This window comes from Pseudoalteromonas phenolica (genome assembly GCF_005886345.1).
In the GTDB taxonomy this organism is placed as follows: Bacteria; Pseudomonadota; Gammaproteobacteria; order Enterobacterales; family Alteromonadaceae; genus Pseudoalteromonas; species Pseudoalteromonas phenolica_A.
Map to the genome: position 1 here is coordinate 1 of NZ_PNEC01000009.1, position 115343 is coordinate 115343.

The following is a 115343-nucleotide window of genomic DNA, read 5'->3' on the forward strand; positions in this document are numbered from 1 at the left end:
CGATGTTTGCGTTTAGGGTGCTAAATCGTTCTGCACAATGATGAGGTGATGCACTGTGATAAAAAGACGAATTAGAGCAAGGTGAAATGAGTAGCCTTCACAGTAGCCAGTCTGTTCATTCAGGCTATATAGTAAATGTCTCTCAGCTTAAGCTAAACTAGCTCACTTCACTTTGCGCACAGCAAATGTACTCGCTTTGCTCGCGGTCATTAACTTTGCACCTCACTTCAATATTTAAAAAATTAATTTATAATTCGTTTTTAATTAGCTTTTCATATCTATCTATTTTCAGGAATTTTAATGAGCGACCTCATTCATTGGTTCGATTTATTGGGTGTAATGGTTTTTGCTATTTCTGGGACTTTAATTGCCCATAAAAAGCATCTAGATGGTTTTGGTGTTGTTGTACTCGCTGCGGTAACAGGTATTGGTGGCGGGACATTAAGAGACATTATTTTAGATGAGCCGGTTTTTTGGCTACATGACCCTAGTTACTTCATTGCTATTTTTAGTGCAGTTTTGATCAGCATTCTTGTTTTAAACCAGAAAAAGCAAATACCGAGTAAATTTTTACAGGTAGCAGATGCGTTCGGGTTGGCACTTTTTGCTGTTATGGGCACACAAAAAGCCATGTCTATTGGTATGCCTGCTACAACATCAGTGATTATGGGGGTGCTAACTGGGTGTTTTGGTGGGGTGATCCGTGATGTACTCGCAGGTGACATTCCGTTGCTTTTAAAAGGTCAGCTTTACGCAATTACCTGTATTTTGGGTGGTATTGTCTATACTCAGTTGGTCGCACTAAATATAGTTATAGAGTTATGTATGCTATTTGCTATGTTGACTACACTTATTGTACGTTTACTCGCTATGCGTTATAACTGGGTTATACACGTTTTTAAATATTAACTTGATAGGGACAAGGACATGTCTTTAGCAAAAATTTTTACCCGTGCACAAGTTGGTGTTAAAGCACCTAAAGTGACGGTTGAAGTCCATCTAAGTAATGGACTTCCTGCATTTCTTATTGTTGGTCTACCAGAAACTTCTGTAAAAGAGTCTAAAGAGCGCGTTCGCTCAGCACTTGTGAACTCAGGCTTTATATTTCCAGAACAACGGATCACTGTAAACTTAGCGCCTGCAGATTTACCAAAAGAAGGTGGTCGGTATGATCTTGCTATTGCTGTTGGTATTTTGGTTGCTTCTGGTCAGATCCAGAGTACAGAGATCAACCAATGTGAATTTTTCGGTGAGCTGGCCTTAAGTGGAGAGGTATCGGCTATCACAGCAATTCTACCTTCGGTGATGGCTGCCGCACAAGAGCACCATCTGGCCTATATCCCAAAAGATAATAATCAGCTTGCAAGTCTAGTGTCTCAATCAAATAGGAAAGCGGTAACGAGCTTGCAAGAAATCTGGTTAGACTTACAAGGCCAGCAATCTCTTCCTTTGAATCTTGTTTATGAAGAGGCAGTTGATCAATCGTTTGAGCAACTAGATATGAGCGATGTTAAAGGGCAAAGCATTGCAAAGAGAGTGTTAGAAATTGCAGCAGCAGGCGGTCATAATTTGCTTTTCTTGGGACCGCCTGGCACAGGTAAATCTATGCTGGCTCAACGTATACCAACTATTATGCCTAAAATGACAACGCAACAAGCACTCGAAACTGCTGCTGTGTATTCTTTGGTTGGACAATCGGTAACACATCAAAACTGGTTGAACCGCCCATTTAGATCTCCGCACCATACCTGCTCTGCTGTTGCATTAGTTGGCGGTTCATCAAATCCAAAACCAGGAGAGATATCTCTGGCCCATAATGGAATTTTGTTTCTCGATGAATTACCGGAATTTGATAGAAAGGTATTAGACTCTTTAAGAACCCCGATGGAAACGGGTACTGTTACTATTTCACGTGCTGCTAGGCAAGTTGATTTTCCTGCTAACTTTCAGTTAGTTGCGGCACTTAACCCAAGTCCTACAGGCCATCATAGTGATAAAAGGGCGACCCCTGATCAAGTGTTAAAATATTTGTCGAAAGTATCAGGCCCCTTTTTAGATAGAATAGATCTTCAAGTTGAATTGCCTCGATTAACCACTGAGGAGTTGCAGTCTACTAAACCTGAAGAGTCGAGTGCAGAGATCCGTCAACGCGTAGAGAGTGCAGTTAGGTTTGCTTATCAGCGACAAGGAAAAAATAGCGCTTCATTATCAACTAAGGAGCTGCAAGTACATTGTAGGTTATCTGAGGCTGATTCAATATTTTTGGGTAAGGCTGCCGACAAATTAGCTTTATCACCACGTTCTTATCATAAGGTTTTGAAGGTGGCACGTACTATTGCAGATTTAAAGTTACAGGAAGAGATAGACTTGGCCTCTCTTAAAGAGGCATTAAGCTATCGTGCTTTTGAGCGTTTGCTTGCTCAGTTGACTGCTTATTAAGTTGATAGCATATAACCTTTACCACGAACGGTAACGATGCGCTTTTGTTCTTTCTCATCACCAAGCTTTTTGCGTAAGCGCCCGATGAGCACATCAACAGTTCGGTCACTTGGACTCCAGTCTGGTTGGCCGATGTCTTCTGAAATTTTTTCTCGAGAAGTTGCTTTGCCTGCGTTGGCAATTAAGCAAATAAGTACTTTATGCTCGGCTTCAGTTAAGCGTGATTCTTCACCTGTACCATTGATAAGGGTGCGGTTATCAGGGTGTAATTTAAAGTCAGCATATTCTATAAACTCTTCAGATTCGTCATCGTTATTGACAATGGTGAGTCGTTTACATAAAGCACGCATTCTGAGTTCTAATTCTAATAAATCGACAGGTTTACAGATATAGTCATCAGCACCTTGGGCTAAACCTGCAATTCTGTCAGCTTGTGAATCTCGGCTCGATAACATGATGACACCGATATCAGTTAGCGTGTTGAGCTCTTTTGCTAACGCTAAACCATCTGTCGCAGGTAAGACGATATCAACAATAGCAAGTGCGAAACGTTCTTGAACTTGTGTGGCTTGTTGAACTTGGGCTAAAGCAGTCGCACCGGTACTATCAACTTCGATGCGAAATTCAGTTTCAGCAAAGTGGCTTATAATGCGTTTTGCTAACAGTTCATCATCTTCTACTAATAATACTTTGATACTCATAATGCAGCTATCTATTCAATAATTATGTATATATTAGCACTGTGAAAACATTGCTGAGAAGAGAATAATGATAATTTGTAACAAATACGCAAACATTAATGTTACTGTATCAGTGAGATGTAACTAAAATAATACCGGCCTAGTGCAACAGCATTAGGCCGATACTGGTTTTTACATACTTATTTATAAATATACTGCCACCATTGTGGTTGGTCTTTTAAGTGCATATCAAAATAAGCCAGCATAGTATCCCACCAGTGGAATCGACGGTCACGGGCAAATACTTGATGATCCGTACCTTTATATTCAATTAACTCAACGTCTTTACCAAGCAACTTAAGTGCCGTATACATGTTGTGGCTTTCACCAGGAGGTACGTTCGTATCAGCGTCACCATGGATAAGTAATAAAGGCGAGTTTACTTTGTCAGCATGAAAAACTGGGCTGTGATCAGAGTAAAGTTTAGGGTTATTCCACGGGAAACTGTTTTTCGAAGCTTCGCCTGAATATAGGTAGCCCCACCAACCTTGACCCCAATAAGAAGTAATGTTTGAGATACCTGCGTGAGAGATCGACGCACTGAATAAATCCGTTTTAGTCGCAAGTAGCATAGTCATAAAGCCGCCGTAAGATGCGCCTAAGTTACCTACTTTATCTTTATTCACATAAGGGTGTGCAGCTAAGAACTTTTTAGTGCCTTCGATAATATCGTTTGCAGTGTACTCACCCCATGCATTCACGTGCTTAGCAGAGAATTCCTGACCAAAGCCAGTCGCACCAGTTGGTTGTAGCACATACACAACATAACCCTGTGCTGCCCATAGGTTAAATGGGTAACGACCGGTAAAACCGCGTGATACAGGAGAAGTACCGCCATAATAGTAAACTAGTGCAGGGTACTGCTTGCTTTCATCTAGGTTGTGAGGCGTGTATACACGACCTTTAATCTCAACGCCTTCTTTATTAGTGAAGTTAAATTCAGATAGGGTTGCAATTTCGCTATTGTCATAAGCAAGTGCTTTTGAATCCCACAGTGTTTTAGCGCGGTTTTTAGAAATATCTAAGCGTTTTAATTGCTGAGGGTGAGATGCTTGTGTGCCAGTCACGAGTAAGTCAGGGTTGCGCTCGTCAGAAATGCTGAATCTGCCAACGACATCAAAGCCTGTTTTTAGTTTAGTGAAACGAGCTTTGCTTTCATCGTATAGATACAGTTGTTGCGTATCGCGCTCAGTCACTTTAATTACGACATCATCATTGCGTAATACCTGCATTGAACCAATTGCAGGGTCAAATGATTTACTTAATGCCTGTGCATTCTTACCTTGACGGTCTAACTTATATAGCTGGCCATCGTAGTTGTTTGCAAGCATATTCTCAGGAATTGCGCGACCTAAACCATTCGCAAAGTCAGGGCCAGCAACCACATAAATACCGTCATCAGCATACTTTGCTGAGCTAAATGTGCGGTATTGACCAAGTAAAGTCTGCTGGTTGTCTTTTAGATTTACTTCTACAAGCTCTGTCAGCATGTGAGGCGGTTTAGCATAATCGCTAGGATTACGCGTCACCAAGATTGTGCCAGCTTCATTATCAAAATCGGCCAATGAATGGCTTAATTTACCTTCAGTGATAGGGTTAATAAAACCAGAGTTGATGTCTAACATGAATATTTGGCTGTTATTACGTGCATAAGACCAGCGGTCTTCTAACCCTCTGAAGTGTTTAACTAATGTGTGCTTACTTTTATCTGACTTAGACCAAGCAAATACAAGCGTGTTGTTGTCGAAGTACTGGAAGCCATATGCGCCATCTAGTTGTTCAGCGACCACTTTCTCTTCTAAGTCTTTAAGGTTTAAAACTGTAACGGCTTTATTGCGAACAAATACAACTTGTTTGCTGTCTACGCGCCACTTAATTTGATTTGCAGATAAGCCGTCAAAGCGGTAAAGCACTTTACCCTCTTCATCGGTTAAGGTTGTTTTATTGATGGCTTTATTACCATGGTTACTCTGGTAATGACGCTCAGTAACAACATAGTATTCGCCATTTGGAGAAATCGATACAGAACTGATCGTTGGTGCATCAAAAAGTTGCTTAGCTGAAAGCGCACGGGTTTCTTTTGTCGTCAGTGTAATAACATCATGCTCTGCTTTAGGTAGATATTCTAACGAGACTTTTTTCCAGTCGTCAGCTTGCTCTACAACAATAACAACTTGGTGGTCGCCCGTAACCGCATTGATGTCGTATTCTTTACTGCCAGATAAGGTTTCACCATTTAAAAATACATGGGCTTTTTCGATACCATTAAGCTTTAACTTACCTTGCACAAAACGCTCTGCAGAGAAGTTAAACTTAATCGCTTGAAGACCTGCAATTGTTAGGTCATTCACATCACCTAGCGGTTGCCAAGTTACTTTTTTACCTAATACTGACAGTGTTTTTGAATCACTTTGTAATTTAGGCAATAAATTATTAATGATGGCAGTTTGGTAAGGCGTGTTATTTGGCTTAATTGTTGCTGTATCAGCAAGGGGTCCAATAAACTTTACTTTACTCGTGTCTAGCTCTGCAGCGACAAGTTGCGTAGACAGTGCCGAAAATAGTAAAGTGGCGACCGTTGTTAATTTCATTGATGCACCTATTGTAGGGAAAATAATTGCCCCAATATAGCACATCAAATTAAATCTTCAGCAGAGTTGCGATTAAGCCGCGAGAGTCTGCGAAATTAAGGAGTTTAGGTTGTTTCTGTTATTCAGTTACATGTTTTTGGCCATTGCTATTTCATTCCTATGTTCGGTGATGGAGGCGGTGTTACTCAGTATTACACCCAGTCATGTAGCGATATTAAAAAAAGATAAGCCTGTGCTGGCAGAGCGAGTGCAGAGTTTAAAAGACAATATTGATAAGCCACTATCAGCAATTTTGACATTAAATACGGTTGCACACACTGCCGGTGCGGCAGGTGTGGGTGCGCAAGCGGCTGCTGTATTTGGGGATGCTGCTGTGGGTATTGCATCAGCGGTGATGACGTTATTGGTATTGGTGCTTTCAGAAATCATTCCTAAAACGCTAGGTGCAACTTATTGGCGTGCACTTACACCTATTGTGTCACTGGCTTTAACTTGGATGGTTCGTATACTTAAACCGTTCGTGTGGTTATCAGACCAGCTCACTAAAATTATTGGTTCAAAGCAAGATGAAGCGCATTTTATTCGTCAAGAAATTGAGGCTATGGCTGAAATGGGTAGCGAGGCAGGGGCACTTCAACAAGAGGAAAGTGAAACTATTCGCAGCTTGTTACAGTTTAGGCACGCCAAGCTTGAAAACGTGATGACGCCAAGAACTGTGCTTTTTAAAGTACATAAAGATATGACAGTGAACGAGTATTTATCTGAGCATGGCTCAGTATCTTTCTCTCGTATTTTAGTTTTTGATGCGGATACCGATGATATTATTGGTTTTGTACATAAGAACGACCTTATGTTGGCGTTTCATCGTTTAGGGGAAGATTATAAGATTGGCAAATTAGTAAAGCCGATTTATACCGTGCCAGAAACATTGGGCGCACCAGAGTTGTTCCAGGCATTGCTTGAAAAACGTATTCATATCTCACTGATCATCGATGAATATGGTGATGTGCAAGGTATCGTCACCCTTGAAGATTTGATTGAGTCTTTAATGGGCATGGATATTGTTGATGAGCGTGAGCAATCTACCAATATGCAGCAAGCCGCAAAGCAAAAGTGGCGTGACCGTGTCGATGGGCACACGCATTTAATTGAGGCTGATAATGAGGAAGAACAGCCTAAGAATTAAAATTTGTCATTCTAAGCCAAGAGTGGATCCAGCGGATCAGTTCATTCTTGGCTTTAGGACGACTGATCAAAAAACCTTGCATCAATAAATCGTGTTTATATCGCTCTAAATATTGTAACTCTTCAATTCTTTCTATGCCTTCAGCAACAACTTTAAAGCCTTGCTTAATTGCTAAGTCGACCAAGCTTTTGGTAATGACTTGCGAAAAATAGTCAGTATCAATATGTGTAATAATCGAACGATCTATTTTAATCTCAGTGAATGGCAAAGATTTTAATTGATTAAGATTAGTGAAACCGGTACCAAAATCATCTAATGAAATATCAAACCCACGCATTCTTAAGCGATTCAGTGTTTCTAGTTGATTTGCACTGCTAAGCGGTTTTTGTTCTGTGATTTCCAAAATAATATCACTAGGCGTAAGGTGATTGAGTTGTAACAACATGGCCAATTTATCCGGGCAGTTAATGTCTTCTAACTGCACCGGAGATAAATTAAATGCAAGTTTACATGGGTGGGGAAGCTCATCTTTCAGTGCTTCGTACTCGGCCGTGGCTTTTTCAAATAATTGAAAAGTAACTAGGTTAATTAATTCTAAGTCTTCAGCAAGATCAATAAATCTGGCTGGTAGTATGGTAAAGCCATGCTGTTCAGACACAATTCTAGCAAGCACTTCGATGCTTTCAATTTGTTGAGTTGCTCGATTTACTTTGGGTTGATAAAAGGGGGTGATTTCACTATTACTCAGTGCATGTAAAAGCTCAGCTTCACTGATGGGCTGGCCCTCTTCAGTATGTGGGCAAGACAGAGTGCAGAGTTTTTTTAATAACCTCTCTACTTCAACTAACTGAATCGGCTTGGCGATATTTCCGAGTAATAAGGCATGATTCTGTCTAGCCAAATTTGAAGCAAGGTCAATGATCCTATGATCCATCTCTGAGATGATAACAACCCCACCTTTAAAATCTCTTTTTCCCAGCTGTCTTATCAGTTCCATGCCATCCATTTCTGGCATATTGAGGTCGGTAAAAATTGCATCAAAGTTATTTGGTTGCTGTTCAATTAAAGATAAAGCATTTTGAGCAGACTCACAGCAGGTTACTTGCTCAACCCCAAGTTCAGCGAGAATAGCCTGCATAACTAATAAAATTGCTTGGGAATCATCAACAACCAAAATGCGTTGTGCTTTGAAATTCATTAAACCACTCCTTGATGTTGGTATACATATGTTTAACTTTAGAACAGTAATAGGGAAATGCGTAAATCAAGATCAATAAATGATGGTTTGTCAGCGTTTATTTTTGTTGGGATAATGAAAAAAAATTTCATTATTACCAAATATGACCCGGATTGAACTTAATTTGGCTGGACAGCCAATTTCTCTCATTTTTAATCAGCAACAAATTATTCAGGTTTTTTGCGAGCAGCAAGCATTGGTGTTAGAGAGCGATGCAGAGCATCTACAAAGTTGTATGGTCGCAGAGCTCCCCGTACAGTTTGACACATCTCAGTTACCACAAGGCTTGATTGCGGTTACTATTGGTGATCAAACACCTCAGTGGCTCGAAGTTCCTCATCAACAAGCTGAAAATAAGCGCGGTTGGTTTGGTCTTGCTGCACTCGGCTTCAAAATTTTTAAAAGTGCTAAGGTCGTAAAGGCTGCACTTGCGGGTGCCTCAGTTGCTGGCTATGCATGGCTATTCTCGTTGGAATTTGCCCTGATGATCATTGCTTGCTTGGTGGTACATGAATATGGTCATGTGCGTGCAATGAAGTACTTTGGCATCAAGACGAAGGGTATCTATTTAATTCCCTTTGTTGGTGGCTTAGCTGTCAGTGATGAAAAAATTACAACCCGTTGGCAAGATGTGGTGATCTCTTTAATGGGGCCTGCATTTGGCTTAATTACTTCTGTGTTGGGAGTGGTGCTGTTTTACGCAACAGATATGGAGATTTTTGCCGGTGTCGCCGTACTTAGTGCACTACTTAACTTATTTAATTTATTACCTATTCTACCTCTGGATGGCGGTCACGTACTAAAAAGTATCAGTTTCTCTATGCGCTCTTGGGTGGGTCTCTTAGCCTGTTTTGGTGGGGTTTTACTGGGACTATACATCAGTTGGGCATTTGGTTTGATGTTACTGGTGTTTTTTATCTTTATAGGCAGTTTAGAAATTGTGTTTGAGTGGCGTGAACGTCATAATTCTCACCTTCTTCCCCTAGATAGATATGGTCAGGTTGTCTCAGCGCTGATGTATGTGGTTGTGGCTTTAGGTCACATTGCAGTGATGATGCACTTTGCAGATTCAGACAATGTGATTTTAAGTTTACCAATAAAGATTTTATCAAGTTAAGTCAGCGCGTCGCCGTTTTCGGTTCTAACGGCGACCTCTTTTCTGCTACTCTGCAATACCTACGCGAAGGTGAGTATTGCGGCAATGATAATTCCACTCACTGCTAGCTGGATCAGACAAAAGCCCATGATATCTTTGGCCTTTAAGCCTGCGATTGCTAGTACAGGCAATGCCCAAAATGGTTGAATGAGGTTAGTCCAAGCGTCACCCCAAGCAACAGCCATCGCTACACGGTTTATCTCAGCGCCTAGCTCTATCGCCGCAGGTAAAACAATCGGGGCTTGCACAGCCCATTGACCGCCACCTGAAGGGACAAAAATATTCACCAAGCCGGCACTAATGAAGCTCCAAAATGGCAGTGTGTCAGCGCTACTCATTGAGACAAAGACATTTGAAATTTGTTGGGCGAGACCTGAGTCTTTCATAATTGCCATGATCCCAGCATAAAACGGAAATTGAATAATAATACCCGCACCGCCATTCACTGCTTCTTGCAAGCTTTTAAGCAGATTAGCAGGCGTTTGATGAAGCAAAATAGCTAAAAATAAGAATAATCCGATCACACTATTTAGATTGAGCCCACCACCGAGCGCAATAAAGTAATAGCCCATATAACCACAGCCTAAGCTGCCAATGAGCATGCCGAGTAACTTACTGTGTTCTAGTTTTTCAGCTGGGGTATCGATGCTAACAACCGCAGCCTTTTTTTCTTCAAGCTTTTCTTTCTCAACAATGATTTGTTGGTCTTTAGGCGGAAGCAGTAACGCATTGAGAAGAGGAAGCACAACCAGTAATATGGCCATTAAGATTAAATTAAAATGCGTAAACAGGGTATCTTGCGTAGTAATAACTCCAATACTGCCGCTAGAGAAGTGACCTTCTGTTGCAATGGTTAAGGGTACTGAGCCCGATAATCCACCATGCCACACAATAAAACCAGAATAGGCACTGGCGACTAATACGCGGTAATCGACTTGTACATGGCGAGCGAGCGCTTTGGCAAATAATGCCCCAACAACCAATCCAAATCCCCAGTTTATCCAACTGGCAAGCATAGATACTAAGGTCACCATGACAATTGCCGTAGAGCCTGAGCTGGCTTTTTGCGCGAGTTTATCAAGGAGCGACTTACAAACAGGTGTACTAGCTAGCATAAAGCCCGCTACGAGTACCATTAACATCTGCATCGCAAAGGTTAGCAATGCCCAAAATCCTTGGCCCCAAGACGTAACGGCTTGCTCAAATGAAAAAGGGGTTAAGGTAATGCTGAGTGATAAAACAACCAGTGTTAATAAAAGTACGATAACGTAGGGGTCGGGTAAGTAACGTTCGACCAATTTAGTCACGGGCTGAGAGAGTTTATAAAGCATGATGAAATCCTGTTATTATTCTTTTAGCTATCAAGACACTAATCTTGTGCTTTGTTATCTATTAAGCATAACTAAATATCTAATGGACTGCCTTACTATTTATATCTAAAATTCAGTATGTTAAATGACGCCCAATAAAGTGAGTAAAAAAACCAATAAATGGCTTATTAAACCACTTTTATAATTTTGAAATAGAAAGTGATTTGTTTAACTATTTGATTTGTATGGTTTAATATTTTTGGCACGATTACTGTTTAGTTAATAGCAGAAATCTTAAATAAGAGAGGTTACCATGGCAGAACAAGGTTCAGGCGGTAATGTAATCGCCGCAATTTGTAATATATTTTTTCCTGGTTTAGGCCAGCTGGTACAAGGTCGTATTATTCCAGCACTTATTTTTGCAATCATCGTGTTTGGTGGTTATGCGCTTTGGTTCTTAGTACTTCCTGCAATTATTGCAGCAGTGGTGCATCTATGGGCAATCATCGATGCAGCGAAATACACTAGCTATCGTTCACGGTACGAGCGTTAGCAACCACATACTTAAAGTAAAGACGCTGAGCAGTGTTGATAGCACAACACTGCTGGCAGCAACATCTTGTTTTACTCTTAATTGTCTTGCTACTAAGTAAGCATTCACGCCCAGTGGCGATGCGGCCATTAGAGTGACAACGGCAACATGCGCTGTTGGTAGGTTAAACGCCCAAGTCGCAAAAGAAAAGACAGCGGCGGGTAGCAGGCCGAGTTTAATAACGCTGATTATTAATGCGCCTTTCCAAGCTTCTTTCACCGAATATTGATTTAAACTTGCACCTAACACAAATAACGCCCCAGCGATTGCTGGCTCGCTTAGTAAATCTAGCCCATTGATGAGTGTTGTAGGAAGTGGAACTGACATGGTATTTGCCACAATACCTAAGCTTATACTCAGTACGACAGGATTGAGCAGTAAAGGTTTTAATAACTCACCCAAGCTCCCTTTCACATTACTACTTAAAGCAAAGGTCAATGCAAATAAGAGTGCACTATGAAAAGTGATCACCATAAACACCAATGCGCCATAATGCTCACCAAATGCCATGATTATGATGGGCAAGCCCACTAATACCGTATTTGAATAACACCCAGAAAGCGAAAGAACCGCAGATTCAGCCAGTGATAGCTTACCAAGCGCTTTAAAAGCAATGCATAATGCAAAATACACAAGCACCACAGGTAGATAAAAGCTGAGTAGTAGGTTGAGTGACAATGCCTGTTGTAAATCGGCTTTGTACATACTGAGGAAAAGAAAAATGGGAATAGCCAAATTGAAAATAAAGGTGCGCAGTCCTTCAAAATGAACCGAGGATAAGAATTTTATTTTGGCACAAATAAACCCAGCGGTGACCACGAAGATCAGCGGGAACAAAATATCAATTGGGTTCATATCTACTCGAAATGGTGTCGGAGCGTGAATTATCCTGTTTACGCGATGAAAGCTCAAGTCGCTGGGCAGTTTATGCCATGCACAGTATAATATTCTTTGTTTATGAGTTTATTAATTTTGAGAGAAAGTCGTATGGAGTATCAATTTATTCGTGATCCAATCAGTGGTTTCAGGGTCAAGATCAGTGACGAGCAAGCTTTAATTGGTCGCTGGTTTAACGAAGAGCTGACTCACAATGAAGTAAAAGACTTACTCGTTCAATGTCGTAATATTAAGTCATTAAACACACCTTTGGTAAGATTGGGCAAAGAAGTAAGCTTTAAGTTGTGTGAGCAAGAGGCATTATTTGAAGCGCATAGCTTATTTCATAACAGTGATGACTTAGCGCAATATCAAGATGATGCACTTGAACTCGACGAACATGGCCTAATGGCAGTGTGTGGTTTTGAAGATTTTGTTGATTTATTAGAAGCTTGGCATGACTTTATTGGAAGAGGTCGCTAGGACTTCTTCCAAATTCAGCTTTACATGGTAGCCTGTTCTGGTGGCGCACCGTAGATTTGTTCGGCTCTGTTAAACAGTATCCAAGACGTTAATATATACTTATCGTTCGAAACTGGAATACAGCCCCGGTGTGTGTGGGTGAAATAAGCCGGTGCGACAACCATAGAGCCTTTTTTAGGGGCTATTTTTTTATTCTGATAGTGAAACTCAGTTTCTCCACCTTCTTCAACATCATTCAAATAAAACATAAATAATAGCACGCGGTGAAGTGCTTCATTATGGCCGACTTGTGGGTAAACTTCGCTGTGCCAGTATGGATAACCGCCTTTACCTGCTTGGTATTTTTGCGCTTGAATGTTGCCCAAGCGAAACAACTGCTGCGTGAGCACGTGAATTTGTGGTTTTCCAACCTCTTCGAAATTATCAACGGTTAAGTCGACAGGTTGCCCAGTTTTTGGGTGATACACTTTTAAGCCAAATGCACCGATCATCATAAAGAAGTGTTCTTCAATATACTTGAACACATGCTGTGCGGTGACTTGTTGAATGTGTTGTAAAGTCTGTGCGTACTCAGGGTGCGCATTTAAATACAGATCGTGACTAATTTTTTTGCTTAGATCGACACCACCAGACGTGACCCCTTGCTTTAGGTGAGGGCTTTGGTCAAACTGCTGCACAAATGAATCGCAAAAGTCAGTTGAGAGTGCGTTGTCGTAAACGCGAATAAAATCTGTCATCTGAGTACCTACAGGATATTAGAATTATTATGTTGTCAGAAAAACTCATGCCGCGTTTTAGTGAAACCGACGTGCTCGGACACATCAACAATACCGCACTACCGGTTTGGTTTGAAGCGGCACGTGTGCCTATTTTTAAGATTTTTACCCCAGACCTAGATCCAAAACAATGGAAATTGATTGTTGCCAAAGTGGAAGTAACCTTCAAAGGTGAGTTATTTTATGGCCAAGAAGTGGAAGTTAAAACTGCCATTGAACGCATAGGATCAAGTTCATTTGTGATTTTACAGCAAGCTTGGCAGCACGGAGAGTGCTGCGCAGAAGGTAAAACAGTGATGGTACGTTATGATTTTACGGACAAAAGTTCACAACCATTAAGTAAAGAAGAAAAGCAGCAGCTTACTGCTTTTCTTCTGTAGGTACTGAAATCGAGGGTTTAAATTGGTGGCCAATGGCCACCGAAATACAAGGTTTAACTTCGTATTTATAAGTACGTTCTTGTTCTGACAGCTGAGTGATCTCCAAAATTTCATAATCATTTAGTTCTACCATACGGCTACCTTCGGTTACTCGGCAGCGCGAATAACTATCAGCTTCTAGCTCATAAATGAAGTAAGCTAAAATGGATTTAATACGATTATCATAAGCTTCTGCGCGTTCTGACAGTGAAATGCTTTCAGCTTCGCCCTCACCAATATTTATAGACATAATAGAGCTTTGCTCTTTTTGTACTTCTGCTATTGCTTGTTCGACTTGCTCTGCGTTTTCTGCATCTGCTTTACTATTATCAGAAAGCTCTTTATCTATCTCTTTGGTTATATTGCTACTAACCGTGGTATTACTGAAACTCTCAATAACATTGGTGAACATTGTACTCATACCGCCTAACATGCCTGATGAAAAGGTGAACATCAGTACAAATACAAATAACATTACACACAAGGTCATACGGATAAAGCTGGTAATGATTGGAAAGCGATATTCAGGTGGGTGCCACATGGTATGCAAGCCAAATGGGCGCATGAGTAATAAAAGCAATACATAAAATGGTTGCAGTAGAGGGACTAATAGCAAAATGCTTAATGTACTGATGAAAAACCAAGAAGGTAATGACAGCATTAAGCTTAGATTGTGAGTATAAGGAAAGTGGTCGGCACTCACCCCGGTTATGTCATTAATCGCCCCTGCTGCATAGGCGAGTGCATAGTTAGCAATAAAAGCATAGAAGATAAGTACCACTGCTTTACCGGGTAGGCTGTCCCAAAACTTCATGAGCTTCGGCCATAACTCATTGAGTAGCGCAGAAATAATAATGATGACCAGTAAAAAGCTTGAAGGTGAAAACATATCCTCCATCATTTGTGCATTTTCAGACACACCTGATGGTGGGGTTGTTTCACCGTTGATTTGATAAATGAAAAAAACAATAGCTGTTAGGTATAGGCGTTGAGAAAACGTCAAAGAGCGCCAAAAAGTGAGCCACTTAGTTTTAATGTAAAAGTAGAAGCTGGTTATGTGTTTTGGGCCGGGTAGGTGTTCCATGGATATATCCGTTATTATTTTTATCATTTTATTTTTAGCACATTGTTGCGCATTAAACAGTCACACAACAAAAAAGCTTGCTTCTATTATGAGGCAAGCTTTTAAAAAATTAACCATTATTTATGAAATTAAGTTTATTATTTTAATAGTGGTTTTAGGTATCTACCTGTGTGAGATGCGTCACATTCAGCTACCACTTCAGGTGTACCCGAGATAAGAATTTGACCACCGCCAGCGCCACCTTCAGGGCCTAAGTCGACAATCCAATCTGCGGTTTTTATCACATCTAAATTGTGTTCAATCACTACAATAGTGTTGCCATGGTCGCGTAAGCGATGCAGTACTGCCAGTAATTGCTGAATATCATGGAAGTGCAAACCTGTGGTCGGCTCGTCCAAAATATATAGAGTTTTACCGGTGTCGCGTTTAGATAATTCTCTAGCGAGTTTTACACGCTGTGCTTCACCACCAGAAAGGGTGGTAGCAGCTTGACCTAAACGAATATAGGTTAAGCCTACATCTATTAGTGTTTGCAGTTTGCGGCTGATCGCTGGAATTTTATCGAAGAATTCACGGGCATCTTCAACCGTCATCTCTAGCACTTCATGGATGTTTTTACCTTTATAAAGTACTTCTAAGGTTTCACGGTTATAACGCTTACCCGCACACACATCACATGGTACGTATACATCAGGTAAGAAGTGCATTTCTACTTTGATAACACCGTCACCCTGACATGCTTCACAACGACCACCTTTTACGTTAAAACTAAAACGGCCGACTTTATAGCCACGGGAGCGCGCTTCTTGTGTGCCCGCAAACAGTTCACGAATGGCCGTGAAGATACCGGTATAGGTTGCAGGGTTTGAACGAGGAGTACGACCTATTGGGCTTTGATCAATGTCGATCACTTTATCGAAATGTTCAAGGCCTTGAATATCTTTGTGTGGTGCAGGCTCAGCCGTGGTCGCTCCATTCAGTGCTGTGTGAGCCAGCTTAAATAGTGTGTCATTAATAAGGGTTGATTTACCAGAGCCCGACACACCTGTGATACAGGTCATTAAGCCAAATGGAATACGTAGGTCGACATTTTTTAAGTTATTACCTGTGGCGCCAAATAGTTCTAGCCATTTATCTTCTGGCTGGTGGCGTTGTTCTGGAACGACAATGGCTTTTGCGCCACTTAAGTACTGACCTGTTAAAGATTCAGTTGATTTAAGAATGTCTTCACGAGAACCCTCTGCAACGACATGGCCACCGTGTACACCTGCACCTGGGCCGATATCGATAATGTGATCCGCCGCACGAATGGCATCTTCATCGTGCTCAACCACAATTACGGTATTACCTAGATCACGTAGATGAGTTAACGTGCTAAGCAAGCGGTCATTATCGCGTTGATGAAGACCAATTGAAGGTTCATCAAGCACATACATAACGCCGACGAGGCCAGCACCAATTTGACTGGCAAGACGAATACGCTGCGCTTCACCGCCTGAAAGGGTATCAGCACTGCGCTCTAGTGATAAATAATTCAAACCAACGTTAATTAAGAAAGATAATCGGTCGCGGATCTCTTTTAAGATTTTTTCAGCGATTTGTGCACGTTGCCCAGTGAGCTCTAACTCATCGAAGAAGGTCATGGCATCGCCGATGCTCATAAGCGTTACATCTGGCAGCGTTGTTTTACCTATAAACACGTGACGTGCTTCTTCACGTAAACGTGAGCCATTACAGCTAGGACATGCTTGATTGGTTTGATACTTGGCAAGCTCTTCACGAACAGAGCTGGATTCAGTTTCACGATAACGGCGACTCATATTATTTAGCACGCCTTCAAATTCGTGATTACGAGTGATCACATCTCCGCGGTCATTGCGATAGTTAAAGGCAATCTTAGTTTTACCTGAGCCTTCTAGTACAACTTTTTGCGCGTCTTTAGATAACTTCTCAAAAGGTACTTCTAAGTCAAAATCATAATGCTCAGCCACAGATTGCAGCATTTGGAAGTAATAGAAGCTGCGTTTGTCCCAGCCTTTAATTGCACCGCCACTTAAGCTAAGTTCAGGATTTTGTACCACGCGACTTGGGTCGAAGTATTGTCTCACACCTAAGCCATCACAGCTTTGACAAGCGCCTGCCGGGTTATTGAACGAGAATAAACGCGGCTCTAGTTCAGTCATCGCATAGCCACAAGTCGGGCAGGCAAAGTTAGCAGAGAAAGTAAGCTCTGCTTGTTCTGTGTCGTCCATATTCGCAACAACAGCCACACCACCCGATAATTCTAATGCGGTTTCGAATGATTCAGCCAAACGTTGTTGTAAGCCATCTTTCACTTTAAAGCGGTCAACAACCACTTCAATGGTGTGTTTTTTATGTAATTCGAGGGTTGGTGGATCGCTTAAATCACACACTTCACCATCAACACGGGCGCGAATGTAGCCTTGAGCACTCAATTGCTCGAATAGTTTGACGTGTTCACCCTTACGGTTTTTTACCACAGGCGCCAACAGCATCAGCTTGCTACCTTCAGGTTGCTCTAAAACAGTATCTACCATCTGGCTGATAGTCTGTGCTGCAAGCGGTAAATCATGAGTCGGACAGCGAGGCTCACCCACACGTGCGAATAGTAAGCGTAGGTAATCGTAAATCTCGGTAATAGTACCCACAGTAGAACGAGGGTTGTGAGACGTTGATTTTTGCTCAATGGAAATTGCAGGTGAAAGACCTTCAATATGGTCTACATCGGGTTTTTCCATCAAAGATAAAAATTGGCGCGCATAAGCAGAAAGCGACTCGACATAACGGCGTTGGCCTTCTGCATATAAAGTATCAAACGCAAGAGAGGATTTGCCTGAGCCAGATAAACCTGTGATAACAATCAACTTATCACGTGGAATAGTCAGTGAAATATTCTTCAGGTTATGGGTGCGGGCGCCTCTTACTTCTATATTATCCATGATGCTCCAGTAACTGCTTGAGGGTGTAATCAAACTTCGCCACAGTATCGCACATTTTTGTGAAAATTATCGCTTCTTTATAAAAGCATCTACACTGAATAAGTGGTAAAAATGTGGCTAATAAATTTTGAACAGTCTATACGTATCCTCTTTCTTTTTGGTTTTCAGTCTCAATACGCAAGCGCTTACGGACATGCGTGTTAACTCTGAGTGCAATATAGTGGTGCGTTTTGAAAATTTTGCTCGTTACAGAAACCAAGCCGACGCTTTGAGCTGGCACGGCCTAGACGTTGATTTTGCCAAAGCGCTTTTAGAAGAAGCAAACTGTAGCTATAGATTTGTAAGTTTACCTTGGGGCCGTTCAATCAAAATGCTTGAAACAGGTGAGATAGGCATGATGCTCAGTATGTCACCAACCAAGCAGCGTGAGCGGTTTGCTTATTTTATTGGCCCTCAACGCAACGAAACCATTGTGCTTGTGACTTATAAGTCTAGACCTTATACACTTAAGAGTTATCAAGATTTACTGACATTACCAGCTCCAATCGCAATTCATCGAGATGCGGTTTATGGTCCTAAAGTTGACGCACTGTTAAAAAATACGCCGAATATAGAAGAGCGCTTTACAGTGATCACAAATAACAAACTGCGTATTAGCATGTTAAAGCATGGTCGAATCTCAGGCTTTTTTGCTGAGAAATATAATATGCTCTACCAATCAGAAAATAATCCAGACTACATGCAAGTAGAAATAAATCCTTTCGTCATTAATCGAGAGCCTGTTTACATTGCTCTTAGCAAGCAGAGTGTCTCTCCGAAAACGAAAGCGCGTTTGGAGCGGGCTTTAGAGCGACTAAAGCAAACAGGCAAAATTAGAGCAATTTTAAAAAAATACAAATTAGATTAAGTTTTTTGCAACGGCTATTTTTTTGTTAAACTGTCGCGCGCATTTGCGAGTCAGTTATAACGAGAACTATGTCTAATCAATCATTAAACGCCTTAGAAAAACGCGCTGCTTTTTCATTAGCCAGTGTATTCGCATTCAGAATGCTCGGTTTATTTATGCTGATGCCAGTATTGGCTATTTATGGTCAGTCACTTGAGCATGTCTCGCCAATGTGGATCGGTTTAGCAATCGGCGCATATGGTTTAACACAAGCTTTATTACAGATCCCGATGGGCTGGTTATCCGATAAAGTGGGTAGAAAACCGGTCATCATTGGTGGCTTAGTCGTGTTTGCTATCGGTTCAGTGATTGCCGCAGTCGCAGATTCAATTTACTGGGTCACAGTTGGTCGAGCTTTACAAGGTATGGGCGCCATTGCCAGTGCTTTGTTGGCTTTAGCTGCAGATTTAAGTCGAGATGAGCAACGCCCTAAAGTGATGGCCGTGATAGGTATGTGTATCGGTCTAAGTTTTGCGGTTGCTATGCTACTTGGGCCAATGGTGGCGGCATCATTTGGTATTTCTGGGGTATTCTGGTTAACGGCAGGGCTGGCAATATTAGGTATTGTGATTGTGTCTTTTGTGGTCCCTAATGCATTAAATCGCGCCCCAAAAGGCGATACAGTCGCGTCTGTTGCTGAGATAAAACGACTGGCAAAGCATCCGCAGTTATTTCGCTTAGATCTTGGTGTGATGTTACTTCACCTCACGCTCACAACCTTATTTGTGGTTTTGCCTGGTCAGTTAATCATTGGCGGTTTAGCGGCTGAAAGTCATTGGCAGCTTTATATTCCCGTTTTATTAGCGGCATTTATTTTAATGGCGCCTTTAATGATCATTGCCATCAAAAAACAAAAAGAAAAACAGGTCTTTTTACTTTCTATTTTCGTGCTAATTTTTAGTGCGCTAGGTCTTATTTTATTGCCAACGTCAATCATGGGCATTGCCTTGTGTATGTTGTTTTACTTTATTGCTTTTAACTTCCTTGAAGCGACCATGCCGGCCTTGGTATCGCGTATAGCACCTGCTAATCAGAAGGGCTCTGCAATGGGGGTATTCTCATCGGGGCAATTCTTCGGGGCATTTTTAGGTGGTATTTTAGGGGGTTATCTAGCGCAAATTGGTGAAGCGAATACAGTGTTTGCGGCTGCAGCAGGAGTTGGGGTAATATGGCTATTTATTGCATGGCAAATGCAGATCCCTCCTAAGAGTAAAGTGATCAGTTTAATGGCTGATTTATCCGACCCACATAGAGCCGAGCAGTTAGCTGAGCAATTGGTGGCGCTACCGGGAGTGATCGAAGCAACAATGGTGAACGATGAGAATCGTAGTTACCTAAAAGTAAATGATAAAGAATTTGATATAAACCAAGCAAAGCAAATACTTGGCTTGAATTAGTGTGAGGAGAGTGCGTCATGGCACGCGGTGTAAACAAAGTAATCTTGGTTGGTAACTTAGGCCAAGACCCAGAAGTTCGTTACATGCCAAATGGTAACGGTGTAGCAAACATCAGCATTGCTACAACAGATAGCTGGAAAGATAAAAACACAGGGCAAATGCAAGAGCGTACTGAGTGGCACCGTGTAGTGTTGTTCGGTAAATTAGCTGAAGTTGCAGGTGAATACTTACGTAAGGGCTCACAAGTTTATATCGAAGGTCGCTTACAGACTCGTAAATGGACAGATCAAAGCGGACAAGAAAAGTATACAACAGAAATCGTTGTAGACATGGGCGGTCAGATGCAAATGCTTGGCGGTCGTGGAGAACAACAAGGTGGTGGTCAGTATCAAGGTCAGCAGTCTGGTGGTTTTAATAACCAACAGTCTCAATATAACCAAGCGCCACAGCAACAGCAGGCATCACAGCAGCAAGGTGGTTTCACACCGCAGCAACCAGCGCAACAACAAGGTGGTTTTGCACCGCAACAGCAGCAGTCTCAGCAAGGCGGTTTTGCACCTCAGCAGCAGTCAGGTCAACAGCAAGGCGGATTTGCTCCTAAACCACAATCAGCGCCACAAGGCGGTGCATCAAACCCGATGGAACCACCAATCGACTTTGATGACGATATTCCGTTCTGACGAGTAACTCGTTTATGAAACGAAATAGATTTAATAAAACCCTGCTTTAGCAGGGTTTTATTTTTTCTCTTATTTAAGATCATTTGCCAGTAAACCAATACAATGCTTTCCATGCTCTAAACTTGAGTTTTCCTCACTTGTGAACAACACTTAGGCAATGTTCAATGAAGTGCGGTACAGTGATGAAGCAGGTTATTAAGCGCATAACTGAAACATTGTCAAAGTGGTATCTCATTATCGCCTCGCTATTATTGGTTTGTTTCCTTAATGCACTTTTAGTGCACCTGTTTCATTTACAAATTCATCAAAGAGGTATGCAATTCACTCAATCAGTGAGTGTTTTACCTGAAACTGACAAAACAGATGATAGTCTCGAGCTTCTAGCCAAACAGTTTAATCTTCAATTTGTGTCTTATAACACTACACCGCCTTTACAAATTAAGAATGTAGATAGGTTTGAATTTGCCGGTACTACAATATTCATTAAACATCCTAATGTTTGGCAAGAATATGCCAGTATCTTGCTGTTATTTAATTTGCTATTTATTGGCATTTTAGTATTTGGATATCGCTGGTGGCTGATATACAAAGTTAGGCCTAAATCTTTTAAGCGAGAGCATAAAAATACATTACCTGTCGAAACTGAGAATGTATTACCAACTATTCAGCATCCTAGAAGTACAGATGAGAACTTATTCAATATTTTTGCCCTAATAAAGTGGAGTTATCATTTGGGTGAAAGCATAGATGCTCAGCAACACTTTTCTATTCAGTTTCATAAGCATTTCTCTGCTTATCCGAACTGTTCTGTAAAATACCTTAATTCTGGTGCATTGGCAGTTACTTTAGAGCAAGTTGCGTGGGGGGATGTTTCAGCGGTGAGTAAAAAAATGCATGAATTTGTATTTCAGGTGCTATTTGCGATTCGCGGCGATCTCTCTCGTAAAATCGTCAAGCTTGGCGGATGCTATTATCAACCTAAATCGGACCAAACTAAAGTTTACCAATTAGCACGCTCTGCACTGACAGTTGCCTCAAATAATGTATGGCAACATATTCACCTGACTCCACTTAATAAAACGCACGAAATCTCAATGCAGAACTCGGAAGAAGATTTCATTAAATATATCCAAAATGGTCAATTTATTTTGTTTTTTCAGCCTCTATTTTGCTTTTCAACGCAAGAAATTATGCAAAGTGAGGCTTTGCTGAGGGTAAGGCATGGGCAGTTGGGTTTAATTGCAGCAAAGCAATTTGTTCCTCAATTACATAGTAAAGAAAGTCTGTGGATTTTAGATACACTAATTGTTGAACATACATTCAAAGTGCTTAATAAAGATAAAAGTCATTTGCTGGCAAGTGTTAACATTCATGTTATTAATTGGTGTGAACCTAAATTTGCAAACTGGTTATTGCGTGGATTAGAAAAAAATAAGTTGTCCGGGCGCGTATTATTTGAAATGGCTTTAGACGATTTTTGTCATCATAGAGAGCAGCTAGAGAGTATTGCTCGGCAGTTAGATGAGTTAGGAACGGGTTTGGTACTTGATCATGTGTCAGAGTCATTTAGTGTGAAGGATTTAAGAGATGTGAAATGTATAAAAGCACTAAAGCTCGCTTTTGAACTAGTGCATAGTGTAGATAGCTCATTAGTACAGCAGAAAGTGGTTCGTCAGATAGTTAAGTTAGGAAAACAGCTAGGCTTACCCGTTTATGCTGTTGGGGTTGAAACCCAAAGTGAACTGAAGTGTTTACAGCGCTTAGGTGTCAAGGGTGCCCAAGGGTATTATTTTTCTGAGCCATTACAGCAGCTTGAATTAGCGGGGTATTAATCCCCTATATTTCAAACCATCTAGCCCTTGGAGTCCGCCCGTGTGTATCGCAGTAATACTAGTTCCCTTGGGAAAATAGTCTTGAGATATTAACTGCCAAATGGCAAAGAGCATTTTTCCTGTGTAAATTGGCTCAAGCGGCAAATGAAAAGTTTGTCGCATAAGTTCACAGAATGTCCAAACTTCATCCGTAAATTTACCATACCCGCCATAATGAAAATCTGTCAGTAGTTGCCAGGGAGCGCCTTGATGTTGAGTGGTTAGTAATTGGCGAATGTCATGGTTTAGATAATCAGCTTGCTTTAAAACCGCCACTCCAATGACTTGAGTATTTCCTGTGCAGCCTTTTGCTAAGCCGGCCAGAGTGCCACCACTACCGGTTGCACAAACCACGTAGTTAGACTTAGGTAAACTCTGAGCTAACTCCATAACACCTTGTAATGCCGCTTGGTTTGTTCCACCCTCAGGAATAATCAAACTGTTTGGAAATTGATTTTGCAAGCTTGCTAAATATTCTGGATTGTGACGTTGGCGGTAGGTTTTTCTATCTACTGTGTGTAATAGCATGCCACATGCGAGTGCCATTTTTATAGTCGGGTTGCGTTTATCAAGTTCTGGCCCTCTGATAATTGCATGACCTTTTAAATTGAATGCTTTACAAGCCATGGCGCAAGCATAGAGGTGATTAGAGAAAGCACCGCCAAAGGTAACAAACGAGTCACAACCTTGAGTTTGCATATTTATTAAATTGTATTTTAGCTTGCGCCATTTGTTGCCAGAAATTATCGGGTGCAGTAAATCATCTCGTTTAATTGCGAGTTTGATTTTTTTTTGTTCAAGTAAAGGGTGTTGAATTTCTTGAACGGGAGATTCTGGTAATAGAAACTGATTACTATCCATACTGCTTGTGACTTGGCTTAAAACCTCAGTCTAGCAGTTGAGATCTTAAGATGAAAATATTTCTAGAAAGCTAGCAAGGGAATAGATAATAGTTGTAAACTCACATATTAGTGTGTTCAAAGCTTGTGTTTTACTGTTTAAGTACATAGCATAAAGCCTTAATTATAAAAAATAACAAAGACCAAATAATCGCCGCTTTTGGGAATGGAAAATATGCGAATCGCTCCTTTATCTCTTTTGATATCTGCTACATTACTGGCAGCCAATGTATTTGCACAAGATACCGCGACCGTCACAGCCATAGAAGCTGAATTGTCAGTCAAGCAAAACGAGTTAGAAAACTATACTCAGATTTTAGATAAGCATCTTAATGAAGAAACCCGTTTGGTTTCTCAATTAGACCTATTACGGAATCGTTCAACCGAGCTAGATAAAGAGAAAAATCAAGCGCTCGATGCTATGAATGAGTTATATCGCAGATTAATTGATGACCCTTCTTTAAATATTTCAGCTGCTCAAACGCGATATCAAGAAGCAGTTGAATTGCATAAACAAAATAAAGAAGACATCACTATGCAATTGGCGGCGATTGCATCTCATCGACAAGATATCAAACAGATTCGTATTACCAAGCACACTTTAGTTAATACTCTCGAAAGTTTAAAAGATCAATTAAGTACAGCCAGAGTTGAGCGTTTAAGAAACGAATTTAGCCGCGAAGGCACGTTAGAAATTGAGCATACAATTAATTGTAAGCGCACAGAAACGCTAGCGGCATGTGAGCAGCGAGGTCAACAACTGGGCTTGCAGAAATCAACCCAGCGTTTTATCGATCAATTGTTTGCTAATCTAACAGAGCAGCGTTTAGTAGAACCTAAACGAAACCTTGCAGGTGCTCAAGTGCAGGTAGTGAGTAGCCATGTCACAGCAAGTTCTTTTAGTGGGCAAGGTAACTACAGCGTTAATCTGAGTGTCACTATGCGTGGTGATGTAAATGCCAGCCGTTTATGTGGCTTATTGAGTGTTGATAACCGTTTCTGCTCAGAGTATGGCACACCATTATCGGGTGGTATAGGTTATCAAAACGCATACCCAACGACTTTCTCTGATACACAGTTTAACTACTCAGAAGATAATACAGTGACGCAGCCTCGTGCTGTTATGCCTGTTGTAGAGAGAGCGCCAGCACCTGTTGTATCAGCACCAGTTCAGAAACAAGAGGATAAACTGGTAGAACTGACATTACGCTCAAATGTGTATGATGACGAAGTGTTTATTAATGGTGTTAGCTATGGTTCAACGAAGCTGAATGTCCAAATTCCAGTTGGTTTGCATGAAATTGAAGTACGAAAGCTAGGCTATGAGCCTTATAAAACCCGGGTGAATGTTCGTCGTGCACAAACCATTCATGCGCAGCTTGTAAAAAAGCCTAGAGCGGCAAAGGTAGCTCAACCTTTGTCGTCGAATTTAACTGTCGAGACTAACAAGGTAGAGCAACCTGCTGTAAACCTAGTTTCTAATAGTGAAGCGCAATCTAAATCAGTCAGTCTAGTTACTCAATCGGTAACAAATAATATCAGTATTATTCCAGCCGGCACATTTAAAATGGGTGACTTGACAGGTAATGGTTTGGCTAACGAACGACCTATTGTAGAAAAAGTACTCAGTAACTCATATGCAATGCAAAGCAAAGAAGTTACAGTGTCTGAATTTCGCCGTTTTGTTGAAAGTACAGGCTATAAATCTGCGGCTGAACAAGCAAAGGGTTGTGCCTACTACAGAAATGGTGAACCAGTATGGGAACTAGAGTATAACTGGCAAAACCCAGGCTTCGCTCAGAACGAGAATTTCCCGGTTGTGTGTGTCTCTTACGATGATGCCAAAGCTTATGCTAATTGGTTATCTGGCGAAGAAGGTAAGCAGTACCGTCTTCCTAATGAAGTTGAGTGGGAATATGCAGCCAGAGCGGGCACAACTTCTGAATACCCTTGGGGTAATGAGATAGGTAAGAATTTAGCAAACTGTGGCTGGTGTGGCAGTGAGTGGTCAAACAAGAGCGCGGCACCTGTAGGTGAGTTTGCCCCAAATAACTATGGTCTATACGATACCGTTGGAAACGTGTGGGAGTGGACGCAAAAGCGCGCCTCTCAGGATGATGTCACGGTTCGTGGTGGTGCTTGGAACTTCGCACCTAGCCTTGCACGAGTGTCTACTCGCTTGGCACTCGCTGCTGACTTTAGAGCAAACTATATTGGTTTTCGTTTAGTACGAGAGCGTTAAAAATTATTAGTGGCAGCTTGAAGCTGCCACTGTGTTTAAAAGAATTCTTAAAGGTTATTCAACCTCATGTTTAAAAAATTACGCGGATTATTTTCTAACGACCTATCAATCGATTTAGGTACGGCAAACACTCTTATATATGTAAAAGAAGAAGGCATAGTGTTGAACGAGCCTTCAGTTGTTGCAATTCGTCAAGAGCGTGCAGGCGGTCCAAAAAGTGTGGCGTCTGTTGGTACTGCGGCAAAGCAAATGCTAGGCCGTACTCCAGGTAACATCAAAGCAATTCGCCCAATGAAAGATGGCGTTATTGCTGACTTTTACGTGACTGAAAAAATGCTTCAGCATTTTATTAAGCAAGTTCATAACAATAATTTTATGCGTCCGAGCCCACGTGTACTTATTTGTGTACCTTGTGGTGCAACACAAGTTGAAAAGCGTGCTATCCGAGAATCTGCAATGGGTGCTGGCGCTCGTGAAGTATATCTAATTGAAGAGCCGATGGCTGCAGCGATTGGTGCAGGCTTACCAGTATCTGAAGCAACCGGTTCTATGGTTGTTGATATCGGTGGTGGTACAACCGAAGTTGCGATTATCTCGTTAAACGGTGTGGTTTATTCGTCATCTGTGCGTATCGGTGGTGATAAGTTTGATGAAGCGATTATCAACTATGTTCGTCGTAACTTTGGTAGTTTAATCGGTGAAGCAACTGCCGAGACGATAAAGCATGAAATTGGTTCGGCATTTAAGAGCGAAGAGCCAATTGAAATTGAAGTTCGTGGCCGCAACCTTGCTGAAGGTGTGCCTCGCTCATTCACTCTGAACTCACACGAAATTTTAGAGGCACTACAAGAGCCATTAATGGGTATCGTGAGCGCTGTAATGGTTGCACTTGAACAATCGCCACCTGAACTTGCATCAGATATCTCAGCACATGGCATGGTGCTGACAGGTGGTGGTGCATTATTAAAAGACTTAGATCGTCTATTAATGGAAGAAACAGGTATTCCAGTTGTCGTTGCTGACGATCCGCTTACTTGTGTTGCTCGTGGTGGTGGTAAAGCGCTAGAAATGATTGATATGCACGGTGGTGATGTATTTAGCTACGACTAATGAACCTTTTATTTGGCCGTACAATATCACTGCAATTTAGGCTGACCGTCGCTGTCATTTTAAGTATTTTATTAATACTTGGTGATCGCTATACCAGTAGCGGAACTATTTTACGTACCAGTTTGCATACGCTAGTAAGCCCACTATTGTACTTTGCAAATGTACCGTATGAGGTGCTCAGTCTTGGTGCGCGCAGTTTACAAACTCGCGATCAATTACTTGATGAAAATCAGGCGCTCAGAGAAAAGCAATTACTGCAAAGTGAGCAATTACAACAACTACAATTTATACAACAAGAAAATCAAGAGCTCAGAGCCTTACTTAACGCGTCTTCTCGAGAACAGAATACTCGACTCATAGGTCAAGTATTATCAGTCCATTCCAATCGGTATAGCCATCAGGTTGTTATCAATCGCGGCACCATAGACGGTCTTGAAGTTGGTCAGGCAGTGATTGATGAGTTAGGCCTTGTCGGTCAGATCACGCATACAGGCACAACGACATCTCGAGTTTTACTTATTACCGATACCACCCACGCGACCCCTGTTCGTATTTTGAGAAATGATGTGCGAACAGTTATTGAAGGTATGGGGAAATTGAATCAATTGACGCTTTCTCATGTACCACACAGTATAGATGTCCGCATTGGTGATGTATTGGTAACGTCAGGTTTAGGTGGCACTTTTCCGGAGGGATATCCTGTTGCTGTCGTGACTTCAATAGACAGGGATGAAAGTGTGCCTTTTGCCAAAGTATATGCAGAGCCGATCGCGCAACTTGATCGCGTTCGTTTATTAGTCGTTTTAGGCAAACGCAGCGTGGACACTTCACAATGATTAGACGCCATTATTTACTGATTAGTTTGTCATTGTTTTTGGCTTTGGTGATGGCTTTAATGCCACTGCCCTTATCGACAGACATATTTCGACCTGATTGGGTACTGTTGGTGCTGATGTATTGGTCACTGGCCTTGCCACATCGAGTGAATATTGGTTGGGCATGGGTAACTGGTTTAATCATTGATTTGGCGAGCGGTTCACCATTAGGAGTTAACTCTCTTTGCTATTCAATATGTATCTACATTACAGTCAGCAATTTCCAGAAAATCCGTAACTTTTCGATATGGCAGCAAGCGGTATTAGTCGGTTTGTTCTTAGCGCTTTACCACTTACTGCAGTTTTGGTTGAATCACTTTTTACTCGATATTTATTTTAACCCTGAGTATCTCTGGCCAGCCCTGACGGGTATGTTTTGTTGGCCTTGGGTTTTCTTATTGCTACGTAAATATCGAAGACAATTTAGGATCAGATAATGACCACGCTTTATCTTGCTTCTGCTTCTGCAAGACGTAAACAGCTACTGACTCAGCTCGGCTATGCTTTTACCCAATTCTCTGTAGATGCCGATGAATCACAATTACCCAATGAAACACCGATAAAATTAGTTGAACGTTTAGCACGTTTGAAGGCTCAAACAGGGGTAAGTATGGGATACACAGATAAACCTGTGTTGGGTAGTGATACTGTGGTCGTCATAGATGGATTAGCTTTGGGGAAACCTGTTGACGAAGCCGATTTTATTAGCATGATGCAACGGTTATCCGGCCGAACGCACCAAGTACTAACCGCTATTGCGGTGGCAGATAAAAATAACGTTTTAAGCCAAGTTGTTGCAACTGATGTTACCTTTAAAGCTCTCTCTGATGATGAAATTACATCTTACTGGCAGTCTGGAGAGCCACAAGATAAAGCGGGTGGTTATGGTATTCAAGGTTTAGGCGGTCGTTTTGTTTCTCAGATGTCAGGTAGCTATTTTGCCGTAGTCGGCTTACCTTTATATGAGACAGATGAATTAGTTAAAGCATTTATAGCGGGGGCGCATGAGTAGTGAATTATTAATTAATGTGACACCCAGTGAGAGTCGTGTTGCATTAATCGAAAATGGTGTACTGCAAGAAATACAAGTTGAGCGAGTCGGTAACCTTGGTATTGTGGGGAATATTTACTTAGGCAAAGTGAGCCGTGTGCTGCCAGGCATGCAGGCTGCCTTTGTAGATATCGGCTTAGAAAAAGCCGCATTTTTACATGCGTCTGATATCGTCAACAGTGCTTCCGTTGAAGAAGGGGTCGATGATCAGCCAGTTAAAAAAGTACAAGATATTCGTGAGCTGGTAAAGCAAGGTCAATACATTATGGTGCAGGTGGTAAAAGATCCACTCGGTACCAAAGGTGCACGTTTAACCACAGACATTACCATCCCTTCGCGTTATTTGGTATTTATGCCAGATGCCACACATGTTGGTGTCAGTCAGCGCATTGAAACCGAAGAAGAGCGCAGTCGTCTGAAAAAAATCGTTGGACAATATAATGATGAAAACGGTGGTTTTATAGTAAGAACGGCTGCTGAAGGTGCCACCGAGGCCGAACTTCAGCATGATGCTGAGTTTCTTAAAAAGCTTTGGCAAAAAATTATTGGTCGCCGTCGCAAAACCAGTAAAGCAGCTATTTTGCATGAAGATTTGACTTTGGCATTCAGAACATTGCGTGATTATGTGGGTGAAGACATGGAACGTATTCGTGTCGACTCTAAGCTGACTTATCAAGAATTAAAAGCCTTTACCGAAGAGTTTGTGCCTTTATTAGCCAATGCACTCGAGTATTATCCTGGTGAGCGTCCGATTTTCGACTTATTTGACGTTGAGAGTGAAATTCAAAAAGCATTGCATCGTAAAGTTGAACTGAAGTCAGGTGGTTATTTGATCATAGATCAAACCGAAGCGATGACCACAGTGGATGTCAATACTGGTGCATTTGTCGGCCATCGTAACTTAGAAGAAACCATTTTTAATACCAATGTTGAAGCAACATCAGCCATTGCACGTCAATTAAGATTACGTAATTTAGGCGGTATTATTATTATCGATTTCATTGATATGGTGTCAGATGAGCACAAACGTCGTGTATTACATTCTCTAGAAACGGCACTTTCTAAAGACAGAGCAAAAGCCAATATTAATGGCTTATCAGCTTTGGGTTTAGTAGAAATGACGCGTAAACGAACACGTGAAAGCTTAGAGCACATTTTATGTGATGTTTGCCCATCATGTTCTGGCCGAGGTTCATTGAAAACTGTTGAGACAGTTTGTTATGAGATCCTTCGTGAGATTGTGCGAGTCAATCGTGCATACGATGCAGACAAATTTATGGTTTACGCCTCAGCGGCTGTGAGCGAAGCATTAATTAACGACGAATATCACAACCTTGCAGAACTAGAGCTGTTCATAGGTAAACAAGTCAGTATTCAAACTGAAAACTTGTACAGCCAAGAACAGTTTGATGTTGTTATGATGTAAGGCAGTTTAATATCTATGCAAGTTAAAGCCGTGTGTTTTTTTTGTTTGCGCAAAGTGTGGCAGCTGATTGCTATCACACTGGTTTTACTTGCCGTTTTGGTGTCTGTTTTTCGCTACAGTTTGCCTTATGCCAACGACTACAAGCATGATCTCGAGACTTTAATTAACGAGCAGTTTGATGTCGATTTACGTATCGGCTCAATCACTGCAAGTTGGGAAGGGGTTGGCCCTGCCTTAGTTCTCGAAGGGGTAACCTTTGATGATAACAATGATTCACCCATTAGCCTTCAAATTGATAACACCAGTCTACAAATAAACATCTTAGAATCGCTGCGTTTTTTACAATTGAGGTCTGACTATTTTGTGTTGGAAGGGTTTTCGGCAGATATTGATTTCAATGCCTTAGATTTATCGACACAACAAGCGCAAACAGAGTTTGAGCAGCAAGCATTGATAGAAAGCTTGTTTTTAGGAGAGTCAGGGCATTTTGCAATTAGGGACAGCAGTTTAAACCTAACCATGGTGAATGGCAAAGAGCGCACTATTTTGCTCGAAGATGTTATTTGGCAAAACAATGTTATTGCTCACCGAGGTTCAGGCTTAGTCAGTGTACCAGGGTTAACCGAAGGGCAAATTAGTGCTGACTTGCTTTTAACAGGTAAAACTTTTTCAGAGCTGGCTGGTGAAGTTTTTTTACAAGCTTCTCAAATCGACCTAAAAGATTGGTTGTCTCCTTACTTAGATACAGAGAAAGAAAGCCTGCATACGGATGTTAACGGTCAACTTTGGCTGTCATTGGCACATGGCAAAGTAAAAAATGTGCAATTAAACATGCAGCCAAGTCATATTCACTGGCAGCAAAACAATCAAGCTCAGCAGCTCACTTTAAATTCCGCTCAAGCATTCTTAAGCCCTATGCAGTCAGGCTGGTTACTACAAGGTTCAGAAATAAACTTTACCCGTAATGAGTCAGGCAGTTTTACAGATATAGGCTTCAGAGCTGAATTTTCTCAAGCTCAATCAGTTTGGTTTGAAGGTGTTGAACTCTCTTTATTGAATGAGTTTTTACAGTTAACTAATTTACCCAATACAGAGTTAGTCGCTGATTTTGCACCGTCAGGCACGGTAAAAGGTAAGCTAGAGTTTACCACTGATAGTAAACCAAACGTTTGGCTTTACTCAGAAGACCTTTCTTGGCAGTTTGCTCAAGGAGTCCCTGCCACAGACCCTATGCGCATAGAACTTTATGCTGAGGGTGATGAGGCAACTCTTGAAGTGTTTGCTAAGCAAGGCCAATTATATACCGGAGAAATGTTTGCTAGACCCGTCCCATATAATGAACTTAGTGGGCGTTTTCATGTTTACAAATATCATGATGAGTGGCGCGTAAATAGTAATTCTATCTGGTTAGACAATAGCGAGCTGACTTTAGCGGGTGAAATGGAACTGCGCTTATTAGAACAGCCAGAGCTAGATTTATATGTTGAGGTCAAAGGCGGCACAGGCAAAATAGCTAAGCATTATTTTCCGCAAACTTTGATGGCAGAGTCACTGATCAATTATTTAAATAATGCTATCAAAGCAGGTCAACATCTAGGTTCACAGGTTCTTTTATCAGGCAAACTCAGTGATTTTCCATATTTAAATGGAGATGGTCGCTTTGAGGTGTTATCTGATCTAGCTCAGGCTGAATTTGCCTTTGCACCTGAATGGCCTGCTGTGAAGCAGGCATCTGCAAAACTTCACTTTGTAAATGAACGAATGGATATTTACGTTGATGAAGGTCAGCTCATTAATCAAGTTATTAATGGTGATGTTCAAGTTAGTCTTGCGAATTTGCAGCAAGCAAGTAATTTAATTGTCGATATAAACCAAGCAACACAGGCGCAATCGTTAGGTGCTTTCTTTGCTCAAACACCATTAAAAGACCCATTAACCAATGTCTTTGAGGTTGTTCAAGCTCAGGGTGAAGTTAGTGGCAAGATAAAGCTTGATATTGATTTAAGCAGCCTTGCGGTTAATGCCAAAGGTAAAGTTGATTTAAATAATAACTCAGTATTTTTAGCTCAACCAGGCATGCAGCTCAGTATGCTGAGCGGTCAGTTAAGCTTCAATGATGAAGTCATCCAATTAAATGATGCCGAAGCAACTTGGTTAGAGATGCCACTGACAATATCGGTGGCTGGTCAATCAATTGAGAAAGCTTATCAAGTAAAGGTAGAGACACAGTTACAAGCAAGTAGTGAGCAATTATTACCGTATGGGCACGGTATTGTTGATGGATATATTTCAGGAAAAACTCAGCTTAATACACAGGTTAACCTTGATTTCGCACCACAAGGGTTTACCTATGACGCAGTTTTCAATACCGATCTAGTGGGGGTCGAAAGTAACCTGCCTGCTCCTTATAACAAACTTACAGAGCAAAGTTGGCCTTTAACGGGGCAGGTACGAGGTGATGATATTTCCAATCTGATCACAGCCAATATTCAAGATAAACTGTTTTTTAATGCCATTCTAGATAACGAAACGGGTCGTTTTAGCAATACTCATATAATTGCAGCGCAAAAAGATAGAGGATTAGCACAGCAAGGGTTTCAGGTTTCAATTGACTTACCTGAAGTACAGCTGGTGCCGTGGATTGATTTTATCGATAGGTTGATCCAGTTGAGCGGCAAAGAGTCTGATACGCCGAGCATGTTACCTAAGCTGAATGAGATAACCGCGCAAGTTGATAACTTATCTATATCGGGCATTCCATTTAATGATTTTGAAATGCGTTTGGAGCCTGTCGACACTGGTACACAAATACGGCTCAATGCGAAAGAGTTACGCGCAACCATTGCTATACCTGAGGGCAACTCAAGTCGCCCGATAAAAATTGATAGTGATTACCTGCGCTTAAATGTACCAGAAGTCGAATCAGAAACGTCAACTACAGAGCCTGAAACGGCTGAATCTTTACAGTGGCTTACACGAATGCCAGCAATAGAGTTATTGTGTGCTGATTGTAAAGTAAAGGCTTATCAACTTGATAAAGTCTCATTGTCTATGTTTGGTGATAATGAGAAGTTTAATATTTCAGAGTTAGTCGTTGATAAGCAAGATCATGTATTCAGGGGGCAAGGGAGTTGGCAAGATGGCATTACTGAGATCAGTGGCATAATGAATAGCCGTGATATTGGTGAACTGCTCTCGGAATTCGATTTAACGTCTTCAATTAAAGATTCAAAAGCCAATATGCATTATCAGCTTAGTTGGCAGGGGGCACCTTATAAAGTCCATGTGCCGAGCTTAGCCGGGGATATTCAATGGGAATTAGGCGAAGGTCATTTGTCAGAGATAAGTGATAAAGGCGCTCGAGTATTTTCACTACTGAGTTTAGATTCGTTGGTGCGAAAGTTAAAACTCGATTTTCGTGATGTTTTCTCAAAAGGCTTCTTCTACAACAGTATGGAAGGCAGCATACAAATCGCAGAAGGTATCGCCTACACCAAAGATACGAAAATGGATGGGGTACCAGCAGACTTAACCATTCAGGGTTTTGCTAATTTAGACACCCAAGAAATTAATTATGACTTGGCAATTGCGCCTCAGGTGACATCAAGTTTACCTGTGATTGTCGGTTGGATGGTAAACCCAGTAACGGGTATCGCTGCCTTGGCCCTTGACCAAGTACTGCACTCTGCCCGAGTGATTTCTGAAATTAAGTTTAAAGTAACCGGTACTATGCAAGAGCCAGTAGTGACTGAGATTGACAGAAAGAGTCGTGAAATCGAGATCCCTAAACCTGCACAAAGTGAACCCCCTGCACCGAGTGAACAACCAGCTTCTCAGCCAGTTGTTGAAGGTGAGGCCTTAAGCCAGCCTTCTTCGGGAGCCAGTCTGGTTAAAGCTGAGACGTTAGTGACAGGTCAAACTCCAGTAAAAACAAAACAAAACGTACAAAGTAAAAACGAAGATAAAGCGAATGAAGGAGGAAATTAATGCATCCTCAAGCCTTTATTGTGCAGATGTGCTCAACCATGAGCGCAGAGCAAAACTTCAACTATCTGCAACAGCAACTTACCCAAGCAAATTTAAAACAACCGGCTTTAGTCTGTTTGCCCGAAACTTGGATATGCTTTAACAAAGACGCTACAACCACGCTTGAACAGAGTAAAAGCAACCACCTTTGGGTTGAGAAGTTAGCGCAACTATGTCGCCAATTTGGTATTTGGCTTGCTGCAGGCACCATTGCATTACCCTCTGAAAATACTGGTAAATACTATGCTGCCAGCCTACTCTTTAATGAACAGGGTGAGGTTGTAGCGCAATATAACAAGATCCATTTATTTGATGCGCAAGTACAAGATGGTAGTGGTGGCTATCGAGAGTCTAAATATACCCAAGCTGGCCACAATGTGGTGGTTGTCGATTCGCCCTTTGGCAGAATTGGTTTAAGTGTATGTTATGATGTGCGTTTTGCAGGCCTTTATCAGAAGATGATGGCACTGGGTGCAGATATTATTTTAGTCCCTAGCGCATTTACCACAGTCACTGGCGAAGCGCATTGGTTGCCTTTATTACAAGCCCGAGCCATAGAAACACAATGTTATGTATTGGCGGCAGCACAAGCAGGACTGCATGACAATGGCAGAGCGACTTACGGCCACAGTGTTGCTATCTCACCTTGGGGTGAGGTGTTAGCGAATGCCAAAACTGAGCTGACAAACATAGAGTGTCAGCTAGATTTATCAGAACTCCAACAAGTTCGTGCCAGTTTACCTGTGCACCAACATAACCGATTTAAGAGCACGTTTTATGAATAATGTTGAGCAGAACTTATTAACGGATAGTCAGCTTACCAGAGAGCAACTTGAGCAAACTCTAAGCTATATTCACCAACATCAAGTTGATTACGCAGATTTATACTTTCAATCAAGTTATAACGAGACTTGGGTGCTAGAAGACGGCCTAGTAAAAGAAGGCAGTTATAACATCGAGCGTGGTGTCGGTGTACGTGCGGTTTCAGGTGAAAAAACCGGTTTCTCATATTCAGATGCCATCAACATCGAAGCATTAAATAAAGCGGCAATGGCTGCGCGTAGTATTGCGCAAGCGGGCGAAAGCAAAGCAGTACAAGTATTTAGTGACGTTACAGCTAAGCAGCAATTTGCGCCACTGCAACCAATCACCAGCATGAGTGATAACGACAAAGTTGCGCTTTTAAAAGAGATTGAAAACTACATTCGTGAGCTTGCACCTGGTGCACAGCAGGTTGTTAGCTCGATGTCTGCGGTCTATGAAGAAGTGTTAGTGGCAGCCAGTGATGGCACTTTTGCGACTGACATTCGTCCGCTGATCCGCCTTAATTGCTCAGTATTACTTGAGAAGAATGGCCGCCGTGAACGTGGCGGTGCAGGTGGCGGTGCACGCCTAGATTATGGCTACTTTAAAGAGCTAGTCGACGGAAAGCCACGTTGGATGGAATACGCCAAAGAAGCGGTTCGTATGGCAAAGGTAAACCTGGAGGCGATTGACGCGCCAGCAGGCGCTATGCCTGTTGTGTTGGGTGCTGGTTGGCCAGGCGTGTTGTTACACGAAGCGGTAGGTCATGGTTTAGAAGGCGACTTTAACCGTAAAGGCGCATCGGCATTTAGCGGTAAAGTGGGCGAGAAAGTAGCTTCTAGTTTATGTACCGTAGTCGATGATGGCACTATTGCTGACCGTCGTGGCTCCTTAAACATAGATGATGAAGGCACGCCAGCGGGTTATAACGTGCTTATTGAGAATGGTATTCTGAAAGGCTACATGCAAGATAAGATGAATGCGCGGCTGATGGGTGTGGCTCCAACCGGTAATGGTCGTCGCGAGTCTTACGCGCACTTACCCATGCCGCGCATGACCAATACCTATATGTTACCGGGTGAGCACAGCCAAGAAGAGATCATCAGTACCGTGAAAAAAGGCGTGTTTGCGTCAAACTTCGGTGGTGGTCAGGTTGATATTACTTCGGGTAAGTTTGTATTTTCAGCCTCTGAAGCGTATTTAATTGAAGATGGCAAAATCACGCAACCGATTAAAGGTGCAACCTTAATCGGCAATGGACCAGATGTAATGCATAAGATCTCTATGGTCGGTAACGATTTAGAGCTAGATCGCGGTGTCGGCGTATGTGGTAAAGATGGCCAAAGTGTGCCAGTTGGTGTGGGCCAGCCAAGCTTGAAGATCGACGAAATCACAGTCGGTGGTACAGCTTAAGCAATCGTTTAGTTTCGAATTAAAGACATAAAAAAACCGATATCACTGATATCGGTTTTTTTGTAAAAGCGATGTCTTATTGAAGACCTAGCTTTTTCTCTAGGTAATGAATGTTCGTGCCACCATTTTGGAAGTGCTCATCCGCAAGGATGTCTTTATGTAATGGTGTGTTGGTTTTAATACCATCGATCACTAATTCATTTAAAGCATTACGCGCACGCGCGATTGCAACGTCACGGTTCTCACCATAAGTGATAAGCTTACCGATCATTGAGTCGTAATGTGGTGGTACAGTGTAGTCAGCATAAATGTGGCTGTCCCAACGAATACCTAAGCCGCCAGCAGGGTGGAAGCGTGTGATTTTACCCGGTGAAGGAATAAAGCTCACAGGATCTTCTGCGTTAATACGACACTCAATGGCGTGACCTTTGATCACAACGTCATCTTGTGTGATTGATAGAGGTTGACCCGCAGCGATTTTCAGCTGCTCTTTGATTAGGTCAACACCAGTAACCATTTCAGTTACAGGGTGCTCTACCTGAATACGCGTATTCATTTCGATGAAGTAGAATTCGCCATTTTCGTATAGGAATTCGAACGTACCTGCACCGCGATAACCGATTTCGATACATGCACGTGTACAACGGTCACCGATGAACTTGCGCATTTCAGCTGTGATACCTGGCGCTGGAGCTTCTTCAACGACTTTCTGGTGACGACGCTGCATTGAACAGTCACGCTCACCTAAGTGAATTGCATTACCTTGACCATCAGCTAACACTTGAACTTCGATATGACGTGGGTTTTCAAGGAATTTCTCCATGTAAACCATGCCATTACCAAAGAACTGTTTTGCTTCTTGTTGAGTTAATGCGATTGAATCAATTAACTCTTGCTCAGAGCGAACAACACGCATACCACGACCACCGCCGCCACCTGCTGCTTTGATGATTACCGGGTAACCAATACGCTTAGCGATTTGAACGTTCCGCTCGTTATCTTCAGTCAGTGGGCCGTCAGAACCTGGTACACAGGGTACACCCGCTTTACGCATCGCTTCGATGGCTGACACTTTGTCACCCATTAGACGAATTGTGTCGCCTTTAGGACCGATAAATACGAAGCCACTTTGCTCAACTTGATCTGCAAAATCAGCATTTTCAGATAAGAAACCGTAGCCCGGGTGAATTGCAACTGCGTCAGTTACTTCAGCCGCAGCAATAATACGAGGAATATCTAAGTAACTCTCAGCAGCAGCTGGTTTACCGATACAAATCGTTTCGTCTGCAAGTAGCACGTGCTTTAAGTCACGATCAGCTGTTGAATGTACAGCAACCGTTTTAATACCTAGCTCTTTACAGGCACGCAATACGCGAAGTGCAATTTCACCTCGGTTCGCAATGACTACTTTGTCTAACATAGCATTTGCCTTCTATTGCGTAATTATTCGATGATGAATAGTGGTTGGTCGAACTCTACTGGCTCACCGTTTTCAACTAGGATAGCTTTAACTACACCTGCTTTGTCAGCTTCGATTTGGTTCATCATCTTCATCGCTTCAACGATACATAGTGTGTCGCCAACGTTTACAGACTGACCAACTTCAACGTATTTAGGTGCTTCAGGAGAAGCCGCTGCGTAGAAAGTACCAACCATTGGAGAAAGTACTTTATGGCCTGCAGGCTCTGCCGCTGCTGCCGGAGCCGCTTCAGCTGCCGGCGCAGCTGCCGGCGCAGGTGCCGCCGCAGGCGCTGCTACAGGTGCAGGTGCTGCAGCATAATGCTGTGGTTGTGCTGCGATAACTGGAGCGCTGCTGTGACGGTTAATACGTACCGACTCTTCACCTTCAGTGATCTCTAGCTCTGCAATACCTGATTCTTCTACTAATTCGATAAGTTTTTTAATTTTGCGAATGTCCATAATGGCCCGCCTGTTAGTTAATTTGCGTTATTTTTGTTGTGCAGTAGATAATGTGCGGCATTTAATGCTGCTTCATAACCTAGTGCGCCTAATCCACATATCACCCCTTCAGCCACGTCAGAAAAATAAGACTTATGACGAAAAGGTTCACGTGCATATACGTTAGTAATATGCACTTCAAAAAACGGTATGCTGACACTTAACAGCGCATCGCGCAGTGCGATACTGGTATGTGTAAAAGCGGCAGGATTAATGATAATGGCATCGATAGCTTGCCATGCATCATGAATTGTATTTATTAGCTCTGCTTCACTATTACTTTGTACATGTGTCAGCGTGATACTCAGTTGCTCAGCTTGCTTTTCAAGGTTGTCCACAATGTCCGACAAAGTTTGTGAGCCATATTTCTCAGGCTCTCTACGGCCTAACATATTCAAGTTTGGGCCATTGAGTACTAAAATCTTAAATTTTGCAGACATAATTCGCGAAATTCCTTAAAAGCTATAACAAACTAAAAATTCACTCTATTCAGTTCGTTAAACTAAGCCGTTCGATTGAAAATAGCAACTTTTTCTCACGTTCGCAGACTATTATAGAGAGTTCGTGTTAAATAGCAGCAAAATACTGGTCTAATCAGCAAGATGATGAGGTAGGTCAATAGCCTAGGCTGCTTGCTGAATTTATCAGCTCACAGCCTAAGTTTTGTATGCTTACTGTACGGTTTGGCGTACTTTTTCTAGGTGGGCGGTAAACTCTTCGGCGCTTTGAAAGCCGGTGATCCGTAAATTGCTCAGCTCATTGCCTTGCGCATCAAAAAATAGGATGGCAGGTAAACCAACCACATTAAAGGTTTGGTAAATCTCTTTACTCACCTCATTGGTCACGGTCAGATCGAGCTTCAACAAAGAGAAGTCTTTAAACGCTTGCTTCACTTTGTCGTCTGAGAAGGTGTATTTCTCAAACTCTTTACAGGCGACACACCAATCAGCGTACAAGTCGACCATGGCAATTTTGCCTTGTTGGTTAGCTTGGGCGACTTCTTCACGCAGTGCAGCTAAATCAGGCAGCAGTTTAAACTTACCATCAGATGCTGTGGTAACCGCTGTTACTTTGGTTGGTGGCATTAATACATGCTTTGCCGTTAATACACCACCGATCAAGAACAGCACGGCAACAGCCCAAAGTGCTGTCTTAAGTTTGCTAGCTTGCTCGTGGCTTTGCCAATGGTGCAAAAATAATGCAGTAATAACCAGCCATACGCTGCCAAGTAAAAGAATGGTATTCCACTCAAGAATGCGTTCTAGCAAGACTAAAGGCACTACAAGCATCACGAAGCCAAACAGCATCTTCACTTGTTCCATCCAAGCGCCTGCTTTAGGGAGCAATTTACCGCCAGAAGTACCCAATAGTAACAGTGGTAGACCCATGCCAAGGCTTAGCACATAGAGAGTTAAACCACCCACTAGATAGTCGCCACTTTGCGCAACATAAAGTAGGGCAGCAGAGAGCGGAGCCGTGGTGCACGGAGAAGCAATTAGGCCAGACAGCACACCCATAAAGAATACGCCTGTATAGTTACCGCCTTTTTGTTGGTTGCTGACGTTAGTTAAACGCGTCATAAACTTCTCTGGTAGTTTAATTTCGTACCAACCAAACATGGCAAAAGCTAGTAATACAAACAGTAAGCTGAAGCTAATCAGTACAGCAGGGCTTTGTAAGTAACCTTGAATTTGCCCACCAACCGCAGCCACAACCAGACCAAGCGCTGCGTAAGTGACTGCCATGCCTTGTACATACACAAATGACAGTGCGAATGCTTTTTTAGTCGATAGCTTTGATTGGCCGGCAATCAAACTAGATAGGATAGGGAACATAGGAAACACGCACGGTGTAAATGCTAACAGCACGCCAACCCCAAAAAACACAGCAAGGTTAGTTAAAAAGTCTTGCTCTGCGAGCTTATTGACGAAGTCGTTACTATTATTACCTGTTGGTGCAGCCGTTTCAGTGGTTTTTCTTGGCTTATCTGATGTTTTGTTCAGCATAGAAAGCGGAATAGTGATCACTTCAGGTGGGTAACAGAGTCCAGCTTCGGCACAGCCTTGATAGCGAATTTTAACGACGGCATCTTCACCAATGTCACTCAGTTTGGAAACAACAACCAGCTCATCAAAATATACTTCTGTCTTACCAAAGAACTCATCTTCTATTTCAACACCTGGGTCGAGTTCCGGCACTTTGATTTTGGCATTCTTAGCAATGATCTCGAGCTTATGCTTATATATGTAGTAACCAGGTGCAATTTCCCAGCCAGTGAATAAAATAGTGCCTTGCTGATCGAAATCGAACTGAAAAGCTTCGTTTACCGGTAAGAAGGTTTGTTGTTTTGGGGCTAAAAGGCTATTTAACACCGTGTTGTTCGCTGCCTGTGCGGGAAGCATAAACAGCAAGCAAAGCAAAAATGCCACTATGCGCATTAACTCAGTACCTCATTTATCCAATTAAAATAGTCAGGGTTGCCCGTCGATACATCAAGAACTTGGATCTCAGGCACATCATAGCTGTGGTGGCATTTAATACATGCCATTAATTCTTCCAAGCGTTGTACGTTGGTCTTAATGAAAAGTTTACTTTCTGTTTGCTGTTCAACTTTTCCTTGCCATACATACACAGACTCCACTTCGGGCAAAATGTTTACACAGGCAGCCAATTTTTTTTCAACGAGTATCGCGGCAAGTTTGCGCGCGTCATTTTTAGTCTCACATGTGGTGAGTACAATTTTATAATCGCTTGTCATAAGGTGTTTTTCTCTAAAACCTATTCACCAAAACCACGTATCATACCAATCCTCTTAATTAAGTGAGCTATTTTGAGGCAAGGAAAACTGCTCGATAGCAAGGCGAAAATTTTGCTATTTAGTTGCTCTAAATAAGAAATTTTTAACGAAGCTAGCGTCAGTTTTAGTCCCTCAAAATGATTAAGTATTATTGAGGATTGGTATCATACTAGCGCAATGAATGGGCTAGCCCAAACGCTCGTTTACGCAAACTTACAATATAGTTGCTACATAAAGGTGTATTTTGCGCCAGATTACTTGAAAATAGACCGAACTAGCCATATTTCTCTTTCATTGACTTTAGGAGACCCTATGTTCCGTATTTTATTTTTGCTTTTTATTGTGGTTCCCATTATTGAGATTGCGCTACTTATTCAAGTGAGTGATGTGATCGGTGGGTTTGCGACCATCGCATTAGTCATTATTACCGCCATCATCGGTGCTAAATGTGTTAAACAACAAGGTTTAGGTGCATATACCAATGTGCAGCAACAAATGGCACAGGGCCAGTTACCGGGCGAGCATATTTTTACCGGTCTGTGTGTGATCATCGCAGGTGTACTATTAATGACACCGGGTATCATGACTGACGTACTTGGTTTTCTTTTATTAACTCCAGCTGTGCGCCGCTCATTATCTAAGGCGTTATTGGCACAAGCATCAGTAAAAGTACAAACTGGCTTTGGTGGTGGTTTCGGCGCAGGCTTTGGTCAAAGCGGCCAACAAAGCACGCAGCAAAACAATCCTTTTGAGCAGCAAGCAAATCGCCCGTTTGAAGACGCGCAACCTCGTCAACCAGAGCGCAATGTTGACGGGTCGAACACCTTTGAAGGTGAATATAAGCGTAAAGATTAAAAATTTTTAATTTTTTCTCTTGGGTTTTGAAAAATACATCCCCATAAAGAGTTGCAACAAAGATTTAAAGTTTTAGCCCAAGGCAATTGGGCTAATTGGTAGAAAATTAACATTCTGTCACTGTTCACATTGTTAGGAGAACGACACACATGAACATTCGTCCTTTACATGATCGCGTTATTGTTAAGCGTCTAGAAGAAGAAACAAAGTCTGCTGGCGGTATCGTACTAACTGGCTCTGCAGCAGAAAAATCAACTCGTGGTGAAATCGTTGCTGTTGGTAACGGTCGCGTGTTGGACAATGGTGAAGTGAGAGCACTTCAAGTAAAAGCAGGCGACACTGTACTGTTTGGCTCATACATTGAGAAAACAGAGAAGATCGAAGGTCAAGAGTACCTGATCATGCGCGAAGACAATATCTTAGGTATTGTTGAATAAGTCGAATTTACGGTTTTTACATACAGAATTTAGAGGAATATAAAACATGGCAGCTAAAGAAGTATTATTCGCAGGTGACGCACGCACAAAAATGTTAGCGGGCGTAAACGTACTAGCAAATGCAGTTAAAGTAACTTTAGGTCCTAAGGGTCGTAACGTTGTTTTAGACAAGTCATTTGGCGCACCAACTATCACGAAAGATGGTGTATCTGTAGCGAAAGAAATCGAGCTTGAAGACAAGTTTGAAAACATGGGCGCACAGATGGTTAAAGAAGTAGCGTCTAAAGCAAATGACGCTGCCGGTGACGGTACAACAACTGCAACTGTACTAGCTCAAGCTATCGTGAATGAAGGCCTAAAAGCGGTTGCTGCGGGTATGAACCCAATGGACCTTAAGCGTGGTATCGACAAGGCAGTCGTTGCTGCTGTTGAAGAGCTAAAAGCGCTTTCAGTACCATGTGCTGACGTAACAGCGATTGCACAGGTTGGTACTATCTCTGCAAACTCAGACAAAGAAATCGGCGACATCATTGCAAACGCAATGGAAAAAGTAGGTCGTGAGTCTGGCGTTATCACAGTTGAAGAAGGTCAGTCTCTAGAGAACGAATTAGACGTAGTAGAAGGTATGCAGTTTGACCGCGGTTACCTATCTCCGTACTTCATCAACAACGCTGAAAAAGGCCAAGTTGAACTAGATAACCCACACATTCTTCTAGTAGACAAAAAAGTATCTAACATCCGTGAACTACTACCTACACTAGAAGCGGTTGCTAAAACAAGTAAGCCACTACTTATTATTGCTGAAGACCTTGAAGGTGAAGCACTTGCTACTCTAGTAGTTAACAACATGCGTGGCATCGTGAAAGTTGCTGCAGTTAAAGCGCCTGGTTTCGGTGACCGTCGTAAAGCAATGCTACAAGACATCGCGATTCTAACTGGCGGTACAGTTATCTCTGAAGAGATTGGTCTAGAGCTTGAAAAAGCAACGATTGAAGACCTAGGTACAGCTAAGCGCGTTGTTATCACTAAAGATGACACAACAATCATCGACGGTGTTGGCGAGCAAGCGGCAATCGACGGTCGTGTTGAGCAGATCAAAGCACAAATCGCAGAAGCAACGTCTGATTACGACAAAGAAAAGCTACAAGAGCGCATGGCTAAACTAGCTGGCGGCGTAGCAGTAATCAAAGTAGGTGCTGCAACTGAAGTTGAAATGAAAGAGAAGAAAGACCGCGTTGAAGATGCACTACACGCAACTCGCGCAGCGGTTGAAGAAGGTGTTGTACCAGGTGGTGGTGTTGCACTCGTTCGCGTAGCAAGCAAGATTGCTGAGCTGACAGGTGACAACGAAGACCAAAACCACGGTGTTAAAGTAGCACTTCGTGCAATGGAAGCGCCACTTCGTCAAATCGTTTCAAACGCAGGTGACGAAGCATCAGTAGTTGTAAACAACGTTAAAGGTGGCGAAGGTAACTATGGTTACAACGCGGCAAACGGTACTTACAGCGACATGATCGAAATGGGTATCCTAGATCCAACTAAAGTAACGCGTTCAGCACTTCAGTTTGCTGCATCAGTTGCGGGTCTTATGATCACAACAGAAGCAATGGTTTCTGAAATCCCGCAAGAAGCACCAGCTGCACCAGACATGGGTGGCATGGGCGGAATGGGTGGCATGGGCGGCATGATGTAGTCCAAACCCAAGCATTAAACGCTTATAAAAAAACCTCGCATTTGCGAGGTTTTTGCGTTTAGAACTATGCTTAGCAACTCGTCGTAATACATTGAGTTATTGGAATTAAGTATTTACGCTAAGGCGATTTTAAATTCTAGCAGTTGCTGAGAACCGGGCTCAGCACGTAAAGGATATTCTCATGAATAAAAGTGTATTGGCGTTTAACTTATTGGCAAGTTTAAGTATGGCGGGGGGGTCGCTGAATCATTCAAACACCGGTGAGCCGGCTGGATTGTCATCTCAAGAAACACAAAGTCAAGCCAGTGATTTGGGTGTGCCTGCTAAGCAAGGTGAGCTTCGAGTTGCGGTTTTTAACGCTTATTTGAATCGTAAAAATGCTGGCGATATTCTGGCCGACGTACAAAGCGGTAACGATACACAAATAAAAAAAGTAGCAGAGATCATCCAACGCGTTCGCCCTGAGGTGCTATTACTTGCGGAGTTCGATTATGTGGCTGATGGTAGTGCGGTTAGAGCGCTGATTAAAAATTACTTAAACGTTAGTCAAAATGGCGTAAAAGGTATTGATTACCCTTATTTTTACCTTGCTGAATCTAACACGGGTGTTGTCACTGAATTTGACTTAAATAACGACGGCAAAGCGGGTGTCGGCGGTGGCGATGCGTATGGCTTTGGGGTTTTTCCTGGGCAATATGCCATGGTGTTGTTATCGCAGCATCCAATCATCACTGATGAAGTACGCACCTTTCAAAAGTTCTTATGGAAAGACATGCCCAATGCAACGCTGCCAGTAAACCCAGAGACAGGCGAAGCTTGGTATAACGAGGAAGAGCTTGAAATATTTAGGTTGTCGTCGAAAAGCCATTGGGATGTGCCAGTAAAAGTGGGGAATGAAGTCATTCATGTTCTTGCCAGTCACCCAACACCACCCGTATTTGACGGTAAAGAAGATAGGAATGGCTTACGTAACCATGATGAAATTCGCTTTTGGTGGGATTATGTGGATCCAAATGAATCAAACTACATTTATGACGATCACGGTCAAAAGGGCGGGTTAGGTAAGAATAAGCGCTTTGTGATCATGGGCGATTTAAATGCCTCTCCTGATGAAGGCAATGGCACGGGCAACCCAATGGCTAAATTATTTGCCAGTGAATATATCAATGGCAAACTCACGCCTGTTAGTGTGGGCGGCGTTGAGAATGCACCCAATAATCAGTTTGCTGCAACCCATACCGCGGATTGGAAAATGCGTGCCGATTATGTGATCCCATCAACATTTGGTATTCAGGTTGAGCAAACCGCGGCGTTTTGGCCGAGTAAAACCGACGCGAACTATCATCTAGTGGGGCCGGGTCTGCAAAGCTCTGACCATCGTTTAGTGTGGTCTGACTTTACGCTCATCAAACAGTAAAACCCCTTCTCAAGAACTATTTCTAAAACCGAAGCTCAAAGGCTTCGGTTTTTTGTTTTTACAATTCGATAAGCTGTCTATTAGACCTATAATTGTTTTTAAAAAGGTATTGTTAGACACAAAAATTAAAAAGTTGTTGGTTAGTTTAATGATTACTTCGTGCTTTTACCGTTTTGGGTTACATTTATTAGCAAGTCAGATCAGATAGTTGCACAGGTATATGATACTTATACTAGCAAGACCATAAATGGAGATTTTATGATGATTAAACACTTATGCATTATTACTGCATTGGCACTTTTAGCTGGTTGTAGTTCGACGATTAATACGACTAAATCTGGCTTTTTACCAGATTACCGTTTGTTAACACCTTCAGATAAATATCCTGATACGAATCTATATGTATCAGATGAGCTGAAAAATGGTGCTTTAAAGAATGTAAGCACCATCTACTTGCCGCACTTTGAAGTATGGATTAAGGCCAAAGAACAAAAACTTCTATATATACACCCTCAAAAAGTAGCAAAGCTAAGCACTTATATGCGAGATCAACTACAAGCTAAGTTATCTCCAAACTTTAATGTGGTGCTAACTCAACCAGCAAAGCGTGATGATTCAGTGTTGACGATCACAGGTGCATTTACGGAAGTTAACTTTTCAGAAACGTCAATGGGAGTCAGAGACTTTATTCCCGTAAAACTGGTATATAACGCAGGAAAAACAGCGTATTTAGCAGCAACAGAACAAACAGAAGCTTTGACAAAAGTTTCTCTTGAGAGTGCATTTTATATAGGTGAAAACAACAAACCAGCATTGATGATGTCGGCTCATAAAGAAGTTGAGTTAGTGTTGCAACAAAATGGCGGTGAAAACATTAAGGCCGTGAAAGGCATTTTAGATAACTGGATAGACAATTTCGTTAATGCGATTAATAAAGCAAAAAATTAACAGCGGTGAAAATAACATGATAAATACACATAAGAAAACACTTGCAGCGGCGATTTTGATCGCAGGTTTAACGGCTTGTTCTGAACCACAAGTTGAGGTGGAACAAGAACCACAATTAAGGCCAGTGCGTACGCAGGTTCTTACTCTGAATAATGTTGGCCCACTGCAAGAATTTCCCGCTGTGGTCGATGCGGCAAGCACAGCTGATCTGTCATTTAAAGTCGCAGGTGAGTTAACACACTTATATGTAAAGCAAGGTGAAAGAGTTAATACGGGTGATGTGATCGCAAAACTGGATGACACAGACTTTAAATTGGCCCTAGATGATGCGCAAGCAAGTTTTGAAAAAGCAGAAGCCGATTTCAACCGCGCTAAGCAATTAATTACCTCAGGTACTATTAGTCAAGCTGACTATGACCAATTAAAGTCACAGTTCACTAGTGCGAAAACGAAATTGGCGAATGCGAAAAATAATCTAGCTTACACTGAGCTAAAAGCTTCTTTTTCAGGTGTCTTAGCGCGTACTCATGTTGAGCAGTTTGAAGAAGTGCAAGCAAAGCAAGTGATCGCAACTTTGCAAGATATCGAGCATATTAACCTTAAAGTCAACGTACCAGAAAGTATTATGGTTCACGTTAGTAAAGAAGCACCTAAAGCGGTATATGCTGAGTTTGCGGCAATTGAAGGTAAGCGTTTTGAGCTTGAATTTGTTGAAGTTAGCACACAGGCTGATGAAGTCACTAAAACCTATGAAGTCACGTTAGGCATGCTGCCACCTGATGGTTATAACATTTTGCCGGGTATGACCGCAAAAGTTATGGCAAGCGGTCCGAGCCAAGGTCAGCAGCAATTATATTTACCCTTATCAACGGTATTGAAAGACAATTCAGGTCATTATATTTGGACTGTAGAAGCGCAGGGTGAAGGAAAAGGCAAAGTGGTAAAAACACCTGTGCAAATTGGTGAAATCTCGTCACTGGGCTTCCCTGTTATTGCCGGAGTTGAAGCTGGGGCAAATATTGTCACTGCCGGTATGAGCAAAGTTACCGACCAGCAAATTGTTAAGTTTTCTGGAGGTGAGTAGTGAATATCACTCGTTTAGCCCTCGAGAATAATCGCACCACTTGGGTGCTGATTATTGCTTTATTGTTTTTTGGTATTGCGTCATTCGACAAAATGCCGAAAGACTACGACCCTGGTTTTATTATACGAACAGCTCAAGTAGTTACTTACTTCCCAGGGGCAAGTCCTCATCGTGTTGAAGAGCTAGTGACAGATAAAATCGAAAAAGTGGTACAGCAAATACCAGAGCTCGATTTTGTTAGTAGTACGTCAAAAACCGGTGTTTCGATAGTCAGTGTTAACATCAAAGAAAGTTACAAAAACATGCGACCAATATGGGATAACCTGCGTCGCAAAATAGAAAGCGTTGAAAACGAATTACCGAGCGATGCTCAGAAACCAATTGTTAATGATGAGTTTGGTGATGTGTTTGGTGTGGTTATTGGTTTAACGGCTGAAGGCTTTTCTTACCGAGAAATGGAAGAAGTAGCAGAACAGGTTAGAGATGAACTACTTCGCTTACCAGAAGCCGCTAAAGTCGACATCTTTGGTGCTCAAGAGCAACGTGTTTTTATTGAGTTTGAAAATGCTAAATTGGCGTCTATGGGTATTTCTCCTGGGCAGCTTAAAGATCAATTAGCTTCGCGCAATATCGTAAATCCAGGTGGTTCTATTTACATTGATGATGAAACATTGGCGCTGGAGCCTAGTGGCAACTTTGAATCTGTAGAAGATATTGCTAATACCATCATTAATATTTCAGGCTCTGAACAAGTGATCTTATTGAGCGATATTGCCAAGGTATATCGTGATTATGTTGATCCTGCCAAAGTCAAAGTACGCGTTGGCGAAGAAGAAGGCATGACTATTGCGATTTCGATGCGTCTTGGTGGAAACAATTTACTGCTGGGTGAGCAGGTGCGAGATGCAATCAGCTATTTAGAGACGATTTATCCAATTGGTGTCGACTTCAAGTTATTGTCATTTTTACCACAAGAAGTTGATGACAAGGTAAATGATTTTGTTTCTAACCTAGTGCAAGCGGTTTTAGTTGTTACTATTGTGATGCTATTTAGCCTAGGTCTTCGTACTGGTCTTATTGTTGCCAGCCTGATCCCGATGAGTATGGTATTTGGTATTTTGGTGATGTCTTTCTTTAATATCAGTATTGACCAAATCTCGTTAGCTGCCTTGATCATTGCTTTAGGTATGCTGGTGGATAATGGCATTGTGATGTCAGAGAATATCATGGTGCAAATGGAACGTGGAAAGTCAGCCATTGATGCTGCTGTCGATTCTGCGCAAGAGTTAAAAATTCCGCTATTAGTGTCTTCTCTGACCACAGGTGCAGCTTTCTTACCTATTTTCTTGGCAGAGTCTGCAACAGGTGAATACACGGCGTCGTTGTTTAAAGTTGTGACCATCACACTATTGTGCTCATGGTTATTGGCAATGACCATGATCCCGATGTTATGTGTATACTTCACGCGTGTTAAGTCAGAGTCAGCTAACTATGACGGCGGCATCTATCTAGTTTATAAGAATATACTGGCAGCATTAATTAAGTACCGTTGGGCAACTGTTGCGGCATGCTTAGGTATGTTATTTGTAGCCCTGCAAGGCCTACAGTATGTTCCTAAATTGTTCTTCCCACCTTCTGATCGTGATTACTTCAAAGTAGAACTTGAACTGCCAATTGGCACGCGCTTGACCACGACTGAAGCCTTGGTTAAAGATATGGAAGCGTTTCTTGCCCAAGAGCTTAAAGTAAATGAACAACGCGAAAAAGGTGTCACTGAGTGGGTGAGCTATGTTGGTAATGGTGGTCCGCGTTTCTTATTAACACATAGCCCAGAGCCTGCAAGCTCTAATTATGCACTGATGATAGTATCTACCACCTCGTACAAACATATTGATGAAATAATGGCGAAAATTGAGGGGTATGCCTTACAAAGGCATCCTGATTTATTGATTAAGCAGCGCAAGATAGAAAACGGTTCGCCAATTGCTAACCCCGTTGAGATCAGGTTATCTGGTAGTGATATGACAGTGCTGATGGGGTTGGTGGATGAACTAAAAGAAAAGATGCGCTCCACGAACGGGCTTAAAGCCATCAGTGATGATTGGGGCTTACCAATTAAAAAGCTGCAAATTAAGATCAATCAAACACGTGCTCGTCGCGCAGGCGTATCAAGCAAAGATATCGCAAGCTCCCTACAAACGGGCTTAAGCGGTCTTGAGTTAACTAAGTATCGTGAAGGGGATGAGTTAATACCTGTGACGCTTCGTTCAATTGCGGGTGATAGACAAGATATTGGTAAATTAGAAGCCATGGTTGTTTACTCTCAGGCGACAGGCAACTCTGTACCACTTAAACAAGTGGCTGATATTGAGGTAGTCTGGGAAAGTGCTCAAATTCTTCGTCGTGATAGACTGAAGTCGGTTGTCGTAGGTGCTCAGATTGAGGGGATCACTGCCACAGAAGGCTTTGACGAAATTTTGCCATGGTTGGAAGAGCAAAAGCGCAATTGGCCTTATGGTTATGATTATGCGCTGGGTGGTGAAGCTGAGTCATCTGGCAAAGCGAATCAGTCGATTGCAGAGAAAATGCCAATTGCTGTGTTCATTATTGTTATTCTGCTAATTGGTCAGTTTAATTCTATTCGTAAATCTGCGATTGTATTAAGTACCATTCCACTTGGCTTTATTGGTGTCGTAGCCGGCTTATTGGTAGGTCAATCATTCTTTGGCTTTATGACGTTACTGGGTATTATTTCTTTGGCTGGCATCGTGATTAATAATGCAATTGTCTTATTAGAGCGTATAAAGATTGAGTTGGAATTAACACCTGACTCACCAGTGCAAGCCGTTATCTATGCATCACAGCAGCGTATGCGCCCAATTCTTTTAACCACGGCAACCACTGTACTGGGACTAATACCACTTTATCTAGGCGGCGGTGAAATGTGGGAGCCAATGGCGTTGAGTATTATGGGCGGTCTGCTTTTCTCAACTATATTGACGCTTGGTGTGATCCCTGTGTTGTATGCGCTTCTATATAGGTTGCCAAAAACGGCATAAAGCTGAGGTTAAAATAGTTAACAAAAGCCCCTTTTTGGGGCTTTGCGTTATAAGGTGTAAAGGTTTGTAAAACTGGTACGAAAAGGCTTTTTTTTAGTCAATTTATTGCGCACTATGTCACTATCGAACTGATGAGGAGTCTATAATGAAAAAGTTAAAAATTGCATTTTTACTAATGAGTATGCCGTTTTTTAGCATGGCGGGTGAAGCCAATGTTACTTGGAAAGACTTTAACGACTACCGAGATGTTGCACCAGGTAATGAAGTTAAAGGCGCATACCATAAACGTGTGGCGAAACAATTTGAAAATCATTTAGCTAAGTTAGCAGGGCAACTTCCTAAGGGTTATAAGTTGAATGTGACATTCGTGGATATCGACCTAGCGGGCGATGCTCGAATGAACATGAATGATGTTCGTGTTATTAAACCAATCTACTTTCCTCGCTTGACCATTAGTTATAATCTTCAAGACAGAAAAGGTCGCTCTGTTGCAAGGGCCAAAGATCTAGTTCTAAAAGATATGGGCTTTATGGATAAAATGAAGAAAGGTCGAGAAGTCTCTTTCTATTATGAAAAACGCCTGTTATCGGATTGGTTTGAAGAGCAAGTATTACCTAAAGCTAAATAAATTAAGTTGCACATTTAAAGTACACAAAATGAGATTGACATAAAACCCGTTATCATAAATTGATAATGGGTTTTGTTTTTTAGGGATGAAGTCTTAGTTTAAGCTGGTTTATTAGGTTAAAAATAAAGTGGCTGTACCAAGGAAGGCGAAGATCCCGACTATGTCAGTGACAGTTGTTAATACCACACTTCCAGCCAATGCAGGGTCGATATTCATGCGCTTTAAAATAATCGGAATGCTTGCACCGGCAATACCTGCTGCCAGTAAATTCATAAACATGGCAAATGCAATCACAGCTCCGAGCACAAAGTCCCACTGCCAAAGCGCGACAACACCGGCTATGAGTAGAGACCATAAAATACCATTGAGCGCACCGATAGCCAGCTCTTTTCCGAGTAAGAACTTTTGGTTTGTGTTATTGATGTGGCCGAGAGCAATACCACGGATAACCAATGTGAGTGTTTGACTACCTGCTACACCGCCCATACTAGGTACGATACCATTGAGGACAGCTAGAATAGGTAGAATATCTAGGGTGCCTTCGAAAAAACTCGCTACAAACGCAGCGAGTAAAGCCGTTAATAAATTTATTCCCAGCCAAATAGAACGGCGCTGGCTACTTTTTAAAACCGGGGCAAATGTATCTTCTTCATCGTCAAGACCCGCCATGCTAAGCATACTGTGCTCTGCATCTTCACGAATAACATCAACAATATCGTCAATGGTAATACGCCCGAGTAACTGCAGATTATTGTCATCAACTACAGCTGCTGAAATCCAGTTATGGCGCTCAAACAATTGCGCAACTTCACTTTCATCCATAGAAACCGGGATGGTTTCTTTCTCATCATCCATGAGCTCTGAGACAACTTTGTCAGGCGAGTTTGTCAGCAAGGTAGCAACGGGTAAAGCACCTATAAACTGATTTTCTTTGTCGACCACATAAAGGTCATCGGTTCCGTCAGGAAGTTCACCACGCAGGCGTAAATAACGTAACACGACATCTAGCGTAACATCAGGTCTGATTGTTACTGTATCTGTGCTCATTAAGGCCCCTGCGGAACCTTCTTGATAAGAAAGCGCTTGAGTGGCTCTTTCTCTATCTTGTGCATCCATAGCACCGACAACATCTTGGTAGACATCGTCGGGTAAGCTTCTTAATACTTCACCTAGATCATCATCATCCATGTCCTCAGTTGCAGCGGCGATGAGTTCTGGATCCATTTGATGAATGATGCCAATACGCACATCTTCAGAGAGCTCTTCAAGTACATCCCCTTGAATATCAGGATCTACAAGTTGCCAGAGTTGTTTTCGTATTTTGTTAGGAGATGACTCAAGGAGTAAAGCGGTGTCACAAGGGGGAGTTTCAGCCAGAATTCGCCTAACTTGAACAAATTGACCATTATTAATTGCTTGAGTTACTTGCTGTAATTGTTGCAACGTATAGTCTTGTTCGAAGGCTTCTGGCATAGGCAATCCTAATATAGGGTGGTGTACACCGTGATTAAGTGTTTAGGCTGTAATTGTTTACCTAAAAATATTGCTGTAAGTCTAACGTACTTCTGGTTGAGTTACCAAGGGCTAGGTTACTCATCTTCATGAAATTTTTGTGCAATTAATTCACCAATAGCATGCAGTGCTGGCTCAGCATCAGGCCCCTGACAGCGAACGCGTATCTGTTTACCATGACTACTTTCTAGCATCAGTAAGGCTAACACGCTGTCACCTGGCGCTTCTTTGTCGCCTTGATAAAGTGTAATTGTGGCATTAAATTGCTGTGCTAATTGGGCGAGAATAGTGGCAGCACGGGCGTGTAAACCGCACTTATTTTGAATTAAAAATGTATCCTCTATCTCGCTCATTGTTTAATCTTTATCTTGTTCTCGGTGTCGAATTTGTACGTTATCATGAGTTTTAGCAAAGCTTTCACCTATGGTCTGCGCGAGATAAACAGAGCGGTGCTGACCACCGGTGCAGCCAATCGCAATGGTTAAGTAACTGCGGTTGTTGCGCTCAAGATGAGGTAACCAGGTTTGTACGAAGGTTTGGATTTGCCAAGTAAACTTTTGCACAATGTTGTCACTGGCTAAGTAATCTTTTACAGGTTGATCTAAACCAGTGAGAGGCTTAAGTTCAGGTTCCCAATGTGGGTTTGGTAAGAAGCGAGCATCGAATACATAGTCAGCTTGCTTTGGAATACCATGTTTAAAACCAAAAGATAAGAAGGTGATGATTAATTGTTTATCTTTTTTACCTAAAATTTGTTCTCGAACAGTTTCAGCCAGTTCATGAACACTTAAATCCGTAGTATCTAGTAGTACATCTGCACGAGTAATTAGAACATCAAGTAGCTTCTTTTCTTCTTTTATCGCCACATCAAGGGGGAGATTATTTAAAGAGAGGGGATGCAAACGTCTGGTTTCAGAAAAGCGCTTAATCAGTGCTTGGTCGTCACTGTCTAAGTAGAATAATGTTGGATTAGCAAAACCAGGCAGATACTCAAGAATGTCATTAAACTCTTGTTGTTCTTTAGGTAGGTTACGAACATCAATACTGACAGCTATTTTGTCGTAGTTATCAGAGACACTTCTGACTAAAGAGGGCAGTAGATTAACTGGAATGTTATCAACACAATAATAACCAAGGTCTTCCAAGACCCTTAAGGCAACAGACTTGCCCGACCCTGAGCGACCACTAATGATGATCAGTTCCATGGATTCCTCTCTTTCAGTTTAATCTTGTAGTTGAATAACTTGGTAAAGCGCATCATCGTTTGGTGCTTGACGAAGTTGCTTACAAAATTCTTTATTGTTCAGTTTACCAGCAATTTCGGCTAAGGTCTTTAAGTGTGAAGCATTATCACCTTCAGGAACCAGCATTGCCAACAAAATATCGACAGGTCGATTATCTATTGCGTCGAAATTAATACTGTTTTGATTCGTGACGAGAATGGCGAAAATAGAATCTATGCCTTTTAATCTGCCATGAGGGATGGCGATCCCTTTACCTATGCCAGTACTTCCTAACTTTTCACGAGTAAGGAAGGCGTCTAAAATCTCGTGCGCATTGTGGTCAGGTAAATGTTGGCTCGCTAGTTCACTAATGTATTCTAGTGCGCGCTTTTTGCTATTAAAAAGGACCGCAGCTTTGCTGCAGTCCTTGTTGATAATCGAACTAAGTTTCATGATTAGTGTCGAGTTAATTTCTCTTTATGTTTAATAACTTGACGATCTAGTTTATCAACTAGTTTATCAATCGCTGCGTACATATCTGAATGCTCATCTGAAGCGAAAATTTCACCACCATTAAGGTGAACGGTTGCTTCGGCTTTTTGTACCAGCTTCTCAACATCTAAAATCACATGAACATTATTAATGTGATCAAAGTGCCTTTCTAGCTTTGCAAACTTCGTGTTTACATAGTCTCTTAATGAATCTGTAATTTCTACATGACGACCAGTTAAATTTAGTTGCATAAGCATTTTCCTTCTCTTGGTTTACGTCTTAAATCAAGCTTTTACGCTGATTTGACGGTGGAATGGAGAGCGACTCGCGGTATTTTGCAATAGTACGGCGTGCCACTTTGATTCCCTGTTCTGCCAATATATCTGCAATTTTACTATCGCTCAATGGCTTAGCGGTATTTTCTGCAGCAATTAGCTTCTTGATCAATGCTCGTATCGCTGTGGATGAGCATTCACCTCCGTTTTCAGTGCTCACGTGGCTCGAGAAAAAGTATTTCAACTCAAAAATGCCACGGGGTGTATGCATGTATTTCTGAGTGGTGACACGAGAAATGGTAGACTCGTGCATCTCAACCATCTCAGCAACATCATTTAAAACCATCGGCTTCATTGCCTCAGGTCCATGTTCAAAGAATGCCTGTTGTTGTTGAACAATGCAATTAGTAACTTTCATTAAAGTGTCATTACGGCTTTCTAAACTCTTAATGAACCACTTTGCTTCTTGTAAGTGAGAACGAATAAACTGACTATCACTGCTCGATTTTACTGAACGTGACATTGCAGCATAATGATCATTTACTCTGATTTTAGGCATGCACTCAGGGTTGAGTTCAACAACCCAGCGGCCTTTGACTTTTTTCACCGACACATCAGGAATAACATACTCAGACTCTTCACGAATGATGCTCGCAGCAGGTTTTGGATTCAGGCTGTGGATCAGCGTCATTACTTCTTTTAACTCAGGCTCTTTTAGCTTGGTCTTTTTCATGATGGTGCGATAGTCACGGCTAGCGAGTAAGTCAATGTGCTCGCTTAACACCATTTTTGTTTCAGTAATAAAAGGGGTGTCAGTATCAAACTGATTGAGTTGTATACATAAGCATTCTTGTAAAGAGCGAGCAGCAATACCTATTGGGTCAAACAGCTGGATACGCTTTAATACAGCTTCAACTTCATCGAGTTCAATTAACTCTTCTTCATTACCTTCATTTATGCTTTCTAGCAGCTCTTCTGTACTGATGGTAAGCAAACCAGCATCATCTACGGCTTCTACAATTGCAACGGCAATGGCTTTATCGGTAGGGCTAAATGGCGTTAACTCTAACTGCCACATTAAATATTCGTGTAATGTTTCGGTGGTTTCGCCTTGATAGATGCTTTCATCTTCAGGCATAGGGCCACTACTTGCTGTACTCGGGGCTGCGCTCATATACTCGTCCCAAGTCACATCCATGGCAAGATCATCGCTAACGGTCTCTTTACTCAGTGCAGCATCAGCATCCATTTCAAAGTCACTAGCAGGTTCATCGCCATGACCATCTTGTATAGAATCTTGTTGTTGCTCTGAGTTGTCTGATTCTTTGCTTACTTTATCAGCATTATTATTGTCAGGGCTAGCTTCTAGCTCAGACTCGTCGACTTCTAGTAAAGGGTTGCTATCAAGCGCTTCTTGGATCTCTTGTTGCAGATCTAATGTGCTTAGTTGCAACAAACGAATGGCCTGTTGCAATTGCGGTGTCATGGTTAGTTGCTGCCCCATGCGCAGCTGTAGCGATTGCCTCATGTATTTCTAACAATCCTTTTTGTTATTGGATTATGTCTTGCTTTAACTATAGACGGAATTGTTCACCTAGGTAGACGTCTCTTACTGTTTGATCCGCTAAAACCGCTTCAGGTGTTCCTGAGGCGATTAATTCACCATGTGAAACAATATAAGCTTTCTCACAAACATCAAGGGTTTCTCTTACATTATGGTCAGTAATGAGTACACCGATGCCACGATTTTTTAAGTGCTCAACAATTTTCTTTATATCTAACACTGAAATGGGATCAACGCCAGCAAAAGGCTCGTCTAACAGGATAAATTTCGGATTAGCGGCTAAAGCGCGAGCAATTTCAACTCGTCGACGCTCTCCACCAGACAATGCCATACCATGGCTGTCCCTGATATGTTGAATATTAAACTCATCAAGTAGGTCGTTTAATGTTTGTTCTCTTTGAGTTTTATTTAGGTCTTTTCTCGTCTCGAGAATCGCCATTAAATTTTGATAAACACTGAGCTTTCTGAAAATAGATGATTCTTGTGGTAAGTAGCCAATTCCCATTCGCGCTCGGCTATGCATGGGTAGCAATGTGATGTCTTCGTTATCAATGGTAACTGAGCCTTTATCACTCGGAACTAGGCCAACAATCATATAAAAGCTGGTGGTTTTACCCGCACCATTTGGACCTAGAAGACCGACGATACTGCCAGCTTCAACACTTAAGCTGACATTTTTAACAACTTGGCGGCCTTTGTAGCTTTTTGCCAAGGCTGTGGCAGTTAACACACTCATGATTATTTACCTTGCTCAGAATTTGATTTTGGTGTTTTTTTCTCTGGCACTAAGATGGTGTGAACGCGTTGTTTGTTTTGTTCATTCTGTTCAGCACTAATCAATTGCTTCTCTATGTCGTAGATAATGGCTTCGGCTTTGATAACTTGGCCTGCCTGATTGATTTCAGCCTTGCCTTTGATAGTAAGTAGTCTATTTGCAACGTCATACCTAACTTCTTCGGCACTGGCACTGAGTACAGTGCCATCAGATTGTTTTTCGATGAAACGAGCAGGCTTACCGGTTGCCACTAATAGCTGTTTGTTTTCACCCAATTCTTCACGCTGATGAACTTCTAATCGGTCGGCATAAATTTCACGGTTACCGTGAATAATCTCAACATTTTCTTCAAAGATGCCTATATTGGTTTTAAGCTGAGCTTGTTGCTTACCAGCTTTAATTGACACCTGATCTGAAGGGGCTGTTTGTGCCACACTAAGCTGTGAAAAACTAAGTATAAGTAACGAAAGTAGTAGTTTATTGGTCATAATAAATAGTTCGCGTATGGTTAATGAGCTCAATAATATCTGTATTGAGATCTGCATTTAGGCCTTGCCCTTTTACATTTAAGTGAGGGCCAACAATTTCTACGGGTAGATCCGAGTGCATCGTACGTTTATCGATGTCTACTTGAATGTGTTCAGCGTTGATCTGATTGATCATGGCGCCTTCAGTGAGGTTAAAGGCTTTTACTGCACCTTCGAGTATCAATATATTATTTTCATACAAGGTGGCTTCAGTTGCACTCAGTTGCCAGTTCTGTGGGCCGTTAAATAGTGTAAATGTCGGCGATGAAAAGTGACTAAAACCAAGTTGCTGATAGAGCTCCATTTTCAGGGCTTCCACAAGGTAGCTTCGTTGGCCAGACTCGGAGTACTGAGTTTGTTTTAAATTAGTTGCGATATAGTCAGGCGTCGCAATTGCATCGTCTTGTTCTGAGTTAAGTTGGGCTGATTGATCCCAATAAGGTGACCATAACCAATACATGGTCACAATAAATACGATCAATAAGACAACTCGACTAACTGTCATGCGCTTGTTCCTGATGTGCCTAACGTTTGGCCTTGGCACAGCATAATGAGGTCGGTCAATTCTCTGACAGCACCAAAGCCGCCGGGTAACATTGTTGTATAGTGAGAAAGGTTGCGAATAATCGGGTGGGCATCATTCACTGCCACAGCAAAACCGACTTGCTCCATAACAGGTAAGTCTGGGCCGTCATCGCCAATATATGCGATATCAGCATCACTCAAGCCGAGCTTGGCTTTTAATTCTTGATAAGCTTGCAACTTGTTTTCTTGACCTTGATAAATATGCTTAACCGTTAAGCTAGTCATTCGCTGCTGAACAATATGTGAATGACGACCGGTGATCACGGCCACTTCAACACCTGAATTGATTAATGCTTTAATGCCAAAACCATCTTTGGTGTTGAATGCTTTTAGTTCTTCACCGTTATTACCAAGATAAATGCGACCATCAGAGAAAACACCATCAATATCACAGATTAGCAATTTAATTTGCTGTGCGCGGGTGATTACATCTTCGTTGATGGGTTGGTATAAATCGGCAAATTGCATTACAGCACTCCTGCTTTAAGTAAGTCTTGCATATTCAATGCACCAATAGGCTTATTATGTTCATCAACGACTATTAGGCCATTAATACGTTTGTTTTCCATAATATTTAACGCTTCTGCTGCCAGCATATTCGCATTTGCAGTTGTGCAATTTACAGTCATGGCATCATCAATTTTGGCACTATGTAAATCAAGCTTTTGCTCGATAATACGGCGTAAATCGCCATCAGTGAAAATACCAACTAATACACCTTGTTCATTGACAATAGCAGTCATGCCTAGGCCTTTGCTGGAAATTTCAAACAATGCATCTTTGATCAAATTACCTGTTTGTATGACTGGTACTTGCTCTTCTTTGTGCATAATGTCGTTTAAAGTAAGCAACAAGCGTTTGCCCAAAGCCCCTCCAGGGTGAGAGAGTGCAAAATCATCTGCGGTAAACTCTCTTGCTTCTAATAGCGCCACAGCAAGTGCATCACCCATCACTAGCGTTGCCGTTGTACTTGCTGTCGGTGCTAAACCTAATGGGCAAGCCTCTTTTGTAACGGCAATACAAAGATGAATATCAGACAGTTTAGCCATTGAAGAGCGAGAGTTACCTGTCATAGCAATAGTTTTTGCACCGATACGCTTTATAACTGGAATAATATTGACGACTTCACTGGTTTCACCTGAATTAGAAATAAGTAGCACCACATCATCTTTTGTGATCATACCTAAATCACCATGGCTTGCTTCGCCTGGGTGAACAAAGAAGGCAGGTGTACCTGTACTAGCAAGTGTTGCTGCGATTTTATTGCCAATATGCCCTGATTTCCCCATACCAATCACGATAGTACGGCCAGTGCAATTAAATATAGTTTGGCAAGCGTTGCTAAAGTCATCATTAATATACTGAACGATTTCAGTAATAGCTTGTTTTTCAATGTCGATGACGTTTAGTGCTGTTTTAATAAATTGTTCTGCAGACATGCACATTCCTACCACTAAATAATGTAATACATATATCCGATGAACGCCGCTAACAGTAAACCACCTTCAACACGATTAATACGACGAGTGCCTTTTAAGCTAAGACTCATTGCGATAAGAGCAAATGTTGCCCCAAGCATAATATAAATATCACGCTGTGCGATGTTAGCGTCGATATTAGCAGGGTTTAAAATGCCCGCGATTGAAAGTACGGCTAAAATATTAAAAATGTTGGAGCCAATAATATTACCCATGGCGAGGTCATCTTCATTTTTAAGCACTCCTGCGATACAAGCAGCTAATTCAGGTAGACTCGTGCCTACCGCGATGATGGTTAAGCCGATTAATAAGTCACTCATGCCGAAGTATTTAGCAATGTCTACAGCTGCATCAATTAAATAACCTGAGCTGATCGGTAATAAGATCATACCAACAATAAGCCAAAGCACGGCTTTACTGGTAGGAACATCATTAGGTACTTCATCGCATGCCTCAGCGACCAAAGGGTCATCATCTTGATTATCTGAACGTTTTGTTAAAATAAGTAATGAGGCGAGAAAAGTAATAAATGCAACAAATAAAATGATGCCTTCGGTGCGGCTAAAGTGGTTATCACTAACAATAAACCAAGCCCCTAAAGAAACAATAACGAGTAATGGCATTTCGCGTTTTAGAATGCCTGACCCCACAGACAGTGGACGTAGTAGGGCGGTGATACCTAATACCAATAAAATATTAGCAATATTAGAGCCTACGGCGTTGCCCACTGCTGTATCTGTTTTATCTGCCATCGCAGCTTGTGCCGCCACCATCATTTCAGGTGCTGAAGAGCCCATTGCTACTATAGTTAAACCGACAATTAATGTTGGTACACCAAAATTTCTAGCAAGTGCTGCAGCACCAAATACAAATCGGTCAGCACTCCAAACTAATGCGGCAAAGCCAAGTATCAAAACGATGAAAGATAGAACCATAAAAAGAATATGCCAACAACGAATACAAAATTGCGGCAAATAGTATCAAAAGCATAAAAAAAAGTATAAACAAAACGCCTAGCAAAGACTTTATTCATCAAAATTGAAAGATGTAAGCAACAATGTAATTGGTAACTTACAAAATTTTACGAATTCCCTTTTCACTCTAAATCTAAAAAAAAGTATTATATAGAAATTGGTGAACCAGAATGTGGAGCGCGACTTGTCGCAATCAATTATTGAAATCAAGGATGTTACTTTCTCAAGAGGTGATAGGACCATCTATAAGAATATGAGTTTCTCTGTACCTAAAGGGAAAATCACCGCAATTATGGGCCCCAGTGGGATTGGTAAAACGACCATGTTACGTCTTATCGGTGGTCAGTTAAAACCTGACAGTGGCGATATTACCTTTGAAGGACAAAGTGTTCCTGGTATGACCCGGGCAGAGTTATATGAAGCACGTACTAAAATGAGTATGTTATTCCAAAGCGGTGCTTTATTTACTGACATGTCAGTATTCGACAATGTTGCCTTTCCACTGCGAGAGCATACGCAGTTAAGCGAAGAGCTAATTCGTTTAGTCGTGTTAATGAAATTACAAGCTGTTGGTTTGCGTGGTGCCAGAGATTTAATGCCTTCTGAGTTATCTGGTGGTATGGCAAGGCGTGCTGCATTAGCGCGTTCAATTGCACTCGACCCTGAACTCATCATGTATGATGAGCCATTCGCTGGGCAAGACCCTATTTCTATGGGGGTATTGGTACGTCTAATTAAATCTTTGAATCAAGTTCTGGGTTTATCTTCTCTCATTGTAACCCATGATGTTACTGAAGTGCTGAGTATTGCCGATCATGTGGTGATCATTGCTGAGCAAGGTGTGATCGGAAGTGGCTCTCCAGAGCAGATGTTGCGACATAGTTCTCCTTTAGTACAGCAATTCTTAAAAGGCCTGTCTGATGGGCCGGTGCCTTTCCACTTTAAAGCTGCGCCATATGAAGACGAATTATTATTAGGAGCACAGCAATAATGGACTTTTTACAAGCGCTAGGACACAAGACGCTTAGCCGTTTTGCCTCATTAGGTCGTGCAACACGTATGCTGTTGGGTGCATTACTCAGCATGCCTAATTTTAAGAAAGGCACCCCGTTACTAATCAAACAGTTATACATGGTTGGTCATCAATCGTTATTGATCATCATGGTATCGGGCTTATTCATTGGTATGGTTTTAGCGTTACAAGGTTATACCGTGCTTGTAGGCTATGGTGCTGAAGACAGCTTAGGGCCTCTGGTTGCACTTAGCTTATTACGAGAGTTAGGGCCGGTTGTAACCGCGTTATTATTTGCTGGTCGAGCAGGCAGTGCATTAACTGCTGAAATAGGGTTAATGAAAGCAACTGAGCAGTTATCTAGTCTTGAAATGATGGCAATCGACCCTCTCAAGCGAGTTGTTGCCCCGCGTTTCTGGGCCGGTTTTATCAGTATGCCACTATTGGCATTAATCTTTTCTGCGGTTGCGATAATTGGCGCACATTTAGTGGGGGTTGATTGGTTAGGTGTTGATTCAGGCAGCTTCTGGTCAATCATGCAGTCTCAGGTGTCGTTCCAGCAAGATATTTTAAATGGCATGATCAAGAGCTTTGTGTTCGCGCTGATCGTGACATGGATTGCGCTTTATAAAGGCTATGACTGTGTGCCTACGTCAGAAGGGATCAGTAAAGCTACAACAGAGACAGTTGTTCATTCGTCGCTGGCCGTTTTAGGTTTCGACTTTTTATTAACAGCGGTGATGTTTTCAAGTTAAGGGTTTTGAGAAATTATGAATACACGGAAAATTGAAATTTTAGTTGGTTTATTTGTCGCTTTAGGCGTTGCAGCTTTTGCTGTTTTAGCTCTAAAAGTGGCAAATTCAGGGATCAGTGGTAATGGTGAAACTTACACATTAAGTGCTAAATTTGAAAACATTGGCTCTTTAAAAACGCGTGCGCCGATTAAAGTCGGTGGCGTGGTCATCGGTCGTGTTGAGAGCATTTATATTCACCCGCAAGAATTCCTACCTGTTGTGAATATGAGTATTGATGCAAATTATGAGTGTCAGTTTTCAGATACAACAACGGTCTCTATTTTAACATCAGGTATTTTAGGTGAGCAGTATCTTGGTATTTCACCTGTTATTGCTGCTGAATCTGCTAAGCAAACTTGCTTAGGAAATGATGTCGCGAGCGACACCGGTTCTGAATTAGATGACTTATTTGGTGTGGAAAGTGTCGCGCTAAAAGATGGTGATATGTTGACAGATACAAAGTCTGCATTAGTGCTTGAAGAGTTAATCGGTCAGTTCTTGTTTAACCAAGGTGGGGAATAATCATGTTTAAGAAATTATTAGCCGCAGTAGCTGGATTAGTTTTATCTGTGCAAGTAATGGCTGAATCAGCAGTTGATTTAAGTGACCCTTACAAAATGGTTGAGCAAGTAGCTGATAATACTTTTAAACGTGTAGCCAATGATCAAGGCATTATTGCTAAAGACAAAGAGCATCTTCGTCAGATAGTCGAGCAAGAGTTGATGCCTTATGTAGACTATAAATATGCAGCGTATCGAGTATTGGGCAGCTACATACAAAAAGTTCGTACAATGAAAGACGCGTCAGAGAAAAAACAGGCCGTTGAGAATATCAAAACTTTCATTGATGTTTTTCAGCGCTATTTAGTTGCGACTTATGCGGGTGTGTTCACACAGTATAAAAACCAAAAGGTAGAGTTTGGCGAAGCGCGTAACTTTCAGGGCGACGATGTTGCTGTAGTTAAAACTCGCATTATTGAAGCGGGTAAGCCTGACATCAAAATCGATTTTAAAGTGCGCAAAGGCAAGAACAATGAGTGGCGAGCTTACGACATGATGGCAGAAGGTATCTCTTTATTAGATGCCAAGCAAACAGAGCTTCACGGTGTTTTACGTCAAAAAGGCATCGAGCATGTAATTGACCTTTTAGATAAGAAGAGTCGCTTACCTGTTCAGTTTAGAGGTGATGATGGCAACTAATTTGCAGTTTTCACCACAACAAGAAGGTGTGGTAGCGATTAAGGGAGAACTAACCCGAAATAGCTTAATTGATGAACGCCTTCTTAACCAACAGCTACAAAGTACGCAGTCAGTCCTATATTTTGACCTTTCAGAGGTATCTAGGGTTGACACATCGGGCTTAGCTTGGTTAATTCACTCTTTAGGTCTTTTGCAACGCCAAGGCAAACGCCTTGAGCTGAAAAATATACCTGAACAGCTAAAGAAGTTGATGGAGCTGGGTCAGGTATCTAACTTATTTGAGTGAATCTAATGGAAACAAACCAAGTCGAAGCAGTATTACAAGAAGCATTGTCACTAGAAGAAGTCATAGTTAAAGCCAATGGTAGTCACTATGAGGTGATTGCAGTTGGTGAGTGTTTTGACGGGGCGAGTCGAGTTAAGAAGCAACAGCTAGTTTACGGGCCTTTGATGGATGTGATCAAAGACGGCACCATTCACGCTTTAAGCATTAAAGCCTTCACGCCTACAGAGTGGCAAAGAGAACGTAAATTCATCCTTCCTCAATAACGGAGCCACAATGGATCAGTTTGTTATCCAAGGTGGCACCACCCTAGCTGGTGAAGTCACAATTTCGGGCGCAAAAAATGCTGCCCTTCCTATTCTTTTTGCTGCCTTACTTGGTAACGGCAAAAGTATTTTCTCGAATGTACCTCAGCTTCGCGATATAGGCACAACCGAAGCGCTGCTGAAGACGCTTGGCGCAGAAGTTAAATGGCATGGAGATAATCTTGAAGTAGACGGAAGTACCGTTGATAAAGTGTTAGCGCCATATGAGCTTGTAAAGCAGATGCGTGCATCTGTATTGGCATTGGGGCCTTTATTAGCCCGTTTTGGTCAAGCTCAAGTTTCTTTGCCGGGTGGCTGTGCCATTGGGGCTCGTCCAGTCGATTTGCACATTCGCGGCCTTGAAAAAATGGGTGCAACCATTGTCGTTGAAAATGGCTATATTAATGCGACGTCTTCGGGTCGATTGCAGGGCGCAGATATCTACATGGAAACAGTGAGTGTTGGCGCGACCGAAAATTTACTGATGGCGGCAACGCTTGCTGATGGTAAAACCGTATTAGAAAATGCTGCGCGTGAACCAGAAATTGTGAATCTTGCTGAATGTCTAGTAGCAATGGGTGCAAAGATTACAGGTGCAGGCACTCACCGTATTGAAATAGATGGTGTTGAGCAGCTATCGGGGTGCGAACATAAAATCTTACCAGACCGAATTGAAACAGGTACTTTCTTGGTGGCTGCAGCAATGGCGAAAGGTGAGGTGTTATGTAAGAACACCGATTACCATAGCTTAGAGCCTGTGCTTGAAAAGCTGAGAGATGCCAACGCCTTAGTTGAAGTGCAACAAGACAGCATTTATATCGATATGCGTCAGCGCGAGTTAAAAGCGGTGAACATTAAAACCATGCCTCATCCTGGTTTTCCAACTGATATGCAGGCGCAGTTTACTGCGATGAATGTGGTAGCAAATGGCAGTGCAACGATCACAGAAACGATCTTTGAGAATCGTTTTATGCATGTACCTGAACTACAGCGTATGGGTGCCAATATTCGTTTAGAAGGCAATACAGCTATTTGTGGCGATACTGAAAAACTATCGGGCGCACAAGTCATGGCGACTGATTTACGTGCGTCTGCGAGCTTAATTTTGACGGGTATTGTGGCGCAAGGCGAAACTGTGGTTGATCGCATCTATCATGTTGATAGAGGGTATCAGCGTATCGAAGATAAGCTAAGTAAGTTAGGTGCGAATATTAAACGCCGTCACAACTAAATTATACCAATCCTAAAATAGATCACTTAACTATGAGGATTGGTATTACACGACTTATCTATTCTCATTTTAAAGAGCGACTTAGTTAGAGAGGTCGCTTTTTTATATGTTATTGCTTGCGCTGGCTGAGTGAACGAATTGAATTAGTTCGTGTTAATTTCCAGTTCAGCGACAGTCAGAGCAATAGTCTGATGCTCACCATTTCTAAGTACCTCAAACTCAAGTTCAGTCCCAGGCTTGGTATTGCCAATAAACTGTAATGTTTTTTGCGGATTAGAAATCGATTGGCCCGCAACTTTAACGATAATGTCTCTATCTTGCATGCCCGCTTGCCAAGCAGGGCCTAGTGGATCAAGCTCACTGATGAGTAACCCAACGATCGGAGTATATAAGTCGGTTACTTCATTGCCTGAGCTATCAACGGCTGTTCCTCTAAAGCCTAAGTACCCGCGAACTACTCTGCCATCAGCAATGAGTCTTTGCATGACTTGCTTAGCTAGCTGATAAGGTACAGCGAAAGAGATCCCTTGTATGTCTATATTAAGACGTGTTCTAAACTGTGCTGAGGTAATACCAACTAAGATACCGTTTGAGTTAACTAGGGCTCCGCCTGAATTACCTACGTTTACAGCTGCATCCATCTGTAGCAAGTTATTATATTGACTTTCTGTTAATGTTTGCTTTCCTGTTGCACTGATCACCCCTTGGGTAATGGTTTGACCTAAATTAAGTGGGTTACCAATAGCAAGTACAACGTCACCAACGCGAGGAGTAAAGTCGTCATCAGTTGGGATAGTTGGCAGGTGTTGACCAGGAATTTTTAACAAAGCGAGATCAGTGATGGTATCAAAGCCTATAACTTGCACATCATAAAAGCGGCGGCCATCAGTCAGGATAACCATAATTTGGTCTGCATCGTTTACAACATGGTAGTTTGTCAGAATATAGCCATCGCTCGACATAATTACACCAGAGCCTAGTTCTTGGGTGGTGTTACGTCGTTGATAACGAGGCATGGATGAAATACTTTCAGAAAAAATCGTCACGACCGCTGGTGAGGCTTTAGCGACTGAGTCGGCAAAGCTCATATGGCTACTGGTGTAATGGCTTGGCATGGCAAGCTTTGGCAAAATGGCGCTCTTTAGATTGGGTGAGAACCAAATCACTAAAAATGCGATCCCAAGGCCGACAAACAGAGGGGGGAGAATAAATTTAAAAAGTTTTAGCACGCCATCGCTCATTTTTATTCATTACACAACAAACAGTTATTTTATCTTACTGAAAGCAGAATAGTAATGATGGCACAAATAAAAATGCAGCGACAATAAGACGCTGCATTTTATTAGCTAAAATTTAAAATAGGTTATTGAATTAGAATAAACACAGAGTCTCGTCCACGCTTAATACCTAATACGATGTTACCTTGAATATCTTCGATTAAACTACTCATATCGCGAATGTTCTTAACACGCTGACGGTTCACTTGCATGATCACATCTCCTTCTTCAAGGCCAACTCGTGCAGCTGGTGAGCGCTCTTCGATGCTAGATATAATGACCCCTTGGTTGCCGTTACGTTCGCCACTTTCCAGCACAGCACCACGTAGCATAGGGTGAACCTTATCTGCTTGAGCTTGTAGTTCGCCTTGACCTTTAAGTGTTACTTCTATGGTGCGTTTTCTGCCATCGCGGAACACACCTAGTTCAATGGTTCTGCCTTCACCTATGGTGGCGATTTTACCCCGAAGTTCTTCGAAGCTTTGGATTTCATCACCGTTGAGACTAACAATCACATCATTGGCTTTAATACCGGCTTCGCTTGCTGCTGAGTCTTTTACAACTTGCATAACAAAGGCGCCTTGTTGAACTTCTAAATCTTGTGCTTTGGCAAGGCCTGCATCTAATGTGCGGCCAATAATACCTAAAGACCCTCGACGTACTTGACCAAACTCGATAATTTGATCAACTAGGTTCTTCATCATATTTGAAGGGATTGCAAAGCCGATACCGACATTACCGCCTGAAGCGCCAAGAATTGCAGTGTTAATGCCGATTAGCTCACCATTCAGATTGACTAAAGCGCCACCTGAGTTACCTTGGTTAATAGCCGCATCGGTCTGAATGAAGTCTTCATAGCCTTCAATATTCAACCCGCTACGGCCCAGCGCACTGACAATACCTGATGTGACAGTGTGGCTCAGGCCAAAAGGATTACCGATGGCAACCGAGAAGTCACCGACTCGTAATTTGTCAGAATTGGCGAGTTTTACTTCGGTTAACTCATCGGCATCAATTTCAAGTAATGCGATATCAGACTCTTTGTCACGACCAACTAGCTTTGCATCAAATTCACGGCCATCTTCTAAAGTAACAATAATCTTATCGGCTTCATCGATAACATGGCTATTAGTGACAACGTAACCTTCTTTAGCATCAATAATCACACCAGACCCTAAACCACTAAAAGGGCGTTTTTGATTACGAGGTTGAGGGTTGCCAAAGAAGTAGTCAAAAGGGTCAACACGACGGCGAACCTCTTTTGCGCCAGAAACCTGAATACTGACAACGCCAGGCGTAACGCGTTCAAGCATAGGCGCTAAGGTAGGTAATGATTGACCGTCTACAGCAACGGGAAGTTTGGCTTCAACGGCTGTAGGGGAAAGGAAAAGAGCAGTTGAAAAAATAGCAGCAGATAATAACGATAGTTTTAATTTCATAGTCAATAAGTACTCCGAAAAGCCTTAATACCTAAAACTTAAAAGTTTAAGGGTGCTTTAGGTATAAGCCATTGATGTTGGGTAAGTAAATTTCGACTTACTTACCAGTTCGTCATTTTTGGTAACTGTACTTACTGACTATGGGGGCTAAAAAAAGTTCATCAAGAGGCTTTTGATTGCTCAACTTCTGAGCTTTCGCCTGAGAAAATACCTGTTTCACCTTCGGCATAATCGCTAGGTTGTGCTGACAATGTATCGTTTTTCGCTTCGCGACGGCGCTCAGGACGACTTTGTAACGAGGCTTGTAGTTGCTCCGTGGTTTCTTTTGAGAAGAAAGGTTCATCAGGCATAGCAGGTTTAACATTTAGTAGTGCTTTATCTGTTTCTTCGACATGGATCAGCAGCTGAGAGTAACTGTCTTGCATTTTAGTCATTAACTTCTTAGTGCTTGCAAGGTGATCTGCTACTTCTTGGCGGTATTGCTCTAATTCGTGCTTTGCAGATTGTACTTGTTGCTCTAAATCATCATGCTTAAGTTGTTTCTTGGTGATCATTGAACCTAAAAAAAATGCTGCAATAGCAACTACTACAATTAATCCTAACCAAGCAAATGTTGTCATAGAGAGTCTCCTTAAAAATACGCGCTCTATAAGTGTAGCAATTATTCGGCTACGTAATAAAAAATGTAATTCAAACTATCAGCTAAATATACGCGGAGTTTTGATGCGTGTTAATATATGCCTCAAATAAAAACGCTTAGTTTGTGAAAAATGATGACACCTTGGGAAAAATATCAACAAGACCTAAAACGAGATGACTTTCAATATGATGCGGCACAAGAAAATGCAGTAAAGCATTTACAGCGTTTGTACGATGATATAGTGAACCAACCAGAGCAGCCCCAAGGTTTCTTTTCTCGCTTATTTAATCGACAGCCAAAGCAAAAAATAACCGGTCTCTATTTTTGGGGTGGAGTAGGTCGAGGCAAAACATACTTAGTTGATACCTTTTATGAGGCATTACCGACAGACAGGAAAATGCGAGTGCATTTTCACCGTTTCATGCATCGTGTTCACGATGAGCTTAAAAAGCTCAAAGAAGTCAAAGATCCACTAGAAACAGTGGCCGATATTTTCAAAAAAGAAACAGATATCATTTGTTTTGATGAGTTTTTTGTTCAAGACATTACCGATGCCATGTTACTTGGTGGTTTAATGCAGGCATTATTTGCTCGTGACATTATTTTAGTTGCTACCTCTAATATTGTGCCTGATGAGCTATATCGAAATGGTCTTCAGCGTGCTCGTTTCTTACCAGCTATCGCCCTAGTGAAAGAAAATACCGAGATAGTAAATGTTGATTCTGGTATTGATTATCGCTTGAGAACGTTAGAGCAGGCTGAAATCTTCCACAGTCCGCTTGATACACAAGCAGATAAAAACCTCTTTGAGTATTTCGATAAGCTGTCACCTGAACCGGGAAAACTTGATGAAGCCATCGAAATCGAAGGGCGTTTGATCAAAACCCGAAAAGTTGCCGATTGTATTGTGATGTTCGATTTCACAGAAATTTGTGAAACGGCACGTTCGCAAGTAGACTATATGGAGATCAGTCGTATATACAACACTGTGATCCTTTCTAATGTAAAACAGATGGGGCAGCAGAATGACGATGCCGCCAGACGTTTTATTGCTTTAGTTGATGAATTTTATGAGCGTAATGTGACGCTTATTATCTCAGCCGCAGCGCCAATCACAGAGTTATATACCGATGGCACACTTAATTTTGAATTTAGGCGCTGTATCAGTCGTCTACAAGAGATGCAGTCGCACGAATACCTCGCAAGAGAACATCTCGCCTAAATGAATGCCAATCAGTAGTAAATTCGGCAAATAATACGCAAATTATTTACGCTGATTGGTATAAATTTATCGCTCAAATCAACACGATTATTTTTTTTGTAGAAAAAACAGTCGCACACTGGAAAAGCCTCTTCTGTGTTGCTATAATCCGCGACCTGCCACGTTGCGTTCTATAGCCCTCGTCGGCTTAGCCACCGATTTGAGCGGCATAAAAGTCTTAAACTCGAAGGGGTTCAAGCACTCATAGTAAAGCGGTAACTTTTGTTACCTGTGGTTTTAATTTGAAACATTGGATTTTATTTAATGAAAACGTTTGTTGCTAAGCCAGAATCTGTAAAACGTGACTGGTACGTAGTTGACGCTGAAGGTAAAACTTTAGGTCGTATCGCTACTGAAATCGCTCGTCGCCTACGCGGTAAGCATAAAGCTGAGTACACACCTCATGTTGACACTGGTGATTACATCATCGTAATCAATGCTGAGAAAGTTACTGTAACTGGTAACAAAACAACTGACAAAGTGTACTATGCTCACTCTGGTTTCCCAGGTGGCCTTAAGTCTATCACTTTCGATAAGCTTCAAGCTAAAAAGCCTGAAATGATTATCGAAAAAGCAGTTAAAGGTATGTTACCAAAAGGCCCTCTAGGTCGTGAAATGTACCGCAAACTAAAAGTATACGCAGGTTCTGAGCACGCTCATGCAGCTCAACAGCCTCAAGTACTGGACATTTAAGGAGCTAACTCATGGCAAATCAATACTACGGTACAGGTCGTCGTAAAAGTTCAAGTGCTCGCGTATTCTTACGCCCAGGTACTGGCAACATCGTAATTAATCAACGTTCTATCGAAGAATACTTCGGTCGTGAAACTTCTCGCATGGTTGTTCGTCAGCCTCTAGAGCTTGTTGAAATGACTGAAAAGTTTGACCTATACATCACTGTTGCTGGTGGTGGTTCAACTGGTCAAGCTGGTGCTATCCGTCACGGTATCACTCGTGCGCTTATGGAGTTTGACGAGTCACTACGTCCTACTCTACGTAAAGCTGGCTTTGTTACTCGCGACGCTCGTAAGGTTGAGCGTAAGAAAGTGGGTCTTAAGAAAGCACGTAAGAACACTCAATTCTCGAAGCGTTAATTTTTTACGTTTACAAGAATTCAAAAACCCAGCTTATGCTGGGTTTTTTGTTTTAGAAGTCCAAATATTTTTCATTTCCGATCCAAACCCACCTCAAACAACCGATGTTCGACTTATTGTTTACCTAATATTTTCAATATTTATTGTAATTAGTGAAGATCTGACGATAAATCAGCGCTTTTTTTTGCTACAATTGCAGGGCAAGTAAAGTGAGTAAGGTTTGATGCCCTTTTGGGTACCCTCGTCTCCTCATAGATGGGGTTGATCTTGGTCAGTATATTGTGGTTATAAAAACGTTATCATAACTAACTAGCTTTCGAGGCTACGATTAAAATGGGTAGTAAAATCCATGCTTTATTAGTCTTGATACGGGTAATAACCTTGTTTTCATCAAGGTAATTATTTATGATCGCGTCTATTTTGTAGTTTCTTAATTTAACCTGCTGTAACTGATGTTCTCAATATAGCAAGTGTTGAGGATCATAGTGGAGATAAGTGGATGAGCAATGCGCCTGTAGACAACAGCCGACGTCGCTTTTTGACCATAGCTACCTCTGTTGTAGGTGGTGTTGGTGCGGCTGGAGCTGCTGTTCCTTTTATTGCGTCTTGGAATCCAAGTGAGCGAGCTAAATCTGCGGGTGCGCCTGTAGAAGTAGATATCAGCAAACTTGAGCCTGGACAATTAATTCGTGTTGAGTGGCGAGGTAAACCTGTATGGGTTATCAATCGTACGCCAAAAATGCTTGAGCAGATGAAAGCTCACGAAGGTCAACTTCGTGATCCGCAATCTGAAGAGCCTCAACAATTAGATTCAGCTAAGAATGAATACCGTTCTAAGCGCCCTGAAATTTTCGTGGCGGTTGGTATTTGTACTCACTTAGGCTGTTCACCAAGCTTCTTTAACGGTGGTTTCGGTGAGTTCGTTGAAGGTACTGAATCTGGTTTCTTCTGTCCTTGTCACGGTTCTAAGTTCGACATGGCTGGCCGAGTATTCCAAGCGGTGCCTGCACCTCTAAACTTAGAAATCCCACCTTACACCTTTATTGATGATACAACCATTTTGGTTGGTGAAGAAGAGGTTGCATAATGGCTGGTAAACAAGATAACGCTTCAACAGGTGTTGTTGGTAACGTCATCAACTGGATTGATGACCGCATCCCAATGACGCGTGTTTGGAACATGCACATCGCGCAATATCCTGCGCCAAAAAACTTTAACTTCTGGTACTTGTTTGGCTCTCTAGCTATTTTAGTACTAGTTAACCAAATTTTAACTGGTATCTGGCTAACAATGAGCTATGTTCCTTCTGCTGAAGGCGCATTTGCTTCAATCGAATACATCATGCGTGATGTTGAATACGGTTGGCTATTGAGGTACATGCACTCAACGGGCGCCTCGGCATTCTTCGTGGTTGTGTATTTACACATGTTCCGCGGCATGATCTATGGCTCGTACCAAAAACCACGTGAACTTCTATGGCTATTCGGCATGCTAATTTTCTTAGCATTAATGGCTGAAGCGTTCATGGGTTACTTATTACCTTGGGGTCAGATGTCATTCTGGGGTGCTCAGGTAATCATTTCACTATTCGGTGCGATTCCGGTAATTGGTGATGATCTAACTCAGTGGATCCGTGGTGACTACGTAATCTCTGGTGCGACGCTTAACCGTTTCTTTGCACTACACGTAATTGCACTACCACTTGTACTCGTTATTCTAGTATTCCTTCACATTGTTGCGCTTCACGAAGTGGGTTCAAACAACCCTGACGGTGTTGATATTAAGCGTAAGAAAGGTTCTGTGGCTGAAGAAGATAAGCCTAAGTTCCAATTCCATGAATATTACACAAACAAGAAAGACATTGTCGATGCAATCCCGTTCCACCCTTATTACACAGTTAAAGATGTATTAGGTGTAGCTGGTTTCTTAATCTTCTTCTGTTGGGTTGTGTTCTTTGCACCAGAGATGGGTGGTTTCTTCCTAGAAGCGCCAAACTTTGAAGCAGCTAACCCGCTGAAGACGCCTGAGCATATCTTCCCTGTTTGGTACTTTACGCCATTCTACGCAATCCTACGTGCTATTCCTGATAAGCTAATGGGTGTAATTGCAATGGGTGCATCGATCGTACTACTGGCATTACTGCCGTGGTTAGATCGTGGTAAGGTTCGTTCAATTCGTTACCGTAGTAAGTGGCACAAGCTGAACATTGCTCAGTTCGTTGTAACGTTCATCATCCTTGGTTGGGCTGGTGCAACACCACAGACTGACTTGTCTACAGTGCTATCGAGAATTACGACTGTGACTTACTTCATGTTCTTCGTATTACTATTCGTATACTCGAAGAATGAGCAGACTAAACCATTGCCTGAGAGGTTAACGAAATGATGAAGAAGCTAATTATTGGTTTATTCGCATTGCTGCCTACTTTCGCAATGGCAGCAGGTCCTTCGGTACCACTACTAGAGTCAAACCATGACTTAACTGACAATGCGTCTTTACAGCGCGGTGCTAAGTTGTTCATGAACTACTGTCTTGGTTGTCACCAAATGCAGTATCAGCGTTATGAGCGTACATTCCGTGATATCGGTATTCCGGTTGAAATTGGTCAAGAAACGCTTATTTTTGATGATTCAAAAGTAGGTAGTCACATCAAGAACTCAATTGAAATCGATGATGCGGCAAAATGGTTTGGTGCTCCTCCACCGGATTTAACATTGGTTGCTCGTGTTCGTGGCGCTGATTGGATTTACACTTACTTGAAGTCTTTCTATGTTGATGAAAGTCGTCCATTTGGTGTAAACAACTCAGTATTCCCTTCAGTGGGTATGCCACACGTACTTCAAGAACTTCAAGGTGTGCCAACTGCGCGTTTTGAAGAAGTTGAAGAGCACGGTGTAAAAGTTAAGAAAGTTGTTGAGATTACGACTGATGGTTCAGGTGAGTTAAGTACTGACGAGTATGACCAAGCAGTACGTGACCTAACTAACTTTATGGCGTATGTTGGTGAACCAACTCGCTTAAAATCAGAAGCTTTAGGTTATAAAGTATTAGGGTTCTTAGTAATTCTATTTATCTTAGCCTTCTTCTTGAAGAAAGAGTACTGGAGAGATGTTCACTAATAGTGTGAGACATTTTTAAGGTAATTTTGTAATAGGGGCGCATGCCCCTATTGCTGTTTATAATGATTTATTACTTATTGTAATTTTAATGGAGGTAGGCATGGCCGTAGCTGCCAATAAGCGCCCTGTAATGACGCTATTCTCAGGTGCAAACTGTATGTATAGCCATCAAGTACGTATCGTTTTAGCTGAAAAAGGCGTAAGTGTTGATATTCACTTAACGGAAAAAGATAACCTGCCTGAAGCGCTTCATGAAATTAACCCATACGGCACTGTACCGACATTGATCGATCGTGAGTTGGGTTTATATGAAGCAAACATCATCATGGAATATTTAGATGAACGTTTTCCGCACCCACCATTAATGCCTGTTTACCCGGTAATGCGTGGTCGCAGCCGTCTGATGATGCATCGTATTGAGACTGATTGGTATACACTTGCCGCTAAAATCAAGCAAGGCGGAAGTGATGCTGATCAAGCTCGTAAAGAGCTGACAGAAGCTTTGTTAGCAATCGCGCCAATCTTCACTGAAGCACCTTACTTCATGAGTGAAGAGTTTAGCCTAACTGATTGCTACTTAGCTCCATTACTATGGCGTTTACCTGAACTTGGTATTGATTTATCTGGTGCGGGTGCAAAAGAGCTTAAAGAGTACATGTTACGTTTATTTGAGCGTGATTCATTCCAGGCTTCATTAACAGAAGCTGAGCGTGAGATCAGAGCATAATGACGCCAAATCGCCCATATTTGCTAAGAGCATTTTACGACTGGATTGTAGATAATGATTGCACACCGCATTTGGTTGTAAATGCTGAGTATCCAGCAGTGCAAGTACCTGTGCAATTTGTACAAGATGGTCAAATCGTTTTAAACATTAGTCCAAGTGCTGTTACACAATTTGATATGGATAACCAGCAGTTGAGTTTTAATGCTCGTTTCTCTGGTCAACCTATGCAGGTTTATGTGCCTATGGGCGCTATATTAGCTATATACGCGCGTGAGAACGGTGAAGGCACCGTATTTACTCAGGAAACCTTTCCTGAGTATGATGAAGAACAGCAGGTTGAAGCTGAAGTGGCTGTTGAAGCCGCTGAAGAGAAGCCTAAAGAGCCTGAAAAGAAAAAAGGCGCTCATCTTCGCGTTATTAAATAAGCAATTTACAAAGCTTAAATATAAAAAAACCCGCTTCTGCGGGTTTTTTTATATACAGTGTAAACTAGCGTGCGAAGCACGTGCTGTTTGCGCAAGGTGAAATAAGCCATTCTGTTAAGTGTTGAAGTTTGTAGTAGTGAGCTAATGGAATAGTAAGAGGTAGATATATGTTAATTATCAAGTTCGTAATAATACATTAGGAGCAAATGTTATGGTGTTTAGTGTGACTTCATCACGAAATCAATTCACCTTGCACAAAAGAACCGTACTCACTTCGTTCGCAGTCGGTAACCATTTGCACCACTCTTGCGCAAAGGAAATGAGGTGCTACGCACTTATCATTAACCCTTTGCACCCTACTATAGGTATTCGAAAGCTTTGATTACTCTGGCAACACCGTTTATATGGCGTGCAATTTCTACGGCTTGGTCTGCCTCAGCTTCAGAAACCAGACCCATTAAAAATACTTCACTGTTTTCAGTTACTACTTTAATGTTGTTACCTGTAATCGTTTCTGCGGTCAGCAGCTTGGTTTTTACTTTAGAGGTGAGCCAAGTATCGTGAGTTTGGGTCGTAATACCAATCCGTGTACCTATTCGTAGCTGGTTGTGTATATGTTTAACAGCAACAGCATTTCTGACAGCCTGTTCAGCCTGTGACATTAAACTATTAGAAGGGACTTGGCCTACCAGCAGAATGGTACCGTTAACACTTACTACGCTGATATTCGCTTTTTCGCTGAGCGTAGGTACTTTTTTTAGAGCAATAGTTGCTTTAATTTCTATGTTGTTATCATCAATTTGGGAGCCAATAGTTCTGCGATCATTGGCGGCTGACACTGCACTCGCTGTACCAGCTACGACTGCGGCGGCACAACCTTGAAGCAGCCAAATAATTGCCAATAAAGTAATTAATTTAAACTGCATGTTATTGTTCATCCTGAGGAAATAGAGTGTTATCGATAAGCTGACTTAAGCAATGGATATTAAAAAGGTGTGATTCAAGTATTCTGCTTGGACGTTTACTTGGTGTTAAAACTTCAACATCATTTGGACCTAGTAATCCGCTGAGTTCACCCCCTTCATCCCCAACTAATGCAATTACTTTCATATCTTTAGTCAATGCTGCTTCAACCGCCGCAACAATGCTCTTTTCATTACCATCAATGGCAAAAATTACCAGTAAGTCACCTTGCTGCGCAAAAGCGCGAACTTGCCGAGAAAATTTGTCTTGCTCATGGTCGTTACTGTGCATATCTAAATGCACATGATTTTGAGATAAGGAAATAGCTGGTAGACAAGGTCTTTCAGTTTCGTAGTGATTGACCAATAGCCCAGCAAAGTGCTCAGCAAGCATATTGCAGCTTAACTCACCGCAGCAAATCACTTTATTACCATTAATAAGGCTCTGAACAATGGTTATTGCGGATGCTTCAAGTGTTTGAGGTAACACTTCTCCCGCGGCAATTTGCGCTTGTATACTTTCTGTAAAGATTGTTTTTATTGATTCTTGCATAACTAAGATATGTTTTTTATCCACTTAATACTATCTGAACTGCCACCTTCAATCGCAATGTAATCTATGCGTATTGGTACATTCTGTAATTTTTTACTCGTTAAGTAATGAAAAATACTTCGCTGCAGCTTCTGTAGTTTTTTGCTACTCAATGCGGAAAGTGCCCCGCCAAAATGACTGCTGCCGCGATATTTTACTTCGACAAACACCCAGGTGTTTTGTTCTCGCATAATTAAATCTATTTCACCATATTGGCAATAATAGTTTTGCTCAACGGCAGTGAGGCCTTGAGCTTGTAAGTATTGTTCAGCGAACTTCTCGTAATGCTGACCTTTGGCGCGTGTATTTGCGAATAATCCTTTGAGCATCTGACATTCCTTTATGCCTTCTGATTACAATGACTTATTAGTCTCGTAAACTTTCTTGAAAACGATTGTGGTTTTGCATAAACAGAGGAGTGGGTTTCTGTTCATTTAATTGCACCAATTTTATTTGTTTTTTTTGATATTGCGCCCACTCTAATCTTCGTTCCACAACATTGCCATCTTTAACGCTCAAGTGGCCTGTTAATCCCGAAAAAGTTTTGCCAGGCACTTTCGCCAGTTGCTTTAATTCTGGTATGAGCTGCACAGCATCAAATGCCATAGCAAACAGACGCTGTTCTATATCAGCTTGCTCAGGCCAAAGTGCATCATACTGAGCTCTCAAATTAAACTTATCGATTGATTTATTGAGCATCCAAGGTTGCTCAGTAAAATAAAGACCTTCTAAATCGCCTTTGTCAGTAAGATCCATGCGTTTCGAATAGCTTCTTGAACTGGCATACAAGGGGATACGTTTCGCAAAAGTGCTAACATTGACATCGAGATAAGGTTTTAATAACCGAGTTTCAATGGCATCACCTAGAATGTAAATAACATCTATGTCCATTCTAGAGCGAGTTTCACTTTCAACTTCTTTTCTGAACAAGCTTTTGACGGCTTTTATACGACTTTTTGAAGCGTCTACTTCTAATAAGTTTGCAACAACCTTAGCCATATCTTTACTGTCGGTATATAAGCCAACTTCAGGCTCAATTAGGCTATATTTTTGCCACTCTTGATTAAAATGGTTAACCAGTCTTAAACCAGATAATGTATCGGGTGCAAGCAGCATAGGTTTTTGATACTGCTGAGATAAAAAGTGCACCATAGCTTGATCTACTTCATGCTCAGGGTTCAAAGCAAAAAAGTATTGCTGCTGAGCATAAGCCGGCGAGTCGCTATTATTTAAGTGTAATGTTGGTGTGCTTTGAATCACGCTACTGACAGCAACTTTTTCTATATTATCTTTTAGAAGTGGGCCAATGATAAAATCAAATGTTTGTGTCGATAATTGTCTTTCGATGTCTTCAACACTGAGCTGTTCATCAATAAATATAACTTCGTTGAGATCACTATGATCGACTGCAGCTAAAAAGCCATTTTTAAGGGCACTTCCTAAACGTTTACTATTACCACTTTGAGGCAGCAAAACAGCAATTTTGTTAGCTTCGTAAGGTGCTAAACTCACGGTGTTTTGCACCTTTTTAGGTAAGATGTAGGTTGCAGGGTGATTTACAAAACGACGTTGCCAATTATTTAGCGCCTGGTGTAATTGTATGCCAGAGCCGATATAAATTTGCTGATATTTTGCTAATTTGATCCAGCCTCTTTGGATCACTGAGCCTTTATCAAAGCGTTCTAATGCATATGAAGATAGTTGTTGTAAAGCTTGCCAAATTTCGTCATTTAAACTGGCAACCTCAACTTTGTCATTAAAACTGATATCGGCAGCTTTGAAATAATAAGTAAGCGCTTTCTTTGGCATGCCCTGTGATGCATAAATACGGCCCATCAAGTATTGATGCCAAGCTTGGTGCTCAGAGAGCGATAGCCTTTCATTCAGTGTTTTAAGAATGTTTAAAGCTGTGCTGTAATTATTTTGTTCTGTTCTCGCTAGTGCGATATAAAGTTTATTTTGTACATAATCAACAGTTTCGTTTTTTTCTAAAGCTAGACAGGCTTGTTCCAAAACAGGCCAGTTTTGTTCTTTTATAGCATTTTCACGGGCACTATAAAGCAGCTGGATGCGAGATGCGCCTTTTTTACTGCGAGCTTTGTTTAGTAGACCTTGCGCATTGAGGACCTCGGGTACTTGAGTTTGCGGCTGATTCTGCACAGCAGGAGGTCGAGCAGGTGATTTTTCGGTTGTGCTACAAGCCGATAAACCCGACAATACAGTTATTACAAGACAAATTACTTTCAGTCGCACTGCAACTTCCTAACGATAAACATTCCTCAAAGGGATATCTTACTGACTGAAACTGGAGAGCTCAATGACAAAAGCACAGAATACAGACAAAATTGGTACCCTTTATGTTGTTGCAACGCCGATCGGCAACTTGGCCGATATCAGTGAGCGTGCTTTAGCAACTTTAGCAGAGGTTGACTTAATTGCCGCTGAAGATACCCGTCACACGGGTAAGTTATTGAGCCATTTCAATATCAAAGCAAAAACCTTTGCGCTGCATGATCATAACGAAAAACAAAAAGCACAACAGGTTTTAGATTGGCTAAACGAAGGGCTTGATATTGCATTAGTGTCAGACGCGGGAACACCGCTTATTAGCGACCCCGGTTATGCGGTTGTGAACTTATGTCGCAACGAGGGAGCTGATGTTACGCCTGTTCCTGGCGCGTGTGCAGCGATCACGGCATTGTGTTGTTCGGGATTGCCGACAGATAGATTCCAGTTTATTGGCTTTACACCGGCGAAAAGCCAAGCCCGTCAGCAATTCTTTGTCGATGCATTTGAAAGTGGTATTACAAGTATTATGTATGAAAGCACTCACCGGATTATGGCTAGCCTCGAGGATATGCAAACGGCGTTAGGTGCAGAGCAACATGTGGTGTTCGCGAAAGAGCTGACTAAAACATACGAAACCTTCTTTAGTGGTTCAGTGAGCGACTTGCTTGAGTATTTGACCAATGAGCCAGAGAAGCAGCGTGGCGAGCTGGTGTTAATGCTGCCTGGGAAAGCTAAACAACAAGACGAAATACCAGCTGATGCACGTAAAATGCTGAGTTTACTTGAGCCTGAAATGCCACTGAAAAAAGCCTGTGGTGTGGTTGCTGAGTACTTTGGTCTTAAGAAAAATGCGCTATATAAAGCAGTAATTGCTGATAAAGAAGATTAACCGCAAAAAAGCGTGTGATTTTACTGCATCTTGCGTATAATCGCCCGCCTGAGTCAGCCGGATAATCGCTGCCTGTGACGAAAATGATCAGGGGGAGGAAAGTCCGGGCTCCACAGGGCAGGGTGCCAGCTAACGGCTGGGAGGCGTGAGCCTACGACAAGTGCAGCAGAGAGGAGACCGCCAACTTCGGTTGGTAAGGGTGAAAGGGTGCGGTAAGAGCGCACCGGGCCACTGGTAACAGTTGGTTGCAAGGTAAACTCCACCCGGAGCAAGACCAAATAGGGTTCCTTATGGTGTGGCCCACATCGGAACCGGGTAGGTTGCTTGAGCCTAAGAGCGATTTTAGGCCTAGACGAATGATTATCACCTCGCAAGAGGGACAGAACCCGGCTTATGGCTGACTCACACCCAACCGTAAATGTTTAAGATTTAAATATTTACGGTTGGGTTTTTTATTTGCCTCAGAAAAGTTTTTCGCTCATTTCTTCTGCTGTTCAGTTAATAATACCAATCCTCAATAATACTTAATCATTTTGAGTGATTAAAGCTGCCGCTAACCGCGCTAAAAATTTCTCATTTAGAACAACTAAATAGCATAATTTTCGCCTTGTTATCGACAAGCTTTCCTTGCCTCAAAATAGACCACTTAATTAAGAGGGTTGGTATAAATAGTGTCTTTGTTTATTGCTTTATATCTTTCTCTATGAGTAGTTAATGCTTTTCTCTAAGAGCAATCTTCTTATTTTAAATGCTATTTAACAGTGGGTATAAAAATGCCACCGCGTTTTGGGTGGCATTTCATTATTTGTCTTGCAACTAGGTATTAGAAAGCGTTGGCATATTCAATGCGCGATTTTATGCTTGGGTGAGTAGATAAGTACTTACTCCATGCGCCTTCCTTGTCATTCTCAAGCTCAATGCCTGCTTGCTCAACGATAATTTCTAATGCTTTGGCAAACTCTTTGGGGTCGATACCGTGCTGCTTCATATGCTGTAGGGCGTATTCGTCCGCCTCTTTTTCCATATCTTGTGAAAAGCGCTGCTGCAAAATTGTTGAGCCTGTACCAAGTAGTACTTCGGCAAAGCCTTCTAAATCACCAAATATCATGGCAAAAGCGATTGCACCCGCAGCTGCTTGCGCTGCCATACGAATACTATGTTGCTTTTCAACATGACCGATTTCATGAAGCAACACAGCTTGCAGTGCTAGAGGGTGCTCTTGCATGCTTTTTACAAGATCATCGGTCACTACGATTTGGCCATGCGGGAGCGCGAAGGCATTCGCACCAAAGAAGTCAGACTGATAGAAACTCAACTTAAACTGATCTGCTGGTAGAGAGAGTTTTTGCAAACTATCGTCCCAAAGCTTAGTCACTATTTGCTGTTCTTTCGCTGATAATGTGGTCGGTTCAAGCACTGCTTTTTCGATGGCAAACATAGACTGCTCACCCATTTCTTGCACCACTGCATTGGGCACTAAATCATAGGTTTGTACAGCGAACTCAGGAACCGCTTTGAATAAAATACCGTAAATTAAAATTGGGCTAAGAATGATGGCGCCAAGAACGGCGAATAGATTTTGCTCTAGCTTTTCAACCAGCTTTAAACGCTTACGCTTTGTCGGCCAGCGAAATTTCACGTCTTCAGGCAAAAAACGGCTACCAGCGCCGAATGTAATTTCTTGGGATTGGCCTAAAATCGGCTCACCTAAAACCGTACTCGCAAAGTCGTAGCTTTCTTGTTTGCCACCTTCATGATTTAACATCAGCTTTGAGTCAAATACCACAGCTGAGCAGGTAACAGCTTTGCTGCTACCTGCCGGATATAAAGTACCTAATATCTTCATATGCTTAAGTTAGGGAAATATCTACGTCAAACACATTCGCCGCTTCTTCAGCGAGTGAAGACTGCGACTCTCGATATACTTCTATCACTTGTTCTGCATTCTCAGATAAGGTAATAGTGGTTGCAGCTGCGAGCATTTTCGCTTTACGTATTTTTGTCCAAGGGAAGGCAAGGCCAAGCGAGAAAATAATGGCTAGCGCATTTGTTGCTAGTAGTAATGAGTATTCAACGGTATCTAGCTTTGATTCAAAAGTCGCCACATCTTCAAGCTGAGCGTTAGCAAAAATATGGTTACGGATCTTACTTTGGTAAATACCTGCAAGTAGGCTGATCGCTAAGAAGTTAAAACCTAGTGAGATAAACACCATGGCTACGCCAAGAGATCCAGGATCACCGAAACTGCCCATAACGCCAGCGATAATCGCGCTTATCACACCAAAACCAATCACGACAATTAAACATCTTAAGACTGCGCCATAGTAGCGGCCTGCTGAAAGCTCAACTTTTAGTGCTTTATTTCCGTATTCAATATTGTTGTGAATATAGGTGTCGATTTTTTTCATTACCCAAGGCATCGCAATATAAAGCGATAATGCACCGACTATTGGCAGTAACACAAAATGCGTTAGTGCGTCTAAGTAGCTACCTTTAAAGCCAAAGCGCACATTGCGGTGACTCGTCATTCTTAAGTTGAAGCGTAGACTTTGATTGATTAACCAAGGTATAGCAGCTGCCCAAATTAAGAAAAAGGCTACAGCCATTGCTGGGCTGTAAGTACTTAAAGTGATGTATAACGCAAAAATAGCAAAGGCAATAATACGACCTTTAAGGATCTGCATGGGGGTCGCTAAATAATTGAAGCGATGGCCGTCTATTGAGGTGTGACCATAGAAATACTGCTTTGTTCTTACCGTTGCCCACGCAGAATAAATACCCAATGTGAGAATGCTTAGTAAGCAGTTGACCGTCCAAATACCAAAATAGTCTTTCGTATTACCAGTAAATAGGACTTGATGTGTTTTGTGCTCAGGTTGAGCGGATAGCTTTATTTCTTCCATAAGAATTATCCATGTTGTTGTAAGTCGCGCTTAAAGTATCTTATTTATGCTTAGATTCCAAGAAATTAACGAAGGAAATATAAGGTAATTACTTATAATAAGTTAAAAATTTGGTCGATTTAATTCGAAACACTCTTATAGACATTCCATAGATAAAATCCTACCATTTTATTATTTTTGCATTATAAGTTTTATTATGCCTCGTTTAATCATTCTATTATTTTGCTCGTTCATTTGTGTTTTTGCATCAGCGCAAACCACCATTAAGCTTGTCGATCAATTCAATCAGCCACTTGAAGATGCGGTGGTAAGCTTTGTGTTGAAAGACGACCAAAATCTAAGCCATGTAAACTCAACTCCTTATATTATGGATCAAGTTAATAAGGCATTCTCACCTAATGTTTTATTAGTGCCTAAAGGGGCAATGGTGAGCTTTCCAAATAGCGATGATATTCGACATCATGTGTACTCGTTTTCTGAGGCTAAAACATTCGAGCTAAAGCTTTATCATGGTCAGCCAAAAGCACCGCTAGATTTTCCTGAATCCGGTATAGTGGTACTTGGCTGTAATATTCATGATTCGATGGTGGGCTACATTTATGTTTATGATGATAAGCCTGCAATGAAAACCTCTTCGCAAGGCTTGGTGACTATGCCATATGCAAGAGAGCATATTGAGGCGATTACCTTTTGGCACGCGAGAGCAAAGATTGGTGTTGATCGTCTTCGTACAATCAAAATAGATGATTTAAAGTTTGTTGATGACAATATAAAGCTCATACTTGAAGTTAATCCGCCTGAGAAAAGAGATAGCTTCGAAAATCTATTTTCTGATTTAACTTAAGGTGATAAGTGATGAAAATAACGATTGCTAGCTTTCTGTTATTTATCTTTCTCTCGGTGAGCTTTAGAGCACAAGCGAATGGTAAATTACTTGGTACACCGGGCGTATCTCAAGTTGAAGGGGGGGCGGGGGGCGGTTTGGTTCCTTGGGCACAATTAGCGGGCTATGCGACAGAAGATGAGTGGGCAGTATCAGGGTTTTGCACTAAAGCCAATGTGGACGATTTCTCTTTAAATGTGTGTGGCGCGCAAGCAAATTTTTTCGACAGGTTTGAGTTCAGTTACGCTGAGCAAAATTTTAAGATTAATCCTTTAAATACCGAGCTTTCACAAAGTATTATCGGTGCTAAGGTCAGGCTGTATGGTGACTTGATTTATAGTCAATGGCCGCAACTGGCATTTGGTTTGCAACATAAAAAACTTGATACTCCTTCTATTGCCAAAGCGATGGGCGCAACTGAAACAGCAGGCTATGACTATTATCTGTCTGCCAGTAAATTACATTTAGGTGCGGCATTTGGGTATAACCTTTTATGGAATACCACGTTACGCCGCACTTCTGCAAATGAAATGGGATTACTCGGCTTTGGCTCGGTTGATCACTGTCGTAGTTTACAGCTTGAGTTATCGTCGGCAGTTTTGCTCAATCAGCATTTAGCGGTGGGCGTTGAGTATCGTCAAAAGCCAGATAACCTAGGCTTGCAAGAAAGCAATTGGCGCGATGTGTTTGTGGCATGGTTTCCTAACAAGCATATCAGTGTGACGGCGGCATATATTGATTTAGGTACAATTGCAGCATTACCAAAACAAACGGGTTGGTATTTATCAATGACAGGATATTTTTAACAATGAGCAGAGTGTTTTTAGTCATCAGCCTTGTGTTGCTGATTAGCTTTTGCGGATGTGCTACAAAGCCTGAATCTTCCTTATATCAGCAACTTGGTGCCGAGCATGGAATAGAGCAGATTGTTGATGCGTTTATTAATCGTATTGCGAAGGATAAAACGATTTTACCGTACTTTGCTAAATCGAGCGTCAGTCACTTTAGGGCTGGTTTTATTTCTCATATGTGTGAAATCAGCGGTGGACCTTGCAAATATACAGGAGACTCTATGGTGGATATTCACACTGGCATGAATATCAATGAAGCAGACTTTAATCGTGTTGTCGAGCTATTGGTATTAGCGATGGAAGATGCAGGGGTCAGTTATCGTGAGCAAAACCGGGTACTTGCCAAGCTAGCACCTTTTAGAGGTGAAGTGATTAAGCGTTAATCTCTGTATTTCTTTGAGTGAGCAAAGAGCTAACAGTCAATGTATGAAAGTTCAGGCTCATTGCCCTTTATTCAAACACATGTTCTATACTCTTCATGTGGTTAAATTTTTAGAGAAAGGTGCATGTCGGGATTGTTGCTCAATACATATATACTTTCTATCAGTTTACAACTCTCTGCACCTAATATTCAGTGGTATACCGAAGATTACCCGCCTTTTAACTATCAAAGCCAAGGTCAGTTACATGGACTTGCTTTTAATGTGCTCCGCACAGCGTATCAAAACCTTGATTGGCACATGGATGCGTCAAATATCATGCTAACCCCATGGCCGCGTGCTTATAAGGCGTTACAGCAACAAGAAAACAGCTGTGTATTTTCGATGACTTATACAGAATCTCGAGCAAAGTTATTTAATTTTGTAGGTTTGGTGATACCCAATACAGTTGCTGTGATTGCACATAAAAATAGTGGCATCTCGATTGAACAGTTAAAACGAGATAAAGCATTAACTTTTGGTGTTGTTAAAAACGATATTGGTCATCAGTCTTTGTTAAATTACGGTATACCTGAATCTCAATTTGTTTATTTGAAAACAGGCCTTGAACTAGTAAGAATGGTTGATTATAAGCGGGTTGATTTGATTGCATATGGTGATGCGATTGCGCGTTACCAATTTAAGCGTGCAAAAATAGACCCTCAAAATTATCGTTTGTTACTCCCTTTACTAGAATCAAAGCTTGGGTATGCATGTAATAAGAGTGTGCCGCAAACACTAATTCAGCGATTAGATAAAGCCATCAAAGCTGCTGTTTTAGCGCAACCTGAGTTATTGCAATATCATGATGCCGTAGAATGAAGAGGGAAGTTGAAAACCGCTTAACCTCCAAATTTGACCGTTTAATTATTTACATTAATAAAACATTTGCATCTGGATGCTAACGTTGGCATAGTCTATTCAGGTTACAAAGTTATAATGGAAGCACCTACCTTGAGGGATTGAGGCCCACATAAATCGGAACATATGTGTCATTTCTTTGTGTCATTTTTTATTAGGATATTAATTAGGGTTCTAATTATGCTAAAGATGCCACACACTTTTCTTTCTATTTTTGCGTTCTCAGCAACAACACTGGCTACTCAAGTTGAAGCTAATAGCTGTGAAGGTGAACTATTTTCTATTAACTCTGGTCGCGGTGCTCCAGGTGTTTTATTTAGCCTGCAAGAGCAAGATAAAACAGCTAAAGCGCTTTCAATGGCCGAATTTAGCTCAGCCGCTATGGCTTATGATTCAACATTAAACCGTATGTACTATGCGTCTTCACCAATCCCTTTTGAATATAAAGTGGATTTGAGTGAGCTTGACGCTCCAGAAGAAGTACTTGCGCAAATTCCGGTTCAGGGCGATCGATTTAAATATAGCAGACTTGCTTATTATGACTTTGCAACTAAAACACATCACAGAATAAATGGTACAACAAAATCTGTGATTGGTATGGCGTATGATGCTGAAAATGATCAGCTCATAGCCAATAGCTATGACAAATTGTATAGCATCAATAAATTAGATGGCAGTGCAACTGCGCTAATGCATTTTGATAACACTGATGGCCAGTATCGTGGCGATTTAGTGTTTAAAGATGGTGAGCTGTACTTAGTGACCTCTAGCTCGGTTTATTTGATAGACCGCACAGATCCAGAAAATTACAGCATGAGTAAATTGTCGGATCATAACCTTATCGCTGTGACAGGTGCTACTTTGGCGCAAAATGGCGATATGCTGATCAGTCGCACAGTCATTAATGATCATGGGCATAAAAACCAATCTAAGCTTTATAAGCTTAACCCACACACCGGTGGCACTTGCTTGGTTGCAACACTACCACTTCGTATCAATGATTTAGCTACCAATACCGACAGTGCTGTGGCGTGTTATAGCCAAGATCCTTGTGCACTAGATAACAAAATCACGCTTATCTCAAATAGTATTTTTAAAGATTTGGATCATAAGTGGCGCACTTATAGCTTTGGTGATACGAATTTTTATGACCCAGCTGTATTTACCTCCGCTCCCACATTTAATGGTGGTCACGGTGGTGTAAACCGCGTGAAGAATGTCGCGCCAAATTCGTTTGAGGTTGCTTTTAAAGAATGGAATTACTTAGACCAAGTACACCCTTGGAAAGAGTCGTTTGATTATATGGCCCTTGAGCAAGGTCGTTATACGATGGCTGATGGTACTGTATTAGAAGTGGGGAGTTTCGAATTAGATGGTACGAAAACATTTAAAGACATCAGCTTTGCAGAAGGTTTTGCGAATAACCCATATGTATTCTTGCAAGTACAAACTTATGAGGGTGGTCACACGATTGCGACTCGTGTGAAAGACATCTCAAATACTGGCTTTAAAGCTGCATTTTTCGAACAAGATACACTGAATGAAGGGCATACTACAGAAGTAGTGTCCTACATTGCCATTGTGCCAGGTACAGGATCAACGGGGTCACTTGAAACGCAATCAGGCAGCAAAGCTTATAGCCTATTCAGTGCGGATATAGATCATAACGGTGGTCAAATTGGTGAACATTTCTATGTGTTAGCTGAAGAGACATCTAAAGACTCTGAAACAGCGCATACAATGGAGACACTCCATGTTCTGGATGTTGCAGGCGTTAGCCTAGTTCAGCAAGTGAGTAGTAATGGTGGTGATAACTTAAGTATACGTCGTATTCAGCAGTAATTATCTCTCGTAATTTAAATGAAAAGCCAGTGTTTACACTGGCTTTTTTTGTGTGCGCTTGTTAACTAAATAAATAAAGGGTTAGTCACTACGATGCTTGAAGCTAAAACTTTGCTCTTTTACTGGTTTGCCACTGCCATCGGTTGGTGTTGAATAAAATTGTACTTTCATTTCATCTGCTTGATTATCCAGCTCTATGTGAGCAAAGCCCCAGGTAAAACTCTTCGACCACACTAAGTCATATTCTGGATAACGCTTTTCTTGCTGCTCGGCAAAGGGGGTATGCGTGCCACGCATTTTTGAAGCTGCGCCACTGATGATAAGTGGTAGCTTAGGTTTGTTATTGCTCGGCAGTAAGCGTGAGCAATCATCGGTAAGCAGCTCTAAGTCGTGCTCATGACCTGCAATGTAAGCGTCGGCATGTTGACACAACTCTGGCAAAATTAAACGGCGCAATACATGGCCCTCATCGTACTTGGTGCCGCCTATTGACCATAAGATATGGTGGCCGTAAACAATTTTCCATTTAGCTGTTGAATTTTTTAAGCCTTTGGCAAGCCAAGCAAGCTGCTTGTGATCTTCTCCATTTACAGGCTCTTCATGTTTTTCAATGTCTTCCACACTGGCAGCACCAGATGCCAAAGCTGAGGCGAGTCCTTGCTCTGAGCCATCGGGTAGTAGTGGTACTTCATAGTAGTGTTGACCCGACAGCAACATATTGGTGTCGAGTACAAAAAACTCCACATCATTACCAGGCGAGCCTTTTTTATAGCTGTAATAGCCGTCCTCAGCCATATAAAAGTTAGGCTGTGTTTTCATCCATTCTGTTTGCAGCGCAACGCCTTTACGAGAGGTTTTCCAATCGTGATTACCGAGCGCAGAGTAAACAACAAGATCCGGTTTTTGATCAAATAAAGGCTGTAATGGTGCTTTGATCAGATTGTTCATACGTTGTTGATCGTCTTTACCATCTTTTGCACCTGCGCCATCGGGATAAATGTTGTCGCCCAGCTGAATGCCAAACTGGCACTCTGCGGTTTTACAAAATTCAGCCATGGCTTTACCGACAGGCAACGCACCGCCTTGCTCTGTGGCTATATTTGTACCTGGATAAATATAAATAGGTGCATGGCCAAATTCGTCAATCGGGCGGTGCTCAGCAAGCCAGTCGGCTTTTTCTGCTGCGATAAACTCCTCTTTTGTTTTCGGTTTATCAATGTGCTTTTGTTTTGGGTAATCGACATGGTAGCCGCCATCTCCAAAAGCTAAAAAGGCGATATTTTGCTGTGTGTCTTTAGCGTTTAGCGCAACTGAGCTACAACCGACCGTAAGCAAAGTGGCTGTGATGAGTGAGGTTAACTGAGACTTTTTCATACTGCTGCCGCAAGCTTTTTACTTGCGGCTCCATAAAGTTAAAAATTTAAAAAGAGGTCAATGTGAAGCCCAGCTCAAACGAGCGACCATAGGTTTCGTATTGATAGTTATATTGACTCTGACCGTGGTAAAGGTAGTAAGGCTCATCAGTTAGGTTGACTGCATTGAAGTAGATCTGCGTTTGGTCATTAAAGTAGTACTTGGCGCTGAAATCTAACTGAGTGTGTGCGTCTTGCATCACGCGGGCATCGTTATCTTCATGAGAGAAGCTTTTGCTTTTATAGCTTGCGCTTAAACGCGTACTAAAATGGTCGCTTTCATAGCCGAACATTAAATTCGCAACGGTGTCAGACTGGTTTGGCAGCTTGTCGTCGGCATCAATAAAAGTCCCGTTTGCTGACAACATCAGGCCACTTTTGAAGTTCTTTGTATAAGCAAGCTCAACGCCTGAGAGACTGGCCTCCCCCCCATTGACTGCTTGCATCACTTCTTTAAAGCCATCCCACTGTCCGTTATCTTGCACTTCTTCAGTGGTGATAAAGTTATTTATGTCTTTGTAGAATACGCCAGCTGAAATTACGCCAATATGACCCGGGTAGTATTCAATTGACCAGTCAAGGTTCGTCGATTCATATGGGTCTAAATGCGGATTACCGACTTCAGCCTTACGCTCGGTTTCAATCTGACCATCTTCTTCGGTGGTTTCTGATTCAATGATTTGAAATGCCGCAGAATCTGAGAAGCCCGGTCTAGCTAGGGTGCTGGTGTACGCAAATCGCGTCACGAGTTTGTCATTAATATCGTAGCGAACAGTTAAATTCGGTAATAAATGACTGTAGTCTTTATCAACTGCCCAAGGGTTAATCTCAACACGCTCATCATCGTTTACTTCGTCTTTAATTAGCTCTACTTTGTTACCTGATGTGCTGTAATCAGTCTCTTCATAGCGCAGGCCGGTGATCACCTGCCAAGCCCCCATATCGATAGTGAACATGGCGTAAGCGGCAAAGATATCTTCGTTGCTGGTAAAGCTTTTGCCTTTTGTTTCGATATCAGAATCTAATTGATTAACGTCAAACTCAGCACGGTTGGTTGCGACAAATCGTGCAATCTCAGAACGAGATAAACCCGGGCCAAAAGTACTGAGTGACCAATCGGGCGATGGCGCAGCAAATTGCGCAGTTGTGGCATCATTAAAGCCACCATCGAAGACTGTGGTGCGCACATCATTGAATTTCTCACGTTGCGCATATTTCGCCCCAAATTTGAGCTGGGTGTTGTAGCCAGCTAAGGTAAAGTCTTTGCTTAGATCTAGCTTTAAACTCAGGCTTTCATCTTCGGTATTGTTGTTTTCCCAAACTAACTCATCTAATTCGAAGTTTTCGAGCTGGTGGGCATTGGCTGATTGTGTCAGGGCAGGCGCATGGCCTAAGTGGCTGTAGCCGAGTGTAAAGTCTTCTCCCGCAAAATCAGCATCAATGCGATTGGGCTCTTCTTCAGAAGACTTAGAATACCCGATGCTATACTCCACAAACCAATCGCTGAGTTGGTGTTCGGCCCCCGTGACTAATGACAAAATGGTTTGTGACTCATATCTGTCTTTGGTGTCACGATCCATTTCTGCGCCACTAAACTGTGCGCTTGAGTCGTTAAATTGACCTGAGACTAATTCACCTTTATCAAACTTATACTCATTACGCAGACGGAACTCATCATCTGAGAACTCGCTATACAGTGTACGCAGGTAGTATTTGCTGAAATCATTGCTGTGCAAATCAAGGTTTAGGGCTGCGCCTAAACGTTCTCGTTTAATCTTATAGTGGCGTTGTTCAATTTCCTCAGCACCAAATAGTTCTACTTCTTCACCATTGTCAGTTTCAAGTTCGAGCATTTGCCAGCCACCATCGGTTTCCATATTGTGCGAGCCAAATTCTCGTTCAGACCAAGATAGGGCTGTGGCTATACCCAGATCAAACTGTTTGTTGAGGGTATAAACGTCGGTAAAGCTGGCAGAGAGCTTAGGGCTGGTGGCTTCAACTTGTTCGTTGTAAGTGGCTTGTGCATTCACGCTGTAGCTCTGACCTTCACGGTCAAAGGCACTTAAGCTTTTGACTTCGATGCTGCCACCGATGGCACTGGCATCCATATCTGGGGTAACGGTTTTACTGACTTCAAGGCTTTGCACCAGCTCGCTTGGGATCACATCCATGGCGACACTACGAACACCAGATTCTGGTGAGGGCACATTTGCGCCATTGATGGTGACATTATTCAAACTGGGGTCGATACCTCGTATGCCAACAAATCGGCCTTCGCCTTGGTCGCGTTGAATAAACATACCGGGTAAACGCTGTAACGCTTCAGCCGCATTTTGGTCAGGAAGCTGACCTATTGAGTCGCTGCTAACAATAGACTTTACGCCCATGGCATTTTTCTGGCGATTAAGCGCGCCAGCTTGCCCTGCGCGTTGACCCACCACAATGACATCTTCGATGTAGGCGTCTTGGTTCTCAAGAGCAATACGTTGAGTGAGTACTTCATTCTCTTTGATGATGATTTGACGTTCGACACTTTTCGCGCCTAGATAATCCACTACTAAGGTATATTGACCAGCAGGTAGGTTTGTTAAGCGAAATCGACCATCGCGTTCAGAGCTGATGGTGCGGTTTAATTCTTTTATGCTGATCTTGGCCCCTTCAAAGTACACTGAATTATTGGCATCTGTAATACGACCTTCAAGGGTATTGGCAAAAGCGTGTGAACTTAATAATGCACAAGTGGTAGCTAATGCGATTTTAGAACGAGTAAATCTAGACGGTTTATGTGTTTTCATCTTTCTCTTCTCAGTTTGCACAGGAGTATTTGTGTTTATTGATAACGACGGCAAAAGTAGAGAACTCAGATTAAAGAAATATGTCAGTACAAAAGCAAAGTAGTCAAAATTCGCTTAAAACGAGGTTTTTCGTCGGTATTTTTTGCCTTATTGAGCCAATATGACCCCCTACAATCTTGGTGTGATTGTTTTAAGTGCCATAAAACATGGGGAAAAGTGCCGAGTTGTCATAATCGCATCACCTTTGATGAGCTAAAGTGACCCTACGATAAAACCTGCCAGCTTTGTAGCATGGTGATACTTTTAAGCGCTTATTTGCTGTTATGACCGATTCATTTTTAAAACTTCACACGCGACTATTACTATTGCTAGGAGTGTTTATTGCCGCAGCAATATGTATGGTGAGCCTTTTTGGTAGTGCCAAGCCTGCCAGCGAGATAGATTGGATTGACTGCTTTGGTGAGGGCGGTATCGCGGTGATGACCTTGATTTGGTTACTGGCGACCTTGCTCACTCGGCCTAAAGGCAAGGTAACGAATTTATTGTTTCTTGGCTTGAGTGCCTTACATATTTCTTTGTTGCTAGATTTCTTAGATGAATTTTATCGCTTTGATCTTGAATATGACTGGTTAACGAGTTTAGAGGCGCTTCCTGCGACTTTAGGAATGGGGCTGATGAGCTTAGCAATGTATTTTTGGTATCACGAGCAACAGGTCTTAAATCATCTATTGCAAAAGAAAGAGCGTTTCTATCGTGAGCATGGCTTAACAGATTTTATTACTGGCTTGTACCGCGCTGATTATATGAAAAAACAGGTCGCGCGCGAGTTACACGCTTACCGCGACAATGGTACTGGATTTTGTATGGCTTTACTTGATATTAAAGGGTTCAGTGAATTTAATCGTAAATATGGGGGCGTGCGAAGCAATAGTTTGCTCTCAGATATTGGTCAGATCATCACGCTTAACTTGCGAGAATCTGATTTGGCCTGCCGCTATGCCTCTGATAGGTTTATTGTGTTGTTACCTGATACTGATTTAGTCAAAGCACACGCCGTGATTGAACAGGTGGCACAAATGGTTGCCAGTCATACGCCGTATGATAATCACAATAGCGCACTGGGGTTTGAAGGTGTGCAATGGCAATGTATGTCAGCCCGTAAAGATGACGATCACAACACCTTGTTACAACGTTTAAGCCAAAGCTTAAATGAACTCAAGGCGGTGGCGGCATGAGGCAGGTATTTGAAAGTGATAGTGCTATTTTGGCAATGCAGCCATTATTACTGCCTTTGATTGAGATGGCTGAACAAAGAGGGGTGAGTAGTCATAAGTTACTCAAAGGCAGTCGTCTGTTTAATGAAGATTTACACCAGCCAAACAAGCGAGTGAGTTTTAAGCAGGTGGTGCAAATTTTTGACAATGCTCAAACGCTCCTAAGTCAAGATGGCGTGAGCTTTTTAGTGGCAAGACATTGGCTATTTAGCCAACCTGAAGCGGCTTTTCAAGCGCTACTTAATAGCCGGAATTTGTTAGATATGAGTCGAGTCTTACAAGTTAGACAAGCGCAAATTTGGCCATTGATGTTCTTTCAAAGTTATCATAGCGCGAATGCGCGCCATTTTGTCGTGAATCCCGCGGTAGCTCAGGTTTCAGCGCCTTGCATGGAGTTTATGGCCGAATTTCTGATAGCCGTGATTGACCAATTATGCCGATGGCGCTTTGACATGGTGACGCATTTAACGGTCAAACTGCCCTATGCGCAACCTAAACATGTGGAACAATACCAATCGCATCTGCAGCTGCAATATCATTTTTCACAGCCTTGTTTTATGGTGAGTGTGCCCACTACTTACATGTATCGGCCACAAACTTTAGCATTAACTTCTATGCGTGGTTTCTATCTTCAGCAATCAAAACATGCAGAAAATAATGTCGGTTTTTTACAGTATGTCTGTTCATTACTCGCTCTGAGTCCTAAACAGTCTGCAACTGAGCTCAGTGAATGTTTAGGTGTGAGTGTGGCGACTTTAAAAAGGAAGCTAAAAGCCCACAATACCAGTTTGCAAGCTTTGAAAGATCAGCTACAAAAGCAGCAAGCGGTGATCCATATAAGTGAGCGGGGTTGTTCAAACGAGCAAGTTGCGCAACAACTAGATTATGCAGATGTGACAAACTTCCGCCGCAACTTTAAACGCTGGACGGGCATGACGCCCAGCGAGCTAAGGAAGTTGTTTAATTAAATTAATCTAGGTTCAGGTTAATTAAGTGAATCTGCGGCTTTACGCACAGCAAAAGAAAACTCGGTGCCTTTACCTAATTCGCTATCAACCTTGATCTCTGATTTTAACAAACGAATAAGGCGGGAGGTTATCGCCAGCCCTAGACCCGCATGGGTCTTTTTACAGCCTTGACTGTTGCTTGCCTTGTAACGGGCTTCAAAAATATAAGGCAGCTCTTTGGCATTGATACCCAGTCCGGTATCGCGCACGGCCAAGGCATATTGTTTATTGTGTTCGCTGACTTCAATGGTGATGTTTCCTCCCGACGGCGTATGTCGAATGGCGTTATCAATCAAGTTGGTTAGCACCCGCTCTAATTTGGCGATGTCAGAGTAAACTTGGGCATCAAATGTTTTCGGCTGCACTGTTAAAGTAATATTGGCCTGCTCAGTTTTTAGCGCGAACTTGGCCAAAATGTCGTAAATCAACTCACCTAAGTTAAACACTTCAAATTGCACATTGGCATGACCAGATTCAAGGTGCGCGAGTTCAAAGATTTGATCTATGAGACTCTTTAATTGAATACAGTTTTTAAGTGCAACTTGCAGAAAATGCATCTGTTGCTCAGGCTTGGCATGCTGTTTTTCAATCAATTCTAAGTACCCTTGCAATGAGGCAAGCGGAGTTCGCAAATCATGAGAGAGGTGGGCTAATAATTGACGGCGTTGTGAGTCGAGTTCAGTGAGTTGTGCCATCTGCTGATTAATGGTCACCAGCATTTGATTAACACTGTTGCCAAGCTGGTGGACTTCGTTATCAGAGTTTGACCACTGTGGCATAGTCAACTCGGTTAAATCAAATTTCACTTCTTCTGCTTTGTGAATAAAGTCACTCAGTTGCTTAAGGGGCGAGGTGATATAGCGAAAGAGTAGTACCGCTACGAATAGTAAAATGATCAATAAGATCAACAAGCCAGCGGAGTGTTGAAACAAGTGATCTGAACTACTGATCTGGGTAAAAATAGAGTCATAGGCTGAAGAGCCGATAATCACATATAAATACCCCTGAAGCGTGTCGTTGTTATAAACCGGTGCAACAGAGAAGATTTTTTGTTGATCAAAACTGCGCGGATCATCGCCAAAAATCGGTAAGTTGTGTGGCTCTTCTATGAGCTGTAACAGAGGGCGTAAATCGACACTTTGCTTTTTAACATCGCCAGGTTTAGCGGAGTAGGTGACTAATTTGCCGCTAGGATCGACAAAGTAAAACTCAAAAGACGGGCCCAGTACCATTAATGTATGAAATAGGCTTTCAAGGGCCTTATAGTCATAAACGCCTTGTTTTAGCAAGGGGTTATCATTGGCTAGGTGCTCTGCAAGGCCTAAATGCAGTTTTTGCTCGGCTTGAGAGCGAGACACTTCAGACACACACTGTGTCCAAGTCACAAACGAAATAAGAATGATGAAAAGCACCGCTGAAATAGTCAGACTGAGGCGCTGATAAAGAGATTGGATCATAATGATGCCTGTTGCAGTGATTTGGCGTTAAGTTTGTAACCCACACCCCACACGGTTTCGATAATGTCTTGTTGGCATAAGTTACCTAACTTACTGCGAAGACGGTTTATGTGTGAATTAACGGTATGTTCGTAACCTGAGTGGTCATAACCCCAAACTGATTCGAGTAATTGGGCACGTGAAAATACTTGATTAGGGTGTTTGGCAAAGAAGTGGATCAAATCAAATTCGGTTGCGGTGAGGTCAATAAGTTGATCATTGATAAAGACTTCGTGACCCCCTGTATCGATTTGCAGCGCGCCTAACATCAAGGCAGTTGGCGCTGTTGCGATTGTATCGGTTGGCTGTTGCTGCATTTTGAGCAATTTAATATGGCGGATCTGGGCTTTGATCCTTGCTTGGAATTCTCGATAGCTAAAAGGTTTGCAAATATAGTCATCGGCACCAATTTCTAGGCCAATTACTCTGTCCATCTCACTGCTTTTAGAGGTCAGTAATACCACGCTGATATGAGGAAATAGAGATTTGATCTCTCGGCAAACACTAAGACCGTCCATGCCAGGCAACATAATATCGAGTAGCACGATATCGAAATGGTCTTGCATTAATTTTGCCATGGCGCTTTCCCCATCGCTTACGTGTTCAACATCAAGTGCCAATTCTTTTAAATGCACTTGAACTAACCCTGCAATATCGAGATCGTCTTCAACGACCAATACTTTATGCTGCATATTTCAACCCTCTTAACGTAAATCATGCCTTTAATAGGCTGTTATTTACTTTGCAATGCCCATTACACGCCGTGTAATGGGCATGTCGGGCTTATTTCATTCTTGTTATTGTGACCATCATTAGTGGGTTATCGAATTTATGCGTGCTATCTAACACTGAGCTAGAGAGCCCGTCTTCATTACCGACAACGCCAGGATGCATTGCGACCTTATCCATGTCTTCTCGGGCACTATTGAAGCCTTCTCCGCCATCTGCAGGACCAGGAATAGTCCCTTGTGCTTCAGTATTTTCTTCGGTACCTGCATCATACGCATGGGTACGCATAGAAATACTGTCGCCTTCCGCTAGGTTTGATACGTCCATAGCATTAAGACCGGTAAAACCATCATTTGTATTCACCATCATGGTGATTAAAGACAATTTATAGTCTTCAAGACTTTCGGTAGTGAGCATTAACTCTTGGCTCGCGCCAGGTGCAAGTGGAGTATCTGCTGAGCTTGACATCATAACCACATCTAATCCGAGTAGCCCTGAATTATCCCCGCCTTCAGCTAAGGTTTCTAATTCGGCGCTGGCCGCCTCACCGATTTGCCAAAATTGTCCTTCTTTATGTAGTGCAATACCAATTGGCGAAAGTGGCTGTCCGTTAGTGAGGTTCACCGCTGTCACTTTTAGCATAATTTCTTCTGCTGCTGGCGGCGTAGGCATAGGTGTTTCTAGCATCACATCATTGTTGTCACTGCCACAACCTGCGAGTAATAGGCCTGCAAATACAGGCGCACATAATTTGAGTGCTTTCATGTTAGGCCCCTTATTTTACTGTTACAGTCACTTTAGCTACTGGGTTCAACCAACGGTGTACTGTGTTGTGTAAGTCGCTTTTCCCGCCTGTTGCTTCGTCATCACCTAAATTCCCGCGGTGAATATGTACCATCATGTTGGTTTCTTCATTGGTTACACCACTGCCTTGCGTACCCGGTGCCATACCCGGAGAGGCTGGAATACCCAATGAGCCAGGTGCACCAGAGCCATCAACAACCAGTTCGTTGTTTGCTTCTGTGCCTGCATCATAGGCATTTAGGTAGATATGATATGTGCCTGCTTCAGTTGGAATAGGCCAAGCATCAAGGCCCACAAAGCCATCGTTGGTTGGTAACATCATGGCGACAATAGACAGGGTTGAATTAGTTTCAGAACTTTCAACCATCGCCATAGTTGATGCGGTGGGTGCTAATAACCCTTCAGCTGGATTCGCTGCAGCGCTAGCATTGATGCCTGATAGCACATCCGCAAGACCTGAAATATCGCCGCCTTCAGCCATTGCTTGTAATGACTCAGACGCTTTGCTGCCAATTTGGTAAAGGTGTGCGTCACTGCTGTGTGCTGCGACAAGGAGCGGGGTGAAATAAATACCTTGTGTGAGGTTGGTAATTTTTACTTCTACATCAGCGGCCATTGCTGTACCGCCAGCCATTAATGTTAGTCCTGCGATGAGTGCACTTGTTGTTTTGTTCATGTCTTGCTCTTTATAGTTTTGTTAAACACAAATCTAGTTTGCAAGACAGTTATCGCGAAACTATGGCTAATTATTCACAAATTTATCACAAGAGTATTTTAAATTTATCGCAGCGGAGATTTCTACTACTGAAGCTTAGAAAACAATGCCTTAAACTCAGTAATTAATTTCTCCTGAGGGTTGTTTTTACGATAAACCAAGTAAATTGGTCGCTTAATTTGTAACGGTGTGTCGATTTCAAATAACTCGCCGTTTTCAATTAATGCTTGAACCAGAGGGTAAGGCAAGTAGGCAAACCCACCTTTAGTTTGTAACACTTCAAGCGCAATCATAGCGGCAGAGGTTTTAAAGTTGGGGGTGACTTTATGGTGTAAAGCGTGTTCTTTTTGAAAAGTGATGCCCCAATCAACTAACACATAATCTTCTACTTTGGCGTCGAATTGAGGGCGGCTCCCAACCAATGACAAATCAAAGTGACCTATTAACTCATTACAAAAATCGCTGTCTTTGATCGGATCGGTGAGTAAGCCCACATCTAATGAGCGGTCCTCTAATTTTCTTTGTATTGCCTCACGAACAGAGAGCTCAGCCCCAACAACTAGGTCGTCAAAGAGTGCCAGCATGTCTTGAATGCGTGAGCTAAAAAAAGCGTCCCAGACATTGGGCGTGGCTGCAACGCTAAAGGTGTTTTTCTGCATGGCGGCAATTGATAAAGAGAGCTTAGACTGTGCCATTTGGCTCACCATCAAATGCGCATGAGATAACAAAGCTTCACCGGCAGGGGTTAGCCTTAAATTATTTTTTTCTCGAATGAAAAGAGCCGTATTATAAAACTCTTCAAGTTGTTTTATTCTTGCACTGACAGCAGCTTGGGTGATATACAAAGTTTCTGCAGCGCGTCCAAAATGGCGATTTTCTGCAACGGCGATAAACGTTTTAAAGACTCTAATATCCATTTGTTATGGCTCTCTTCTTGTAATGGCCTCAATGTAAAAAAATATTATCTTCACGACAAATATTTTTTGTTTTTCTTCTCATTGGTTTTTACATACATTCCGCAAATAAGAGCTTTCTTTGCTCTTGGCAATAATTTGTTCATAAAAGCTGGGTATAGATTAATCAGTTGTATCTCACTTTATTTAACCGTTATATGGCAAACCACTTAGGGGAACATATGAATACGACGATCCGTAAAGGTAAAACACTGTTTTATGGCGACCACACATTTTCACATGGGTTATCAAGAAGCGGTCATTTTACGTTGAAAGAAGCTGAATTTTTAGAAAGCTACGGCCATACGTTAAGTGCACTGGCGAATGAGACGTTGCAGCCTGAAAATGACGAAGAGCAATTATTTGTAGTGCAGGTAAATGATGAAGGTGAAAGCACCTTACATGCTGCCAAACTTTGGAAAAAATACTTAAAAGCAATTAATAAAAGCAAAGTGGGTCACAGCTTCTCAAGAAGCAGCGGCCGTACTGTGCAAGACATGGGGAATGAATTCAGCTTAGCTGATTAATCATACGACCCAATCTTTATATCTGATTGCCAATTAGCCAGTTTCGACTGGCTAATTTTATTTCTGTTACTGATATACCAATCCTCAAAAATATTGAGTTAAGCGGGTTGGTACTTAAAACCTTAAAGACATATAGCCATGAAAATTTGTTTTATTATGTACCCTTGGGATCGTGTTGAGCCTGAGACAGACACTACGCTTCGCTTAATTCATGAGTGTGTTAAACGCGGTCATACCGTTGCTATGTCAACGGTGAATAACCTGACTATTCGGGACAGTGTGGCGAGTGCATTCTGTGATGTATTTACGCGTAAAACAAAGTGTTCTGACAATGTCGTAAGTTTTTACAAAAATGCCGATCTAAAGCGCACTCAACTACCGCTTGCAGGTTTTGATGCCATTATCATGCGTGCCAATCCGCCGTTAGATACCTTAGCATTGAATTTCTTAGACTCAGTGCGCGGTGATACCTTCATCATGAATGACTTAGATGGTTTGCGTATTGCGAACAACAAAATCTATACGGCGTCTTTCCAAGATACTGAAAGTGAGTTTATTCCGGCAACGCACGTATCAAAAAATCGCGAATACTTAGAACGTATTTTTGATGAGTCTGACAGCGATCGCATGATCTTAAAACCTCTAGATGGGTTTGGTGGTCGTGGTGTGATTGTCATTGAAAAGTCGGCACGTCAGAGCTTTAGATCGTTACTCGATTTTTATATCGGCGGTGATGAAAATGGCAAAGGCGAAAACTACGTTATTTTGCAAGATTACGTAGAAGGTGCGGAAGAGGGAGATGTGCGCATTATGATGCTCAATGGTGAACCAATTGGTGCTATGAAACGTGTGCCTGCGAATGGTGATCTGCGTTCAAACGTACATGCGGGTGGCCGAGTTGTGAAACATAAATTGACTGAGCAAGAGAAAAAGCTATGTAAGTACATCGGCCCTAAACTGGTTCGCGATGGCTTGTATCTAACAGGCATTGACGTTATCGGCGGCAAGCTAATTGAAGTGAATGTATTAAGCCCAGGTGGCATTGTACGTATCAACAAATTAAACCGCGTGAAATTACAAGCGCAGGTAATTGATTTTGTTGAAAGTGTTGTGCACGCCAAAGAGCTAGTACGCAACCGTAAAACTGAATTCAGACAGGTAATCGAAAATGCTAACGCTGTCTGAGCAGGCGTGCATCGCGAAAATTAATAAGGGTGAGAGCTTTCACGCTGAAGTCGAAGGCGGCGCCTTTATTATTAAAATTGATGAATATACGCCAGTGATCTGTGCGGCCATTCATAATGGTCATCGTTTGCGAAAAGATCTCGAAAAAACCTTTATGCTCAGTAAGGACGAGCGCTTTTTTGAAGAAGATCCTTATACCGATGAGCTGATCTCGTCGTTTCCTATTCAGTTGATAGGGAACGACTCGCGTTTTGAATACGACTTAAATCGTGCCAAAACCTTGTCTACGTATTTTAAAACGGCGTGGAATAAGCAGGTATGGCAAAAGCCGTTGAGTGCAAAGCAACGTGCAATTAGCCAAGCTAAACATGAGTCTTTTTACAATGTGCTTGAGGCAATCATTGCCAAAGTAGAATCACTGTTTAGTCGCGCAATTGTGTTTGATATTCACTCGTACAACTATAAGCGCATCGAAAAAGACACGCCGACGTTTAATATCGGCTCTGGACAAATTGATGTCGAGCGCTGGGGCAGTGTGGTTAAGCACTTTGAGAAGCAATTGAATAAGATTGAGTTGCCTAACTTGTCAGTGCGCGCTGCGACAGACGAAGTGTTTCATGGTCGTGGTTACTTAATTAGCCATGTGAATGCACACTTTGATAACACCTTAGTGCTACCAACTGAAGTCAAAAAAGTCTTTATGGATGAAACATCGGGTGATGTTTACCCTTTGGTGCTTGAAGAGTTAAAAGCAGGTTTTAAGAGTGCTATCTCTGAAACCGCTGCGTATTTTATTCGCCGTTTTGGCAGTAAAAAGCGCATGCAAAAAGCCGATATGCTGTCTTCCAGTATCAGCCCAGAGGTACTAGAGGTTGATAAAGCGTTATTCTCGTTATGTCGTCATATCGAAACGCTGAACTTTATTAACCCAGTAAACCTGCAAGCGCAGCGTAAGAAGTTTATGAAAAATAGCTATGTTGCGCCGAGTTTTAACTATAAGCAGCTAGACCTTAATCCTTATAAGTTCAGAGAAAAGCTATATAAGTTACCGGTTGATAATATTCTCGATGCCGATATCCAGCAGCTGTATCGTCATATCATTGATAATTTGGCGAACAAAATTGATTTGTTGGCCACCATAGGTACCGATGAGTTTATGTATAACTCATTAAAATATTATGGCGAGCCGAGTGAAGATGACATTGCGAACGCACGATTCTTACTGCACTTAAAGCCACAAATTGATGAAAATGAAAAAGTATTGAATGCGGATGAGGCAATCGCTTGCTTTAAAGCGCAGGCGCAAGAGTGGGGCTTAAACTGTCGTATCGAGAAGTCGGCAAAAATAGTTGCCAAGGCTATGGTCAATAACGACAAAGCATTGTTATTGGTTAACCGAGACGCCAGTTTTACCGAAAAAGAAATTCATGCTTTTGCTTTTCATGAGTTAGGCATTCATATGGTGGCGACGCTGAATGCTAAAAAGCAACCGTTGAAGGTGTTTGGGTTAGGTTTGTCAGGCAATACTCATACTCAAGAAGGTTTGGCAATCTACAGTGAGTATTGTTCGGGGAGTTTGACACTATCGCGCCTGCAAACTTTGGCACTGCGTGTTATTGCCGTTAATTATATGCTCAAGCATCGCGATTTTGTGAAAACCTTTCACACTTTAGTCAGTGAATTTGAGCTAGACAGGGAGTTTGCCTTTACCTTAACAACTCGTGTTTATAGAGGCGGTGGGTTTACCAAAGATTATCTATATCTAAGCGGCTTTAGAGATATCGTTGAACTAGCAAAGACACAGCCACTTGATAATTTGCTGGTCGGTAAAACCGGATTACTCGATTTTGCGATTACTAACGAGGTGGTAGAGCGAGGGTTAGTGCATAAACCTATGCCGTTGTTTGATTTGACTTATCGACCATCTGGCGATGATGTAATGGACTTTATCGTACAATCAATTCGTTAAATACTTATTTTATGTATTCAAAGCGCCCACATTACGTGGGCGTTATTATTTTCATATATTCTGACAATTAACTTTTGAGGGTAGTTAAAAGCTTGTTTTTCAGTGCTTCAAGGCTAATAGGTTTAGCTATGTACTCATCCATGCCTGCCGCAAGACATTTTTCTTTATCACCTTTCATAGCATTTGCTGTCATGGCGATAATTGCTGTGTGTTGATGAAGTTTGCCGACTTCACCATTTCGAATTGCTTTGGTAGCTTGAAAACCATCCATTTCAGGCATTTGTACATCCATTAAAATAATGTCATATGACTCGCTTCGCGCTTTTAATTTACTGAGTGCTTGAAAGCCATTTTCGGCGCTATCACATGTTAACCCTAAGTTCTTGAGCACGCCCTTAGCAACAATCTGGTTCACAGGGTTATCTTCTACTAATAATATTTGCCAATCTGGTAATGTTTCTGGGGCCTCCAAGCCATTACTAGTAGGCTCATTTTTTTGTAACTCGTTTATATAATGATGTGTGATTAATGGCGTGGCTTGAGCAAGAGGCTGGCCATTATCAGATAGTACTTTTAATGCGCTGACTAAATCATGTGTTGTTGCAGGCTTAGGAAAGTAACCTTTAAAGCCTAAATCTGCAAAATATTGGGCATCTCCACGCGTTTGCATCGAAGTCATCATAATGAGCGGCATTGCCTCACAGCCATTTATGCTTTGTAACTGAGTAGCAAGTTCAGCACCATCCATGTTCGGCATTTGCATATCAAGTATGGCAACATCAAATGGGGGTGCTTGCGCTTGTATTTTTTGTTTACAGCAGAGCAAGGCTGATTTACCGTCAGGGCAGGTTGTAACTTTGGCACCCCATTGGACAAGCTGTTTTTCTAAAATTTCTCTATTCGTAGCATTATCGTCAACTACTAAAATGTTTAATGATGAGATATCGACATCTGGTAATGTTGATGAACTAGTTTCCTCACTTGATACTCTTAGGCTGCAAGTAAACTCGCTGCCTTCATTAGGAATACTTTCTAAAGTAATTGTTCCTCCCATTCGCTTGCAGAGTTTTTTTACAATGGCGAGGCCTAAACCTGTACCACCATAGTTACGAGTGGTAGAGGAGTCTGCCTGACTAAATGTTTCGAAGATATGTACTTGTTTTTCTTGTGCTATGCCGATGCCAGTATCTTTGACTTTTAATATGAGCTCTAAATCGTCCAATTGCATTGTGTTTAGCTGCGCTGATACAAGTATTTCGCCTTTATGAGTGAATTTAATTGCATTACCGATTAAATTTGTTAAGACCTGTCGGATCCGACCGGGATCACTTATGATGGCTCTGTTGGGTAATTTAGTGGTATCTAATATTAGCTCAAGGCTTTTAGCTTCTGTAGCCATGGCAAATGACTCACAAAGCTCTCCCATCATAGTTTTGAGATCGAAAGGAATATATTCAAGTTCTAATTTGTCGGCATCAATTTTAGAAAAGTCGAGAATATCATTGATGAGAGTGAGCAATGAATTGGCACTATTTTGCGCGATGCTGACTCTGTGCAGCTGCTCTGCATTAAGGTGCTCATCATTAAGTAACTCGAGCATACCTATCACCCCGTTCATCGGTGTTCTTATTTCATGGCTCATACTTGCTAAGAAGTCATTTTTAGCAATAACAGCAGTCTCAGCAGTGTTTTTGGCATTTTGTAGTGCTAGTTCATATTCAACCTGATCGGTTACATCATAATTCACCCCAATCATGTTGGTTACATTACCATTGGCGTCTACCTTGTTGATTGCCGAGGCTTGAATATGCCGGATATCTCCATTTGGAAGAATAATCCTAAACTGAGTATCAAACTTTTCATCATGAGCTATAGCATGTTGTAAAAGCGCCTCCACTTTAGTTTTATCTTCTGGATGAAGCCCGCTTTGCCATGCGTTATAAGCCCCTGTAAAGTCGCTTTCAGATATCCCATAAAGCTTGAACATCCAACTGTCCCAGGCCAGCGAATTGTCTACTAAGTTGTAATCCCATATTCCGATACCGGCTGAATCTGCAGCTAGTTCCATTCGGTCGTTTTTATCTTGGATCTCTTGTTCCGCTTGCTTAGAAGCGCTGATGTCTAGGTGGGTGCCGATCATCCGCTTTGGTGAACCATCAATATGCCACTCAACAACTCTACCAGTATCGAGGATCCATACCCAATGACCTAGCTTATGCTTCATGCGTATTTCGCATATATAAATATCGACTTCTCTATTCCAATGGGCTCGCAAAGTGTGTTCTGAGTATTTAAAATCTTCAGGGTGGACTAATTTTACCCAAGTCACCGTATTAGTAGGTTCTAGCTCACTGAGTTGATAACCAATGATATTTGCCCAGCGCTCATTGTAAGTGGTGACACCAGAATCAATTTCCCAATCCCATATTCCAACACCTGTCGAATCCATAACAAATTCTAAACGTTGATTACTCAACTGAAGTTTTTTCTGTGCTTCTACACGTTCCGTTATGTCTTGAATTGAGCCAAATAAGCGGACACATTGGTTGTTTTTAAACTCTGTTTGACCCTTTGCTTCTACCCAGATCTCCTTGCCATCAGCAGTGATGAGTTGTAATTCTTCTTGATATGGTTTTCCTGTTTTTATTGCCTGAGTTACTAGTTCTTTGATCCGTTCTCGACTATAACCAGGTTTATAAAACTCAATAGCTGTATCAAGTTGAGGTGTAAAATGTGCGTTAACTTCATGAATTTTCCTAGTCATTTCAGACCAGTAGACTTGTTGGGAAAGCAAATTTACTTCCCAGGCACCAACCTTGGCTTGTTGACTCATTTGTGTCATCAGCTCTTGTTGAGAAAGTAATTTTTGCTCTTGCTCTTCACGCATCAGCTCGTGACCAATCCAATGTGCCAGTAATTGGATTATTTCTAAATCAGATTCTGTGAACGGATGCGTAGAAGGAACTAAACTTGAGAAGTTAAGAGTGCCAATAAGATTTCCTGCGACGAGCAGAGGACAACCTATATAGCTTTCGAGTGCGAAGTTTTTATAACAAGAGTGATTTACAATCTCGCTTTGTGATACGTCATGATATGCGATAGCTCGGTTTGCTTTTAATGTATGTGCACAATATGTATCTTTAAGATTGAACCGTGAGCCGAGTTTTATGACATTATTAGGCATAGAAGTGTAACGCACTAGATATGTATCTTGTGCTTCGTCTATTTCACTTATCATAGCTAAAGAGAGATTAAAAATATCTCTACCTAGAATGAGTAACTCTTGGATCTTATCTTCAGTGGTAATTTGCGTATCACTTGTAATCGTATGAATTTTGGTAAGTGCCTCAACAGTTCGCTTTTGTTCGGTAATATTGTTTTGAATTATGATCGAGCTTTGAGTTTGGCCTTTTACATATCTGAGTGGCACGATTGTTGTGTTAAACCAATATAAATGACCGTCTTTGGCTCTATTACAAATTTCACCGTGCCAAATTTCCCGATTCTCGAGTGCACAATGTACTTTTTCGTAGAATGTATTGCTATGAATCCCGCTGCGCAGTGTTCTAATTGAGTGTCCTATTAACTCGTTTTCATGATAACCATATTGTGAAATGAATTGTTTGTTATAAAAGAGAAAGTTGGCTTCTTTATCTACTCGCATAACCACTGAGTGTTTATTGATTGCAAATTGAAAATCTTTTACTCGATTTCTTTCTAGTAAAAGCTTTTGATAAGTTTTAGATAGCCAGCGCTGCATGGGTTTAAAAATAGCAAAAATTAAAAATAGAATAATAAGCAGAGATAATAGCCATAGGGCTAGATTAATACGTTGTAAGGATATTTGTTGAGTAACCGAAGACTTTTCAAAAAGTATGACGACTTGATGTAAGTCAATTAGTAACTGTTCACGATTAAATTGCTCAAACTCTGTAAAGGTTTGCTTTTTTTTATTAATGATATCTTGTGCTAGTTCAGCGTATTTTTCTACTCGTTCAACAAGCTTTATGTCACCATAGAAGTATGACTCTAATAATTGCTTTAGCTCAATATCAACTAGGTGTAGTTTCTTTTCTAAATACTTCTGATTATTAATGATCTTATTTCTAGCGTGTTGGAGCTTGGTGAAAGTATCAATATTGCTTTTAGGAGAGGTTTGTATATTAAAAATAAGCAGAGCAATTCGCTGTGAAAGCATACGCTGCTCTCCTGCAATATTGATTATATTAGCACTGTCTTTTTGCTTGGTTTGTTGTTCAGTTAAAATTACGAATGATGCCGTAATCGCCAGTGCTATCACCAGTAATGCAATTTTGTAGCGCCTTGAAAAAGTGGCTATAAATAATTCTGTACTTAACATTTCTAGCGCGCCCTTATGAAGTTTCATTTTAGCTGTTTGGCCAGCTTTGCATGTAATAGGTTTTATTTTTAAATGTAAACTATTACAGCACGTTCATATTAAATGCAGCAACTTATTTACATAGCTAGTAAAATGCCGTTTATCATCTGTATTGATTGAGCAGTCTTAACACACTGTTTTTGAATAAGTCTCCAGCTTCATTGTGGGGCAAAGTGTATTTAGTGATGGCATGCCCTAAATATAAGCTGTATAGCTCGTAGGCAATAATTGAACTAGCAATATCTGCTTTGAGTTTGTTGTGTTCAATACAGCGTTCAATTCTGTGGGTTAAGTAACTCAATAAGCGCTCTTGTTGGGCAATGATAAAACTGCGTACTTCGGAGTCAGGGCGATTCTGAAACTCAACAACTGCTTTTATAAAAGGGCAGCTCATTTTTGGATCATTGAACATGTCGTTGATCCAAGTACTCCAGCAATCAAGTAAGTTGAGTAAATGAGAGAGAGGGTCGTCGCAACGGGCAGGCGTAATCACTCTGTCTATAAATAGCGTTTCGCCATATTGTAAAATGGCAATTTGCATATCTTCTTTGTTGTTGAAGTGGGAGATCACACCTGTACGAGACAGCGCACATAGCTTTGCTACGCTGCCAATCGTGACATCAGCTAAACCGAATTGGCTGCTGTATTTAATACTTTGTTTTAAAATTTCGTTGCGCGTACGCTCGCCTTTATTGGTCAAGAAGTCATTACCTGAGATATATGAGCAATAACTTTAGTATCACCTAAAAGTCGACGGTGACCAAGACCTTGGGTGGTAAATAGATTCGATTTTTGCGCCTCAAGATAACGACTAACAGCATCATAGCAGGCATATTTGTCTTCTTGGTCATGAATAAAGTAGGCATTATCAGTGAGTTTATCTAAGTGCTGACTGAGACATAAGCTTTGCCAGTGACGGCCAAATTGCAGGCTGATGCTTTCCAATACATGGGTCAATAACTTTTTCGAAATACCAGCTTTATCTACCTTTTCAAACATCAATTCAAAAAAGTTAATCGGCGTAGCAATGAGCACCAATTTTTTATTTTTTAATAACTCGGCTGGTAAGTTTAAGGTAGCAACGGCCCCCATTGAATGCGCAACTATAGCGTCAATTTGGTGTTGGTTTGCTTCGAAATATTGGATGGTGGTAGTGAGCGTTTCAATAAAATTTAGCAGGTGGGTGTGTTTGCCTGACGCTTTACCGTGAGCAACATGATCAATTGCAGCAACGGAGTAACCTAACGACAGTAAGTTGCAAATTATAGCTTCGAAGCCAGAGCTATTATCAGCCCAGCCGTGACTGACAATGACAAGCTTATTGCTGTTACCAAAAATACTAATATGCGCCTTGCCAAGTGATGTCTCTAAATGATGGGTTTGATCAGGCTGCAAGCGCTGAAATTCATAGTGTCTTTTGCCAAATGGATTCAGTAATAGCTTTTTTCCTAATGATAGACTTATTTTGGGAGAGACTCTTGTTATTCCTGAAGATAATGCCCGTGTGACAGTGTGGATCCCGAAACGAGTTTGCTTGCTGTGAAAGTAATTAAATTTCATAAAAATACCAAAATAGTACAAGTGTTATATTTTTAAAATAGTTCAACTGTACTATTTTGTAAAGTGTGAGTTTGTATTAGTACTTTAAGAGTGAGGGTGGAGTTTATATTTAAGAAGTTGAAAAGGTATAAAAATGAAAAAGCAGCGACTGGCTGGTCACTGCTTTTCAGAAGGTCATGTTTAAAGGCGGACTATTGCATCATGCTAGCTGTTTTAGGGTTAGCAAGAAGTTCACTGAATAAAGCCCATATTTCAGCTTGCGTACCCGATTGACTTTGCTTCTCAATGTAGGTTTTAACCAGATCTTGACCAAGATTATAGTTAATCACATAAGCACGGTTTGCATTGATAAACCCTAAGCGTTGTTGGGCTTTTTTCTCTGTAACTAGGGTATATTTAACTAACAGATCAATGGCTGTTTTGTCGTTAATTTCACCATCTAAATAACGTTTTGCAACCATATTATCTGCGTACGAAAGCTGTTGCTTCACTGCTTGTACTTGATAGTACAATTCGACTTTGCTGGCATCTAAACCGGCAAGTGGGAATAGTACATCTTTTTCAAATTGAATACGTTCAGCATGCGGGAAAACCACATCTACACCATAATTGGCACTGCCTTCGGCGAGTAATGACATCGGTGAAAACAGCGGATAAACAGAATATTCAATCCAGCCTTTGCCGTTAACTAAATGTTTTTCCATTAGAGAGTTGAACACATGATGTCCTGGGTAGCCTTCGTGGCTTGCTAAGTCGATTGCACGAGCAATATAAATTGGAAAGTCGGTATTTACTTGGATCAAACTAAAGCTATTACCTTGATACCAGTTATAACCGCTCCACACCTTGTCTTGTACATATTCAATGGTAAAGCTTTCTTGTTCTTCAAGCTCTATATACTTTTTTGTGCGTTGACGCGATTCGACAACCGCTGCTTTAAATACGGCATCTAATTTGTCTTTTGGAATAACAAATTGGTCAATAAACACATTCATGCGTTCGCTTACTGAACCATTACCAGGCAGCATAGTATCTAACTGAGCTAGCGCTTTATCTAGCTCGGCTTCAGTAATATGCGGTGAGATTGCATCGTATAATCGCTGTGATTCATCATCAAAACTGACTTGCTCGTTGTTGATAATTTGAATAAACGTCAACATGGACTTGGTTTGGATCTGTAAAAATGCTTTGCGTTGCGCCATGGCTTCACTCGTTTGAGTGTTTGCTAAGTCATCTAATAGTGCTGAAATACCAGTTTTTAGTTCATTTAAGGCACGCTTTTCACCTGTACGCCACTCACTAGGCCCGTAATAGGCGTCAATGTAATAAGGATGATGCTCGCCAACGGCTAAAGCTAGTTTCACATATTGCTCAGCGAGTGTATCAAGAGTCATCGGGGTTTCCTCTTTGCTAATGAGAGTTTTTGACTGACAGCCAGTAAGTATGGCCAGCAAACATAGAATAACGAGTGTTATACGCATGATGGTGTTCTGATTGCTTAATTGGAGAAGCGATAATAGCTGAAATAAATATTGTATACAATTTGCTTTTTTGTCTTTGATATAAAACACGTCTATGTCATATAAGTTATGCTATGTTTTTATAATGTTGGAGATTTTTTATTTATAATTATGTTGAAAGCTGAACATGTTCAAGACGCCTCTTTGGCAACCAAAGGGGTGTATTTTTTTGCACTCACCCTAGGCTGCATTGTGCTTGGCATGTTTGGCACATTATTCAATATAGAGCCTGGTTTTGCCAGTGCAATATGGCCAGCTGCAGGCTTCACTATTGCGTGTCTGTTGGCATTTGGTCGATTTGCTTTAATGCCACTGTTTATCGGCACACTATTAGTGAATAGCTATAACTCTGGTTTTTTTTCCAGCCCTTTTGAATTATCAAACTTTTTTTGGAATGCGTTACGCAGTGCCGGCACTATTTTACAATGTATTTTTGCATATTCTCTTATCAAGCGTTTTTGCTATTTTCCACTGAACTTACAACATGCTGAAACTTTAGTAAAAATGCTACTAGTAGCAGGCCCATTTGCCTGTGTTGTCTCTTCTTCTTTAGGTGCTTGGAGTTTATTACAACAAGGTTTTGTTCATTTAGATAGCTTGCTATTTGTGTGGTTTACTTGGTGGGTAGGCGACACTGTAGGTGTGTTGTTTTTCTTGCCTTTATGTATTTTACTTTTCAAAAGTAAACAGTACATTGAGGTCAGCCACAAAGCCTGGGTCTTGGCTTCTTCTGCAGTGCTATTTATTATCGTCTGCTGGACTTTTAATTATTCTCGCAGTGTGTATTACGATAATTTAAAAAATCAGTTTGTGAATATTACAGAGCAAGAATTACTTGCTATGCAATTATTGAAAAACTCCGTTGAAAATGACCTTAAAGCACTGGCTGTATTAATGCAAACAGGACATAAAATAACTATCAACGAGTTTGAACAATATAGCCATTTCTTAAGTAACCAATTCGAATTATATCGTGCCCTTGGCTGGGTTGACTATATTGAGACTAATCAAGTACCTGAATGGCAAAAAAAATTAGAGCAGGCTGGTATTTCTGGGGCAAAGATTAAGCAAGCGCCAGGCAGCGTTGTAATAGAAAATATTTTGCTACCTATCAGCTTGATTGCTCCTTATCGTGCTAATGCTCCCGCTATTGGCTTAGATATTTATAGTCACCCAGTAGCAAGTGTTGCAGCTGTAAAAGCAATTAAGTTAAAAAAGCCAATCGCAACCGCCCCTTTGGTTTTGGCTCAACAAACGAATAAAGCAACAGGAAATGTGGTGTATTTCCCTGTCTATGATCGACACGATAGCAGCAAATTACTAGGGTTAAGTGAAGTAGTGTTAGAGGTCGATGTAATCATTGAGCGGCTTTTATCTGATAGCCGGCATAAGCATAGCTTTAGTTACACACTCAGTGACCTTTCAAAGCAAGATATCTGGTATAGCTATACCCCTGAAATAGCTCATAGCTCTCATCAATTACACTTTAAAAGTGAATATCAAATTGATTGGTTTGGACGCAGTTGGAAAATCAGTTTTGAGAGTTCTGAGCGTTTTGAAAATAGTAGTAAAGATTGGTTAAGTTGGTTAACGCTGACTATAGGCCTTGTCTTGGCTGCGATGGGAATGGCATTTACTATGATCTTAGCGGGCTTTAATGAGCAGTTAAGGGTGCAAGTTGATAAGCAAACGGCACGTTTAGAAGAATTGGTAGTTGAATTAAAGCATGCTGATCAAGTGAAAAGTGAATTTTTAGCAAATATGAGTCATGAAATTCGCACACCATTAAACGGTATTTTAGGTACTTTACAGTTATTGCTAAAATCTCCTTTAAGTGAAAAACACTATGAGTTAGTCGTCAACGCCTTAGGTTCAAGCCGGTCTTTGTTGGCTATTTTGAATGATATCTTAGACCTTTCAAAACTTGAAGCGGGTAAAGTGGCCATTGAATATGCGCCGTTCTCTATGAAGCAACTGATAGAGCAAGTAGTTAAAAATCAAGCTAATTCAGCTAAAACGAAGGGGCTGCTGCTCGATTATGAAATAGAGCCATCATTTAGCCAATATAGAAATGGAGACAACACGCGTATTAAGCAAGTACTAGAAAATATAGTTTCAAATGCCATAAAGTTTACTTCTGAGGGCGAAGTAAGGATTTATATAAGTGCCCAAGAGAGTAATGTAGTAAGCATAGTTGTAAAAGATACGGGAATTGGCTTATCTGATGAACAAATGTCTCGCCTATTTAAGCGGTTTGAGCAAGCGGATAGTTCGACGACTAGAAAATATGGTGGTACAGGGCTTGGATTGGCTATTTCGAAACAACTTGTGACCTTGATGAAAGGTGATATTTCAGTGCAAAGTCAACTTCATAAGGGAAGTGAATTTACACTTGTTCTGCCGCTCAAGGTGGTTTCGGCTGACATGGTTCGCAATGAAGAAGTGTATAATGAACTACCTGAACTGAGAGGGTTTAAAATATTGGTTGCCGAGGATAATCAGATGAATCGCTTGGTGTTGAATGCCATGTTAGGGCCTACTCATGCTGGTGTTTCTTTTGCCGAAAATGGTTTGATTGCAACTAAAATGGCTGAGAGTCAGCACTATGATCTTATTTTGATGGATATTCAAATGCCTGAAATGGATGGCGTTCAGGCATGTAAAATTATAAAAGAGCATTCACCTAATTTACCAATAGTGGCTTTAACTGCGAATGTTATGGAGCAAGACGTCAAAATGTATTTAAGCTCTGGATTTAAAGCGCACTTAGGCAAGCCAATAGAAATAGATCAGCTAATGGTGCTTTTAAAACGTTTATTGAATGCGTAATTCCAATCCGCACTAACACTTAATCATTTTGAGGGATTAAAGCTGATGATAGCTGCGTTAAAGATTTCTCATTTAGAACAACTAAATAACGAAATATTTGCCTTGCCTACATGGATGTAGGTACCTCAGCGATAGCAGGACGCGTGAGCGGTGCTATCAACAAGGTTTTCTTGCCTCAAAATAGACCACTTAGTTAAGCGGATTGGTATAAATACTTCAGTCGTTTTCAGTCGTTTTCAGTCGTTTTCAGTCATTACTTTTGGCTTAATTATTAACGAATCACGAATGTCTGTGCTTGTTCAGCATAAAATCTAAAAAAGCTTTTTCAGGCATAGGTTTAGCATAATAATACCCTTGCCCATAATCACACCCCGCAGCCAGTAGTTGCAGGTGTTGTGCTTCGGTTTCTATACCTTCAGCGATGACTTTTAAGCCAAGTTGATGTGCCATCATGATCATTGCTTCGCACAGTGCTAAATCATCTTCGTTCTCAGCAATACCATCCACAAAGCGTTTATCGATTTTTATGAAGTCGGTATCCATTTGTTTCAGATAAGCCAGTGAAGAGTAACCAGTTCCAAAGTCATCGAGTGCCAGTGCAAAGCCTTGCTTCGATAATTGACTTAAACGCGATTGAGTTCGTTGCTGAGCGTTCATCATTAGACCTTCGGTGCTCTCAATGACAAATTGTTCAGCATTTAAAGACAGTTCATCCAGGTGTGTTTTCCAATCAACCAGACGGCTATGTTTAGAGGAAAACTGTATTGGTGAAACGTTAATACTTAATTGTACTTGTTGATTCGCTGACAGGAGTTTCTTTTGAATGCGACAAGCTGAAGCAAAAATAAATTCGCCAATTTCTAGTATCAGTTGTGTTTCTTCAGCAAGGGGAATAAACACGGCTGGGCTAATGATCCCTTTGTCAGGATGCCGCCATCGGATCAGTCCTTCTGCTTTGACAGCCTTGCGAGATGACATCTCTACAATCGGTTGAAAATAAAGCTCAAACTGTTGTTTTTGTATCGCAATACGCAAGTCTTTGAGCAATAACATTCGCTGCTCAGTTGCTTCGCGCATTTGCGCATCGAAGAAAGCAAAACCGTTTCGGCCTTGTTGCTTGGCTAAATACATGGCTTGATCAGCTGCTTTTAACAGTAAACCGCTGGTATTGCCGTCTTTAGGTGCTGTAGCAATACCAATACTGGCACTGATGTGGCAGGTTTCTTCATCAATAAAAATAGCTGGCTTGAGTATAGTTAGTATCTGCTCACTAATCTGTAAAAGCTTCTGATGTTCAACTTGCCCAGATATGACTAAGACAAATTCATCACCGCCAATTCGAGAAATTAAACTACATTTTCCTGCAAGCTGATTGAGGCGATTTGCCACTTCGCAAAGTAATTTATCGCCATGATAATGGCCTAAGCTATCATTGATATCTTTAAAGTGGTCAAGATCGAGTAATAAGATAGCCAATGAATGGCCATCACTGAGCTGTTGCTTTAAGTGACGCTTTAACTCTAAACGGTTGGCAAGTTCGGTTAATTGATCGAAATGTGTACGTCGCCAAATTAGTTCATCTTGACGCTTCTTTTCACTAATATCGGTGAAAATAGCAATTCTTTGATAGGCTTGTCCTGTTTTATCATACACAGAATTAATGGTTAACCATTCAGTGAAAAGCTCTCCGTTTTTACGCTTGCTGATGATTTCACCTTGCCACGCACCTTTAGATTGGATCTGCTGCCACATGTCGTCATAAAACTGCTTTGTGTGCTTGCCTGAGCCCAGTAATGCGGTATTTTTACCCAAGACTTCAGCTTTTGAGTAGCCGGTGACTTTTTCGAAAGAGGGGTTTACATCCAAAATAATACCGTTAGCGTCGGTGATGGTCATTCCCTCACTCGAGTTCTTATACACCATGGCTGCTAACTTCATCGCTTCTTCTTGTTGCTTACGCGCTGTAATATCACGCAGCACTATAATGGCTTGCTGATGGGT

The 115343-nt window shown here is 41.7% G+C and carries 102 protein-coding genes and 1 other RNA gene (1 of these 103 running past the window's edge); 56 read left to right on the plus strand and 47 right to left on the minus strand.

What is annotated here, in order from left to right; genetic code table 11:
• The first annotated feature begins 300 nt into the window (after positions 1–300).
• Positions 301–909 (plus strand): trimeric intracellular cation channel family protein, encoded by a 609-nt coding sequence (locus CWB72_RS04570; protein WP_130255627.1) that lies wholly within the window; start codon positions 301–303, stop codon positions 907–909.
• Between the two features lie 18 nt (positions 910–927).
• Positions 928–2439: a YifB family Mg chelatase-like AAA ATPase gene (locus CWB72_RS04575; protein ID WP_138629581.1), complete on the plus strand. Its 1512-nt coding sequence runs from the start codon at positions 928–930 to the stop codon at positions 2437–2439.
• Here CWB72_RS04575 and CWB72_RS04580 read toward each other — a convergent pair.
• Positions 2436–3140, minus strand: a complete 705-nt coding sequence (locus tag CWB72_RS04580; RefSeq protein ID WP_138567042.1) for a response regulator transcription factor — start codon at positions 3138–3140, stop codon at positions 2436–2438. The two genes, CWB72_RS04575 and CWB72_RS04580, sit on opposite strands and share 4 nt — an antisense overlap.
• Positions 3141–3319: 179 nt before the next feature.
• Entirely contained in the window at positions 3320–5770 is a 2451-nt protein-coding gene (locus tag CWB72_RS04585; RefSeq protein WP_138629583.1) for an alpha/beta hydrolase family protein, read from the minus strand.
• Between the two features lie 109 nt (positions 5771–5879).
• Between CWB72_RS04585 and CWB72_RS04590 the strand changes: the two genes are divergently transcribed.
• Complete coding sequence (locus CWB72_RS04590) at positions 5880–6956, plus strand: CNNM domain-containing protein (protein WP_171037220.1); 1077 nt, start codon at positions 5880–5882, stop codon at positions 6954–6956.
• Here the strand turns inward: CWB72_RS04590 and CWB72_RS04595 are convergent.
• The gene (locus CWB72_RS04595) at positions 6946–8154 is read right to left on the minus strand and encodes an EAL domain-containing response regulator (RefSeq protein WP_138629585.1); all 1209 of its coding nucleotides are present in this window, start codon (positions 8152–8154) and stop codon (positions 6946–6948) included. The genes CWB72_RS04590 and CWB72_RS04595 overlap by 11 nt on opposite strands.
• Positions 8155–8296: 142 nt before the next feature.
• Between CWB72_RS04595 and CWB72_RS04600 the strand changes: the two genes are divergently transcribed.
• Positions 8297–9310: a site-2 protease family protein gene (locus tag CWB72_RS04600; RefSeq protein WP_138629587.1), complete on the plus strand. Its 1014-nt coding sequence runs from the start codon at positions 8297–8299 to the stop codon at positions 9308–9310.
• Between the two features lie 59 nt (positions 9311–9369).
• On the opposite strand, the gene CWB72_RS04605 is transcribed toward CWB72_RS04600, so the two are convergent.
• Positions 9370–10680, minus strand: coding sequence for a short-chain fatty acid transporter (locus tag CWB72_RS04605; RefSeq protein ID WP_138629589.1), 1311 nt, complete (start codon positions 10678–10680; stop codon positions 9370–9372).
• Positions 10681–10972: 292 nt separating this feature from the next.
• On the opposite strand from CWB72_RS04605, the gene CWB72_RS04610 reads away from it, so the two are divergent.
• Positions 10973–11212 carry a hypothetical protein gene (locus CWB72_RS04610; protein WP_138629591.1) on the plus strand — a complete coding sequence of 80 codons (240 nt, stop codon included), beginning with the start codon at positions 10973–10975 and terminating at the stop codon, positions 11210–11212.
• On the opposite strand, the gene CWB72_RS04615 is transcribed toward CWB72_RS04610, so the two are convergent.
• A complete protein-coding gene (locus tag CWB72_RS04615; protein WP_138629593.1) occupies positions 11195–12106 on the minus strand; it encodes an AEC family transporter in 912 nt (303 codons plus the stop codon). The genes CWB72_RS04610 and CWB72_RS04615 overlap by 18 nt on opposite strands.
• A gap of 132 nt (positions 12107–12238) precedes the next feature.
• Here CWB72_RS04615 and CWB72_RS04620 point away from each other — a divergent pair, with 132 nt between their 5' ends.
• Complete coding sequence (locus CWB72_RS04620) at positions 12239–12610, plus strand: YacL family protein (protein ID WP_138629595.1); 372 nt, start codon at positions 12239–12241, stop codon at positions 12608–12610.
• A 20-nt stretch (positions 12611–12630) separates the two neighbouring features.
• On the opposite strand, the gene CWB72_RS04625 is transcribed toward CWB72_RS04620, so the two are convergent.
• A complete protein-coding gene (locus CWB72_RS04625; protein WP_138629597.1) occupies positions 12631–13347 on the minus strand; it encodes a 2OG-Fe(II) oxygenase in 717 nt (238 codons plus the stop codon).
• A 29-nt stretch (positions 13348–13376) separates the two neighbouring features.
• Between CWB72_RS04625 and CWB72_RS04630 the strand changes: the two genes are divergently transcribed.
• Positions 13377–13766 carry an acyl-CoA thioesterase gene (locus CWB72_RS04630; RefSeq protein ID WP_130255616.1) on the plus strand — a complete coding sequence of 130 codons (390 nt, stop codon included), beginning with the start codon at positions 13377–13379 and terminating at the stop codon, positions 13764–13766.
• Here CWB72_RS04630 and CWB72_RS04635 read toward each other — a convergent pair.
• Entirely contained in the window at positions 13747–14889 is a 1143-nt protein-coding gene (locus CWB72_RS04635; RefSeq protein WP_138629599.1) for a hypothetical protein, read from the minus strand. The two genes, CWB72_RS04630 and CWB72_RS04635, sit on opposite strands and share 20 nt — an antisense overlap.
• A gap of 137 nt (positions 14890–15026) precedes the next feature.
• Positions 15027–17849, minus strand: a complete 2823-nt coding sequence (gene uvrA, locus CWB72_RS04640) for an excinuclease ABC subunit UvrA (protein WP_138629601.1) — start codon at positions 17847–17849, stop codon at positions 15027–15029.
• Positions 17850–18042: 193 nt separating this feature from the next.
• On the opposite strand from uvrA, the gene CWB72_RS04645 reads away from it, so the two are divergent.
• The 4 genes from CWB72_RS04645 (at position 18043) to CWB72_RS04660 (ending at position 22704) form a co-directional block, all read left to right on the plus strand.
• Positions 18043–18756, plus strand: a complete 714-nt coding sequence (locus tag CWB72_RS04645) for a substrate-binding periplasmic protein (RefSeq protein WP_138567032.1) — start codon at positions 18043–18045, stop codon at positions 18754–18756.
• Between the two features lie 68 nt (positions 18757–18824).
• The gene (locus CWB72_RS04650) at positions 18825–20192 is read left to right on the plus strand and encodes an MFS transporter (protein ID WP_138567031.1); all 1368 of its coding nucleotides are present in this window, start codon (positions 18825–18827) and stop codon (positions 20190–20192) included.
• Positions 20193–20209: 17 nt separating this feature from the next.
• Positions 20210–20872, plus strand: coding sequence for a single-stranded DNA-binding protein (ssb, locus tag CWB72_RS04655; protein ID WP_130255611.1), 663 nt, complete (start codon positions 20210–20212; stop codon positions 20870–20872).
• A 164-nt stretch (positions 20873–21036) separates the two neighbouring features.
• The gene (locus CWB72_RS04660; protein WP_138629603.1) at positions 21037–22704 is read left to right on the plus strand and encodes an EAL domain-containing protein; all 1668 of its coding nucleotides are present in this window, start codon (positions 21037–21039) and stop codon (positions 22702–22704) included.
• On the opposite strand, the gene CWB72_RS04665 is transcribed toward CWB72_RS04660, so the two are convergent.
• Positions 22690–23604: a 1-aminocyclopropane-1-carboxylate deaminase/D-cysteine desulfhydrase gene (locus tag CWB72_RS04665; RefSeq protein ID WP_138629605.1), complete on the minus strand. Its 915-nt coding sequence runs from the start codon at positions 23602–23604 to the stop codon at positions 22690–22692. The two genes, CWB72_RS04660 and CWB72_RS04665, sit on opposite strands and share 15 nt — an antisense overlap.
• Positions 23605–23817: 213 nt before the next feature.
• Here CWB72_RS04665 and CWB72_RS04670 point away from each other — a divergent pair, with 213 nt between their 5' ends.
• The 9 genes from CWB72_RS04670 (at position 23818) to tldD (ending at position 36589) form a co-directional block, all read left to right on the plus strand.
• Positions 23818–25884, plus strand: a complete 2067-nt coding sequence (locus CWB72_RS04670; RefSeq protein ID WP_138629607.1) for an SUMF1/EgtB/PvdO family nonheme iron enzyme — start codon at positions 23818–23820, stop codon at positions 25882–25884.
• Between the two features lie 66 nt (positions 25885–25950).
• Entirely contained in the window at positions 25951–26994 is a 1044-nt protein-coding gene (locus CWB72_RS04675; RefSeq protein WP_058028534.1) for a rod shape-determining protein, read from the plus strand.
• Positions 26994–27830: a rod shape-determining protein MreC gene (gene mreC, locus CWB72_RS04680; protein WP_138629609.1), complete on the plus strand. Its 837-nt coding sequence runs from the start codon at positions 26994–26996 to the stop codon at positions 27828–27830. The genes CWB72_RS04675 and mreC overlap by 1 nt, the downstream gene beginning before the upstream one ends.
• A complete protein-coding gene (mreD, locus tag CWB72_RS04685) occupies positions 27827–28306 on the plus strand; it encodes a rod shape-determining protein MreD (RefSeq protein ID WP_130255607.1) in 480 nt (159 codons plus the stop codon). Before mreC ends, mreD begins: the two co-directional genes overlap by 4 nt.
• A complete protein-coding gene (locus tag CWB72_RS04690) occupies positions 28303–28881 on the plus strand; it encodes a Maf family protein (RefSeq protein ID WP_138629611.1) in 579 nt (192 codons plus the stop codon). Before mreD ends, CWB72_RS04690 begins: the two co-directional genes overlap by 4 nt.
• Positions 28874–30346, plus strand: coding sequence for a ribonuclease G (gene rng, locus CWB72_RS04695; RefSeq protein WP_130255605.1), 1473 nt, complete (start codon positions 28874–28876; stop codon positions 30344–30346). The genes CWB72_RS04690 and rng overlap by 8 nt, the downstream gene beginning before the upstream one ends.
• A 15-nt stretch (positions 30347–30361) precedes the next feature.
• Positions 30362–34333: a YhdP family protein gene (locus CWB72_RS04700; protein ID WP_138629613.1), complete on the plus strand. Its 3972-nt coding sequence runs from the start codon at positions 30362–30364 to the stop codon at positions 34331–34333.
• Positions 34333–35157: a carbon-nitrogen hydrolase family protein gene (locus CWB72_RS04705; protein WP_138629615.1), complete on the plus strand. Its 825-nt coding sequence runs from the start codon at positions 34333–34335 to the stop codon at positions 35155–35157. The genes CWB72_RS04700 and CWB72_RS04705 overlap by 1 nt, the downstream gene beginning before the upstream one ends.
• Positions 35150–36589: a metalloprotease TldD gene (gene tldD / locus CWB72_RS04710; protein ID WP_138629617.1), complete on the plus strand. Its 1440-nt coding sequence runs from the start codon at positions 35150–35152 to the stop codon at positions 36587–36589. The genes CWB72_RS04705 and tldD overlap by 8 nt, the downstream gene beginning before the upstream one ends.
• Positions 36590–36665: 76 nt before the next feature.
• Here the strand turns inward: tldD and accC are convergent, their stop codons facing one another.
• The 5 genes from accC to cutA form a co-directional block, all read right to left on the minus strand.
• Positions 36666–38009 carry an acetyl-CoA carboxylase biotin carboxylase subunit gene (gene accC / locus CWB72_RS04715; protein WP_058028542.1) on the minus strand — a complete coding sequence of 448 codons (1344 nt, stop codon included), beginning with the start codon at positions 38007–38009 and terminating at the stop codon, positions 36666–36668.
• Between the two features lie 23 nt (positions 38010–38032).
• Positions 38033–38509: an acetyl-CoA carboxylase biotin carboxyl carrier protein gene (gene accB / locus CWB72_RS04720; RefSeq protein WP_138629619.1), complete on the minus strand. Its 477-nt coding sequence runs from the start codon at positions 38507–38509 to the stop codon at positions 38033–38035.
• A gap of 17 nt (positions 38510–38526) precedes the next feature.
• On the minus strand, positions 38527–38988 hold the full coding sequence (aroQ, locus tag CWB72_RS04725; RefSeq protein ID WP_138629621.1) for a type II 3-dehydroquinate dehydratase: 462 nt from the start codon (positions 38986–38988) through the stop codon (positions 38527–38529).
• A gap of 231 nt (positions 38989–39219) precedes the next feature.
• On the minus strand, positions 39220–40986 hold the full coding sequence (locus tag CWB72_RS04730) for a protein-disulfide reductase DsbD (protein ID WP_138629622.1): 1767 nt from the start codon (positions 40984–40986) through the stop codon (positions 39220–39222).
• On the minus strand, positions 40986–41306 hold the full coding sequence (gene cutA / locus CWB72_RS04735) for a divalent-cation tolerance protein CutA (RefSeq protein WP_058028546.1): 321 nt from the start codon (positions 41304–41306) through the stop codon (positions 40986–40988). The genes CWB72_RS04730 and cutA overlap by 1 nt, the downstream gene beginning before the upstream one ends.
• Positions 41307–41657: 351 nt before the next feature.
• Here cutA and CWB72_RS04740 point away from each other — a divergent pair, with 351 nt between their 5' ends.
• From CWB72_RS04740 to CWB72_RS04775, 8 genes are all read left to right on the plus strand, one after another.
• Complete coding sequence (locus tag CWB72_RS04740) at positions 41658–42200, plus strand: FxsA family protein (protein ID WP_138629624.1); 543 nt, start codon at positions 41658–41660, stop codon at positions 42198–42200.
• A 149-nt stretch (positions 42201–42349) separates the two neighbouring features.
• The gene (locus CWB72_RS04745; protein ID WP_058028548.1) at positions 42350–42637 is read left to right on the plus strand and encodes a co-chaperone GroES; all 288 of its coding nucleotides are present in this window, start codon (positions 42350–42352) and stop codon (positions 42635–42637) included.
• Positions 42638–42683: 46 nt separating this feature from the next.
• Positions 42684–44330, plus strand: a complete 1647-nt coding sequence (groL, locus tag CWB72_RS04750; RefSeq protein WP_138481620.1) for a chaperonin GroEL — start codon at positions 42684–42686, stop codon at positions 44328–44330.
• 181 nt (positions 44331–44511) lie between these two features.
• Positions 44512–45747: an endonuclease/exonuclease/phosphatase family protein gene (locus CWB72_RS04755; protein ID WP_252371493.1), complete on the plus strand. Its 1236-nt coding sequence runs from the start codon at positions 44512–44514 to the stop codon at positions 45745–45747.
• A 258-nt stretch (positions 45748–46005) separates the two neighbouring features.
• On the plus strand, positions 46006–46695 hold the full coding sequence (locus tag CWB72_RS04760; protein WP_252371494.1) for a DUF3313 family protein: 690 nt from the start codon (positions 46006–46008) through the stop codon (positions 46693–46695).
• A gap of 16 nt (positions 46696–46711) precedes the next feature.
• Positions 46712–47779, plus strand: a complete 1068-nt coding sequence (locus tag CWB72_RS04765) for an efflux RND transporter periplasmic adaptor subunit (protein WP_252371495.1) — start codon at positions 46712–46714, stop codon at positions 47777–47779.
• Positions 47779–50838 carry an efflux RND transporter permease subunit gene (locus tag CWB72_RS04770; protein WP_138629626.1) on the plus strand — a complete coding sequence of 1020 codons (3060 nt, stop codon included), beginning with the start codon at positions 47779–47781 and terminating at the stop codon, positions 50836–50838. The genes CWB72_RS04765 and CWB72_RS04770 overlap by 1 nt, the downstream gene beginning before the upstream one ends.
• Positions 50839–50983: 145 nt before the next feature.
• The gene (locus tag CWB72_RS04775; RefSeq protein WP_138629628.1) at positions 50984–51466 is read left to right on the plus strand and encodes a DUF3016 domain-containing protein; all 483 of its coding nucleotides are present in this window, start codon (positions 50984–50986) and stop codon (positions 51464–51466) included.
• 111 nt (positions 51467–51577) lie between these two features.
• Here CWB72_RS04775 and mgtE read toward each other — a convergent pair whose 3' ends face one another.
• The 12 genes from mgtE to CWB72_RS04835 all read right to left on the minus strand — a co-directional run bounded on the left by mgtE (position 51578) and on the right by CWB72_RS04835 (position 60832).
• Positions 51578–52939: a magnesium transporter gene (gene mgtE, locus CWB72_RS04780; protein ID WP_138629629.1), complete on the minus strand. Its 1362-nt coding sequence runs from the start codon at positions 52937–52939 to the stop codon at positions 51578–51580.
• Positions 52940–53055: 116 nt separating this feature from the next.
• Positions 53056–53331, minus strand: coding sequence for an HPr family phosphocarrier protein (locus CWB72_RS04785; protein WP_130255590.1), 276 nt, complete (start codon positions 53329–53331; stop codon positions 53056–53058).
• Between the two features lie 3 nt (positions 53332–53334).
• On the minus strand, positions 53335–54183 hold the full coding sequence (rapZ, locus tag CWB72_RS04790; RefSeq protein WP_130255589.1) for an RNase adapter RapZ: 849 nt from the start codon (positions 54181–54183) through the stop codon (positions 53335–53337).
• An 18-nt stretch (positions 54184–54201) separates the two neighbouring features.
• A complete protein-coding gene (ptsN, locus tag CWB72_RS04795; RefSeq protein ID WP_138629631.1) occupies positions 54202–54654 on the minus strand; it encodes a PTS IIA-like nitrogen regulatory protein PtsN in 453 nt (150 codons plus the stop codon).
• Between the two features lie 2 nt (positions 54655–54656).
• Positions 54657–54944, minus strand: a complete 288-nt coding sequence (gene hpf / locus CWB72_RS04800; RefSeq protein ID WP_130255587.1) for a ribosome hibernation promoting factor — start codon at positions 54942–54944, stop codon at positions 54657–54659.
• Between the two features lie 28 nt (positions 54945–54972).
• On the minus strand, positions 54973–56496 hold the full coding sequence (locus CWB72_RS04805; RefSeq protein WP_138566132.1) for an RNA polymerase factor sigma-54: 1524 nt from the start codon (positions 56494–56496) through the stop codon (positions 54973–54975).
• A gap of 46 nt (positions 56497–56542) precedes the next feature.
• On the minus strand, positions 56543–57268 hold the full coding sequence (gene lptB, locus CWB72_RS04810) for an LPS export ABC transporter ATP-binding protein (RefSeq protein ID WP_138629633.1): 726 nt from the start codon (positions 57266–57268) through the stop codon (positions 56543–56545).
• Positions 57269–57270: 2 nt separating this feature from the next.
• Complete coding sequence (gene lptA, locus CWB72_RS04815) at positions 57271–57795, minus strand: lipopolysaccharide transport periplasmic protein LptA (protein ID WP_138629635.1); 525 nt, start codon at positions 57793–57795, stop codon at positions 57271–57273.
• Complete coding sequence (gene lptC, locus CWB72_RS04820; RefSeq protein WP_138566135.1) at positions 57785–58339, minus strand: LPS export ABC transporter periplasmic protein LptC; 555 nt, start codon at positions 58337–58339, stop codon at positions 57785–57787. The genes lptA and lptC overlap by 11 nt, the downstream gene beginning before the upstream one ends.
• The gene (kdsC, locus tag CWB72_RS04825) at positions 58336–58887 is read right to left on the minus strand and encodes a 3-deoxy-manno-octulosonate-8-phosphatase KdsC (protein ID WP_138629637.1); all 552 of its coding nucleotides are present in this window, start codon (positions 58885–58887) and stop codon (positions 58336–58338) included. Before kdsC ends, lptC begins: the two co-directional genes overlap by 4 nt.
• Positions 58887–59858: a KpsF/GutQ family sugar-phosphate isomerase gene (locus CWB72_RS04830; RefSeq protein WP_138566137.1), complete on the minus strand. Its 972-nt coding sequence runs from the start codon at positions 59856–59858 to the stop codon at positions 58887–58889. Before CWB72_RS04830 ends, kdsC begins: the two co-directional genes overlap by 1 nt.
• Positions 59859–59872: 14 nt before the next feature.
• Positions 59873–60832: a calcium/sodium antiporter gene (locus CWB72_RS04835; RefSeq protein ID WP_138566138.1), complete on the minus strand. Its 960-nt coding sequence runs from the start codon at positions 60830–60832 to the stop codon at positions 59873–59875.
• Between the two features lie 223 nt (positions 60833–61055).
• Here CWB72_RS04835 and CWB72_RS04840 point away from each other — a divergent pair, with 223 nt between their 5' ends.
• The 7 genes from CWB72_RS04840 to murA are packed head-to-tail and all read left to right on the plus strand — an operon-like array spanning position 61056 to position 65695.
• A complete protein-coding gene (locus tag CWB72_RS04840; RefSeq protein WP_130255579.1) occupies positions 61056–61862 on the plus strand; it encodes an ATP-binding cassette domain-containing protein in 807 nt (268 codons plus the stop codon).
• Positions 61859–62638: a lipid asymmetry maintenance ABC transporter permease subunit MlaE gene (gene mlaE, locus CWB72_RS04845; RefSeq protein WP_130255578.1), complete on the plus strand. Its 780-nt coding sequence runs from the start codon at positions 61859–61861 to the stop codon at positions 62636–62638. The genes CWB72_RS04840 and mlaE overlap by 4 nt, the downstream gene beginning before the upstream one ends.
• 15 nt (positions 62639–62653) lie before the next feature.
• Positions 62654–63199 (plus strand): outer membrane lipid asymmetry maintenance protein MlaD, encoded by a 546-nt coding sequence (gene mlaD / locus CWB72_RS04850; RefSeq protein WP_130255577.1) that lies wholly within the window; start codon positions 62654–62656, stop codon positions 63197–63199.
• Between the two features lie 2 nt (positions 63200–63201).
• Entirely contained in the window at positions 63202–63876 is a 675-nt protein-coding gene (locus tag CWB72_RS04855) for an MlaC/ttg2D family ABC transporter substrate-binding protein (RefSeq protein WP_138629639.1), read from the plus strand.
• On the plus strand, positions 63863–64162 hold the full coding sequence (locus CWB72_RS04860; RefSeq protein WP_130255575.1) for an STAS domain-containing protein: 300 nt from the start codon (positions 63863–63865) through the stop codon (positions 64160–64162). Before CWB72_RS04855 ends, CWB72_RS04860 begins: the two co-directional genes overlap by 14 nt.
• Positions 64163–64167: 5 nt before the next feature.
• Positions 64168–64425, plus strand: a complete 258-nt coding sequence (ibaG, locus tag CWB72_RS04865; protein WP_058028609.1) for a BolA family iron metabolism protein IbaG — start codon at positions 64168–64170, stop codon at positions 64423–64425.
• Between the two features lie 10 nt (positions 64426–64435).
• Entirely contained in the window at positions 64436–65695 is a 1260-nt protein-coding gene (murA, locus tag CWB72_RS04870) for a UDP-N-acetylglucosamine 1-carboxyvinyltransferase (RefSeq protein WP_138629641.1), read from the plus strand.
• 143 nt (positions 65696–65838) lie between these two features.
• Here murA and CWB72_RS04875 read toward each other — a convergent pair whose 3' ends face one another.
• The 3 genes from CWB72_RS04875 to CWB72_RS04885 all read right to left on the minus strand — a co-directional run bounded on the left by CWB72_RS04875 (position 65839) and on the right by CWB72_RS04885 (position 69031).
• A complete protein-coding gene (locus CWB72_RS04875; protein ID WP_130255634.1) occupies positions 65839–66924 on the minus strand; it encodes a trypsin-like peptidase domain-containing protein in 1086 nt (361 codons plus the stop codon).
• Positions 66925–67058: 134 nt separating this feature from the next.
• Entirely contained in the window at positions 67059–68411 is a 1353-nt protein-coding gene (locus CWB72_RS04880; RefSeq protein WP_130255573.1) for a Do family serine endopeptidase, read from the minus strand.
• A gap of 161 nt (positions 68412–68572) precedes the next feature.
• Positions 68573–69031, minus strand: coding sequence for a YhcB family protein (locus CWB72_RS04885; RefSeq protein WP_138481532.1), 459 nt, complete (start codon positions 69029–69031; stop codon positions 68573–68575).
• Positions 69032–69184: 153 nt separating this feature from the next.
• Here CWB72_RS04885 and zapE point away from each other — a divergent pair, with 153 nt between their 5' ends.
• From zapE to CWB72_RS04925, 8 genes are all read left to right on the plus strand, one after another.
• Positions 69185–70273 (plus strand): cell division protein ZapE, encoded by a 1089-nt coding sequence (gene zapE / locus CWB72_RS04890; RefSeq protein WP_138629824.1) that lies wholly within the window; start codon positions 69185–69187, stop codon positions 70271–70273.
• 303 nt (positions 70274–70576) lie between these two features.
• Complete coding sequence (rplM, locus tag CWB72_RS04895) at positions 70577–71005, plus strand: 50S ribosomal protein L13 (RefSeq protein ID WP_058028614.1); 429 nt, start codon at positions 70577–70579, stop codon at positions 71003–71005.
• An 11-nt stretch (positions 71006–71016) separates the two neighbouring features.
• Entirely contained in the window at positions 71017–71406 is a 390-nt protein-coding gene (rpsI, locus tag CWB72_RS04900; RefSeq protein WP_058028615.1) for a 30S ribosomal protein S9, read from the plus strand.
• 499 nt (positions 71407–71905) lie between these two features.
• A complete protein-coding gene (petA, locus tag CWB72_RS04905; RefSeq protein ID WP_138481527.1) occupies positions 71906–72493 on the plus strand; it encodes a ubiquinol-cytochrome c reductase iron-sulfur subunit in 588 nt (195 codons plus the stop codon).
• Complete coding sequence (locus tag CWB72_RS04910) at positions 72493–73791, plus strand: cytochrome b (protein ID WP_130255570.1); 1299 nt, start codon at positions 72493–72495, stop codon at positions 73789–73791. The genes petA and CWB72_RS04910 overlap by 1 nt, the downstream gene beginning before the upstream one ends.
• On the plus strand, positions 73788–74525 hold the full coding sequence (locus tag CWB72_RS04915) for a cytochrome c1 (protein ID WP_138566142.1): 738 nt from the start codon (positions 73788–73790) through the stop codon (positions 74523–74525). Before CWB72_RS04910 ends, CWB72_RS04915 begins: the two co-directional genes overlap by 4 nt.
• A 100-nt stretch (positions 74526–74625) precedes the next feature.
• On the plus strand, positions 74626–75252 hold the full coding sequence (gene sspA / locus CWB72_RS04920) for a stringent starvation protein SspA (protein ID WP_130255568.1): 627 nt from the start codon (positions 74626–74628) through the stop codon (positions 75250–75252).
• Positions 75252–75677 (plus strand): ClpXP protease specificity-enhancing factor, encoded by a 426-nt coding sequence (locus tag CWB72_RS04925; protein ID WP_138629643.1) that lies wholly within the window; start codon positions 75252–75254, stop codon positions 75675–75677. Before sspA ends, CWB72_RS04925 begins: the two co-directional genes overlap by 1 nt.
• 359 nt (positions 75678–76036) lie before the next feature.
• Here the strand turns inward: CWB72_RS04925 and dolP are convergent, their stop codons facing one another.
• The 4 genes from dolP to CWB72_RS04945 are packed head-to-tail and all read right to left on the minus strand — an operon-like array spanning position 76037 to position 79484.
• Positions 76037–76603: a division/outer membrane stress-associated lipid-binding lipoprotein gene (gene dolP / locus CWB72_RS04930; RefSeq protein ID WP_130255566.1), complete on the minus strand. Its 567-nt coding sequence runs from the start codon at positions 76601–76603 to the stop codon at positions 76037–76039.
• 1 nt (position 76604) lies between these two features.
• Complete coding sequence (locus CWB72_RS04935) at positions 76605–77192, minus strand: SIS domain-containing protein (RefSeq protein WP_130255632.1); 588 nt, start codon at positions 77190–77192, stop codon at positions 76605–76607.
• A 2-nt stretch (positions 77193–77194) separates the two neighbouring features.
• A complete protein-coding gene (locus CWB72_RS04940) occupies positions 77195–77560 on the minus strand; it encodes a YraN family protein (protein WP_130255565.1) in 366 nt (121 codons plus the stop codon).
• Between the two features lie 37 nt (positions 77561–77597).
• Positions 77598–79484 carry a penicillin-binding protein activator gene (locus tag CWB72_RS04945; protein WP_138566145.1) on the minus strand — a complete coding sequence of 629 codons (1887 nt, stop codon included), beginning with the start codon at positions 79482–79484 and terminating at the stop codon, positions 77598–77600.
• Positions 79485–79548: 64 nt separating this feature from the next.
• Here CWB72_RS04945 and rsmI point away from each other — a divergent pair, with 64 nt between their 5' ends.
• Together rsmI and rnpB are read left to right on the plus strand one after the other, a co-directional pair.
• Positions 79549–80409 carry a 16S rRNA (cytidine(1402)-2'-O)-methyltransferase gene (rsmI, locus tag CWB72_RS04950; RefSeq protein ID WP_138566146.1) on the plus strand — a complete coding sequence of 287 codons (861 nt, stop codon included), beginning with the start codon at positions 79549–79551 and terminating at the stop codon, positions 80407–80409.
• Between the two features lie 49 nt (positions 80410–80458).
• Positions 80459–80818, plus strand: an RNA gene (rnpB, locus tag CWB72_RS04955) — RNase P RNA component class A.
• A 414-nt stretch (positions 80819–81232) separates the two neighbouring features.
• Here the strand turns inward: rnpB and CWB72_RS04960 are convergent.
• The gene (locus CWB72_RS04960; protein ID WP_138566147.1) at positions 81233–82255 is read right to left on the minus strand and encodes a M48 family metallopeptidase; all 1023 of its coding nucleotides are present in this window, start codon (positions 82253–82255) and stop codon (positions 81233–81235) included.
• Between the two features lie 4 nt (positions 82256–82259).
• Complete coding sequence (locus CWB72_RS04965) at positions 82260–83312, minus strand: YjgN family protein (protein WP_138566148.1); 1053 nt, start codon at positions 83310–83312, stop codon at positions 82260–82262.
• A gap of 196 nt (positions 83313–83508) precedes the next feature.
• Here CWB72_RS04965 and CWB72_RS04970 point away from each other — a divergent pair, with 196 nt between their 5' ends.
• From CWB72_RS04970 to CWB72_RS04990, 5 genes are all read left to right on the plus strand, one after another.
• Complete coding sequence (locus CWB72_RS04970; protein ID WP_138566149.1) at positions 83509–84156, plus strand: methylamine utilization protein; 648 nt, start codon at positions 83509–83511, stop codon at positions 84154–84156.
• 11 nt (positions 84157–84167) lie between these two features.
• On the plus strand, positions 84168–85001 hold the full coding sequence (locus CWB72_RS04975; RefSeq protein ID WP_138629645.1) for a DUF3034 family protein: 834 nt from the start codon (positions 84168–84170) through the stop codon (positions 84999–85001).
• A 2-nt stretch (positions 85002–85003) separates the two neighbouring features.
• Entirely contained in the window at positions 85004–85429 is a 426-nt protein-coding gene (locus CWB72_RS04980) for a group I truncated hemoglobin (protein WP_138629647.1), read from the plus strand.
• A gap of 123 nt (positions 85430–85552) precedes the next feature.
• Positions 85553–86287 (plus strand): substrate-binding periplasmic protein, encoded by a 735-nt coding sequence (locus CWB72_RS04985; RefSeq protein ID WP_138566152.1) that lies wholly within the window; start codon positions 85553–85555, stop codon positions 86285–86287.
• A 219-nt stretch (positions 86288–86506) separates the two neighbouring features.
• Positions 86507–88168, plus strand: coding sequence for a hypothetical protein (locus CWB72_RS04990; protein WP_171037222.1), 1662 nt, complete (start codon positions 86507–86509; stop codon positions 88166–88168).
• A gap of 81 nt (positions 88169–88249) precedes the next feature.
• Here the strand turns inward: CWB72_RS04990 and CWB72_RS04995 are convergent, their stop codons facing one another.
• Together CWB72_RS04995 and CWB72_RS05000 are read right to left on the minus strand one after the other, a co-directional pair.
• On the minus strand, positions 88250–89542 hold the full coding sequence (locus CWB72_RS04995) for a metallophosphoesterase (RefSeq protein ID WP_138566154.1): 1293 nt from the start codon (positions 89540–89542) through the stop codon (positions 88250–88252).
• A 46-nt stretch (positions 89543–89588) separates the two neighbouring features.
• A complete protein-coding gene (locus tag CWB72_RS05000) occupies positions 89589–92375 on the minus strand; it encodes a TonB-dependent receptor (RefSeq protein ID WP_138629649.1) in 2787 nt (928 codons plus the stop codon).
• Between the two features lie 398 nt (positions 92376–92773).
• Here CWB72_RS05000 and CWB72_RS05005 point away from each other — a divergent pair, with 398 nt between their 5' ends.
• Both CWB72_RS05005 and CWB72_RS05010 read left to right on the plus strand, forming a co-directional pair.
• Positions 92774–93610 (plus strand): GGDEF domain-containing protein, encoded by an 837-nt coding sequence (locus tag CWB72_RS05005; RefSeq protein ID WP_249348987.1) that lies wholly within the window; start codon positions 92774–92776, stop codon positions 93608–93610.
• A complete protein-coding gene (locus CWB72_RS05010; RefSeq protein WP_138629651.1) occupies positions 93607–94617 on the plus strand; it encodes an AraC family transcriptional regulator in 1011 nt (336 codons plus the stop codon). Before CWB72_RS05005 ends, CWB72_RS05010 begins: the two co-directional genes overlap by 4 nt.
• A 17-nt stretch (positions 94618–94634) precedes the next feature.
• On the opposite strand, the gene CWB72_RS05015 is transcribed toward CWB72_RS05010, so the two are convergent.
• The 5 genes from CWB72_RS05015 to CWB72_RS05035 form a co-directional block, all read right to left on the minus strand.
• Positions 94635–96113 carry a sensor histidine kinase gene (locus tag CWB72_RS05015; protein WP_138566158.1) on the minus strand — a complete coding sequence of 493 codons (1479 nt, stop codon included), beginning with the start codon at positions 96111–96113 and terminating at the stop codon, positions 94635–94637.
• Complete coding sequence (locus tag CWB72_RS05020; protein WP_138566159.1) at positions 96110–96844, minus strand: response regulator transcription factor; 735 nt, start codon at positions 96842–96844, stop codon at positions 96110–96112. The genes CWB72_RS05015 and CWB72_RS05020 overlap by 4 nt, the downstream gene beginning before the upstream one ends.
• 91 nt (positions 96845–96935) lie before the next feature.
• Positions 96936–97646, minus strand: coding sequence for a spondin domain-containing protein (locus CWB72_RS05025; protein ID WP_138629653.1), 711 nt, complete (start codon positions 97644–97646; stop codon positions 96936–96938).
• 10 nt (positions 97647–97656) lie between these two features.
• A complete protein-coding gene (locus CWB72_RS05030; RefSeq protein WP_138629655.1) occupies positions 97657–98361 on the minus strand; it encodes a spondin domain-containing protein in 705 nt (234 codons plus the stop codon).
• A gap of 125 nt (positions 98362–98486) precedes the next feature.
• Positions 98487–99317 carry a LysR family transcriptional regulator gene (locus tag CWB72_RS05035; RefSeq protein ID WP_138566162.1) on the minus strand — a complete coding sequence of 277 codons (831 nt, stop codon included), beginning with the start codon at positions 99315–99317 and terminating at the stop codon, positions 98487–98489.
• 218 nt (positions 99318–99535) lie between these two features.
• Here CWB72_RS05035 and maoP point away from each other — a divergent pair, with 218 nt between their 5' ends.
• The 3 genes from maoP (at position 99536) to CWB72_RS05050 (ending at position 103034) form a co-directional block, all read left to right on the plus strand.
• Positions 99536–99880: a DUF413 domain-containing protein gene (gene maoP, locus CWB72_RS05040; protein ID WP_171037223.1), complete on the plus strand. Its 345-nt coding sequence runs from the start codon at positions 99536–99538 to the stop codon at positions 99878–99880.
• 138 nt (positions 99881–100018) lie between these two features.
• Positions 100019–101065, plus strand: a complete 1047-nt coding sequence (gene gshB / locus CWB72_RS05045; protein ID WP_058028645.1) for a glutathione synthase — start codon at positions 100019–100021, stop codon at positions 101063–101065.
• A complete protein-coding gene (locus CWB72_RS05050) occupies positions 101049–103034 on the plus strand; it encodes a flavohemoglobin expression-modulating QEGLA motif protein (protein WP_138629659.1) in 1986 nt (661 codons plus the stop codon). Before gshB ends, CWB72_RS05050 begins: the two co-directional genes overlap by 17 nt.
• Before the next feature lie 67 nt (positions 103035–103101).
• Here the strand turns inward: CWB72_RS05050 and CWB72_RS05055 are convergent, their stop codons facing one another.
• From CWB72_RS05055 to CWB72_RS05070, 4 genes are all read right to left on the minus strand, one after another.
• On the minus strand, positions 103102–107421 hold the full coding sequence (locus tag CWB72_RS05055) for a PAS domain-containing protein (protein WP_138629661.1): 4320 nt from the start codon (positions 107419–107421) through the stop codon (positions 103102–103104).
• Between the two features lie 115 nt (positions 107422–107536).
• A complete protein-coding gene (locus CWB72_RS05060; protein WP_138566167.1) occupies positions 107537–108133 on the minus strand; it encodes a TetR/AcrR family transcriptional regulator in 597 nt (198 codons plus the stop codon).
• Positions 108130–108993: an alpha/beta hydrolase gene (locus CWB72_RS05065; protein WP_138566168.1), complete on the minus strand. Its 864-nt coding sequence runs from the start codon at positions 108991–108993 to the stop codon at positions 108130–108132. The genes CWB72_RS05060 and CWB72_RS05065 overlap by 4 nt, the downstream gene beginning before the upstream one ends.
• Positions 108994–109184: 191 nt before the next feature.
• Positions 109185–110387, minus strand: a complete 1203-nt coding sequence (locus tag CWB72_RS05070) for a hypothetical protein (protein ID WP_138566169.1) — start codon at positions 110385–110387, stop codon at positions 109185–109187.
• Positions 110388–110624: 237 nt separating this feature from the next.
• On the opposite strand from CWB72_RS05070, the gene CWB72_RS20720 reads away from it, so the two are divergent.
• Positions 110625–113342 carry an ATP-binding protein gene (locus CWB72_RS20720; protein ID WP_212747876.1) on the plus strand — a complete coding sequence of 906 codons (2718 nt, stop codon included), beginning with the start codon at positions 110625–110627 and terminating at the stop codon, positions 113340–113342.
• A gap of 279 nt (positions 113343–113621) precedes the next feature.
• Here CWB72_RS20720 and CWB72_RS05100 read toward each other — a convergent pair whose 3' ends face one another.
• A protein-coding gene (locus CWB72_RS05100) for a bifunctional diguanylate cyclase/phosphodiesterase (protein ID WP_138629663.1) crosses the window boundary here: on the minus strand, positions 113622–115343 show its 3' portion. 1125 nt of this gene lie beyond the right edge of the window; the window shows 1722 of its 2847 coding nt (coding positions 1126–2847); its start codon lies off the right edge, out of view; it ends in the stop codon at positions 113622–113624.

Bases quoted from the DNA above. Each gene is read 5' to 3' on its own strand.
- CWB72_RS04585 (WP_138629583.1), bottom strand. From the start codon at position 5,770: ATGAAATTAACAACGGTCGCCACTTTACTATTTTCGGCACTGTCTACG.
- lptA (WP_138629635.1), bottom strand. From the start codon at position 57,795: ATGACCAATAAACTACTACTTTCGTTACTTATACTTAGTTTTTCACAG.
- CWB72_RS04705 (WP_138629615.1), top strand. From the start codon at position 34,333: ATGCATCCTCAAGCCTTTATTGTGCAGATGTGCTCAACCATGAGCGCA.
- CWB72_RS04575 (WP_138629581.1), top strand. From the start codon at position 928: ATGTCTTTAGCAAAAATTTTTACCCGTGCACAAGTTGGTGTTAAAGCA.
- CWB72_RS04885 (WP_138481532.1), bottom strand. From the start codon at position 69,031: ATGACAACATTTGCTTGGTTAGGATTAATTGTAGTAGTTGCTATTGCA.
- lptB (WP_138629633.1), bottom strand. From the start codon at position 57,268: ATGAGTGTGTTAACTGCCACAGCCTTGGCAAAAAGCTACAAAGGCCGC.
- maoP (WP_171037223.1), top strand. From the start codon at position 99,536: ATGAATACGACGATCCGTAAAGGTAAAACACTGTTTTATGGCGACCAC.
- tldD (WP_138629617.1), top strand. From the start codon at position 35,150: ATGAATAATGTTGAGCAGAACTTATTAACGGATAGTCAGCTTACCAGA.
- CWB72_RS04600 (WP_138629587.1), top strand. From the start codon at position 8,297: ATGACCCGGATTGAACTTAATTTGGCTGGACAGCCAATTTCTCTCATT.
- CWB72_RS04645 (WP_138567032.1), top strand. From the start codon at position 18,043: ATGCGTGTTAACTCTGAGTGCAATATAGTGGTGCGTTTTGAAAATTTT.
- CWB72_RS04740 (WP_138629624.1), top strand. From the start codon at position 41,658: ATGTTCCGTATTTTATTTTTGCTTTTTATTGTGGTTCCCATTATTGAG.
- CWB72_RS04595 (WP_138629585.1), bottom strand. From the start codon at position 8,154: ATGAATTTCAAAGCACAACGCATTTTGGTTGTTGATGATTCCCAAGCA.
- gshB (WP_058028645.1), top strand. From the start codon at position 100,019: ATGAAAATTTGTTTTATTATGTACCCTTGGGATCGTGTTGAGCCTGAG.
- CWB72_RS04755 (WP_252371493.1), top strand. From the start codon at position 44,512: ATGAATAAAAGTGTATTGGCGTTTAACTTATTGGCAAGTTTAAGTATG.
- CWB72_RS04980 (WP_138629647.1), top strand. From the start codon at position 85,004: ATGAGCAGAGTGTTTTTAGTCATCAGCCTTGTGTTGCTGATTAGCTTT.
- CWB72_RS04605 (WP_138629589.1), bottom strand. From the start codon at position 10,680: ATGCTTTATAAACTCTCTCAGCCCGTGACTAAATTGGTCGAACGTTAC.
- CWB72_RS04985 (WP_138566152.1), top strand. From the start codon at position 85,553: ATGTCGGGATTGTTGCTCAATACATATATACTTTCTATCAGTTTACAA.
- CWB72_RS04835 (WP_138566138.1), bottom strand. From the start codon at position 60,832: ATGGTTCTATCTTTCATCGTTTTGATACTTGGCTTTGCCGCATTAGTT.
- uvrA (WP_138629601.1), bottom strand. From the start codon at position 17,849: ATGGATAATATAGAAGTAAGAGGCGCCCGCACCCATAACCTGAAGAAT.
- CWB72_RS05010 (WP_138629651.1), top strand. From the start codon at position 93,607: ATGAGGCAGGTATTTGAAAGTGATAGTGCTATTTTGGCAATGCAGCCA.
- CWB72_RS04700 (WP_138629613.1), top strand. From the start codon at position 30,362: ATGCAAGTTAAAGCCGTGTGTTTTTTTTGTTTGCGCAAAGTGTGGCAG.
- accB (WP_138629619.1), bottom strand. From the start codon at position 38,509: ATGGACATTCGCAAAATTAAAAAACTTATCGAATTAGTAGAAGAATCA.
- murA (WP_138629641.1), top strand. From the start codon at position 64,436: ATGGATCAGTTTGTTATCCAAGGTGGCACCACCCTAGCTGGTGAAGTC.
- CWB72_RS04570 (WP_130255627.1), top strand. From the start codon at position 301: ATGAGCGACCTCATTCATTGGTTCGATTTATTGGGTGTAATGGTTTTT.
- accC (WP_058028542.1), bottom strand. From the start codon at position 38,009: ATGTTAGACAAAGTAGTCATTGCGAACCGAGGTGAAATTGCACTTCGC.
- rng (WP_130255605.1), top strand. From the start codon at position 28,874: ATGAGTAGTGAATTATTAATTAATGTGACACCCAGTGAGAGTCGTGTT.
- CWB72_RS04610 (WP_138629591.1), top strand. From the start codon at position 10,973: ATGGCAGAACAAGGTTCAGGCGGTAATGTAATCGCCGCAATTTGTAAT.
- CWB72_RS04975 (WP_138629645.1), top strand. From the start codon at position 84,168: ATGAAAATAACGATTGCTAGCTTTCTGTTATTTATCTTTCTCTCGGTG.
- CWB72_RS04970 (WP_138566149.1), top strand. From the start codon at position 83,509: ATGCCTCGTTTAATCATTCTATTATTTTGCTCGTTCATTTGTGTTTTT.
- aroQ (WP_138629621.1), bottom strand. From the start codon at position 38,988: ATGTCTGCAAAATTTAAGATTTTAGTACTCAATGGCCCAAACTTGAAT.
- CWB72_RS04665 (WP_138629605.1), bottom strand. From the start codon at position 23,604: ATGGATAGTAATCAGTTTCTATTACCAGAATCTCCCGTTCAAGAAATT.
- CWB72_RS04660 (WP_138629603.1), top strand. From the start codon at position 21,037: ATGAAGTGCGGTACAGTGATGAAGCAGGTTATTAAGCGCATAACTGAA.
- rsmI (WP_138566146.1), top strand. From the start codon at position 79,549: ATGACAAAAGCACAGAATACAGACAAAATTGGTACCCTTTATGTTGTT.
- CWB72_RS04995 (WP_138566154.1), bottom strand. From the start codon at position 89,542: ATGAAAAAGTCTCAGTTAACCTCACTCATCACAGCCACTTTGCTTACG.
- CWB72_RS04960 (WP_138566147.1), bottom strand. From the start codon at position 82,255: ATGAAGATATTAGGTACTTTATATCCGGCAGGTAGCAGCAAAGCTGTT.
- rplM (WP_058028614.1), top strand. From the start codon at position 70,577: ATGAAAACGTTTGTTGCTAAGCCAGAATCTGTAAAACGTGACTGGTAC.
- CWB72_RS04615 (WP_138629593.1), bottom strand. From the start codon at position 12,106: ATGAACCCAATTGATATTTTGTTCCCGCTGATCTTCGTGGTCACCGCT.
- CWB72_RS05065 (WP_138566168.1), bottom strand. From the start codon at position 108,993: ATGAAATTTAATTACTTTCACAGCAAGCAAACTCGTTTCGGGATCCAC.
- CWB72_RS05005 (WP_249348987.1), top strand. From the start codon at position 92,774: ATGGTGAGCCTTTTTGGTAGTGCCAAGCCTGCCAGCGAGATAGATTGG.
- CWB72_RS05050 (WP_138629659.1), top strand. From the start codon at position 101,049: ATGCTAACGCTGTCTGAGCAGGCGTGCATCGCGAAAATTAATAAGGGT.
- CWB72_RS04925 (WP_138629643.1), top strand. From the start codon at position 75,252: ATGACGCCAAATCGCCCATATTTGCTAAGAGCATTTTACGACTGGATT.
- CWB72_RS04620 (WP_138629595.1), top strand. From the start codon at position 12,239: ATGGAGTATCAATTTATTCGTGATCCAATCAGTGGTTTCAGGGTCAAG.
- mreD (WP_130255607.1), top strand. From the start codon at position 27,827: ATGATTAGACGCCATTATTTACTGATTAGTTTGTCATTGTTTTTGGCT.
- CWB72_RS04855 (WP_138629639.1), top strand. From the start codon at position 63,202: ATGTTTAAGAAATTATTAGCCGCAGTAGCTGGATTAGTTTTATCTGTG.
- CWB72_RS04760 (WP_252371494.1), top strand. From the start codon at position 46,006: ATGATGATTAAACACTTATGCATTATTACTGCATTGGCACTTTTAGCT.
- CWB72_RS04650 (WP_138567031.1), top strand. From the start codon at position 18,825: ATGTCTAATCAATCATTAAACGCCTTAGAAAAACGCGCTGCTTTTTCA.
- ibaG (WP_058028609.1), top strand. From the start codon at position 64,168: ATGGAAACAAACCAAGTCGAAGCAGTATTACAAGAAGCATTGTCACTA.
- CWB72_RS20720 (WP_212747876.1), top strand. From the start codon at position 110,625: ATGTTGAAAGCTGAACATGTTCAAGACGCCTCTTTGGCAACCAAAGGG.
- CWB72_RS05070 (WP_138566169.1), bottom strand. From the start codon at position 110,387: ATGACTCTTGATACACTCGCTGAGCAATATGTGAAACTAGCTTTAGCC.
- CWB72_RS04940 (WP_130255565.1), bottom strand. From the start codon at position 77,560: ATGCTCAAAGGATTATTCGCAAATACACGCGCCAAAGGTCAGCATTAC.
- mgtE (WP_138629629.1), bottom strand. From the start codon at position 52,939: ATGCCAGAAGCCTTCGAACAAGACTATACGTTGCAACAATTACAGCAA.
- cutA (WP_058028546.1), bottom strand. From the start codon at position 41,306: ATGACAAGCGATTATAAAATTGTACTCACCACATGTGAGACTAAAAAT.
- CWB72_RS04730 (WP_138629622.1), bottom strand. From the start codon at position 40,986: ATGCGCATAGTGGCATTTTTGCTTTGCTTGCTGTTTATGCTTCCCGCA.
- lptC (WP_138566135.1), bottom strand. From the start codon at position 58,339: ATGACAGTTAGTCGAGTTGTCTTATTGATCGTATTTATTGTGACCATG.
- sspA (WP_130255568.1), top strand. From the start codon at position 74,626: ATGGCCGTAGCTGCCAATAAGCGCCCTGTAATGACGCTATTCTCAGGT.
- CWB72_RS04765 (WP_252371495.1), top strand. From the start codon at position 46,712: ATGATAAATACACATAAGAAAACACTTGCAGCGGCGATTTTGATCGCA.
- CWB72_RS05020 (WP_138566159.1), bottom strand. From the start codon at position 96,844: ATGCAGCATAAAGTATTGGTCGTTGAAGACGATCTCGATATTGCAGGG.
- mlaD (WP_130255577.1), top strand. From the start codon at position 62,654: ATGAATACACGGAAAATTGAAATTTTAGTTGGTTTATTTGTCGCTTTA.
- CWB72_RS04805 (WP_138566132.1), bottom strand. From the start codon at position 56,496: ATGAGGCAATCGCTACAGCTGCGCATGGGGCAGCAACTAACCATGACA.
- CWB72_RS05000 (WP_138629649.1), bottom strand. From the start codon at position 92,375: ATGAAAACACATAAACCGTCTAGATTTACTCGTTCTAAAATCGCATTA.
- groL (WP_138481620.1), top strand. From the start codon at position 42,684: ATGGCAGCTAAAGAAGTATTATTCGCAGGTGACGCACGCACAAAAATG.
- hpf (WP_130255587.1), bottom strand. From the start codon at position 54,944: ATGCAACTAAATTTAACTGGTCGTCATGTAGAAATTACAGATTCATTA.
- ptsN (WP_138629631.1), bottom strand. From the start codon at position 54,654: ATGAAACTTAGTTCGATTATCAACAAGGACTGCAGCAAAGCTGCGGTC.
- CWB72_RS04775 (WP_138629628.1), top strand. From the start codon at position 50,984: ATGAAAAAGTTAAAAATTGCATTTTTACTAATGAGTATGCCGTTTTTT.
- zapE (WP_138629824.1), top strand. From the start codon at position 69,185: ATGACACCTTGGGAAAAATATCAACAAGACCTAAAACGAGATGACTTT.
- CWB72_RS04915 (WP_138566142.1), top strand. From the start codon at position 73,788: ATGATGAAGAAGCTAATTATTGGTTTATTCGCATTGCTGCCTACTTTC.
- CWB72_RS04990 (WP_171037222.1), top strand. From the start codon at position 86,507: ATGCTAAAGATGCCACACACTTTTCTTTCTATTTTTGCGTTCTCAGCA.
- CWB72_RS04745 (WP_058028548.1), top strand. From the start codon at position 42,350: ATGAACATTCGTCCTTTACATGATCGCGTTATTGTTAAGCGTCTAGAA.
- CWB72_RS04830 (WP_138566137.1), bottom strand. From the start codon at position 59,858: ATGTCTGCAGAACAATTTATTAAAACAGCACTAAACGTCATCGACATT.
- CWB72_RS04935 (WP_130255632.1), bottom strand. From the start codon at position 77,192: ATGCAAGAATCAATAAAAACAATCTTTACAGAAAGTATACAAGCGCAA.
- dolP (WP_130255566.1), bottom strand. From the start codon at position 76,603: ATGCAGTTTAAATTAATTACTTTATTGGCAATTATTTGGCTGCTTCAA.
- CWB72_RS04580 (WP_138567042.1), bottom strand. From the start codon at position 3,140: ATGAGTATCAAAGTATTATTAGTAGAAGATGATGAACTGTTAGCAAAA.
- CWB72_RS04630 (WP_130255616.1), top strand. From the start codon at position 13,377: ATGTTGTCAGAAAAACTCATGCCGCGTTTTAGTGAAACCGACGTGCTC.
- CWB72_RS05015 (WP_138566158.1), bottom strand. From the start codon at position 96,113: ATGATCCAATCTCTTTATCAGCGCCTCAGTCTGACTATTTCAGCGGTG.
- rapZ (WP_130255589.1), bottom strand. From the start codon at position 54,183: ATGGAACTGATCATCATTAGTGGTCGCTCAGGGTCGGGCAAGTCTGTT.
- CWB72_RS04880 (WP_130255573.1), bottom strand. From the start codon at position 68,411: ATGAAATTAAAACTATCGTTATTATCTGCTGCTATTTTTTCAACTGCT.
- CWB72_RS04860 (WP_130255575.1), top strand. From the start codon at position 63,863: ATGATGGCAACTAATTTGCAGTTTTCACCACAACAAGAAGGTGTGGTA.
- petA (WP_138481527.1), top strand. From the start codon at position 71,906: ATGAGCAATGCGCCTGTAGACAACAGCCGACGTCGCTTTTTGACCATA.
- kdsC (WP_138629637.1), bottom strand. From the start codon at position 58,887: ATGCAATTTGCCGATTTATACCAACCCATCAACGAAGATGTAATCACC.
- CWB72_RS05035 (WP_138566162.1), bottom strand. From the start codon at position 99,317: ATGGATATTAGAGTCTTTAAAACGTTTATCGCCGTTGCAGAAAATCGC.
- CWB72_RS04670 (WP_138629607.1), top strand. From the start codon at position 23,818: ATGCGAATCGCTCCTTTATCTCTTTTGATATCTGCTACATTACTGGCA.
- rpsI (WP_058028615.1), top strand. From the start codon at position 71,017: ATGGCAAATCAATACTACGGTACAGGTCGTCGTAAAAGTTCAAGTGCT.
- CWB72_RS04785 (WP_130255590.1), bottom strand. From the start codon at position 53,331: ATGAGCGAGATAGAGGATACATTTTTAATTCAAAATAAGTGCGGTTTA.
- ssb (WP_130255611.1), top strand. From the start codon at position 20,210: ATGGCACGCGGTGTAAACAAAGTAATCTTGGTTGGTAACTTAGGCCAA.
- CWB72_RS05030 (WP_138629655.1), bottom strand. From the start codon at position 98,361: ATGAACAAAACAACAAGTGCACTCATCGCAGGACTAACATTAATGGCT.
- CWB72_RS05055 (WP_138629661.1), bottom strand. From the start codon at position 107,421: ATGAAACTTCATAAGGGCGCGCTAGAAATGTTAAGTACAGAATTATTT.
- mreC (WP_138629609.1), top strand. From the start codon at position 26,994: ATGAACCTTTTATTTGGCCGTACAATATCACTGCAATTTAGGCTGACC.
- CWB72_RS04635 (WP_138629599.1), bottom strand. From the start codon at position 14,889: ATGGAACACCTACCCGGCCCAAAACACATAACCAGCTTCTACTTTTAC.
- CWB72_RS05025 (WP_138629653.1), bottom strand. From the start codon at position 97,646: ATGAAAGCACTCAAATTATGTGCGCCTGTATTTGCAGGCCTATTACTC.
- CWB72_RS04910 (WP_130255570.1), top strand. From the start codon at position 72,493: ATGGCTGGTAAACAAGATAACGCTTCAACAGGTGTTGTTGGTAACGTC.
- CWB72_RS04625 (WP_138629597.1), bottom strand. From the start codon at position 13,347: ATGACAGATTTTATTCGCGTTTACGACAACGCACTCTCAACTGACTTT.
- CWB72_RS04675 (WP_058028534.1), top strand. From the start codon at position 25,951: ATGTTTAAAAAATTACGCGGATTATTTTCTAACGACCTATCAATCGAT.
- CWB72_RS04965 (WP_138566148.1), bottom strand. From the start codon at position 83,312: ATGGAAGAAATAAAGCTATCCGCTCAACCTGAGCACAAAACACATCAA.